This window comes from Actinomyces procaprae (assembly GCF_004798665.1).
Classification (GTDB): domain Bacteria; phylum Actinomycetota; class Actinomycetes; order Actinomycetales; family Actinomycetaceae; genus Actinomyces; species Actinomyces procaprae.
In genome coordinates, this window is the sequence record NZ_CP039292.1 from 979,497 (window position 1) to 1,093,671 (window position 114,175).

The 114,175-nt window shown below is 70.1% G+C and carries 102 protein-coding genes and 2 tRNA genes (1 of these 104 running past the window's edge); 63 read left to right on the forward strand and 41 right to left on the reverse strand.

Annotated features, from left to right (window positions below; genetic code table 11):
• Positions 1–72: 72 nt before the first annotated feature.
• Positions 73–957, reverse strand: coding sequence for an exodeoxyribonuclease III (locus tag E4J16_RS03785; RefSeq protein ID WP_136313304.1), 885 nt, complete (start codon positions 955–957; stop codon positions 73–75).
• A 195-nt stretch (positions 958–1,152) separates the two neighbouring features.
• On the opposite strand from E4J16_RS03785, the gene E4J16_RS03790 reads away from it, so the two are divergent.
• Positions 1,153–1,536, forward strand: a complete 384-nt coding sequence (locus tag E4J16_RS03790) for an acylphosphatase (RefSeq protein WP_136313305.1) — start codon at positions 1,153–1,155, stop codon at positions 1,534–1,536.
• Positions 1,537–1,666: 130 nt separating this feature from the next.
• Here E4J16_RS03790 and E4J16_RS03795 read toward each other — a convergent pair whose 3' ends face one another.
• The 4 genes from E4J16_RS03795 to galK form a co-directional block, all read right to left on the reverse strand.
• Positions 1,667–2,998 carry an ABC transporter permease gene (locus E4J16_RS03795; RefSeq protein ID WP_136313306.1) on the reverse strand — a complete coding sequence of 444 codons (1,332 nt, stop codon included), beginning with the start codon at positions 2,996–2,998 and terminating at the stop codon, positions 1,667–1,669.
• On the reverse strand, positions 2,995–3,792 hold the full coding sequence (locus E4J16_RS03800) for an ABC transporter ATP-binding protein (protein ID WP_204519930.1): 798 nt from the start codon (positions 3,790–3,792) through the stop codon (positions 2,995–2,997). The genes E4J16_RS03795 and E4J16_RS03800 overlap by 4 nt, the downstream gene beginning before the upstream one ends.
• Positions 3,789–4,844 carry a permuted SH3 domain-containing protein gene (locus tag E4J16_RS03805; RefSeq protein ID WP_136193773.1) on the reverse strand — a complete coding sequence of 352 codons (1,056 nt, stop codon included), beginning with the start codon at positions 4,842–4,844 and terminating at the stop codon, positions 3,789–3,791. Before E4J16_RS03805 ends, E4J16_RS03800 begins: the two co-directional genes overlap by 4 nt.
• Positions 4,845–5,235: 391 nt before the next feature.
• Positions 5,236–6,543 carry a galactokinase gene (gene galK, locus E4J16_RS03810; RefSeq protein ID WP_136193772.1) on the reverse strand — a complete coding sequence of 436 codons (1,308 nt, stop codon included), beginning with the start codon at positions 6,541–6,543 and terminating at the stop codon, positions 5,236–5,238.
• A gap of 170 nt (positions 6,544–6,713) precedes the next feature.
• On the opposite strand from galK, the gene E4J16_RS03815 reads away from it, so the two are divergent.
• The 14 genes from E4J16_RS03815 to E4J16_RS03880 all read left to right on the forward strand — a co-directional run bounded on the left by E4J16_RS03815 (position 6,714) and on the right by E4J16_RS03880 (position 21,558).
• On the forward strand, positions 6,714–7,295 hold the full coding sequence (locus E4J16_RS03815; RefSeq protein WP_136193771.1) for a 2'-5' RNA ligase family protein: 582 nt from the start codon (positions 6,714–6,716) through the stop codon (positions 7,293–7,295).
• Positions 7,296–7,299: 4 nt separating this feature from the next.
• Entirely contained in the window at positions 7,300–8,466 is a 1,167-nt protein-coding gene (locus E4J16_RS03820; protein ID WP_136193770.1) for a mannose-1-phosphate guanylyltransferase, read from the forward strand.
• A gap of 305 nt (positions 8,467–8,771) precedes the next feature.
• Entirely contained in the window at positions 8,772–9,866 is a 1,095-nt protein-coding gene (locus E4J16_RS03825; RefSeq protein WP_136193843.1) for a BMP family lipoprotein, read from the forward strand.
• 145 nt (positions 9,867–10,011) lie between these two features.
• Entirely contained in the window at positions 10,012–11,538 is a 1,527-nt protein-coding gene (locus tag E4J16_RS03830; protein WP_136193769.1) for an ABC transporter ATP-binding protein, read from the forward strand.
• Positions 11,535–12,845 carry an ABC transporter permease gene (locus tag E4J16_RS03835; protein ID WP_136313307.1) on the forward strand — a complete coding sequence of 437 codons (1,311 nt, stop codon included), beginning with the start codon at positions 11,535–11,537 and terminating at the stop codon, positions 12,843–12,845. The genes E4J16_RS03830 and E4J16_RS03835 overlap by 4 nt, the downstream gene beginning before the upstream one ends.
• A gap of 3 nt (positions 12,846–12,848) precedes the next feature.
• Positions 12,849–14,141, forward strand: coding sequence for an ABC transporter permease (locus E4J16_RS03840; RefSeq protein WP_136313308.1), 1,293 nt, complete (start codon positions 12,849–12,851; stop codon positions 14,139–14,141).
• Positions 14,142–14,212: 71 nt separating this feature from the next.
• Positions 14,213–14,635 (forward strand): cytidine deaminase, encoded by a 423-nt coding sequence (locus tag E4J16_RS03845; RefSeq protein WP_136193842.1) that lies wholly within the window; start codon positions 14,213–14,215, stop codon positions 14,633–14,635.
• A 44-nt stretch (positions 14,636–14,679) separates the two neighbouring features.
• Entirely contained in the window at positions 14,680–15,999 is a 1,320-nt protein-coding gene (locus tag E4J16_RS03850) for a thymidine phosphorylase (RefSeq protein ID WP_136314569.1), read from the forward strand.
• A 7-nt stretch (positions 16,000–16,006) separates the two neighbouring features.
• The gene (locus E4J16_RS03855; protein WP_240038256.1) at positions 16,007–16,810 is read left to right on the forward strand and encodes a hypothetical protein; all 804 of its coding nucleotides are present in this window, start codon (positions 16,007–16,009) and stop codon (positions 16,808–16,810) included.
• Between the two features lie 43 nt (positions 16,811–16,853).
• Positions 16,854–17,507 (forward strand): deoxyribose-phosphate aldolase, encoded by a 654-nt coding sequence (gene deoC, locus E4J16_RS03860; protein ID WP_136313309.1) that lies wholly within the window; start codon positions 16,854–16,856, stop codon positions 17,505–17,507.
• A 238-nt stretch (positions 17,508–17,745) separates the two neighbouring features.
• Positions 17,746–18,948: a metal ABC transporter substrate-binding protein gene (locus E4J16_RS03865; protein WP_136313310.1), complete on the forward strand. Its 1,203-nt coding sequence runs from the start codon at positions 17,746–17,748 to the stop codon at positions 18,946–18,948.
• Positions 18,945–19,799, forward strand: a complete 855-nt coding sequence (locus E4J16_RS03870; protein ID WP_420809322.1) for a metal ABC transporter ATP-binding protein — start codon at positions 18,945–18,947, stop codon at positions 19,797–19,799. The genes E4J16_RS03865 and E4J16_RS03870 overlap by 4 nt, the downstream gene beginning before the upstream one ends.
• Positions 19,796–20,686, forward strand: coding sequence for a metal ABC transporter permease (locus E4J16_RS03875; RefSeq protein WP_136193764.1), 891 nt, complete (start codon positions 19,796–19,798; stop codon positions 20,684–20,686). Before E4J16_RS03870 ends, E4J16_RS03875 begins: the two co-directional genes overlap by 4 nt.
• Positions 20,683–21,558 (forward strand): metal ABC transporter permease, encoded by an 876-nt coding sequence (locus E4J16_RS03880; RefSeq protein WP_136193763.1) that lies wholly within the window; start codon positions 20,683–20,685, stop codon positions 21,556–21,558. Before E4J16_RS03875 ends, E4J16_RS03880 begins: the two co-directional genes overlap by 4 nt.
• Here the strand turns inward: E4J16_RS03880 and E4J16_RS03885 are convergent.
• Positions 21,524–23,260, reverse strand: coding sequence for a phospho-sugar mutase (locus E4J16_RS03885; protein ID WP_136313311.1), 1,737 nt, complete (start codon positions 23,258–23,260; stop codon positions 21,524–21,526). The two genes, E4J16_RS03880 and E4J16_RS03885, sit on opposite strands and share 35 nt — an antisense overlap.
• A 145-nt stretch (positions 23,261–23,405) precedes the next feature.
• Between E4J16_RS03885 and E4J16_RS03890 the strand changes: the two genes are divergently transcribed.
• Both E4J16_RS03890 and E4J16_RS03895 read left to right on the forward strand, forming a co-directional pair.
• Entirely contained in the window at positions 23,406–24,233 is an 828-nt protein-coding gene (locus tag E4J16_RS03890; protein WP_136313312.1) for an LOG family protein, read from the forward strand.
• 150 nt (positions 24,234–24,383) lie between these two features.
• The gene (locus E4J16_RS03895; protein WP_073327418.1) at positions 24,384–24,551 is read left to right on the forward strand and encodes a DUF3117 domain-containing protein; all 168 of its coding nucleotides are present in this window, start codon (positions 24,384–24,386) and stop codon (positions 24,549–24,551) included.
• A 99-nt stretch (positions 24,552–24,650) separates the two neighbouring features.
• Here E4J16_RS03895 and E4J16_RS03900 read toward each other — a convergent pair whose 3' ends face one another.
• On the reverse strand, positions 24,651–25,286 hold the full coding sequence (locus E4J16_RS03900; protein WP_136193760.1) for an O-methyltransferase: 636 nt from the start codon (positions 25,284–25,286) through the stop codon (positions 24,651–24,653).
• A gap of 155 nt (positions 25,287–25,441) precedes the next feature.
• On the opposite strand from E4J16_RS03900, the gene E4J16_RS03905 reads away from it, so the two are divergent.
• Entirely contained in the window at positions 25,442–26,335 is an 894-nt protein-coding gene (locus E4J16_RS03905; protein WP_136193759.1) for a twin-arginine translocase TatA/TatE family subunit, read from the forward strand.
• Between the two features lie 88 nt (positions 26,336–26,423).
• On the opposite strand, the gene E4J16_RS03910 is transcribed toward E4J16_RS03905, so the two are convergent.
• From E4J16_RS03910 to E4J16_RS03920, 3 genes are all read right to left on the reverse strand, one after another.
• Positions 26,424–27,575: an Mrp/NBP35 family ATP-binding protein gene (locus tag E4J16_RS03910; protein ID WP_136193758.1), complete on the reverse strand. Its 1,152-nt coding sequence runs from the start codon at positions 27,573–27,575 to the stop codon at positions 26,424–26,426.
• A 146-nt stretch (positions 27,576–27,721) separates the two neighbouring features.
• On the reverse strand, positions 27,722–28,315 hold the full coding sequence (locus E4J16_RS03915) for a DUF1003 domain-containing protein (protein WP_136193757.1): 594 nt from the start codon (positions 28,313–28,315) through the stop codon (positions 27,722–27,724).
• Positions 28,308–29,600 carry a magnesium transporter MgtE N-terminal domain-containing protein gene (locus E4J16_RS03920; protein ID WP_136313313.1) on the reverse strand — a complete coding sequence of 431 codons (1,293 nt, stop codon included), beginning with the start codon at positions 29,598–29,600 and terminating at the stop codon, positions 28,308–28,310. The genes E4J16_RS03915 and E4J16_RS03920 overlap by 8 nt, the downstream gene beginning before the upstream one ends.
• 98 nt (positions 29,601–29,698) lie before the next feature.
• Here E4J16_RS03920 and E4J16_RS03925 point away from each other — a divergent pair, with 98 nt between their 5' ends.
• Positions 29,699–30,556, forward strand: a complete 858-nt coding sequence (locus E4J16_RS03925) for a YflT domain-containing protein (protein WP_240038257.1) — start codon at positions 29,699–29,701, stop codon at positions 30,554–30,556.
• A gap of 33 nt (positions 30,557–30,589) precedes the next feature.
• Positions 30,590–31,501, forward strand: coding sequence for a sugar phosphate isomerase/epimerase family protein (locus E4J16_RS03930; protein ID WP_136313314.1), 912 nt, complete (start codon positions 30,590–30,592; stop codon positions 31,499–31,501).
• Between the two features lie 9 nt (positions 31,502–31,510).
• On the opposite strand, the gene E4J16_RS03935 is transcribed toward E4J16_RS03930, so the two are convergent.
• From E4J16_RS03935 to E4J16_RS03945, 3 genes are all read right to left on the reverse strand, one after another.
• Positions 31,511–32,434, reverse strand: a complete 924-nt coding sequence (locus E4J16_RS03935; protein WP_136313315.1) for a cation diffusion facilitator family transporter — start codon at positions 32,432–32,434, stop codon at positions 31,511–31,513.
• A 97-nt stretch (positions 32,435–32,531) separates the two neighbouring features.
• Positions 32,532–34,184, reverse strand: coding sequence for an aminopeptidase P family protein (locus tag E4J16_RS03940; protein ID WP_136313316.1), 1,653 nt, complete (start codon positions 34,182–34,184; stop codon positions 32,532–32,534).
• Between the two features lie 97 nt (positions 34,185–34,281).
• Positions 34,282–35,415 (reverse strand): Gfo/Idh/MocA family protein, encoded by a 1,134-nt coding sequence (locus tag E4J16_RS03945; protein WP_136313317.1) that lies wholly within the window; start codon positions 35,413–35,415, stop codon positions 34,282–34,284.
• A gap of 147 nt (positions 35,416–35,562) precedes the next feature.
• On the opposite strand from E4J16_RS03945, the gene E4J16_RS03950 reads away from it, so the two are divergent.
• Positions 35,563–36,408 carry a PHP domain-containing protein gene (locus E4J16_RS03950; protein ID WP_136193751.1) on the forward strand — a complete coding sequence of 282 codons (846 nt, stop codon included), beginning with the start codon at positions 35,563–35,565 and terminating at the stop codon, positions 36,406–36,408.
• Positions 36,409–36,515: 107 nt separating this feature from the next.
• Positions 36,516–37,151 (forward strand): MarC family protein, encoded by a 636-nt coding sequence (locus tag E4J16_RS03955; RefSeq protein WP_136193750.1) that lies wholly within the window; start codon positions 36,516–36,518, stop codon positions 37,149–37,151.
• 104 nt (positions 37,152–37,255) lie between these two features.
• Here the strand turns inward: E4J16_RS03955 and E4J16_RS03960 are convergent, their stop codons facing one another.
• Positions 37,256–38,881, reverse strand: a complete 1,626-nt coding sequence (locus E4J16_RS03960; protein WP_240038391.1) for a DEAD/DEAH box helicase — start codon at positions 38,879–38,881, stop codon at positions 37,256–37,258.
• A 352-nt stretch (positions 38,882–39,233) separates the two neighbouring features.
• On the opposite strand from E4J16_RS03960, the gene E4J16_RS03965 reads away from it, so the two are divergent.
• Positions 39,234–39,893: a ferritin-like fold-containing protein gene (locus E4J16_RS03965; RefSeq protein WP_240038258.1), complete on the forward strand. Its 660-nt coding sequence runs from the start codon at positions 39,234–39,236 to the stop codon at positions 39,891–39,893.
• Between the two features lie 81 nt (positions 39,894–39,974).
• Here the strand turns inward: E4J16_RS03965 and E4J16_RS03970 are convergent, their stop codons facing one another.
• On the reverse strand, positions 39,975–40,724 hold the full coding sequence (locus tag E4J16_RS03970) for a sulfite exporter TauE/SafE family protein (RefSeq protein WP_136313319.1): 750 nt from the start codon (positions 40,722–40,724) through the stop codon (positions 39,975–39,977).
• A 207-nt stretch (positions 40,725–40,931) separates the two neighbouring features.
• On the opposite strand from E4J16_RS03970, the gene E4J16_RS03975 reads away from it, so the two are divergent.
• Positions 40,932–41,156, forward strand: coding sequence for a hypothetical protein (locus tag E4J16_RS03975; RefSeq protein ID WP_136193747.1), 225 nt, complete (start codon positions 40,932–40,934; stop codon positions 41,154–41,156).
• 220 nt (positions 41,157–41,376) lie between these two features.
• On the opposite strand, the gene E4J16_RS15310 is transcribed toward E4J16_RS03975, so the two are convergent.
• The 3 genes from E4J16_RS15310 to E4J16_RS03990 form a co-directional block, all read right to left on the reverse strand.
• On the reverse strand, positions 41,377–41,919 hold the full coding sequence (locus E4J16_RS15310) for a hypothetical protein (protein WP_204519932.1): 543 nt from the start codon (positions 41,917–41,919) through the stop codon (positions 41,377–41,379).
• 140 nt (positions 41,920–42,059) lie between these two features.
• Positions 42,060–42,719 carry a DUF6318 family protein gene (locus E4J16_RS03985; protein WP_136313320.1) on the reverse strand — a complete coding sequence of 220 codons (660 nt, stop codon included), beginning with the start codon at positions 42,717–42,719 and terminating at the stop codon, positions 42,060–42,062.
• 314 nt (positions 42,720–43,033) lie between these two features.
• A complete protein-coding gene (locus E4J16_RS03990) occupies positions 43,034–43,249 on the reverse strand; it encodes a DUF3107 domain-containing protein (protein WP_136192714.1) in 216 nt (71 codons plus the stop codon).
• Between the two features lie 1,260 nt (positions 43,250–44,509).
• Here E4J16_RS03990 and E4J16_RS03995 point away from each other — a divergent pair.
• Both E4J16_RS03995 and E4J16_RS04000 read left to right on the forward strand, forming a co-directional pair.
• Positions 44,510–48,109, forward strand: a complete 3,600-nt coding sequence (locus E4J16_RS03995; RefSeq protein ID WP_136313321.1) for a UrvD/REP family ATP-dependent DNA helicase — start codon at positions 44,510–44,512, stop codon at positions 48,107–48,109.
• Complete coding sequence (locus E4J16_RS04000; protein ID WP_136313322.1) at positions 48,106–51,534, forward strand: ATP-dependent DNA helicase; 3,429 nt, start codon at positions 48,106–48,108, stop codon at positions 51,532–51,534. Before E4J16_RS03995 ends, E4J16_RS04000 begins: the two co-directional genes overlap by 4 nt.
• On the opposite strand, the gene E4J16_RS04005 is transcribed toward E4J16_RS04000, so the two are convergent.
• Positions 51,523–52,713 (reverse strand): phosphotransferase, encoded by a 1,191-nt coding sequence (locus E4J16_RS04005; RefSeq protein WP_136313323.1) that lies wholly within the window; start codon positions 52,711–52,713, stop codon positions 51,523–51,525. The genes E4J16_RS04000 and E4J16_RS04005 overlap by 12 nt on opposite strands.
• Positions 52,714–52,987: 274 nt before the next feature.
• Here E4J16_RS04005 and E4J16_RS04010 point away from each other — a divergent pair, with 274 nt between their 5' ends.
• The 8 genes from E4J16_RS04010 to prfB all read left to right on the forward strand — a co-directional run bounded on the left by E4J16_RS04010 (position 52,988) and on the right by prfB (position 59,188).
• On the forward strand, positions 52,988–54,271 hold the full coding sequence (locus E4J16_RS04010; protein WP_136192718.1) for a TadA family conjugal transfer-associated ATPase: 1,284 nt from the start codon (positions 52,988–52,990) through the stop codon (positions 54,269–54,271).
• Entirely contained in the window at positions 54,271–55,122 is an 852-nt protein-coding gene (locus E4J16_RS04015; RefSeq protein WP_136192719.1) for a type II secretion system F family protein, read from the forward strand. Before E4J16_RS04010 ends, E4J16_RS04015 begins: the two co-directional genes overlap by 1 nt.
• Complete coding sequence (locus tag E4J16_RS04020; RefSeq protein WP_136192720.1) at positions 55,119–56,051, forward strand: type II secretion system F family protein; 933 nt, start codon at positions 55,119–55,121, stop codon at positions 56,049–56,051. Before E4J16_RS04015 ends, E4J16_RS04020 begins: the two co-directional genes overlap by 4 nt.
• Before the next feature lie 98 nt (positions 56,052–56,149).
• On the forward strand, positions 56,150–56,347 hold the full coding sequence (locus E4J16_RS04025) for a hypothetical protein (RefSeq protein WP_136313324.1): 198 nt from the start codon (positions 56,150–56,152) through the stop codon (positions 56,345–56,347).
• On the forward strand, positions 56,337–56,819 hold the full coding sequence (locus tag E4J16_RS04030) for a TadE/TadG family type IV pilus assembly protein (protein WP_240038259.1): 483 nt from the start codon (positions 56,337–56,339) through the stop codon (positions 56,817–56,819). The genes E4J16_RS04025 and E4J16_RS04030 overlap by 11 nt, the downstream gene beginning before the upstream one ends.
• Positions 56,816–57,340: a peptidase T4 gene (locus E4J16_RS04035; protein WP_240038260.1), complete on the forward strand. Its 525-nt coding sequence runs from the start codon at positions 56,816–56,818 to the stop codon at positions 57,338–57,340. Before E4J16_RS04030 ends, E4J16_RS04035 begins: the two co-directional genes overlap by 4 nt.
• A 71-nt stretch (positions 57,341–57,411) precedes the next feature.
• Positions 57,412–57,873, forward strand: coding sequence for a glycosyltransferase (locus E4J16_RS04040; RefSeq protein WP_240038261.1), 462 nt, complete (start codon positions 57,412–57,414; stop codon positions 57,871–57,873).
• Positions 57,874–58,066: 193 nt separating this feature from the next.
• Positions 58,067–59,188, forward strand: a complete 1,122-nt coding sequence (gene prfB / locus E4J16_RS04045; protein ID WP_136313327.1) for a peptide chain release factor 2 — start codon at positions 58,067–58,069, stop codon at positions 59,186–59,188.
• 47 nt (positions 59,189–59,235) lie between these two features.
• On the opposite strand, the gene E4J16_RS04050 is transcribed toward prfB, so the two are convergent.
• The 3 genes from E4J16_RS04050 to E4J16_RS04060 all read right to left on the reverse strand — a co-directional run bounded on the left by E4J16_RS04050 (position 59,236) and on the right by E4J16_RS04060 (position 60,888).
• A complete protein-coding gene (locus E4J16_RS04050; protein ID WP_127842388.1) occupies positions 59,236–59,490 on the reverse strand; it encodes a type II toxin-antitoxin system RelE family toxin in 255 nt (84 codons plus the stop codon).
• 132 nt (positions 59,491–59,622) lie between these two features.
• The gene (locus E4J16_RS15955) at positions 59,623–59,754 is read right to left on the reverse strand and encodes a hypothetical protein (RefSeq protein WP_275669584.1); all 132 of its coding nucleotides are present in this window, start codon (positions 59,752–59,754) and stop codon (positions 59,623–59,625) included.
• 87 nt (positions 59,755–59,841) lie between these two features.
• The gene (locus tag E4J16_RS04060) at positions 59,842–60,888 is read right to left on the reverse strand and encodes an LD-carboxypeptidase (RefSeq protein ID WP_127843346.1); all 1,047 of its coding nucleotides are present in this window, start codon (positions 60,886–60,888) and stop codon (positions 59,842–59,844) included.
• Positions 60,889–61,150: 262 nt separating this feature from the next.
• Here E4J16_RS04060 and E4J16_RS04065 point away from each other — a divergent pair, with 262 nt between their 5' ends.
• A complete protein-coding gene (locus E4J16_RS04065) occupies positions 61,151–62,098 on the forward strand; it encodes a CPBP family intramembrane glutamic endopeptidase (protein ID WP_168709459.1) in 948 nt (315 codons plus the stop codon).
• A gap of 492 nt (positions 62,099–62,590) precedes the next feature.
• Positions 62,591–64,273 carry an energy-dependent translational throttle protein EttA gene (gene ettA / locus E4J16_RS04070; RefSeq protein ID WP_136313329.1) on the forward strand — a complete coding sequence of 561 codons (1,683 nt, stop codon included), beginning with the start codon at positions 62,591–62,593 and terminating at the stop codon, positions 64,271–64,273.
• A gap of 193 nt (positions 64,274–64,466) precedes the next feature.
• On the opposite strand, the gene E4J16_RS04075 is transcribed toward ettA, so the two are convergent.
• The 4 genes from E4J16_RS04075 to ptsP form a co-directional block, all read right to left on the reverse strand.
• Positions 64,467–65,162 carry a hypothetical protein gene (locus E4J16_RS04075; RefSeq protein WP_136313330.1) on the reverse strand — a complete coding sequence of 232 codons (696 nt, stop codon included), beginning with the start codon at positions 65,160–65,162 and terminating at the stop codon, positions 64,467–64,469.
• The gene (locus E4J16_RS04080) at positions 65,083–65,859 is read right to left on the reverse strand and encodes an Ig-like domain-containing protein (protein WP_136313331.1); all 777 of its coding nucleotides are present in this window, start codon (positions 65,857–65,859) and stop codon (positions 65,083–65,085) included. The genes E4J16_RS04075 and E4J16_RS04080 overlap by 80 nt, the downstream gene beginning before the upstream one ends.
• 471 nt (positions 65,860–66,330) lie before the next feature.
• Positions 66,331–67,326, reverse strand: a complete 996-nt coding sequence (locus E4J16_RS04085) for an acyl-CoA thioesterase (protein ID WP_136313332.1) — start codon at positions 67,324–67,326, stop codon at positions 66,331–66,333.
• Positions 67,323–69,020: a phosphoenolpyruvate--protein phosphotransferase gene (ptsP, locus tag E4J16_RS04090; RefSeq protein WP_136313333.1), complete on the reverse strand. Its 1,698-nt coding sequence runs from the start codon at positions 69,018–69,020 to the stop codon at positions 67,323–67,325. The genes E4J16_RS04085 and ptsP overlap by 4 nt, the downstream gene beginning before the upstream one ends.
• Before the next feature lie 311 nt (positions 69,021–69,331).
• Between ptsP and E4J16_RS04095 the strand changes: the two genes are divergently transcribed.
• Complete coding sequence (locus tag E4J16_RS04095) at positions 69,332–69,562, forward strand: PTS sugar transporter subunit IIB (RefSeq protein WP_136192729.1); 231 nt, start codon at positions 69,332–69,334, stop codon at positions 69,560–69,562.
• Between the two features lie 279 nt (positions 69,563–69,841).
• Entirely contained in the window at positions 69,842–71,998 is a 2,157-nt protein-coding gene (gene malQ, locus E4J16_RS04100) for a 4-alpha-glucanotransferase (protein ID WP_136192730.1), read from the forward strand.
• Between the two features lie 88 nt (positions 71,999–72,086).
• On the opposite strand, the gene E4J16_RS04105 is transcribed toward malQ, so the two are convergent.
• A complete protein-coding gene (locus E4J16_RS04105) occupies positions 72,087–72,545 on the reverse strand; it encodes a PTS sugar transporter subunit IIA (protein ID WP_136192731.1) in 459 nt (152 codons plus the stop codon).
• A gap of 164 nt (positions 72,546–72,709) precedes the next feature.
• Positions 72,710–75,298 (reverse strand): aminopeptidase N, encoded by a 2,589-nt coding sequence (gene pepN / locus E4J16_RS04110; protein WP_136313334.1) that lies wholly within the window; start codon positions 75,296–75,298, stop codon positions 72,710–72,712.
• A 354-nt stretch (positions 75,299–75,652) separates the two neighbouring features.
• On the opposite strand from pepN, the gene E4J16_RS04115 reads away from it, so the two are divergent.
• From E4J16_RS04115 to E4J16_RS04145, 7 genes are all read left to right on the forward strand, one after another.
• Positions 75,653–76,978, forward strand: coding sequence for an MFS transporter (locus E4J16_RS04115; RefSeq protein WP_136192733.1), 1,326 nt, complete (start codon positions 75,653–75,655; stop codon positions 76,976–76,978).
• Positions 76,979–77,148: 170 nt separating this feature from the next.
• On the forward strand, positions 77,149–78,006 hold the full coding sequence (locus E4J16_RS04120; protein ID WP_168709460.1) for a DeoR/GlpR family DNA-binding transcription regulator: 858 nt from the start codon (positions 77,149–77,151) through the stop codon (positions 78,004–78,006).
• Entirely contained in the window at positions 78,003–79,082 is a 1,080-nt protein-coding gene (locus E4J16_RS04125) for an alcohol dehydrogenase catalytic domain-containing protein (RefSeq protein ID WP_204519934.1), read from the forward strand. Before E4J16_RS04120 ends, E4J16_RS04125 begins: the two co-directional genes overlap by 4 nt.
• A 147-nt stretch (positions 79,083–79,229) precedes the next feature.
• The gene (locus E4J16_RS04130) at positions 79,230–80,057 is read left to right on the forward strand and encodes a class I fructose-bisphosphate aldolase (protein ID WP_136192735.1); all 828 of its coding nucleotides are present in this window, start codon (positions 79,230–79,232) and stop codon (positions 80,055–80,057) included.
• A gap of 42 nt (positions 80,058–80,099) precedes the next feature.
• A complete protein-coding gene (locus E4J16_RS04135; protein ID WP_136313336.1) occupies positions 80,100–81,560 on the forward strand; it encodes a xylulokinase in 1,461 nt (486 codons plus the stop codon).
• Between the two features lie 41 nt (positions 81,561–81,601).
• Positions 81,602–82,606: a 2-hydroxyacid dehydrogenase gene (locus E4J16_RS04140; protein ID WP_204519936.1), complete on the forward strand. Its 1,005-nt coding sequence runs from the start codon at positions 81,602–81,604 to the stop codon at positions 82,604–82,606.
• Between the two features lie 44 nt (positions 82,607–82,650).
• The gene (locus E4J16_RS04145; protein ID WP_136313337.1) at positions 82,651–83,808 is read left to right on the forward strand and encodes a glycerate kinase; all 1,158 of its coding nucleotides are present in this window, start codon (positions 82,651–82,653) and stop codon (positions 83,806–83,808) included.
• Positions 83,809–83,851: 43 nt separating this feature from the next.
• Here the strand turns inward: E4J16_RS04145 and E4J16_RS04150 are convergent, their stop codons facing one another.
• From E4J16_RS04150 to E4J16_RS04160, 3 genes are all read right to left on the reverse strand, one after another.
• Complete coding sequence (locus E4J16_RS04150) at positions 83,852–84,943, reverse strand: LCP family protein (protein WP_136313338.1); 1,092 nt, start codon at positions 84,941–84,943, stop codon at positions 83,852–83,854.
• A gap of 16 nt (positions 84,944–84,959) precedes the next feature.
• Positions 84,960–85,928, reverse strand: a complete 969-nt coding sequence (locus tag E4J16_RS04155) for an LPXTG cell wall anchor domain-containing protein (protein ID WP_136192739.1) — start codon at positions 85,926–85,928, stop codon at positions 84,960–84,962.
• Positions 85,929–86,281: 353 nt separating this feature from the next.
• Positions 86,282–88,411 carry a M13 family metallopeptidase gene (locus E4J16_RS04160; RefSeq protein ID WP_136313339.1) on the reverse strand — a complete coding sequence of 710 codons (2,130 nt, stop codon included), beginning with the start codon at positions 88,409–88,411 and terminating at the stop codon, positions 86,282–86,284.
• Between the two features lie 86 nt (positions 88,412–88,497).
• On the opposite strand from E4J16_RS04160, the gene E4J16_RS04165 reads away from it, so the two are divergent.
• Together E4J16_RS04165 and E4J16_RS04170 are read left to right on the forward strand one after the other, a co-directional pair.
• Positions 88,498–88,962 (forward strand): ribose-5-phosphate isomerase, encoded by a 465-nt coding sequence (locus E4J16_RS04165; protein WP_136313340.1) that lies wholly within the window; start codon positions 88,498–88,500, stop codon positions 88,960–88,962.
• A gap of 71 nt (positions 88,963–89,033) precedes the next feature.
• Complete coding sequence (locus E4J16_RS04170; RefSeq protein ID WP_136192742.1) at positions 89,034–90,008, forward strand: Fpg/Nei family DNA glycosylase; 975 nt, start codon at positions 89,034–89,036, stop codon at positions 90,006–90,008.
• Positions 90,009–90,116: 108 nt separating this feature from the next.
• Here the strand turns inward: E4J16_RS04170 and epsC are convergent, their stop codons facing one another.
• The 3 genes from epsC to E4J16_RS04185 form a co-directional block, all read right to left on the reverse strand.
• Complete coding sequence (gene epsC / locus E4J16_RS04175) at positions 90,117–90,692, reverse strand: serine O-acetyltransferase EpsC (protein WP_136192743.1); 576 nt, start codon at positions 90,690–90,692, stop codon at positions 90,117–90,119.
• A 271-nt stretch (positions 90,693–90,963) separates the two neighbouring features.
• Positions 90,964–91,893, reverse strand: a complete 930-nt coding sequence (cysK, locus tag E4J16_RS04180) for a cysteine synthase A (protein WP_136313341.1) — start codon at positions 91,891–91,893, stop codon at positions 90,964–90,966.
• A gap of 380 nt (positions 91,894–92,273) precedes the next feature.
• Positions 92,274–92,993 carry an IMPACT family protein gene (locus tag E4J16_RS04185; RefSeq protein ID WP_136313342.1) on the reverse strand — a complete coding sequence of 240 codons (720 nt, stop codon included), beginning with the start codon at positions 92,991–92,993 and terminating at the stop codon, positions 92,274–92,276.
• A 196-nt stretch (positions 92,994–93,189) separates the two neighbouring features.
• Here E4J16_RS04185 and rpmF point away from each other — a divergent pair, with 196 nt between their 5' ends.
• From rpmF to E4J16_RS04205, 4 genes are all read left to right on the forward strand, one after another.
• Positions 93,190–93,354 (forward strand): 50S ribosomal protein L32, encoded by a 165-nt coding sequence (rpmF, locus tag E4J16_RS04190; protein ID WP_092535029.1) that lies wholly within the window; start codon positions 93,190–93,192, stop codon positions 93,352–93,354.
• A 67-nt stretch (positions 93,355–93,421) separates the two neighbouring features.
• A tRNA-Gly gene (locus tag E4J16_RS04195) sits at positions 93,422–93,492 on the forward strand.
• Positions 93,493–93,543: 51 nt separating this feature from the next.
• A tRNA-Pro gene (locus E4J16_RS04200) sits at positions 93,544–93,617 on the forward strand.
• 167 nt (positions 93,618–93,784) lie between these two features.
• Positions 93,785–94,516, forward strand: coding sequence for a hypothetical protein (locus E4J16_RS04205; protein ID WP_136192746.1), 732 nt, complete (start codon positions 93,785–93,787; stop codon positions 94,514–94,516).
• Positions 94,517–94,640: 124 nt separating this feature from the next.
• Here the strand turns inward: E4J16_RS04205 and mmuM are convergent, their stop codons facing one another.
• Complete coding sequence (gene mmuM / locus E4J16_RS04210) at positions 94,641–95,591, reverse strand: homocysteine S-methyltransferase (protein ID WP_136313343.1); 951 nt, start codon at positions 95,589–95,591, stop codon at positions 94,641–94,643.
• Between the two features lie 174 nt (positions 95,592–95,765).
• On the opposite strand from mmuM, the gene E4J16_RS04215 reads away from it, so the two are divergent.
• The 3 genes from E4J16_RS04215 (at position 95,766) to tig (ending at position 99,152) form a co-directional block, all read left to right on the forward strand.
• Positions 95,766–97,112 (forward strand): amino acid permease, encoded by a 1,347-nt coding sequence (locus E4J16_RS04215; protein ID WP_204519998.1) that lies wholly within the window; start codon positions 95,766–95,768, stop codon positions 97,110–97,112.
• A 49-nt stretch (positions 97,113–97,161) separates the two neighbouring features.
• The gene (locus tag E4J16_RS04220) at positions 97,162–97,461 is read left to right on the forward strand and encodes an FMN-dependent dehydrogenase (protein ID WP_136313345.1); all 300 of its coding nucleotides are present in this window, start codon (positions 97,162–97,164) and stop codon (positions 97,459–97,461) included.
• Between the two features lie 287 nt (positions 97,462–97,748).
• Positions 97,749–99,152 carry a trigger factor gene (gene tig / locus E4J16_RS04225; protein WP_136313346.1) on the forward strand — a complete coding sequence of 468 codons (1,404 nt, stop codon included), beginning with the start codon at positions 97,749–97,751 and terminating at the stop codon, positions 99,150–99,152.
• Positions 99,153–99,278: 126 nt separating this feature from the next.
• On the opposite strand, the gene E4J16_RS04230 is transcribed toward tig, so the two are convergent.
• Positions 99,279–99,629, reverse strand: a complete 351-nt coding sequence (locus tag E4J16_RS04230; protein WP_136313347.1) for a cupin domain-containing protein — start codon at positions 99,627–99,629, stop codon at positions 99,279–99,281.
• Between the two features lie 284 nt (positions 99,630–99,913).
• Here E4J16_RS04230 and E4J16_RS04235 point away from each other — a divergent pair, with 284 nt between their 5' ends.
• Both E4J16_RS04235 and E4J16_RS04240 read left to right on the forward strand, forming a co-directional pair.
• Positions 99,914–100,552, forward strand: a complete 639-nt coding sequence (locus E4J16_RS04235; RefSeq protein ID WP_136313348.1) for an ATP-dependent Clp protease proteolytic subunit — start codon at positions 99,914–99,916, stop codon at positions 100,550–100,552.
• A 1-nt stretch (position 100,553) separates the two neighbouring features.
• A complete protein-coding gene (locus E4J16_RS04240) occupies positions 100,554–101,249 on the forward strand; it encodes an ATP-dependent Clp protease proteolytic subunit (RefSeq protein WP_136192756.1) in 696 nt (231 codons plus the stop codon).
• A gap of 174 nt (positions 101,250–101,423) precedes the next feature.
• On the opposite strand, the gene E4J16_RS04245 is transcribed toward E4J16_RS04240, so the two are convergent.
• A complete protein-coding gene (locus E4J16_RS04245) occupies positions 101,424–101,822 on the reverse strand; it encodes a DsrE family protein (RefSeq protein WP_240038262.1) in 399 nt (132 codons plus the stop codon).
• Positions 101,823–101,843: 21 nt separating this feature from the next.
• Here E4J16_RS04245 and E4J16_RS04250 point away from each other — a divergent pair, with 21 nt between their 5' ends.
• A complete protein-coding gene (locus E4J16_RS04250; RefSeq protein ID WP_240038263.1) occupies positions 101,844–102,326 on the forward strand; it encodes a 2-thiouracil desulfurase family protein in 483 nt (160 codons plus the stop codon).
• A gap of 20 nt (positions 102,327–102,346) precedes the next feature.
• Positions 102,347–103,123, forward strand: a complete 777-nt coding sequence (locus E4J16_RS04255; RefSeq protein ID WP_136313351.1) for a PhzF family phenazine biosynthesis protein — start codon at positions 102,347–102,349, stop codon at positions 103,121–103,123.
• 120 nt (positions 103,124–103,243) lie between these two features.
• Here the strand turns inward: E4J16_RS04255 and E4J16_RS04260 are convergent, their stop codons facing one another.
• Positions 103,244–103,855 carry a class I SAM-dependent methyltransferase gene (locus E4J16_RS04260; RefSeq protein WP_136192760.1) on the reverse strand — a complete coding sequence of 204 codons (612 nt, stop codon included), beginning with the start codon at positions 103,853–103,855 and terminating at the stop codon, positions 103,244–103,246.
• A gap of 48 nt (positions 103,856–103,903) precedes the next feature.
• The gene (locus E4J16_RS04265; protein ID WP_240038264.1) at positions 103,904–105,292 is read right to left on the reverse strand and encodes an MFS transporter; all 1,389 of its coding nucleotides are present in this window, start codon (positions 105,290–105,292) and stop codon (positions 103,904–103,906) included.
• A 105-nt stretch (positions 105,293–105,397) separates the two neighbouring features.
• Between E4J16_RS04265 and hflX the strand changes: the two genes are divergently transcribed.
• The 3 genes from hflX to E4J16_RS04280 all read left to right on the forward strand — a co-directional run bounded on the left by hflX (position 105,398) and on the right by E4J16_RS04280 (position 110,225).
• Entirely contained in the window at positions 105,398–107,008 is a 1,611-nt protein-coding gene (gene hflX, locus E4J16_RS04270; RefSeq protein ID WP_136313352.1) for a GTPase HflX, read from the forward strand.
• 119 nt (positions 107,009–107,127) lie between these two features.
• Positions 107,128–109,101, forward strand: a complete 1,974-nt coding sequence (locus E4J16_RS04275; protein WP_204520001.1) for an ATP-dependent DNA helicase — start codon at positions 107,128–107,130, stop codon at positions 109,099–109,101.
• A gap of 131 nt (positions 109,102–109,232) precedes the next feature.
• On the forward strand, positions 109,233–110,225 hold the full coding sequence (locus E4J16_RS04280; protein ID WP_396027307.1) for an L-lactate dehydrogenase: 993 nt from the start codon (positions 109,233–109,235) through the stop codon (positions 110,223–110,225).
• A 739-nt stretch (positions 110,226–110,964) separates the two neighbouring features.
• On the opposite strand, the gene lexA is transcribed toward E4J16_RS04280, so the two are convergent.
• Positions 110,965–111,729 carry a transcriptional repressor LexA gene (gene lexA / locus E4J16_RS04285; protein ID WP_136313354.1) on the reverse strand — a complete coding sequence of 255 codons (765 nt, stop codon included), beginning with the start codon at positions 111,727–111,729 and terminating at the stop codon, positions 110,965–110,967.
• Between the two features lie 221 nt (positions 111,730–111,950).
• Here lexA and E4J16_RS15640 point away from each other — a divergent pair, with 221 nt between their 5' ends.
• Positions 111,951–112,679 carry a LysM peptidoglycan-binding domain-containing protein gene (locus tag E4J16_RS15640; RefSeq protein ID WP_240038265.1) on the forward strand — a complete coding sequence of 243 codons (729 nt, stop codon included), beginning with the start codon at positions 111,951–111,953 and terminating at the stop codon, positions 112,677–112,679.
• 96 nt (positions 112,680–112,775) lie between these two features.
• A complete protein-coding gene (gene nrdR / locus E4J16_RS04295; RefSeq protein WP_136192765.1) occupies positions 112,776–113,264 on the forward strand; it encodes a transcriptional regulator NrdR in 489 nt (162 codons plus the stop codon).
• Positions 113,265–113,425: 161 nt separating this feature from the next.
• Here nrdR and E4J16_RS04300 read toward each other — a convergent pair whose 3' ends face one another.
• Positions 113,426–114,175 carry the 3' portion of a glycosyltransferase family 4 protein gene (locus E4J16_RS04300; RefSeq protein WP_136313355.1) on the reverse strand. It continues 390 nt past the right edge of the window, so 750 of the gene's 1,140 nt are visible here — the last part of the coding sequence; its start codon lies off the right edge, out of view; the stop codon is at positions 113,426–113,428.

Below are 114,175 nucleotides of genomic sequence, written 5' to 3' on the forward strand. Positions count from 1 at the left end.
TCGTCGACCAGAAGGTACGAACCGTCGGCCTTGGTGCCGAATTGTCGCCTGGGCTGGCAGCGACGAACCGCCTCAGAGGTCGTAGTCGACCACCAGTGGAGCGTGATCGGACCAGCGCTCGGCGTAGCTGGCGGCCCGGTCCACGGTGAAGGCACGGGCGCGCTCCGCCAGGATTGGCGTAGCCACCTGGTAGTCGATGCGCCAGCCGGCGTCGTTGTCGAACGCCTTACCGCGCTGGGACCACCAGGTGTAGGGGCCCTGCGCATCGGGCGCAAGGCTGCGTGCCACATCCACCCAGCCGGCGCCGAACCAGCGCTCCAGATACGCGATCTCCTCATCCAGTACGCCGGCTGACTTGTTGTGGTTGGGGCGCCAGTTCTTGATGTCCCGCTCGGAGCGGACAATGTTGAGGTCACCGGCCATGAGCACCTGCGGCCCGCCTGCCTCGGCGGCCGCCAGCAGTGATGCCATCCGGAGATCCACCAGGTCGAGGTGGGCGTACTTCTGGTCCATCTTGATGGTGCCCACCTGGCCGGAGTGGAAGTAGGCGGACACCACGGTCAGGGCTGTCTGCCTAGTCGTCGGCACAGTGACAGTCGGATCGGCGCCGGCCGGACCGGGGCCGGCCGTCCCGGTGCTAGTCAGCAGGTCGACTTCGAGCCAGCGGCCGGAGTCCACATCCGGCTCCTCGCTTCCGGGCGCGCTGACACCTCGCCGCGCCGCGCCCACCTCAACCGGGGCGCCCTCACGCACCGCGACGGCGACGCCGGCCCGTCCCTTGACCCGACAGGGCCAGATCACCGACTCGTACCCCGGCAGGAGCGCGGCCGCAGTGGTCTCATCCGCGCGCACCTCCTGCAGCAAGAGCACGTCGGGGGCGCAGGCCTCCAGCCAGGAGGCCATCTGCTTGCGGGCGGCGGCACGAATGCCGTTTACGTTGACGGTGGCTACGCGCATGGGGACCGAGTGTACGTGTGAGCCCGCCCGGCCACGAGCCCCGAGTAGGTCAGCCGGTCGCTGGATTCGGCAGCGCCGCGCGTACTGACCGCGGCGTGTGATTCGCGGCGGTCGCGGCGCAGCGCCGGGGAGGGTCTGCTGGCGGGACCCGTGATGCCCCTGTCAGATGCTGTGTTTTCCTGCGACAATGGCTGCATGGAGCGCAGGTTCTTCGACGTCTTCCGGCGTCCGGCGGGCAAGCCCGATGTCGCCGCCGAGACCGCGGACAGCAGTAATGAAGCGGGCGCCCCCGAGGTCGGCCGCCGGCGCACCATCCACGCGATCGTCTCCGGGCGGGTACAAGGCGTCGGCTTCCGCTGGTCCTGCATGGAGGAGGGGGAGCGACTCGGGCTGGTCGGTGAGGTGCGCAACCTCGACGACGGCGACGTGGAGGTCCTCGCCCAGGGCCCGGCCGACGACGTCGCCCGCATGATCGCCTGGCTCTACCACGGCCCGCGCTGGGCGAACGTCGCCTCCGTGCACGTAACCGACATGAAGCCCGGCAGCCTGCGCCACCGCGCCTTCATCATGGGCAACTGACATCCCACGACCTTGGGGCGCACCGCACGACCCCGGGGTGGTCGTGGAACACACCCCGGGGTCGTGCAACTTACAGGCAGCCGGTGGGAGGTACGCGGCCCGGCAGGCCTGGTGCGGCTGGACGCCGCGCTCAGTAGCGGATCGCGTCGATCGGCTTGATGCGCACCGCCACCAGTGCCGGGATGATGCCGGACAGCGCCCCCACCACGGTCGCGGCGACAAGCCCGATCAGGGCGGCCGACATGGGGAACGGCGGACGGGTCTCCACCGCCACCCCCAGCAGCGTCTCCAGCGGTGCCACACGCATGCCGACGATGGCAATGCCGATCCCAATGATGCCGGCCACCACCGTAGCCACCACCGACTCCAGCATGATGGAGAAGAAGATCCTGCGGCTGGTCGCCCCGAAGGATCGGCGCACGCCGATCTCATGGATGCGCTGCTTGACCGTCACCATGGAGATGTTGATCAGGCTGAGTGCCCCCAGGATCATGACGAACACGCCCGCAACAGTTACGGTGGTCGTGAAGCCGCCGGTGTCCAGGCCCTGCATTTCGCCGGTGTTGGAGACGGCGTTGGTGGACCCCGCCCCGAACTGGGCGTCCAGGTCGTGCTTCGCCAGGCTGATCACCTGCTGCTCCTGGTCCTCACCGGCCCAGATCTCCAGCGTCGGTGCGGGCAGTGAGGCGCGATCCTCCTGGCTCAGCCACTGCTCATACGGCCTGGCCAGCACGTAGGCGCTGACCGATTGGGTGCAGTATTCGTACGAGTCCGGGTTACCCGCGCACCAGGTCAGGTCATCGGGCTTGAGCACGCCAACGATGGTGAAGGTGGTTTGCGCGGGTGAGTGGACGCGCACCGTCAGCGGGCCGTCCAGGGTGGTGTAGCCCAGCTGCTCCAGGAACCCCTGGGAGACGACCAGCGAGGGGGACAGGTCGTCCTCGTCGTCGGCGGAGAACCAGCGGCCCTGCGCCACGGCGGTGTGGTGGAGCGTGGCGTAGCCGAGGCTGACTGCGGTGGTGTCGACGCTGCGGGAGCCGCCCGGGAAGGCCACGCGCATCTGCTGGGAGTATCTGGTGGCCCAGCTACTGGCGCTGTAGCGCTCCACCAGCCGCAGCTGCGCCTCGGTGATGAGAGTGGTGGTGTTGGTGCGCGATTCGGCGCCACCCTCCTCAGCAGACTCTGCGACGCCGACCTCGTCTGAGCCGGTGTTGAAGTCGCCGCTCACACCGCGGCCGGTGGGCGTCACCTCGATCCGTACCGTGCCGGGGCGACCGGCGTAACTGGCGATCTCCTGGTCGATGATTGCGCTGGTCACCTGCCCCAGGGCGATTACGAAGGTCATGGCGGCCACCGCCGCCCCGACCCCCACCAGGGAGAGCATGACCCGCAGCTTGCCGATGCGAAGCTGGGCCCAGGCCTCCACCAGGGCCCCGAAGAATCCGGTGAAGAAGCCTGTCATGATGCTGCCTCCTCCTGCACGGTGCGCGGCTCCTGCGGCCCTGGTGCCTGGGCGTCGCCGGCGATGACCTCGGTGAACTCATCCAGACCCCCCGTGCGCTCGTGGCGCACCGTGATCGGGGTGAGTACGCCGTGGTCCAGCCGGTACTGGGTGTGTGCGCGTCCTGCCACCGCCAAGTCGTGGGTGATGACCACCAGCGCGGCGCCGGTCTCATGGCACTGGCGCTCAAGCAGTTCCATTACCAGTGCGCCGGTGTCGACGTCGAGCGCCCCGGTGGGCTCGTCGGCCAGAATCACTCGGGGACGGCGGGCCAGGGCGCGGGCAATGGCGACGCGCTGCTGCTCACCTCCGGACAGGTTGCCTATGGGCGCCCCGATCTTCTCCTCCAGGCCGACCGAGGTCAGCAGCTCCTCCGCGCGGCGGGTGCGCATCCAGAAGGCGGTACCCGTGTCATACAGGAGCGGTGCCGCCACATTCTCCGTGGTGGACAGGCCTGCGATGAGGTTGAATGACTGGAAGACGTAGCTGAAGGTCCGCCCGCGCAGATGGGCGCGGCGTGCCTCACCCAGGCGGCGGGTGTCCCGCCCGTCCACACTGTAGGTGCCGGCGGTGGGCTGGTCGATCAGTCCGATCAGGTTCAGCAGCGTCGACTTGCCGGTGCCGGAGCGGCCCACCACGGCCACGTGCTCGCCGGGCTCAACATCCAGGTTCACGTCGGTGAGGATGTGCAGGGGTGGGGAGTCGGGCACCTCGAAGGTGCGGGCGATGCCCCGCATACTCAGCAGGGGAGTCACAGGATCTCCTCGCCGTTCTCGTCGTAGCAGGCGGAGCCGTCCGGCTCACAGGTGTTCGGCTCCCCGGTGCGCGCAATGTCCTTGTTCGGTACGAACAGCAGGATCTCGTCCCCCTCGGCCAGGCCGTCGGTGACCTGAACGTTCTCGCCGTCGGTGATTCCCAGGGTGACCTCCCGCTTCTCGGCGGCGTCGGGATCGGCGGGGTCGGTGACCACCCAGACGTTCCCCTTGGTGACGGTCCCCTCCACGGCGGTGACGGGCACGATCAGCGTGTCGGTGGCGGAACCGGCGTCGATACCGATGGTCACCGACAGCCCCGGGAAGACCTGCTGGTCCGAGGGCACCGGGCAGCGCACCTCGACGGTGGTGCCGTCGCCGGTGGTGGTGGTGACCTGCCCGGTCTCGGAGGTGGTGGTGGAGGTGGTCTCCCGAGTGCCGATCTTCAGGCCCGTGCACTCGAACGGAGCCGGCCCGCCCTCCACGGTGAGGGTGGCGGAGGAGGGGGCGTTGGTGAGCCGGTACTGCTGGTCGGCGGTGATGGTTCCCTTGGCGGAGTAGGTGCCGGGGGAGACGGTGGCGACGACCATGCCGACGCTCGTCTCCTGGTCCTGAATGACGTTGAAGGAGACGACGCCGCTGGTCGGGGCGTAGACGGTGGACCAGGTGACCTTGTCCTCCACGGGAGTCTGGACGGGGTTGCCCTCCTCGTCCGTGCTCACCGTCGGCTCCTGGGGCTCGACGAGCTTGAGGTAGAGCAGCGGCTCGCCCTGCGTGACGGTCGCGCCCTTGCTCACGGCGAAGGAGTCGACGACGCCGTTGAGCGTTGCCTGCGCCTCCACGGCGGCGTCCTCCACGACCTGCCCCTTGACATCCACGGTGTTGGTGATGTCCCCCGCGGTCACGATGGTGGTCTGAGTGGCGGGGTCGATGCCGGGTTCGATCTCCGCCGTCGTGCCGTCATTGGAATCGGGGAAGAAGGCGATCTTCACCAGTGCGACCGCGACGATCAAGGCGATCAGAATCTTTATGGTGGGCAGGACATAGCGCTTCACGGCGCACCTCCGGTCGGCCGTCGTGGCCGAGTGGGCAGTAGGGGACGGTCGGGTGTACGGGGTGGGCCGCGACGGGTGCCGGGCCCTTCAAGACACGACACGAGGTTAGGCCGTTATGGGTGCCGACACACTCATCCGCAGGTAGGAGAACACCCTGATTCCTCCCGGATTCGGGACTGGGGGATCTCCTCCGCCAGGAGGATGCGGCATGCTCGCCCCGTCGCCGGGGCGGGAACGCCTATGCGCATGTGGGTGTGCGCCGCCGCACCGCACGCGACTCGGCACAAAACTGGGAACGCCTATGCGCGTGTGGTGCGCGAGCGCCTGCCTGGCGTGGAGCCCGTGGCCGCGTGGGACGCCTACGCGCGGGTGGCTGTGCCCCCGTACCGCCTCAAGCCAGGCGGCCGGCCGGTGCGGAGGGCACCGCGTTCAGGAAGGCGGGGGCGGCGAAGCCCCGGTCCGCATAGGCGTCGACGACGGCGCGGGCCACCGCATCCACGGCGGCGGTGTCCACCAGCGCGATGGCGCTGCCGCCGAAGCCGCCGCCGGTCATGCGTGCGCCGTACGCCCCCGCTGCCCGGGCCGCCTCCACGGCCACATCGAGCTCGGGGCAGGTGACCTCGTAGTCCACCCGCAGCGACTCGTGGCTGGCGTCCATGAGCGCGCCCACCTGTGCCGGCTTCTCGCCGGTCAGCGGGGCGCCGTCCTGCAGCAGCGCCACCAGGGCACGGGTGCGGTCGATCTCGGTGACGACGTGGCGGGTGCGCGCCACCAGCACGGCGGCGTCCTCCGCGCCGGAGGCCTCCAGCTTCGCCAGGGCCGCGTCGAGGGAGCCTGCGTCGATATCCGCCAGCAGCGGGACGCCGAGGATCTCTGCGGCGCGCTCGCATGCGGAGCGGCGGGCACCGTACTGGCCGTCAACCAGGGAGTGCTTGGCCTTGGTGTCGATCACCAGCAGCGTCAGCCCTGCCGCCGCCAGGTCGAAGGGCACGTGCGTCGCCGACCCGTCCCGGCAGTCCAGCTCGAGCGCATGGCCGGCACGGCAGCGCATGGAGGCCGATTGGTCCATGCCGCCGGTGGGAGCTCCCGCCATCTCGTTCTCGGCACGGATGCAGGCGGTCACCAGGCGGGCGCGGCCGGCGTCGTCGGGGGCGTCCGCAGCCCCGGCCAGGCCCAGGGCGCACACGTCATCCAGGGCGACGGCGGTGGCGCACTCCAGGGCGGCGGAGGAGGACAGGCCCCCGCCCAGGGGCACGCAGGAGTACAGGGCGGCATCGAAGCCGTTGAGCGGACCGAGGCCATCGCGCTCCAGTGCCCAGGCGACACCCGCCACGTAGGCGTTCCAGTGCCGCACCTCCCCGGGAGTGCCCTTCGGTCCGATGGCGTCCAGGTCGAGCACGTCGATGGTCTCGCGGGTCTGCGGGGATACCAGGCGGATCGTGCGGTCCTCGCGGCGACGCAGCGCCAGGTGGGCGCGGTGCGGCAGCGCGATGGGCAGCGCCAGGCCGCCGTTGTAGTCGGTGTGCTCCCCGATGACATTCACGCGCCCGGGCGCGTACCACACGCCGTCGGGATCGCCCCCGAAGGCCTCGCGGAACAGGGAGGTGGCGGCGGTTACGCCCTCATCGGGGGTAAGCGCGGGGGAGAAGGCGGGCTCGGATCCGACAACGGCGGCGGGCTGAGACTCGGTGCGCGGCATGGGAGCATTCTGCCAGACGAATCCGTTGAAAGTGCCTCCCGGGGCCGAGCCGTCCGGCGGGGAGGCTCGGTCCGCGGGTCCGGGATGTCCCCGAGGCCCCGCCGGGGGTAGGGTGCAGCTGCTAATCGCCCGCGCTTCGAGACACAGGAACCAGGAGGAACACGCGCCTTATGGACGTTCCTGCTCCCTCACCCAGCCAGTGCGTGCTCGGCGTGACGATCGTGCTGCCCGAGCCGTGGGCGACGCGCGTGCGCGGCGTGCGCATGGCGGTGGGCGACCCGCACGGGAACTCCGTGCCGCCGCATATCACCCTGCTGCCGCCAACCGCCGTGGAGAAGGCGGACCTGGAGGCGGTGACCGCCCACGTGGCCAGGGTCGCCTCCCACGCCACGCCCTTCACCCTGTGCGTGGCCGGGGTCGGCACCTTCCGGCCGGTGAGCCCGGTGGTGTTCCTCGACGTCGCCGCGGGCGGTTCGGCCATCGACGCCCTCCAGCAGGCGCTGCGTGCCGACCACGGGCCGCTGCGGCGCACCCTGCGCTTCCCCTTCCACCCGCACGTCACCCTCGCCCACGAGGTCGACGACGCCGCCCTCGACCTGGCCGAGCACGCCGGCAGCGGCATCGCGGCCGACTTCGTCGTCGACCGCATCCACTTGCAGCGGCTGGCGCCCGACGGCAGCTGGGAATCGCTCATGACCCCCGTGCTGGGGGAGGCCAACACCCACGCCCGGCGGGCGCAGCCGCTAGCCTGACACGGTGAACGCCGCGCCCACCTCAGACCAGAACGCCGACCCGACAGCCACGGGCGGCCCTGACGCCCCCGTCCTGCATGCGATCATTCCCGCCGGCGGTGCCGGTACCAGGCTGTGGCCGCTCAGCCGCAAGGGCCGTCCCAAGTTCCTTCTGGACCTGACCGGCTCCGGCCGCAGCCTGCTGCAGGGCACCGTGGCCCGCCTGGCCCCACTGGCGGCGACGACGACGGTGGTCACCGGTGTGGCCCATGTCGCCGCCGTCGCCCGGCAGCTGCCTGACCTGCCGGAGGAGAATCTGCTGGCGGAGCCGGCCCCGCGCGACTCCATGGCCGCCATCGGCCTGGCCGCCGCCGTGATCGCGCGCCGCCACGGGCGTGAGGCGATCGTCGGCTCCTTCGCCGCCGACCACCTCGTGGCCGACGCCGCCGCCTTCCGCAATGCGGTTCGTCAGGCCGCCGCACTGGCTGCGGCCGGCTGGCTGGTGACCATCGGCATTGAGGCCACCGGACCATCCACCGCCTTCGGCTACATCCACGCCGGCGCCGCCCTGGACGTGCCCGGGGCGCCGGACGGGCGCCGCGTGCTCGGCTTCACCGAGAAGCCGGACGCCGCTACCGCGGCGGCCTACCTTGCCACCGGCGACTACCGGTGGAATGCCGGCATGTTCGTGGTGCGGGCCGGCGTCCTGCTGGACCACCTGGCGGCACTGCGGCCCGCGCTGGCCGCAGGCATCGACGAGATCGCCGCCGCCTGGGACACCCCCGACCGCGACTCGGTGATGGCGCGGGTGTGGCCCGCCCTGGAGGCTATCGCCATCGACCATGCCATCGCCGAGCCCGTGGCGGCCGCCGGCGGTGTGGCCACGGTCCCCGGAGACATGGGGTGGGACGACGTCGGCGGCTTCGACACGCTCGCCGAGCTGGTCCCCGCCGTCGGCGCGGGCGCGGCTGCGGGTGCGGCCGTCCTGGGGGAGGCGGATGTGGAGGCGGTGGATGCCGGCGGCGCCCTGGTCGCCTCCACCTCCGGCCGCAAGGTGGTGCTGCTGGGGACGCCGGGCGTCGTCGTGGTCGATACCCCCGACGCGCTGCTGGTGACGACTCCGGAGCGGGCCCAGGACGTCAAGGGCGTCGTCGACCGGCTCAAGGCGGCCGGGCGGGACGCGCTCCTGTGAGAGCGGCCGACGCGGGGCGCGGACACCGGGCCGTGACCGCAATCCTCGCTGGACGGCGGGGCGCCAGCCTCTGCAAGGATTGTAAGACAGTGCAAGAAGAGGGCTGGGAGAGGCCGGTGCGGCGCGTTCGCGCAAGCTGGGGAACAACCTGCGGCGTGAGTCACGTCCTGGTCGCAATTTGGCGATCTGTCGCCGATTGTGCGTTAGGTCGCAGGCGAGCGTCTATGCTGGATGCCCGAGCCGGTGCCACCCCGGCCGGCTCCTTGCAAGGGCGCAAGCCCATGACCTCATCTGGAGACACGACCGTGAAGAAGAAGTATCCCGCCGTAACACTCGGCCTGGTTGCCGCCCTCTCGCTCGCCGCCTGCGGCTCGGCTCCCGATTCCTCCTCTGGGGGAGCCGCGAGCGACTTCACCGCCTGCATGGTCTCCGACGAGGGCGGCTTCGACGACCAGTCCTTCAACCAGTCCGGCAAGGAGGGCCTGGACCGCGCCAAGAGCGACCTCGGCGTCAAGACGATCGCCGTCGAGTCCCAGTCCGACGCCGACTACCCCACCAACGTCGACTCCCTCATCCAGCAGAACTGCAACCTGATCATCGGCGTCGGCTTCAAGCTCGCCGAGCACCTGACCACCGCCGCGCAGGAGAACCCGGACATCAACTTCGCGCTCATTGACTCCCGCTTCACCGATGCCGACGGCAACGTGGTCGAACTGGACAACGCCAAGCCGCTGACCTTCAACACCGCGGAGGCCGCCTACCTGGCCGGCTATGTCGCTGCCGGCACGACTCAGACCGGCAAGGTCGCCACTTACGGGGGTGGAGTCCTGCCCACCGTGCAGATCTTCATGGAGGGCTTCGCCAAGGGGGTGGAGAAGTACAACGAGGACAACGGTACCGACGTCGAGGTCCTCGGCTGGGACCCCGACAACCCGGGCGCCGGCTCCTTCGTGGGCAACTTCACCGACACCCCCGTGGGCCAGCAGTTCACCGAGCACTTCCTGTCCCAGGGAGCCGATATCGTGATGCCCGTGGCCGGCCCGGTCGGCTCCGGCACCATCGCGGCGGTCAAGGCCGCCGGTGACGACAACAATGCGATCGTCTGGGTCGACGCCGACGGCTACCTCACCACCGAGTCCCTCGGCGGCAGCAAGTACATGCTGACCTCCGTGATGAAGGGCATCGACACCGCCGTATACGACACCGTCAAGGAGGCCTCGGAGGGCAACTTCACCTCCGCGCCCTTCATCGGCACGCTCGCCAACGACGGCGTGTCCATCGCCGACTACCACGACTGGTCCGACCGCGTCCCCGAAGAGGTCAAGGAGCAGGTCGAGGTACTCAAGCAGCAGATCATCGACGGCACCCTCGACGTCTCCACGCCCTACGACCCGTCCTGACCGGCCCCGCGCCAATTCAATCCGGTGACGCCGTCGTCCTTGACGGGGTGGCGGCGTCACCGGCGCCCGGCCCGGTAACTCCACCCCGCCCGGCGCCCACTTTCAGCCCCAACCACCGCCTGAACCCACAGGAAGCGAGCCTCTCGTGTTGCTCGAGCTCCGCGGAATTACCAAGGTCTTCGGCCCCCTCGTGGCCAACGACCACATCGACGTCACCGTCGAACCCGGCCAGATCCACGCCCTCCTCGGTGAGAACGGCGCCGGCAAGTCAACGCTGATGAATGTCTTGTACGGCCTGTACGACCCTGACGACGGCGAGATCCTCATCGACGGCCAGCCGGTCACCTTCAAGGGCCCCGGGGATGCCGTCGCCGCCGGCATCGGCATGGTCCACCAGCACTTCATGCTCGTGCCCGTGTTCACCGTGGCCGAGTCCGTGGCCCTGGGCTACGAGCCGGTCGGCAAGGCCGGCGTCATCGATGCCAAGGCCGCCGCCGCGAAGGTGCGGGAGATCTCAGAGCGATTCGGCTTCGACGTCGATCCGGACGCATACATCGACGACCTGCCCGTCGGCGTGCAACAGCGCGTCGAGATCATCAAGGCGCTGTCCCGCGACGCCAAGGTCCTCATCCTCGACGAGCCCACCGCCGTGCTCACCCCGCAGGAGACCGACGAGCTGATCGCCATCATGCGTGACCTCAAGGCCGCCGGCACCTCCATCGTGTTCATCACCCACAAGCTGCGCGAGGTGCGCGAGGTCGCGGACACGATCACCGTCATCCGCCGCGGCAAGGTCGTCGGCACCGCCGCGCCCACCGCCTCCGAGTCCGAGCTGGCCGGCCTGATGGTGGGCCACTCCGTGTCCCTCACAGTGGCCAAGGATGAGCCGAGGCCCGGTGATGTGGGCCTGGCGCTAACGAACATCAGTCTGATCGATGGCGGCAGCACCCTCCTCGACGACGTCAGCCTGCAGGTCCGCTCCGGCGAGATCGTCGGTGTGGCCGGAGTGCAGGGCAACGGGCAGACTGAGCTTGCCGAGGTGCTGCTGGGACTGCGCACCCCAGCCGCCGGTAGCGTGCATTTCGGCGAGCAGGACGTCACCGGCCTGGGAGTGCACCGGCGGCTCAGTGCCGGACTCGGCTTCGTCCCCGAGGACCGCTCCACCGACGGGATGGTGGCCGCGTTCTCCGTGGCCGAGAACATGATCCTCGACCGCTTCGACGATCCGGCCTTCGGCTCGGGCCCCTCCCTGAGCCCCGCCAAGGTACGCACTCATGCGCAGAAGCTGCGTGACGAGTTCGACGTGCGCGTCACCGACGTCGCCGACCCCATCTCCACGCTGTCAGGCGGTAACCAGCAGAAGGCGATCCTTGCCCGCGAGCTGTCACGCCCCCTGAGGGTCCTGGTTGCCTCGCAGCCCACTCGCGGACTCGACGTCGGCTCCATCGAATTCGTCCACAAGCGCATCGTCGCCGAGCGCGACAATGACACCGCCGTGCTGATCATCTCCTCCGAGCTGGATGAGATCTACTCCCTGTCAGACCGCATCGCCGTCATGTACCGCGGCCGGATCGTCGGCATGGTGCCGCCGGATACGCCCCGCGACGTGCTGGGCCTCATGATGGCCGGCGTCCCCCTCGACCAGGCCCGCGCCCAGGAGGAGAACCGATGAGCGAAGCCACCCCCAACGGCACCGCCGCAGCGGCGGAGAAGCAGGCGGGCAGCACTCCCGCCACCAGCACGGACAGCCAGCTGGAACGGCCCGGGCTGCTGCGGCAGATCGCCGAGTCCAATGCCCTGATGGGCGTACTCGCCGTCGTCTCCGCCATGATTGTCGGCTCGCTGCTGATCCTCATCGCCGACGACAACGTGCGCAACACCGCCGGCTACCTCTTCGCCCGCCCCACCGACTTCTTCGGTGCGGTCGGCTCATGTCTGGTTGACGCCTACGCGGCCCTGTTCCGCGGCGGCATCTTCGACTGGCAGGCATCCTCGCCCGCGCGCATGTGGCGTCCCATCACCGAGACCCTGACCGTGGCCACCCCGCTGATCCTGGCGGGCCTGGGTATGGCGGTGGCCTTCCGGGCGGGCCTGTTCAACGTGGGTGGTCAGGGGCAGATCATCCTCGGCGCGACCGTCGGGGCCTACGTCGGCTTCGCCTGGAGCCTGCCCAGCGGGCTGCACATGTTGGTGGCCGTCCTCGGTGCGATCATCGGCGGCGCCCTGTGGGGCGCCATCCCCGGCGTGCTGCGTGCCACCACCGGCGCCAGCGAGGTCATCACCACGATCATGCTGAACTCGGTGGCCGCCTTCCTGCTGGCCCACCTGCTGACCACGGCGGCCTTCATCGGGGTCGGCAACGCCAACCCCAAGTCGCTGCCGGTGTTGGGCAGCGCCCAGTACCCCAAGCTGATCGGCGGTCCCTTCCGCCTGCACCTGGGCTTCATCGTCGCCCTCGTGGCGGCGGCGTTCGTGTGGTGGCTGCTCGAGCGCAGCGAGATCGGCTTCCAGTTCCGCGCCACCGGGCTGAACCCCCAGGCGGCGCTGACCGCCGGCATCAGCGTGCCCCGGGTAACCGCTCTGGTGATGGTCGTCTCCGGTGCCCTGTGCGGGCTGGCGGCCACCGCCCCCGTGCTGGGTACCCAGCACTACCTGACCGCATCGGTGGCCGGCAGCATTGGCTTCGATGCCATGACCGTGGCGCTGCTGGGCCGTTCCACGCCGCAGGGCACGGTCCTAGCGGGTCTGCTCTTCGGGGCGCTCACCGCGGGCGGCACCACCATGCAGGCCGCCACCGGCACCCCCATCGACATCGTCCTGGTCCTGCAGTCCATGATCGTCCTATTCATTGCGGCCCCACCGCTGGTGCGCGCCATCTACCACCTGCCCGCGCCCGGCTCCTGGCGGCGGCGCCGCGACGGCGTCGCCAAGGCAACGGCCGTCGCCGTCAACGCAGCCGCAGGCAACAAGGAGGCCTGACCCATGACTTCCTCCCAGACAGTCGCACCGAGCAGCGACGCTGCCCCGCAGGACATGCCCGTGGTCGTCCGCGAGCCGATCGCGCTCAAGCTCCCGATTACCGGCATGGTCGTCGCCCTGCTGGAAATACTCATGGGGGTGGTCAGCCACGGCGACACCCGCTTCCAGCTGGCGACGAAGGCCGACTTCCTGAAGATCCCCGTGATCACCCTCGGCGCTCGCCCGGTGATCGCCGTCATGGTGCTGGTTGCCGTGGCCGTGACCGCGTACCTGTGGACTCGTGCGGTCACGCGCATGAAGATCGGCACCTGGGCGGGCCTACTGCTCGGCGCCACCTTCATCATCGCCTTCCTCACCTGGGCCGGTGCCGGACGCTCCACCGTCATCCCGCTGGTGACAATCCTGTCCTCCACGCTCGCGCTGTCCGTGCCGCTCGTCTTCGGGGGGCTGGCCGGCGTGGTGGGGGAGCGCTCGGGAACCATCAACATCGCCATCGAGGGGCAGCTGCTCGGCGGCGCCTTCCTCGGTGCGGTGGTCGCCTCGATCACCGGCTCCGCCTGGGCCGGCATGATCGCCGCGCCCTTCGCCGGCATCCTGGTGGCGCTGTTGCTGGCGCTGTTCGGTCTGAAGTACCGGGTCAACCAGATCGTCGTCGGCGTGGTGCTGAACGTGTTCGTCTCCGGCCTGACCAGCTTCCTGTTCTCCACCGTCCTCAGCGACAACCCGACGCGGCTGAACGCCTCCATGCGCCTGCCCACCATTCCCATCCCGGTGCTCTCGCAGATTCCGGTCATCGGCCCGGTGCTGTTCCGGCAGACGATCCTGGTGTACCTGATGTACGCGGCCGTCGCGGTGCTGTCCTTCATGCTGTTCCGCTCCCGCTGGGGTCTGCGCATGCGCGCCTGTGGTGAGCACCCGCGGGCCGCGGACACCGTCGGCATCAACGTCATGCGTACCCGCGTGAACAACCTGATGCTGGGCGGTGCGCTGGCGGGCCTGGGTGGCGCCTTCTTCACCATCGGCTCCGGACTGGCCTTCACCAAGGACATGTCATCCGGCAACGGCTACATCGCCCTGGCGGCCATGATCCTGGGCGCCTGGAACCCCATCGGCACCCTTTACGCCGCGCTCCTGTTCGGCTTCGCCTCTGCGGTGGGGCAGACGCTGTCCGTCATCGGCTCCCCGATTCCGGCGAACATCATCTTGATGATCCCCTACATCGTGACCGTCTTCGCCGTGGCCGGCTTCGTCGGTCGCGTGCGCGCCCCCGCCGCCGAGGGGGTCCCGTACCCGTGATCGGCACCGACAACTACGCGGCCGGGCCGGCCCGGGCCGTCTCCGGCGCCGCGCCCGCCGTCGACGCGCACATGTGGGCGCGGCTGCGGGAGCTGGCCACTGAGGCCATGCGGCGCGCCTACGCGCCCTACTCCCACTTCCGGGTGGGGGCGGCCGCCCTGGTCGACGACGGCCGCCTCGTGTCCGGCTGCAACGTGGAGAACGCCGGCTACGGCGTCGCGCTGTGCGCCGAGTGCGGGCTGGTGTCCGAACTCGTGCGCACCGGCGGCGGACGCCTGGTCGCCTTCGCGTGCGTCGACGGCGACGGGCAGCCCTGCTCCCCGTGCGGGCGTTGCCGGCAGGTGCTGTCCGAGCACGCCCACCCGGACATGCTGCTGGCCATGCCGTCGGGCGTCATGACCATCGACCAGGTGCTGCCTGACCGCTTCACACAAGCCGATATCGCCCGGGTCACCGGTGGACCCGCACCAGCTCCTGAAGGAGGCCGCCCGTGACCGCATCCGCTGAACTGCCCCCCAACCCTGCAGCGGCTTCTGGGGTGGAGCCCTTCGACGCCGTCGACGTGATCGCCGCCAAGCGGGACGGGAGCCGGCTGACCGACGCCCAGATCGACTGGGTGGTGGACGCCTACACCCGTGGGGCGGTCGCCGACGAGCAGATGAGCGCACTGGCGATGGCGATCTACCTCAACGGCATGGACCGGGGTGAGATCGCCCGCTGGACCGACGCCATGATCCGCTCCGGGGAGCGCATGGACTTCTCCTCCCTGGACCGGCCCACCGCGGACAAGCACTCAACCGGCGGGGTGGGTGACAAGATCACCCTGCCCCTGGCACCGCTCGTGGCCGTCTTCGGCGTCAGTGTCCCGCAACTGTCCGGCCGCGGCCTGGGCCACACCGGCGGCACCCTGGACAAGCTCGAGTCGATTCCCGGCTGGCGGGCCGCGCTGACCAACGCAGAGATCCTGGACATGCTGTCCGTCGACGGCCCCGGCGCCGTCATCTGTGCCGCCGGCAGTGGACTGGCCCCGGCCGACAAGAAGCTGTACGCACTGCGCGACACCACCGCCACCGTCTCCTGTGTGCCCCTGATCGCCTCCTCCATCATGAGCAAGAAGATCGCCGAGGGCACCGGCGCACTGGTGCTGGACGTCAAGGTCGGCTCCGGAGCCTTCATGAAGGAGGCGGCTCAGGCGCGCGAGCTCGCCCAGACGATGGTGGCGCTCGGCACCGACGCCGGCGTGACCACTCGCGCCCTGCTCACCGACATGTCGACCCCGCTGGGGTGCACTGCGGGCAATGCCCTGGAGGTGCGTGAGGCCGTAGAGGTGCTTGCGGGCGGTGGCCCCGCCGACGTCGTCGACCTGACCGTGGCGCTTGCCCGGGAGATGCTCGACGCCGCCGGGCGGCCGGTGGATGAGTCGGAGCTGCGCGCCGCGCTCGGGGACGGGCGCGCCATGGACGTGTGGCGCGAGATGATTCGCCGCCAGGACGGCGACCCCGATGCGTGCCTGCCGCGGGCGCCGGAGACGGAGGTGGTGACGGCCGGCGAGGACGGCGTCTTGACCCGCCTGGACGCGCTCGGTGTGGGCGTGGCCGCCTGGCGCCTGGGGGCCGGCCGCGCCCGCAAGGAAGACCCCGTGCAGGCAGTCGCAGGAGTGGAGATGCACGCCAAGCCGGGCGACAGCGTGCGCGCCGGGCAGCCGCTGCTCACCCTGCACACCGCCACCCCGGAGCGCTTCGGCCGCGCCCGCGCCGCCCTGGACGGCGCGATCACGATCTGCCCCGCCGACGCCCCGGAGTCGCGGGACGCCATCGCACGACGCCGCAGCGGCGTCGTGCTGGACCGGATCGTCTGAGCCCGTCGTGGCTGCTGCTCTCCCACCGACAGTCCCGGTTCCCGGGGTACGGGTGGCGAACGGCCGTCTGCGCGTCGGCGGCTTCACCCAGGCGGGCGACGCCGTCACGCTCACTCAGTGCGACGGCACCACCTGTGGGGCAACCGCGCTCCTGGCCGCTCGACTCCTGCTGACCGAGCCCGGCACCGCCGCGGCGCTGCCAGGGCAGGCCTCCTCCGCCCGTGCCGGCCGAATGCTTCAGGACTCACTCGCAGCGGCTCAGAGGGGCTTGCAGCGCGCCATGAACCGGCATGCACGCGGGCCACTCGGCCCGCTGCCCTGGACCCGGCGCCTGGGATCCACGCCCTGGGCCGTGTCCGCCGAGCTGACCCGCCTGCTCCGGCAGCTGGGGTGCGGCGTCGGCGCCTGTACCGTGAACTGGGTGGATGACCACGCAGGGGACTGGCCGGCCGTCGTCGGGGAGCTGCGAGCGCGGTTGGAGGACGGGGTACCAGCGGTCCTGCTCACCGGCGGCCCACTGGTGATACCGCGTAATGACGTCGGGCGCGCATGGCGTGCGCTGAGCCGCGTGGCAGCTGCCGCCCCCGCGATCCCGCGGCATTACGTGCTGGCCCTGCCCTGGCGGGGTGCCGGGTTGAAGGATCCCGGCCCCGGGCACGCCCACATCTATGACCCCTCCAGCGGCGCCGTGCGCGCCCTGGATCTGCTCGCCGCCCGTGTGAAGAGCGGGCCGGGACCCCGCGAGCTGGGCTACTGGCCCCGCGTGCTCGCCGTCATCGCTCCGCCGCTCACGGCGGGCAGCACCCGTTGAATAGACCTACAGCGAATTCAGATCAACTAGTGAGAGGAATGCCATGCCCGCTCGTGCGGAAGTAGCCGCCGTTATCGACCACACTCTGCTCAAGCCCGAGGCCACCGGGGAGCAGGTGGCCGCGCTGATCGCTCAGGGGGCTGAGCTGGGCACCTACTCGGTGTGCGTGTCCCCCAACCAGCTGCCGGTCCAGGCGCCCGCCGGGCTGCGCGTGGCCACGGTGTGCGGATTCCCCTCCGGGGCGCACGCCAGCTCTGTCAAGGCCGCCGAGGCCGCCGACTCCGTGGCCAAGGGCGCGGATGAGGTCGACATGGTCGTGAACCTCAAGCTCGTTAAGGAGCACGACTATGAGGGCGTCGAGGCGGACATTCGCGCCGTCAAGGAGGCCGTGGGGGACAGGCTGCTGAAGGTCATCATCGAGTCCGCGGCCCTGACCGACGACGAGATCGTCGCCGTCTGCCGGGCCGCCGAGGCCGCCGGAGCCGACTATGTGAAGACCTCCACCGGGTTTCACCCCGCCGGCGGCGCCTCGGTGCACGCCGTGGAGCTCATGCGTGCCACCGTGGGGGATCGCCTGGGCGTGAAGGCCTCCGGGGGTATCCGTGACGCCGCCACCGCGCTGGCCATGATCGAAGCCGGCGCCTCCCGGCTGGGCGTGTCCGCCACCGTCGCCATCCTCGAGGGTCTGCCCGCCTGACGCACGCTCCCCATCCCCATCGAGGGCGGTCGTTGTTACCGTCGAGGTCGGTCGAAGTAACCGATCTCGATGGTTACTTCGACCGACCTCGACGAAGAGGGGTGGCGGGTGGGGCGGCGCTCAGATGCCCGGGATCCCGCGCCTTTGGTTTTTGGCGTCTCCCGGGAGGCCGGGATCATCCCGTTCGGAGCGCAGCGCGACTTGAAGATTTCGGGTACCCGAAATTATGATCCGGCCTATGAGAACTGTTTTCACTTCGCGACGTCCCGCTGCTTTTGCGGTCGCCGCCGCGATGGTCGCAGCCCCTTTGGTCGCCTGCTCAGCGCAGAAGGCCACGAGCGCGAACGACGACGCTCTCAAGGTCGTCGCCTCCACCACTCAGATCTGTGACTATGTCACCCAGTTGGCCTCGGGCGGACAGGACCTGGCATTCACGCGCACAGGTGCTGATGGCGTCACCACAGAGCTCGGCGCGGAGGCGGCCGACGCCAAGGCGCATCTCGCCCTCACTTGCCTGCTGGCACCGAACGCATCCGCACACGATCACGAGATGACCGCCAGCCAGTCGCGCGCTCTGAGCGAGGCCGACCTGTTCTTGGTCAACGGCGTAGACCTCGAGCACTTCCTCGACGACGCGGTGACCGCCAGCGGGTTCAAGGGCACGATGGTGGTGACCTCCGGCGTACTCACCGCGCAAGAGGTGGACGGTGACGCAGATGCAGCAGCTGTCAGGCAGGAGCAGGAGGCTGAACTCCCCTACAAGATCGATCGGGGCGTGGAGGCTGTCGACGTGCTGCCCTGGCCCTTCGCGCCCGAAGACGGGGAGGAGGTCGAGTTCCGCTACGACCCGCACGTGTGGACCGCGCCCGCCAACGCCGTCGTCCAGGTGACGAATATAGGCAATGCCCTGACCTCCGCGGATCCGGACTCGGCGCAGACCCTGGGCGCACACGTGCGGGCCTACACCGACCGACTCCGCGAGCTCGACGAATGGGCGGCGAACTCGCTGGAGTCGGTGCCCCAGGACAAGCGTGTGCTGTTCACCAGCCATGACGCCTTCGGATACCTCTCCGGTGCCTATGGCATCCGTTTTGAAGGCGCGGCGCTGAGCGACTTCAATGCCCAACAGGACGCTACGGCCCAGAAGATCCAGGATACTGCCGACGCGGTGAAGGCCTCCGGCGCCGTCGCGATCTTCGCGGAGAACTCCAACAATCCCCGGTCCGTGGAGAAGGTCGCCCAGCTGGCCGGTGTCACCGCGGTGATCGGTGACGAAGCCCTGTACGGTGACTCCCTGGGAGAGCCCGGCTCGGACGGTGAGACCTACATCGGATCGCTGCTGCACAATGTCACCAACCTGACCACCGTGTGGGGAGGCGAGGTTGCTCCAATCCCCGAGCAGTTAAGTGCCTGGACCCCTACCCAAACAGTGCAGCCGTGAGTACCAGCGTCATCGGTAGAGGGCGAAGCTCCCAAGAATCGGCCGCGGGGGCGGCGATCGAGTTCGCGGACGCGGCCTTCGCATACGGAGGTGTTCCTGTAGTCACCGGAGTGACCGGCTCGGTTGAACTCGGTAGGGGACTGGCTCTGGTGGGCCCCAATGGCTCGGGCAAGACGACGCTGCTGCGCTCCCTGGTCGGCATGGTTGACATCGTCGCCGGCAGCGTAAGGGTGCTGGGCGCAGCACCCGGTCGTGCACGCCCCGGTGCGATCGCCTACGTCCCTCAGAGCAGCGATCTGGATCCGACATTTCCGGTAACCGCACTCTCGGTGGTGCTCATGGGAACCTATCCCGAGCTGGGGCTGCTGCGTCGCCCGGGGAGGGAACAACGCTCACGCTGCCGGCAGGCATTAGACGCCGTCGGCCTGGCCGCGGCGGCCGACCGGCGCTTCGGCACCCTATCTGGAGGACAGCAGCAGCGCGTACTGCTGGCGCGGGCCATTGCCTCGCGTCCTGAGATCGTGCTGCTGGATGAGCCCTTCAATGGCCTGGACCAGCCCAACCGTGATGCGCTGCTGCGGATCCTGGCCGATCTGAAGGCCGCCGGCGTCGCGGTCATCGTCTCCACGCATGATCTGGTGCTTGCACGTGAGGTCTGTGAACAGGTGGTGCTGCTGGCCGGCCGCCAGATCGCCTTCGGCCCCCGTGAAGAGGTGCTTGTACCCGGCTATATTGACGAGGCCTATGGTGCGGCGGCTGCAAACACGGTGCTCACATCCGGGGCGGCCGCGGGCGGGCGGGGGTGCGGCATCGCCGCTGCCCAGCGGGTCCCGTCGGGAGTCGAACAGTGAACGTCTTCTCCCAGGGATTGGAATCGCTGCGCTTGCTTCTGATCGGTGTTCCGGGCCTCAGTTCACTGGCGAGCGCACCATACCTGTTCAGGCCGCTGGTAATGCTGGTGGCGCTTGCAATTGTAGGTGCGGCCGTGGGGGTACTGGTGAACCTGCGTTCGGCCGAGTTCCACGCCGAGGCGCTAGTCCACGCCGTATTTCCCGGGATCGTGATCGGCGCGATAAGTGGGGGAATCGATGCGGTCATCCCGGCGGCGTGCGCCGCCGGGGCTGTGGCCGCGGGAATACTGACCCTGATCAGTCACCGCAGCAGGCGGGACGCGTCCGAGGCGGGCACCGCTGTAGTGCTCACCGGATTCTTCTCGGTGGGTCTGATCCTGTTGCTGCGCACCGGTGACAGATCTGGTCAACTGGAGGCGCTCACCTTCGGTAGGCTCTTGGAGGTCACGGATTTGCGCCTGGCGCAGGCGCTGGTGGTATGCGGAGTCGCCCTGCTGCTAGTGGGTGGCACTTGGAAGGAACAGGTGTACCGGGCCTTCGACGCGGTGGGCGCGCGCACGGGAGGACAACGTGTGTTGGCGCTCGATCTGGTGCTGAACATGGCGATTGCAGCCGTGGTCGTCTCAGCCGCTACGGCGGTGGGAACGCTGCTGGTTATCGGCTTTCTCACGATTCCCGGGACCACCGCCAGGCTACTGGCGAAAGACATGTCTGCAATGCTGGGGATTTCCGTCGGTATCGGTCTGGGAGGAGGCTATTTGGGAATGCTGTTGTCCGCCATGCCGCTGCCGCGTCCGGTGTCCCCTCAGGCCTGTGTGGTGATGGTGATGGCGGCTGCGCTACTGACGGCGGTGTTCATCAGTGTGTGGCGGAGGAGGCGGGGATGAACGTCTCCATGGAACTGCTGGCTCTGCCCCTGGCGGAGACCGTCCTGATGGGGGTCTTGTCCGGCTTGGTGGGAGCCCTGGCGGTGATCAGTCGGCGCGTGTTCTTCGCCGAGTCTATAACTCACGCCACGTTCCCTGGTGCGGTGACCGGAGTGGTAGCGGCGACAGCGGTCGGAACAGCATTGACGGGGGCGCGGGTCGGGTACGAGATGCTGTCTATCGCGGTACTGCTTGGGGCATTGCTCATGTGCGCGCCGATGACGTGGCTGATGCGGCGGCTCAGCGACCTTCCCGGCATCTCCTCACAGGCCGCAGCCGGCATTGTCTTGGCCGTGGGCTTTGCCTTGGGGTACCTGCTTAGCACCTGGTTCGCCCCGTTGCCGCTGAAGGTGGACGGCTTCCTGACCGGCTCGGTGCTCAACGTCAATCGCGCCGATGTTGCGCTGACGGTAGCGGTGCTGACCGTAACGGTGATCATAGTCGTCGTGGCTGGACGTCATCTGGAGCTGTACTGCTTCGATTCCGTCGCCTACCGGGCTGCAGGATTGAATCCGCGCCTTCCGGAGTGGACGGTGCTGGTCCTCATCTGTCTCAATATCTGCGTACTCATACCGGCAGTGGGCACAATCCTTCCGATTGCATTGATCGCTGCGCCAGCGGCAACGGTCCGTTCCCGAGCGCGATCAACATCGGGCCTATTGATCGGCTCAGCGGCCCTGGGCGCGATTTGCTGCCTGGCGGGACTGTGGCTGGCGGTAGGTTTTGAATGGTCGGTCGGGGGAACGATCGCCGTGGCCTGTGGCCTGGTATACGCGGCGTCGGAGCTCGGCTCCTACGTCAGATCCCCAGGACGCCGCGTAGGTCCGTCTTGATGGCCTCCAGCCGCTTGGCGGCGGCGCGGCGCGCCACCTCCACAGGCTCGTCGACCGGCACCGGCATGACCACCTCGCAGTAGCACTTGAGCTTCGGCTCGGTGCCCGAGGGGCGCACGACCACCCGGTCGTCGGCCGCGGTCTTGAAGATCAGGCCGTCCGTGGCGGGCAGGCGCTCCCCATTGCCGTCATCGGCGCCGTCCATCAGGTCGAAGACGTCCACCACCGGCGAGCCCGCCAGCGCCGCCGGCGCGCCGCCGGCGCGCAGCCGCTCCATGGCGTCGGTGATGAAGCTGATGTCCTCCACCCGCACACTCAGCGGGCTGGTGGCGTACAGGCCGTGCTCGCGGGCCAGTCGGTCCAGCAGATCGTCGAGGGTGCGCCCCTGCTGCTTGAGCGTGGAGGCCAGCACCGCCAGGCGCACGGAGGCGGATATGCCGTCCTTGTCCCGCACGGCGGCCGGATCCACGCAGTAGCCCAGCGCCTCCTCGTAGCCGAAGACCAGATTGGGCACGCGGCTGATCCACTTGAAGCCGGTGAGCGTATTGCGGTGCGCGAGCCCGTGGGCCTGGGCGATCCTGCGCAGCAGGCGGGAGGAGACGATCGAGTTCGCCAGTACGCCGGTGCCGGTGAAGGCGGCCAGCTCGGCGGCCTGCTCGCCCAGCAGCGCGCCGACCTCATCGCCGGTCAGCTGCCGCCAGCCGCCGCGGGCGTGCTCGTCCGGCACGGCGGCGGAGCAGCGGTCGGCGTCGGGGTCATTGGCGATGATCAGGTCCGCACCCGCCTCCCGGGCCCGTGCGATGGCCAGATCCAGGGCGCCGGGCTCCTCCGGATTGGGGAAGGTGACGGTGGGGAAGTCCGGATCCGGGTCGAACTGCTCGGGCACCACCACGACGTCGTTGAAGCCCGCCCGGGTCAGCGCCTCCCGGCAGATCTGGCCACCCACCCCGTGCATGGCGGTCAGCACGATCCGCAGCGGGGCGACGGCCCGGGTGCGGGCCGCCTTGACCGCCCGCTGCACGTACTCCTCAACCATGTCCGCCCCGAGCGTCTCCCAGCCGTCCTGGGGCATGGGCACGGAGGCGAGCGGGCCGACGGCGGCGATCTTCGCCGCGATGCCGGCGTCGTGCGGCGGGACGATCTGGGCTCCCTGCCCGGAACCGGTCACGGCGCGGCCGCCGAGGTAGACCTTGTAGCCATTGTCCTGCGGCGGGTTGTGTGAGGCTGTCACCATGACGCCGGCGTCGGCGCCCAGGCGGCGCAGGGCGAAGGCGAGAACCGGCGTCGGGCAGTGGGATTCGAAGAGGATGGCATGCCCGCCGGCGCCGGTGACGACGGCGGCGGTGTCGCGGGCGAAGCGGGCGGAGCCGTGGCGGGCGTCATAGCCGATGACCACGCGGAAGCCGTCTCCCAGCTTCTCATGCAGGTAGGCGGACAGGCCCGCGGCGGCGCGGATGACGACGACGCGATTCATGCGGTTGGGACCCCCGCCCAGGCGCCCGCGCAGCCCGGCAGTACCGAACTGGAGGGTGCCGGAGAAGGCGTCGGCGAGGGCGGCCGTGGCGGCGTCGTCGCCATCACGGTGCGCGGAGAGCAGATCGCTCAGTTCCCTACGGGTTTCGGGGTCCGGATCCTCGGTGATCCAGGCGGTCACGGCGGCGTCCAGATCCTGGGTGACCGCGTGCTGGTGCGGATATGTCATGGGGTGACCGTACCGTGCAGAAGTCCGCGGTCGACCTGGCCGTGACCGCTGTCATGGGTGGTGGTGAGCACATCCGGCACACAGGAACCGGACTCGCCCAGCACGCCGCCGCCACGTGCGCGTGCGGTAGGGGATCATGCTCATTATGGCTAAGGACACCAATCGTGGCGACAAGCCGCGTGTGAAGAACGGCTCGCGCGAGACCTACCGGAAGGGTCCGGTGATGCTCCGCGGCGCCCAGATCCCCGCTCGTACCACCGATGCCCGCCTGCTGGACCGCCGCGGCGACGCCGACTGGCTGCACGCCGATCCGTGGCGGGTCCTGCGCATCCAGTCCGAGTTCGTGGAGGGCTTCGGCGCGCTCGCGGAGGTCGGGCCGGCGATCAGCCTGTTCGGATCGGCGCGGACCCCCGCCAACGACCCCGCCTACGCCCTGGCCGAGCAGATCGGGGCGGGACTGGCCGACTCCGGCTACGCCGTCATCACCGGTGGTGGCCCCGGCATCATGGAGGCGGCCAACAAGGGCGCCCGTGAGGCCGGCGGCATCTCCGTGGGGCTGGGAATCGAGTTGCCGCATGAGCAGGGCATGAACGACTACGTGGACCTGGGAGTGAACTTCCGGTACTTCTTCGCCCGCAAGACCATGTTCCTGAAGTACTCCGATGGATTCGTCATCATGCCCGGGGGAATGGGCACGCTCGACGAGCTGTTCGAGGCGGTCACTCTGGTTCAGACCCAGAAGGTGCCCTCGTTCCCGATTGCCCTGGTGGGCTCGGCGTTCTGGGGCGGCCTGGTGGACTGGATGCGTGAGACGCTGGTGGAGGCGGCGACGATCGACGCCGATGACATCGCCCTGATGCGGGTGGTGGACACGGCCGAGGATGCGGTGGAATTCGTGGTCGACGCCGCCCGGATCATGCGCGCCAACGGGCTCACACGCACTCCAGACCGCTCCGACTGGGTGGCCCAGTAAGGGGCCGAAGCAACGGCCCGGGGGTGGCCCGAGCGCCGGGGCGTAGGCGTGGAGTCAGCCACGTTTGCGCCCGAACTGGCGTAATGATGCCGTAGAATGCAACTGGGAGAAGCGGTAAAAGTCCGCGAATCATCAGTGAAAGGGGAGCACATGGCTGCCATGAAGCCCAGGACCGGCGACGGGCCGCTCGAGGTCGTCAAGGAGGGCCGCTCCATCATCATGCGGATGCCGCTGGAGGGCGGTGGACGTCTGGTTGTTGAGATTACGCCCGACGAGATCAAGGAGCTGCAGGAGGCGCTGGCCTCCGTCAAGTACTGAGCAATCACCGAGTCTGTGCTCGGCCGTGAGCCGAGCAGCAGCGCCGCGTTGGCGCTGCGCACGGGCTCAGGAGCTGGCGAACCCGCCCGGCCGGGCCGCTCAGGCCCGGCGGACGGCGACCAGCAGACCGTCGCCGACCGGCAGCAGCGAGGTGAGCAGGCTGTCCTCGTCCCGCAGCGTCTTTCCCAGCTCACGCGCAGCCACCGTGGTGGCATCGCGGCGAGCCGGATCGGCGACGTGGTCATTCCATAGCGCATGCGTCACCGCGAGGACGCCGCCGGGGCGCAGCATACGGATCGCCTGCGGTGTCAGCGCAGCCGCCTCTTCGGGGCCGAGGTCCAGCACCACCATGTCGTAGGAGTGCGCGGCCATGCGGGGCATGACGTCGGATGCGCGCCCCTGGATGATGCGGGTGCGGGCGCCCGGGTAGCCGGCCTCGTCGAAGGCACGACGGGCCTCGCGCTGGAACTCTGGTTCGACGTCGATCGTTGTCAGCACGCCGTCGGCGCCCATGCCGTCCAGCAGCCACAGTCCGGACACGCCGGTGCCGGTGCCCACCTCGGCGACGGACTTCGCCGAGGTGGCCGCCGTCAGCATGCGCAGTGCGGCGCCGGTTGCCGGTGACACCGGGTCGGTGCCCAGCTCGATGCCGCGCAGGCGCGCCTGCGCGGCGGTCTCGGCCTCGACCGGGAACTCCTCCGTATAGGACCAGCTCAGCGTCTTGTCAGCAGCCACCATGTGCCCCTTCTGCGGCACTGGGCCGCGTAGCCGTGTCACCCCGACGGCGCCGGGGGCCCGGCGCGGGGATCGCGCCCATTGTTTCAGGTCCGGACCGGTTCCCGCGCGCCCCCGCATGCCTGTTTGCCCATACTTCTCCCTATACTGGCCACATGCTTCCGGGTATCTCAGGTGCGGAGTTCTTCGTCCTCCTGCTGGTGGTGGTCATTGTGGTGGGGCCGCAGCGGCTGCCCGAGTACACCCGCAAGCTGACGCAGGGCGTGCGCAGGCTGCGTGTCTTCCTGGACAACACCAAGGCCCAGATCGCAGAGGAGGTCGGTCCCGAGCTCGGCGACCTTGACCTGTCAGACCTGGACCCGCGCAACTACGACCCGCGCAAGATCGTGCGCGACGCGCTGGGGGAGGACCTGGAGGCCATCCGCCGGGACCTGACCAACCCCTTCCAGTCGGTCGTCGAGACGGCCAAGGAGGCCTCGAATGAGGCGGCGGCCGCAGTGAGCGGTAAGAGCACGGGCAAGTCCAAGTCCCTGTCAAAGATGATCGAGGACAAGGCGGAGGAGACCCGCGCCGCACGGGCGGCGTCGGTCGGAGCGGCAACGGCCGCGGCGGCACGTGTGGATTCCGCGGTTGCCGACGCCGCCGAGCCCGCCCAGCAGCAGGCGGAGCAGGCCGCCGCGACTCCGCAGCGTCAGGACAAGGACCCGGAGCAGGCGGCGGCCGAGGCTGCCGCGGTCACCGCCGAGCTGCCCCAGGTGAGTGCCGCCGCACCGACCGATTCCGCCAAGCTCGCACTGGAGGCGGGCGAAACCGCCACGGCGGAGATTCCCGAGGTGCAGCCGGCCGAGCCCGCCGAGGGCGCGCAGGCACCGGAGACCATTGCCGCCGACGGCGTCGAGTCGGCCGCACTCATTCCCTCAACCCTGGGGGCCGTGGAGCAGGACGGTGACGGGCCGCGTGTGCGTCCCGTCTCACCGCGCGACATTGTGCGGGCCGCCAACGAGGCCGCCCGTACCCGCGCAGAAGCGGCCCTCGCCGAGGTCGGTTGACCTTACGCGCAGGCGCGCGTGCGGCCGACGGGTCGCGCCGATGCGGTGTGGCCCGCCGGCGTCGCGCGGAGCCGGGGGAAGCCGGGAGTCAGCCGGCGGAAACCGGGCTGATGCCCAAAGACATGCCGGACAGCCCGCGCGCGCGGTGCCCGAGCCTTCGGGCTACCGCAGCCAGCTTCACAGCCGCGGGGGAGTCGGTGGCAGGCGCGCCGCCGCGCGCGATCGTTGCGGGGACGCCGACGTCGGAGCCCTCACGCAGGCGGATGTCCAGCGGCAGCTGGGCCAGCAGTGGCACCTCGTAGCCGAGCGCGTTGGTCAACGACTCCGAGACCGCCTGCCCGCCGCCGGTGCCGAAGATCTCCAGGTGCGAGCCGTCAGGCTGCGGCAAGTAGGACATGTTCTCGATTACGCCGGCCACCTTCTGGTGAGTCTGCGATGCGATCAGCCCGGTGCGCTCGGCCACCTCTGCGGCCGCGGTCTGTGGGGTGGTGACCACCAGGATCTCCGCATCCGGCAGCAGCTGCGCCACCGAGATGGTGACGTCCCCGGTTCCCGGCGGCAGGTCCAGCAGCAGCACGTCCAGGTCCCCCCAGAACACGTCGGAGAGGAACTGCTGCACCGCCCGGTGCAGCATGGGGCCGCGCCACACGACCGGCTGCTTGTCCTCCACGAACATGCCGATGGAGATGACCTTCACCCCGTGGGCGAGGGGCGGGACGATCATGCCGTCCAGCTGCGTGGGCACCTGATCCACACCCAGCATGCGGGGGATGGAGAAGCCGTAGATGTCGGCGTCGACAACGCCGACGCTCAGGCCCTGGGACGCCATCGCCGCGGCGAGATTGGCGGTGACCGAGGACTTGCCCACCCCGCCCTTGCCGGAGGTGACCGCGTAGACGCGGGTGAGGTTCCCCGGCTGGGTGAAGGGGATTACCGGCTCGGCGGCCCCGCCGCGCAGGCGGGTGCGCAGCTCGGCGCGCTGCTCGTCGGTCATGACCCCCAGGTTGACGTTTACGTCGGTGACCCCGTCGAGGGCGCCGACCTCCTTGCGGGCGTCAGCGGTGATCGTGTCCCGCAGGGGGCAGCCCGCCACTGTCAGCAGCACCCCGACGGTGACGACGCCGTCGGCTCCCACAGCGATGGATTCGACCATGCCGAGGTCGGTGATCGGGCGGCGCAGCTCGGGGTCGATCACCCGTGCCAGCGCCTCACGGACGGCGTCTTCGGTGGGCAGGCTCATGCCACAATCCTATGGCCCGCAGGAGTGGACTCCACCGGCAGCCATGGTGGTGAGGAGCACGCCGCCGACCGGAGGTGGCGGGAATACGGGTACTACCGCGGTGGCGGCGCCGCGGCCGAGCCGACCGTGTCAGGCCCGTGGGCGTGTCAGGCCCGTGGGGAGTGCTCCCCGCGTTCACTGCGGGGCGCATCCGGGGCGTCGGCGTCGCCATCATCCATGAGGTCCTCGTGCAGCTCCTCGCGGGTGCGGCGCTCCTCCTGGAGCAGCTCCTCCAGGACGCTGCGCAGCTCGGAACGCACGAAGTCGCGGGTGGCCACGTCATTCATGGCCAGACGCAGGGAGGCGATCTCCCGGGTGAGGAACTCGGTGTCCTCAAGGTTGCGCTCGGCGCGCTGGCGGTCCTGCTCGGCGGTGACCCGGTCGCGGTCGTCCTGCCGGTTCTGCGCCAGCAGGATCAGCGGCGCCGAGTAGGAGGCCTGGGTGGAGAAGGCGAGGTTGAGCAGAATGAAGGGGTAGGGGTCCCAGGGGGCGTCCGCATTGATCTTCGCCAGCAGGATGTTGGCGGCGATCCAGGCGACGACGAAGACCGTCATGTACAGCACGAACTTGGGCGAGCCCATGAAGCGTGCGGTGGCCTCGGCGAAGCGCCCGAAGCCGTCGGAGCGGGAGCGGGAGGGATGCGTCCAGCGCATCCACCGGGAGCGGTTCTTCGACAGGGGCTGGTCGAGCTGATTAGGCATTGGCGCTCCTCTCAATCATCTCGTCGGTGACGGCGTCATCCGCCTCCCGCCAGTCGTCGGGCATGAGGTGGTCCAGGACGTCGTCGACGGACACGGCACCGAGCAGGCGGCCAGCGTCGTCGAGCACGGGTATGGCCGTGAGATTGTATGTGGCCAGCAGACGGGTGACGGTGCCGATCGAGTCGTCGGCGTGAACGTCGTCGAGGTCCTTGTCCAGGATGGAGCCGAGCAGCTGCTGGGGGCGCTCCCGCAGGGCGCGCTGCAAGTGGACCATACCCAGGAACCGGCCCGTGGGGGACTCCAGAGGGGGGCGGCATACGAAGGCGACGGCGGCCAGGGCGGGCGGCACCTCCGCCTTGCGGGCCTGCGCCAGGAAGGAGGCGACCGTCGACTCCGGCGGCAGGATGATCGGCTCGGTGGTCATCAGCCCGCCGGCGGTGTACTCGTCGTAAGTCATCAGACGGCGCACGTCCTCCGCCTCCTCCGGCTCCATCAGGTCAAGCAGCCGGGTGGCCATGGAGGCGGGCAGGGCGGAGACCAGGTCGGCGGCGTCGTCGGGCTGCATGGCGTCCAGGACGTCGGCGGCGCGGGCGGCATCCAGACCGGTGAGGAGGGCCACGGCCTCGTCGTCGGACAGCTCCTCGGTGGCATCCGCCAGGCGCTCATCGGACAGCTCGGCGGCGACCTCCAGCTGCCGGGGCAGCGGCAGGTCGGAGAGCACGTCGGCCAGGTCGGCGGGCTTAAGCCCCTCCATCGTGGCCAGTAGCGCAGTGGCCCCCTGCTGATCGGCGGATCCGGCCAGCCCGGTGACCTCGTCGGGGCGGACGGTGAAGGTCTCGCCGCGGCGCAGCCCCAGGGGGCCGGAGGAGCCCCGCTGCACGAACAGGCGCGTCACCTTCCAGTCCATGCCGCGATCGCGCTCGATGGCGACGTCGCGGATGGTCACGCTCCCCGAGCCGTCCCGCATGGTGACCACGCGGTCCAGCAGCTCGCCGACGACCAGCGTCTCCACGCGGCGCTGCTCGAAGCGGCGGATGTTCACCAGCCCGGTGGTGATGACGGCGCCCGGTTCGATCGCGGTCACCCGTGACAGCGGCAGGAACACGCGGCGGCGGCCCGCGACCTCAATGACCAGGCCGACGGCGCGAGGCTGCCCGCGCAGGCGGATCAGCGTGACGACGTCGTGCACCTTGCCGACGGCATCGCCGAGCGGATCGAAGACCGTTGTGCCCACGAGCCGGGCGACGAAGACTCTGAGGGTGCTGCGCGTCTTGGTGCTTTCCACGACGGCAGCCTATCGACGTGACGGTGTTGCTGCCGCCTTACGTTTTCGCCGCTCGAAGAAGTTACTCGCGCGGCCGGGCGCCGTGGGACGATGTGCCCATGAGCCAGAGTCAGTTCTCCATGCAGGCCGCGCCGCTCGGCATGGTGCGGGGAGGCATCCCGCGCGGCGATGAGGTCGCCTCATTCACGACCTACGCGGAGGCGCAGCATGCGGTCGACTCCTTGTCCGACAGCGGCTTCCCGGTCCAGTACCTGGCGATCATCGGCACCGACCTGCGCCAGGTCGAGCGCATCACCGGCCGCATGAGCTGGGGCCGCGCGGTTGCCAACGGTGCCATGTCCGGGCTGTGGATCGGACTGTTCTTCGGCGCGATGATGCTGCTGCTCGGCCCCAACTCAGGGACGGGCACGGTGCTGATCGCCGCGGTCTTCATGGGTGTCATCTGGGGGATGATCTTCCAGGTGATCTCCTATGCCGTCACTCGCGGCAAGCGTGACTTCACCTCAATCAGCCAGGTGGTGGCTTCGCGCTACTCGATCATCGCCTCACAGATGGCGGCGGAGGCGGCGCATGCGCTCGCTGATATTCCCGGCAACCTGACCCGTGGCGGCGAGGCGGCGCGCCGGGCCGAGGAGCGCCGTGCGGCCCGGCAGCAGGCCCGGGGCCAGGGACCCAGCACCTTCGGATCCCGGCCGGATGAGCAGCCCCGCTTCGGCGTGCGCCTGCCCGAGGGCGTCGACCCGCAGGCGTACACGCGGGGGCATTCCGAGGCCGGCGCCACGTCGTCGGGCCCGGGCGCGCCGGTGCCCGCGGCGGGTGAGGGAACGCAGCCGACGGGGGCGCCGAGCACCGATTCCGGTCAGTCCGAAGCGCAGACAGACGGCCGGGTAACGGGACACAATGAAACCGATGATGACCCGTACCTCCGGCGCCCGGACGATGCCCCACGCGCGTAGCGTCCCTCCGCGCGCGCCCGCCCCCTGGCTCCCATGCGCCCCGTCGTGCACGCACCCGTGAGCCCGGTAGGCGCTGCGGCGGCTTCGATCCAGGTGGGCCTGTCCACCTCCTCGGTGTACCCGGGTGAGGTGGAGGACACCTTCGCCCTGGCCGCCCAGCTGGGCTATGACGGCGTCGAGGTCATGGTGTGGGCGGAGCGGGCGACGCAGGACGCCGAGGCGCTGTCGGCCCTGGTACGGCGCTACGGGGTGCCGGTGCTGGCGGTCCACGCGCCGACGCTGCTGCTGACCCGCGCGGTATTCGGCGCCGACCCATGGGGGAAGGTCGACCGCTCCATCGAGCTGGCGCGTGCACTGGGGGCGTCCAATGTGGTGCTGCACCCGCCGTTCTTCTGGCAGACGCGTTACGCCCGCTCCTTCGTGGCCGGAGTGGCGCAGCGAGAGTCCGCCGCCGGCGTGCACCTGTGCGTCGAGAACATGTTCACCTGGCGTCCCCGCAATGCCCACTCCACCAGGGACTTCCAGGCGTACTTCCCGACCTGGGACCCGGTTGGCCAGGGGTATCGGTCGGTGACGCTCGACATCTCCCATGCGGCCACCTCCGGGTCTGATGCGCTGGCCATGGCGCGCGCCCTGGGGCCGACCCTGCGGCACGTGCACCTGACCGACGGCGTGCCCGGATTCCGCGACGACCACCTCCTGCCCGGGCAGGGCGATCAGGACTGCGCCGGGGTGCTGCGCCATCTGGTGCACACCGGTTTCGGTGCGGCCGGGGGACAGGTCGTCGTCGAGGTCAATACCCGCACCATGAGCGCCGACCAGAGGCGTGAGGGCCTGGCGAGCGCGCTCGCATTCGCCCGCGAGCACCTGGAGGGGGAGGGGGATACCGCCGCCGTGCGTGTTCCCGCCCCGACGCGGCGCCGTTACCGCGACGCCCGCGGCTAGAACGCGGAGTCAGGCGCAGGGGGCGTGCTCGTGGGCGCGGTGTCCGGCCGGTTCGAGCTGGAAGGTCGCATGCTCGATATGCACCGGGAAGTGCTCGGCCACGCAGGCCTGCAGCGCGTCCAGGACCTCGCCCGTGCGTCCCTGCGCCAGGCAGGCGTCGGAGACGACCACGTGCGCGGTGAGCACCGGCAGTCCTGAGGCGACGGTCCAGGCGTGCAGGTCATGCACCTGCTCGACGCCGTCGACCGCCAGCAGGTGGAGGCGCACCTCAGCCAGGTCGAGTGCCTCTGGGGTGCGCTCCATGAGCACACCGACGGCTGTGCGCAGCAGCGAGAAGGCCCGCGGCACGATCAGGGCGACAATCACCAGGGAGGCAACTGCATCGGCGCGCGCCCAGCCGGTCAGTGCCACCACGGCCGCCGCCACGATCACGCCCACGCTGCCCAGGGCGTCGTTGGCGACTTCCAGGAAGGCCGCCCGCATGTTGAGATTGCCGTTGCGGCCGCCGGAAAGGAGCAGCAGCCCCACCATATTGGCGGCGAGGCCGATCACGCCCATGACCAGCATGCCGTGTGCCTCCACCTCGGCGCCGCCCACGAGCGTGATCACCGCCCGCACGCCGACGACGACTCCGACGGTCCCCAGCAGCGCCGCCTGGAGCGCGGCGCCCAGGATCTCGGCGCGCCGCAGGCCCCAGGTGGAGCGGTCGGTGACGGGACGGGTGGACAGGTGTGCGGCCACCAGCGCCATGACCAGGCCGACGACGTCGGTGAGCATGTGCCCGGCGTCGGCGAGCAGGGCCAGCGAGCCGGTCAGCACTGCGGACACGACTTCGGCCACCAGCACGCCCGCCGTCAGCCCCAGGACGGCGGCGAGCCGACCCCGGGAGGCACCCGGGGCAGGGGTGTGCGAATGCTGATGAATCGGCGGCACACCTCGGATGATAGTGATCCGTGCCCGCCCGGGCCCAGGGGCCGTCAGCAAACCCGTGGGCGGCGCCGAGGGACTGCGCCGCCACGTCAGCCGGGGATCAGGCGATCAGCCCGCTCACCCAGGCCTCCACCTCCGCGACGGTGCGGGGGATCGCCTGCGTCAGGCGCCGCACGCTCCCGTCGGGGTCGACGACGACGTCGTCCTCGATGCGCACGCCGATGCCGCGCAGCTCCTCGGGGACCAGCAGGTCATCGGCGCGGAAGTACAGGCCAGGCTCAATGGTGAAGACCATGCCCGGGCGCAGCACCGCATCCATGCTCATCTCGCGGCGCGCCTGGGCGCAGTCATGCACGTCCAGGCCCAGGTGGTGGCTGGTGCCGTGCACCATCCAGCGGCGGTGGAACTGGCCGTCCGGCCCCAGGGAGTCGGCGGCGGTGACGCCGTCGGGCAGCATGCCCCACGCCTCCAGGCGGGCGGCGATCACCTCCATGGCGGCGGTGTGCACGTCCCGGAAGCGGCAGCCGGGGGTGCCCGCGCGGGCGAAGGCGGCGTCGGCGGCGTCCAGGACCGCCTGGTACACGCGCCGCTGCGGGGCGGTGAAGCGGCCGTCCACCGGGATGGTGCGGGTGACGTCGGCGGTGTACAGGGAGTCGACTTCCACGCCGGCGTCCACCAGCACCAGTTCGCCGGGGCGCACGGCGCCGTCGTTATTGATCCAGTGCAGGGTGTTGGCATGGTTCCCGGCGGCGGCGATGGTCTCGTAGCCGAGCCCGTTGCCCTCCTCGCGGGCCTTGGCGCCGAAGGCGCCCTCCAGCACCCGTTCTCCACGCCAGTGCCCGGTGGCGCGCGGAATGGAGCGGATCAGGTCGTCGAAGCCGGCCCGGGTGGCGTCCACTGCGCGCTGTAGTTGCTCGACCTCCCAGGGGTCCTTGGCCAGGCGCAGCTCGCTGGTGGCCTCCGCCAGGGCGTCATCCACCTGCTGGGCGTCCTGCCCGGCGGCCAGGCCGGCCGCGGTGCGCACGCGGTCCACGAGGGCGGTCACGGCCGTGTCCGCCGCGGCTATGACCCGCAACTGTACGCTGCCCGGGCCGGCGTCCTTGGCGAGTGCGTCCGGCAGGGAGTCGATGTGGGCGCAGCGGATCCCGGTGGCCGCCTCAACTTCCTCGATCGAGGGGCGCCGCCCCACCCACAGCTCGCCGTAACGGGTATCGGCGTAGAACTCCTCGCTGCTGCGGGAGGCGCGGGGACGGAAGTACAGCACCGCCTCGTGGGTGGGCGGGGTCGTGGTCTCGCCCGGGGTGTCGGCATCCCCGACGACGGCGGAACCGGCGCTCCTGCCCGCGGCGCTGCTGGCCCGGGCGCCGGTGGTGCCGGCGGCCAGCGGCTCCAGCACGAGCACGGCGTCGGGCTCGAAGTCGGTGCCGGTGCCGGCCAGGTGGGCGAAGGCCGAGTGCGGGCGGAAGCGGTAGTCGCAGTCGTTGTTGCGGGTCACCAGGCCCCCGGCGGGTATGACCAGCCGGTCGCCGGGGAACAGGGCACCCAGGGTCTCACGCCGGGCGGCCGCCCAGGGGGCGGCGGCTGAGCGCTCGGGCAGCGTGTCGGGGCGGGGGCCCCAGCCGGAGCCGATGAAGTCGCGGAAGGCCTGGTTGGTGGGCCGGTGTGAGCGGTTGTTGCCGCGATCTGCGAGCGTCTGGGGTGCCTCGGCGTCAGCTGTGGAAGTTGCGGGGGAGTCGGATACGGAATCGGTCATGGCCCCATAGTGGCACGCTCGCCGAGCGGGAGGCGGCCCGGCCGGCGGCCCCCGGCCCGGGGCGCGGGGTGGGGCGGTCGAGGCGACGGTGGTGGCGTCAGTCGGGGTCGCCCGGGAACCGCACTCCCACCTGTCGGCGGGCCTCATAGAGCACCTCGACGGCGGCCACCGAGTTGGCCAGCGGGTGCAGCTCCGACTCGCGTGCCCCGGAGCGCACCAGGCGGCAGAAGGCCTCCAGCTCGTAGGCGAGTACCGGCCCGCTGCGCTGAACCGACAGGTCCTGGACGGCGTCGGCGCCGGCCGCCGCCTTGACCCGGTCCGTGCCGGCCGTGCTGCCGGCGCCGGCTGTGCCCACCGCGGGGCCGCGTAGGGCGATTTGCTGGGGCCACTGGCAGTCGTCCAGGGTCAGCACCGCGTGGTCGCCGGCGATCGCGGAGCCGGTGCCGGCGGGGGAGGTCTTGGAGTGCAGGCACACCACCTCGAAGCCTGCGGGCTGGACCTGGCGGGCGGTGCTGGTGCCGGCGTAGTCGAGCACGACCGTGCCCAGGGCGTCCGCGCCCGAGTCCAGCAGCACCCCGGCGGCAGTCACCCGCGTGGGCGCCCCGAACAGGTGGATCGCGAGGCTGACCGGGTACACGCCCAGGTCCATGAGGGAACCGCCCGCCATGGCCGGGTTGAACGCGGGCGGCAAAGACCCGTCACGGTAGGCGTCCATGCGGGAGGAGTACTGCTCCTTGACCAGCAGCGCGCGCCGGATCGGACCCAGCCGCCGCAGGTTGTCGCGCAGCACCGCCGTGCCCGGCTCGAAGGCGGGCAGCCACCCCTCCATGAGCAGCCGATCATTGCGCCGGGCGGCCGCCACCATTGCCCGCGCCTGGTCGGGGGTGGGGGCGAAGGGCTTCTCCACGAGCACGTGCCGGCCGGCCTCCAGGGCGGCGAGCGTGTGCTCGGGATGCAGCAGGTTGGGGGAGCCGACGTAGACGACGTCCACCAGCGGGGCGCCGTCGGCGTCCTTGGCGGCGAGCATCTCCTCCACCGACGCGAAGGCGGCGGGGATGGCGTGCTCGGCGGCGAAGGCGGCCGCACGCTCCGGGTGCGCGGAGGTGACGGCGACGATGCGGGCGTCGGCCACGGCGTCGGCGGCCTCAACGAACCAGCGGGCGATGAAGCCGGCGCCGATGATGCCGAAGCGGATCGGTGTGAGGGGGCCGGACGGCGTGCGTGCGCTCATACCACCAGGCTAACAAGTAAGCGCCGTCACATTAAGGGGCGCTTCCGGTACGCGGGCGCGCAGGCCGGGTACTTGGTGCCTGCCGAGGGCTGCCAACCGGGTTCGGCGGCCGCGGGGGTGCGGCCGGCGCATCCGTACACTTGCCGGGTGCGCATCGACCCCCACACCCACTCCGCCTACTCGGATGGCACGGACAGCCCCGCCGAGCTGATGGCGCAGGCGGCCCGGGCCGGGCTCGACGTCGTCGGCCTGACCGATCACGACACCACTGACGGCTGGGCGGAGGCGGCCGCCGCGGTGCCGGAGGCGGGAGTGAGCCTGCTGCGCGGTGCAGAGATCTCCTGTTCCGCGGACGGCGTCGCCCTGCACCTGCTGGCCTACCTGTTCGACCCGGAATACGCCCCGCTGGCGCAGGCACTGGCCCACGCCCGCCACTCGCGGGCAAACCGCACCCGGCTCATGGTCGAGCGCCTGGCGGCCGACTACCCCATCAGCTGGGAGGACGTGCTCACCCAGGCCGCAGATGCCACCACGATCGGCCGCCCGCATATCGCGGACGCGCTCGTGGCAGCGGGGGCCTTTCCCGATCGCTCCGCCGCCTTCGCCGGTCCGCTGGCCACCTCCAGCCCCTACTACGTCCACTACTGGGCCCTGGACCCGGTGGAGGCCTGCCGACTCGTGCGCGCGGCCGGGGGGGTGCCGGTGGCCGCTCACCCGCGTGCCGCGAGCCGACAGCGGCGCCTGGTGCCCGATAAGACCTTCGCCCGGATGGCCGAGGCCGGCCTGGCGGCGCTCGAGGTCGACCATCGTGATCACACCCCCGCTCAGCGGGAGCAGGCCCGCGCCCTGGCTCAGGAACTCGGTCTCGGCGCATCCGGGGCCTCCGACTACCACGGCGCCGGCAAGCCCAACCGGCTGGGCGAGAACCTGATGGCGCCGACGCTACTCGAGCGGATCGTCGCCGAGGGCGCGCTCCCGCTGGTCGTGCCCTGACCGGCCCTCCCGAGCACCGCCCGGTCCATGCAAGCTCAGCAGGAGGGGCCTGCCGCGAACCCGGACGCAACAGAACCGACCACCAAGCCCACAACCATCCTCAGTCCATGCTCGCCAACGTCTTCGACCTCACGCTCTTCGCCACCGCGCTCACCACGATCCTGGTGATCCAGGATCCGCTGGGCGCCATCCCCATCTTCCTGTCACTGACCAGCCGGCAGACCGACGCCGAACGCACCCGTTCCGCCCGGCAGGCCACCCTGGTGTCCTTCGCGGTGATCCTCGCCTTCGCGATCTTCGGCCGCTACATCCTCCGCTTCCTGGGCATCACCGTGCCGGCGCTGCAGATCTCCGGCGGGCTGCTGCTCCTGCTGGTGGCGCTTGAACTGCTCACCGACAAGGCGGACGAGCATCCGGACCCGGATGCGGTGGCCACCAACGCCGCCCTCGTCCCCCTGGGCACGCCGCTGCTGGCCGGACCGGGGGCGATTGTCGCCACCATGGTGGCGGTGGACTCGGCGTCGGGACCCGTGATCGGCTGGGTGAGCGTGACCGCCGCGATCGTGGTGACACATCTGGTCATCTGGGTGGCCCTGCGGTTCTCCGTCGGCCTGCACCGGCTGCTGGGGGAGTCGGCGATTCAGGTGCTGACCCGCATTTTCGGGCTGCTGCTGGCAGCCATCGCGGTGCAGATGATCGCCGACGGCGTGCTCGCCTACGTGGACACGGTCATGGGCGCCTGAACACCGCCGTGTCCTGCGCTGGCGCTAAGCGCCCGACGCGGGGAGGAAGGAGCGGCCGCCCGGACGGATGTGGTCCGGGCGGCCGTATGCTCAGGAGCCGGGTGTCAGGAGTCGGCGCGGCCCCCGTGGGTGCGGCGGCGGTTGCGCTTGCGGCGCGGCTTGTCGCCCGCAGTGGAATTGGAGCGCCGTGAGCCGGCCGCGTCGGCGCCCGATGCGCGCCCGGAGACGGTGCGCCGTCCCCTTCCGCGGCCGCGGCCACGCCCGCGGCCGTTCCGGTCGTCGCCCGAGCGCCCGCGGCGGCCGGTTTCACCGAGGTCCTCGATCTGCTCGGCATCGAGGCCCTCCAGCACCCGCTTGCTGCGGGGCAGCTTGCCGGTGACCTCCCGGGGGATGCTCAGGTCCGTATACAGGTGGTCGGAGGTGTGGTAGGTCTCGACGGGCTCCTCGATCGGCAGGCCCAGGGCCTTGGAGATCAGGCGCCAGCGGGCGACGTCGTCCCAGTCGACGAACGTGATCGCGGTCCCGGAGCCGCCCGCGCGGCCGGTACGGCCGATGCGGTGGACGTAGATCTTCTCGTCCTCCGGACACTGGTAGTTGACTACGTGCGTGACGTCGTCGACGTCGATGCCGCGCGCCGCCACGTCGGTGGCCACCAGCACGTCCACCTTGCCCTTGCGGAAGGCGCGCAGCGCCTGCTCGCGGGCACCCTGCCCCAGGTCGCCGTGCAGGGCCGCGGTGGCGAAGCCACGGGAGGCCAGGTCCTCGGCCACGCGGGCGGCCGTGCGCTTGGTGCGGGCGAAGATGATGGTGCGGCCACGGCCCTCGGCCTGCAGGATGCGGGACAGCACCTCGACCTTGTTCAACGCGTGGGTGCGGTAGACGACCTGCTGGACGGACTTGACCGTCATGGAGTCGTCGCCCGGGTCCTGGGCGCGAATGTGGGTCGGCTTGGTCATGTAGCGGCGGGCCAGGGCGACTACGGCGCCGGGCATGGTGGCGCTGAACAGCATGGTGTGGCGGTCGGAGCGGGTCCGGGAGAGGATCTTCTCAACGTCCGGCAGGAAGCCCAGGTCGAGCATCTCATCGGCCTCATCCAGCACCACGGTGGTCACGTGGGTCAGGTCCAGGACCCGACGATCCATCAGGTCGATAATGCGGCCCGGGGTGCCGACGACGATCTCCGCACCCCGCTCGATCGCCTCGATCTGCGGCTCGTAGGCGCGCCCGCCGTACACCTGGACGATGCGGACCGTGCGCTTGGCGGCGGCTCCGGCCAGTTCTTCGGCCACCTGCTTGGCCAGCTCGCGGGTGGGCAGGACTACGAGCGCCTGCGGGGAGCCGGAGGCGGGGTCCTCGTCCCAGCCCTCCTCACCGGGGCCGAGCGTGTCCATGAGCAGCGGGATGCCGAAGCCGAGGGTCTTGCCGGTGCCGGTCTTGGCCTGGCCGATGATGTCCTGGCCGCGCAGTGCGATGGGCAGGGTCAGTGCCTGGATGGGGAAGGGGTGGGTGATGCCCTTGTCCGCCAGGGCCTGGCAGATCTCCTCCTCGACGCCGAAGTCGGCGAAGGTGCGCGCGGTCAGGTCGGTGTCGGAGTCGGCGTCGGTGATGTCCGGCTTGGCATCGTCCAGCACCGGGGCGTGCGCCTGCGCGGTGGAGATGATGCCGGATGCGGAATCGGGCTGCGTAGCGGTCCGGTGCTGCTCCCCGGATGGCTGAGCGGCGGAGGGCACGGATGATTCAGTTGTTTCGATCTGCTCGGTCACGGCTTGGTCTGTGCTTTCGGTTGTATCCGGGCGCGGGGTCCGGGATCAGGCGGTGCGCTGGTGCGCCGACGTACGACGGCGCACCGCACCTGCGGTCATATGCGGCAGCCGATCGCGAAAAACGCCTCGCACCGTGCCGCAGTGGGCAGGCGGGGCTGCAGGGCATGAGGATGGGCATGGCGACCGGGCAACCTGATCCCAGCCTAGTCAACCGGACGTGGATGCGTGAGTGACCGTTAAGAGAGATGGATCGCGTTGGTTGCTGAGCCACCGTGGCGAACGCAGGGGGCGGTACCGCATCAGGGCCTAACCTGGCCCCATGAGCTCAGCTTCCCCAGCCGGCCTGAACGGGGCCGCATCGCCCACGCCGCACATGATCGCGGTGATTGGCCTGGCCGCATACACGCGGACCATCGCCTGCACCCGCTACGCCAAGGATGCGGACAAGGCCCCCGACATGACTACGCGCGTCGAGCTGCTGCGCATGAGCGCGGAGGCGGTCGCATCCTTTGATCGCCTCCGTGAACCGGCGGACGGCGCGGGTATCGACCTGCTGGTGGCGGCCGCCCCGTTCATCGGTGCGCTGGGCGACTTCGATGAACGGTTGCGCCCCCTGGACTGGTACGAGCGTCTGACCAAGACCTACCTGACCTTCGGGCTGATGCGGGACTTCGTCGTCGCCCTCGCACAGACGCTGGATGCCCCGCTGCGTGACCGGCTGACGGAGGAGATCGGCGCCGACCGCCTGGCTGACTTCGCGTCGGCGCAGCTGGTGCCGGCGATCGGCGAGGACACGCAGCTGGCGGCTCGCCTGGGTCTGTGGGGACGTCGCGTGGTGGGCGAGGAGATCGGCACTATGAAGCGGCTGCTGGCGTCCTCTCCGGACCTGGCCGCGTCCGGCGCGGACGCCGAGGCACTGCACGAGGCCCTGTCCCAGGGGGCCACCAGTCGTATGCGGGGGCTGGGTCTGCGGGTTTAGCCGAGCGACGGCGTCGGCGAGGGACCGGAGGCGGTCGCGAGGCGGCGAGTCGGGGCGATGGGCGCCGTCGTCGGGCCGGGCTCAGAAGCCGAGCAGCAGCCAGACGGTCAGGACCAGCCCGCCGACCACCACGGCGGCGTGAATGACCCGCTCGGGAATCAACTGCTGAATCAGCGGGGCCACGTAGCCGCCGGCGAAGGAGCCCAGGCCGACGGCGATCGCGGCGCCCCAGTCGACCTGCCCCTGCACAATGAACAGCACGGCAGCGGCGAAGTTGGACAGGGTCAGCATGGGTGTCTTCATAACCACAGCCGCGTGGGTGTTCATGGGCGTGCCCAGGGTGCACAGGGCGAAGAAGAGTACCCCTGCGCCGGCGCCGAAGTAGCCGCTGTAAACCATGATCGCGGCCATCAGGGCCAGGAACGCGGGCGCGGGCAGCCGGTAGCCGGTGGCGCCGCGCCGCAGTCGCGGACTGAGGGCGACCAGTACGGTCGCCAACAGCACGAGCCAGGGCACGACCGCCTCGAATACGCCGGGCGGGGCCACCAGTAGCAGCGCGCCGCCCACGAGCCCGCCGACGACGGCGATGAGTACCTGTGGGAGCAACGGGTAGTAGCGGATCTGCCTGAGCCGGTCCCAAGAGGTGATCAGTGAGCCGATGCCGCCGGGAATCAGGCTGACTGTGTTGGAGGCGTTGGCGACCACCGGGGGCACGCCCAGGGCGAGCATCGCCGGGTAGGAGACCAGCGAGGCCATTCCCACCAGGTAGCCGACGATGGCGGCGGCTGCTCCGGCGAGAAACAGGAGGGCGTAGGTGATCACGGGCGACATCGCCGCTAACAGTAGCCGTAACGCGTTGCGCCCCGGCGGGGCGGCGCGTGCGTGCGGCGAGGTCCACGTGCGCACAAGTGTGAGGCATGATACGTGCGTGGCTCACATCGGGGCACCGATGCTCCGCGGTGGGCGCGCGGGCGAAGCAGATTCGCTCAGGCAAAACAGATTCGACCGTCAGCAGTTCTGACGCTGAAAGGGGACCACATGTTCGTTCGTCGCGAGGCAATCGCCGTCCGTTGTGACCACGAGGGGTGTGACCGTATGGTCGCGCATCGGGTGGTCGACACGGTCCACGACCCGGATGGCACGGCGATTGAGCGTGTGCTCGCCTTGAGCTACACCGAGCACGACGCGTTGCGCGCGGCCGAACGCGACGGCTTCAAGATCCTGGGCGACCACGTCTTCTGCGAGAAGCACGACCGGTTGTAGTGCCTGTGCGTTAGGCGGTGGCGGTCTGGGGAGGGTTCGGTTCCGGCGTGGTGTGTGGGTGGTGGTGTCAGTGTCCTTGTTGGGTTTCGGGCTTGGTCGGTGAGGTAGGTGAGGGTGCGTACGAGGTCGTAGGGGGTGGTGGTGTTGGTGGTGGTGATGGTTCCGGTGATGGGGGTGGTGGTGCCTCCGGCGGGGGTGTAGGTGGCTTTCCAGGTGGTGGTCAGGGTGGTGGTTGCGCCCTGGGCGGTGTGGGTGTAGCGGTGGGTGACGGTCTGGTTGGGCCACGGGGCTCCGGGGGTGGTGGTTGTGGTGGTTGTGCCGTCGCCCCAGTCCCAGGTGTAGCTGGTGGGGGGGTGGCGTGGATGGTTACCGGGGTGCCGGCGACGGTGGTGGTCAGTACCTGGGTGTCGGGGCTGGTGTAGACGATGAAGTCCTTGCTGATCAGGACCTGGTCGCCCGGGGGCTGGCGGGTGATGCCCGAGCCCTGGGCCAGGAGGGTGGCGGCGTCGGTGGCGGTGACGGTGACTACTACTGTGCCTCCGGCGGTGCTGGCGGGGGCGTCCAGGCACTTTAGCCAGATGGGGCGTACGCCGCTGGGGGAGGAGATGGTGCCGTAGGGGCACTGGTGGGTGGGTGGCCCGTACTTGTAGCGCACGCCCTCGGCGCTTGGCTGCTGCGCGCCTCCGGGGTAGCCGCCCCCGGGGACCGGCGCGCCCGGAACCGACTCCACCACCTCTTGCGACCGCCCACCAGAAACAGTCACAGAATTACCAGAACCGTCCGCTTGTATGTCTATGTTAGATTGATTGTTCGCGAAAGACGTTGGGCATGTTAGTGTTGCCGCTGCCGTGATAGCGGCGATGAGTGCAGCGCGAACGAGGCTTGAGTTAGAGGTGGGCGACATTATGCGTCCTCTTCTTCTAGGGCTACTTCTTCTACCAGCCAGTCGCTGTCGTTCCAGCGGATCTGGACTAGGAAAACGGACTCAGAGGCGTCAACGGTTGTAAGCTCACCATCTATCGAGTGCCCGGTGTGGGCTTCGGATGCCACTTGGGTGCGTACGACGTAGCGGTTGGGGTCCTCCTGGTCGGTCCACCACTCCAGCGGCACGATCTCCTGCTCCCAGGGATCGGCCCACCCGCCAGAATCGTGCCGTGCCGTGGCGTTGGCGATTACCCTGTTGCAGAATTCGCAGTCGTCCTCGCTCATGTTCTTCCAGGCGTCCAGGTCCCCTGTCGCGTGAACATACGGGTAGAGGTTTAGGAAGTATGTGGCTGCGTCGGCTGCGCCGGTGGGGGTGAACTCCGGGGTGTAGGGGTCCGGGGGCTCCATGGCCAGGGCGGTGGCCCTGGCCTCGGCCTGCTCGGGCGGGAGCGTGGGTGTGGCGCTGGCGGTGGGCGAGGGGGTCCAGGTAGGGGTGGGCAGGCCGCTCGTTCCGCTGTCTTGTGAGCAGCCGGCCCCGAGGAGAACCAGGCCGAGCGCGGCGGCGAGCCGGGCCAGGGAAATAGTGGCCGGTGGTCTGCGGCGCCGGCGGGATGAGCGGGTTGCGGGAGTAGTGGACATGAGAGGGCGGCCTCCTCGTCGAGGACCCGGATGGGACTAGCTGGGATGCCGGCTTGTCACCGACGCCCGCAACCGTACCGAGACCAGCGGGGTGGCGCCACCCCGGAGTCGGCGCCTGTGGAAAACCTGGTTGTGGTGGTGGAACGTGTCCCCGGTGTCGTAGGCCGCTGGATGTTGTCCTGCGAGCCATGGCCTGCCACAACTACCGACCTCGGCACGTAATAACTACCGACCTCGGTACGTAAGATCTACCGACCTCGGGGAGGGGGAGCGTGGTGGAGGGGAGTGCAGGGGAGGGGAGAGGCGGGCTGGGGTCAGATGCCGAAGCCGACGCGGCGGGGGGAGGCCTCGCCGATCTCGATGTAGGCGAGCGATCCCGCCGGGATGAACACCTTGCGGCCCTTGTCGTCGGTCAGGGTGACTGCGGAGGTGGCGGCGTCGGCCACGGCCGCGAGGACCTCCTCCTGGGAGGCGGAGGTCTCCAGCTGGAGCTCGCGAGCCGAGTGCTTGATTCCGATGGTGACCTGCATGGGTACTCCTTGCGTCCAGGACTTGGGTCGCAAAACCCGTAAGGGCAGCGGCCCGCGATGGGGTGTCTGCCCAGATCCTATGGGCCCTGCCGTCGCAAGGGCTTGCCCGGTCCACCGCAATCCGGGCCGTTTCGCGCCGCGCGGACAGCACGCCGCCGTCGCGAGTAAGCCCGCGACCGGGACGGGGTCATGGGATCACCGCGGCACGTCCAAGACCGCCGTACCGAAGACCGATATCCAGGCGACGTTAAGGGGCTCTTCCGGTTTGTGGGTGTGGTGTCCACGGGCCGGTCGGGAGCCTGGGCCGGCGAGCGAGTGGACTGGGGGCTCCAATACGCCGGTTGGGCGTTAACAACGTCACTTAACGGTTTGCTGTACACCTCGGAGCCTTGCAGCAGACGGTTAACCGGCTCTTCGCGTTCGAGGGTGTGGGTGGAGCCGGGAGCCAGCTCGTCGGCGTGGTTTGCGCTGGCGTGGTCTGCTGCGCCGGTTCGGGGTTTACTACTCGGGTTTGGTGTCTGCTGGAGGGTTCTGGGCCTTTCAGGGAGGGTCTAACTGGCGTAGCAGAGGCCGAAGGGGCGCACCCGGCGGCCGCGCGCTGGTCTTGACCGCACTCGCTCGACGCCCGTGACGCCGCCCCGGGGACACCCCCTCGCCGGCCACATGTCCTCGTCAGCCCCAGAACGTCGGCGCAGACTCCACGCCGACCTCGCCCGGACGCCCGAGCGCGACCCCGCGCGCCCGAGCGCGACTACCCGCGGGCCCGTACCGCCACGCCCGCAAACGCGTAGCGCCGGTGAGCATCCGGTGGTGTTCCCTGCTGTCACAGATTGCACCACTTTGCTGGGACGCGCCGGGAACCCGGTCAACAGAACCGCGTGATTTCAACGATTTGTGTTAGGTGGCTCGTGTCCGGGCGGGTAAAGTGGTGCAATCAGTGACAGCTGGGCGGCGGTCGCCGTGGTGAACCGGCTGGCCCACCGGTTTCCTCACCCGGCGACGCGTCGGCGGCCACATCCACGAGCACGACGAGCCGGTCCAGATGACCTGGCGGGGCTGCTAGAGGACACGCCCCGGCCCTCAAGGACGCCTCCCGGGAGAGCGTCTTCGGCGGTCCGACGATGTCCCACCGACCCGAGCACGCCCGCATCACCCCAACCACCCCCGCACCACAGCCCCGGCCAGACCTCGCACCCGCAAACCGGAAGCGCCCGTTAAGGGCGTCCGATTCGTGTCGGACCTCCGTGGTGAGATGTATGCATGACCAGCCCCACCGGCGCCCCTCGCCTCCTGCCCCCGCTCGTGCAGCCCCCACTGCCCGAGCCGGACCCCTCCGCCGCCCGGGTGCTCGCCCGTGCCGCAGACGGCGCGAACCTCGTCGTCCTGGGTGCCGCGGGGACCGGCAAGACCACCACCGCGCTGCGCCTGCTGGTCCAGGCGGTGACCGACCGCCGCAAGGAAGCCGTCCTGCTCGCTCCCACGCGTGTCCGTGCGGACCGTCTGCGCGAGCGCGCCTCCCACCTGCTGGGCCGCGCCGGTGCATCCTCCGGGACGATCCGGGTACGTACCCCCGCGGCCCTCGCCCTGACCATCCTGACCACCTCTCTCACGCAAAGACCCGACCCGCTGCCGGCCCCCGTGCTACTCGCCGGTGCGGAGGAGGACGCCGCGCTGGCGGGGTTGCTCCGCGGCACCTCCTGGGGGGATCTGCCCGCCCAGGCCATCTCCTCACACGCCTTCCGCACGGAGCTGCGCAACCTGCTGGCCCGTGCAGGAGAACTCGGCATCGGTGCGGACCGGCTCGCCGAGCTCGGAGCAGAGCTCGGTGTCCCCATTTGGCAGCGCGCCGCCGAGCTGCTGCGCACCTGGGATGCGCAGGGACGTCCCAGCGCCGCCAACCGCTCCGCCGTACGCAAGATGGATACTGCCCGCCTGCAGGATCGCGCCCGCGAGGTTCTGGCCACCTGGGATGCCGACGGCGTGCGAGTGCCCCGCCCGATTCCCGACGTTGTCATCGTCGACGACTACCAGGACTGCACCGCCGCTACCGCCCGCCTGCTAGCTGCACTCTCCGAGCCCGACGCCGACGGCCACCGCACCCAGATCGTCGCCCTGGGCGATCCCGACGCCGCTGTCGAGGTATTCCGCGGCGGCAACCCCAGTCTGCTCAACGCCGCCGAGGACCGCTCCGGGCTGGCTGCCGAGCGACTCGCACTGGGGGTGGTCCACCGCGGCACACCCGAGCTGGCCGGGGTGTGGGCAGCGCAGGCCGACCGAATTCCGGTCACCGGAACCGCCACCCACCGGCACCCGGAGTATGCCAACGGGGCGGCCGCCGCCCGCTCCGCGGTCTCCCCGCAAGCACCCCGCGCGGGAGTCGAAATCGACGATGCCGGCTCCGGAGGCGCACCGCATGAGGGGAATGCGATAGGCGGTGAACTCCAGACGGATCCTCCCAGTGGCGTCGAGACCCTGATCGCCTCCGGCCCGCTCCAGCAGACTGCCCAGATCGCCCGCATCCTGCGCAGCGAGCACGTCCACCACAACACCGCCTGGGACCAGATGGCCGTGATCGTCCGCTCCGCGGGCACCGCCCGCGCAGTCAGCCGCGAACTGCGTCATCACGGCGTGCCCCTCGCCTCCAGTACGCCCGCAGTGCTACTGCGCTCCGAGCCGGCAGCAGCCGGCATCATCAACGCCTGCCGGGCAGCGCTGGACGGCGAACTCGGCGACGCCGAAACCCCACCACAATGGGCCACCGCCTTCGACCTGCTCACCAGCCCCCTGATCGGGCTTACCAACCTGGACCTGCGCCGACTGCGCCGTCGCCTGTGCGCCGACCGGCCCGCCGAGGCCACGCGTGATGAGAACCTGCTCGGTGTCCTGGCCTCTCCAGAGGCCGCTACCGCCCTGGCCCGCGAGCTTGCCGACGAGCCGTTGGCGGAACAGGCCCAGAAGCTGGAACGCGCGGCCCGCGTCGTCGCCGCCCTGCGGGGCGTGGTCGAGGCCGCCCGGGAAGAGGAACGCCTGATCGACGCCGAGGCGCTCATGTGGGCGGCCTGGCAGGCCTCGGCCTGCGCGGAGGCCTGGCGCGCCGCGGCGCTGGTGCCGCATTCCTCCCGCAGCGCTGCCCTCATGGCGGAGGCGGCCGAGCACGACCTGGACGTGGTCACCGTGCTGTTCAAACGCGCCGAGGTGTGGGCCGAGCGTCACCCAGGGGCCGCGGCGGGCGACTTCTTGAACGAACTCGCAGCGGAGGTGCTCCCCTCGGACACGGTCGCCCCGCAGGGCGTCCGCCCCGCCGGCGTCGCCGTCCTCACCCCCGCAGCTGCGGCCGGGGAGCAGTGGGAAGTGGTGGTAGTTGCCGGGGTGGAGAGGAACGCTTGGCCCGACCTGCGGCTGCGTGACGGCCTGACCCGCTCCGGCCTGCTGGTCGACGCCGTCACCGGCCGCCTGCCTGAGGCTGATGGCAGACAGATGGCCGACCAGGACCCCGCCGAGGCCCGCAGCCAGGTCCGCGGCGACGAGCGGCGCATGTTCCTGTCCGCCATCTCCCGCGCCGACCGCCGCCTGATCGTCACCGCGACGCTGGACGACGACTGTGTGCCCTCCTCCTTCCTGCTTGAGGTTGCCGCCGCGGCCGGGCAGAAGATCACCAACCAGGAGGGCGAGCTCAAGGTTGCTGAAGACGTCAACGACCTGACTCTGCCCGGGCTCGTGGGCGAGTTACGCGCCGCCGCCGTCACCGGCCGCTTGGAGGGGGCCGATGCCCCTGCTCGCGCCCGCGGCCGACAGGCCGAACAGCTGCTGGCCGTGCTCGCCCGTGAAGGCGTGAACGCCGCCGATCCCGCCAACTGGACGGGCCTGGGGCAGCCAACCTCCACCGCCCCCCTGGTTAGTGCGGGCCAAGAGGTCCGCATCAGCCCCTCCGATGTCGAGTCGATCAGCAAATGCCCGCTGAAATGGTTCTTCCAGCGCAACGGTGGCGGCACTGGCACCAGCGATGCCCAGAGGATCGGCATACTCGTGCACGGCCTGGCCGAGCGCGCCGAGAAGGAGGGACTGCGCGGCGAGGTGCTGCGCCAGGCCCTGGAGGACGCGCTGCCGGATCTGGGCTACCCGGACACCTGGCTGGGCAACCTCAACCGGCAGCGCGTGCGCGACATGATCGACCGGCTCGACGCCTACCTCGGCTTGGGGACGGCCCCCGCCCTGGTGGAGCAGACGGTGGACGTCCACCTGGATCTACCCGTGCCCGAGTCCGACGTGGCGGACAGCACCCGCGAGGGGAGCGAGCAGCCGGTAGAGAGCGGCGCGGGCGGGAGCGCGACCGCCGCCGGGACCGCTACCAGGAGCGGAGCGCCCACGAACGCCGACGAGCGGATACCGGTGCGCATACGCGGGCGCATCGACCGTCTGGAGTTCCTCGACGGTGCCCCGCCGACCCCATCCGCAGACGGTGTGCTGCCCGTCGGGCAGGGGCAGCGCGTGCGCGTAATCGACTTCAAGACCGGCAAAACGGCGCCAAACGCGACGGAGGCGAAGCGCAATGCGCAGCTCGCCACCTACCGTATGGCCCTTACTGCCCTCGGCTATGAGGTAGACGGCACGGGGCTGGCCATGCTGGGAACGCAGCCGCCCACAACCGGCCCCGGTGTGAAGGTCGTACCGGACGGAATGGTCCTCGCGCCCAGACCCGATCCGGACACCGGAGCGGATTGGGACGTGGAGCTGCTCGCCCGCGCCGCACGGGACGTTTCCGGCGCCAACCTCATTGCCCGCAGCGGGGGCCACTGTCGCGGGTGCTCCTTCAAGTCCAGCTGCCCCGTCAACCCCGAAGGAAGGAGGACCGTGGTATGAGCACCGCCGACCTCACGCCCGAAGCCCTCGCCAAGAAGCTCAATCTGCACTCGCCCACCGAGGAGCAGTCGAAGATCATCGCCTACCCGTTGCGGCCCCTGCTGGTGGTCGCCGGCGCCGGCAGCGGCAAGACCGCCACCATGAGCCAGCGTGTCGTGCACCTGGTGGCCACCGGCGCCGTTCGCCCCGACCAGGTCCTGGGGCTGACCTTCACGCGCAAGGCCACCGCCGAGCTGGCCGAGCGCGTCTCCCTCCGCCTGGCCCAACTTGCGGGCAGCGGTGTCATCACCGGCGGCGACGACGCATCCGAGCCGACCGTGGCCACGTACGACTCCTTCGCCGGCTCACTCGTGCGCGAATACGGCCTGTACGCCGGCGCCGACCCGGATGCCACTCTCATCACCGAGGCACGCAAGTGGCAGATCGCCACCGACATCCTTGAGCGGCGCACGGACCCGCTTCCTTTTGATTCCAAGTCCAGTGCGATTGCCGCCGTCCTGGGCGCGGACAATGCGCTGTCCACGAACTTGCTCAGCATTGATGATGCCCGCGAGGAACTGACCGATCTTTACGACCTGTTCTCCGGGCTGCAGGCCATTCAGAAGAACCTGGCAGAGGAGAAATCGCCCACTGTCATGACTACCTGGCTGAGCGTGCTCGACGCTGTGCAGGACTTCCGCGACTACAAGCGCCGGCACGCACTGGTCGACTTCGGCGACCGCCTTGCGCTGGCCTGCCGTATAGCCGAAGAGGTCCCCGAGGCCGCGGCAACCATGCGCGCACAGTACCCGGCGGTGCTGCTGGACGAGTTCCAGGACACCTCTGTCGCCCAGGTGCGGCTGCTGTCCGCGCTGTTCGCCGATCAGGGCGTCACTGCCGTCGGCGACCCCAACCAGGCCATCTACGGCTGGCGCGGTGCCAGCGCCGGCGCGCTGGACACCTTCCATGACCGGTTCAACCCCTCCGGTGTGCGGGCCGTCGCCGACGGCGGCAGCCCCGAGCGTGAGACCCCGGTGCTGCAACTATCCACCGCCTGGCGCAACGACTCCGCGGTCCTGGCCGCCGCCAATGTCATATCGAGCCCACTGCGCAACGCCGAGTACCGGCCCGGCGATGCGGAGGTCACCCACGTCCCGGTTCGCGAATTGCAGGAGCGCTCGGCCGCCGACGGACTGGGTACGGGGCAGGTGCTTGCAGCCTTCCTCACCGACCCGGTGCAGGAGGCGGAAGCCGTGGCCGACTTCATGCAGGAGCGCTGGCACTCCCAGGCGGAGCTCGCCGTACTGTGCCGAACCCGCGACCAGATGACGCCGGTGGTTGAGGCGCTCGAGGCACGTGGCGTGCCCTACGAAGTGGCGGTGTCGGGAGGCATGCTCTCCCTGCCTGAAGTGGCGGACGTGCGGGCCCTGCTGACCGTCGCCGCGGACCCGGACCGCGGCGACCGGCTCATGCGGCTGCTCACCGGAGCCGACATCGGTGCCGCCGACCTGTGGGCCTTGCAGGGCCTCGCCCGAGAACTCGTACGCCGGCGCGAACGGGCCGACGGCGGGGCGGACGCTGCCGATGGCGCCGAGCCCGGAAGCCGTGGCGGCAGCGCCACCGAGCCGCCGGAGAATGCGGCCCTGTCCGAGGCACTCGATGAGCTCGCCCGCCGTGATGACGCCGCCCGCGCCCCCGGCACCCGGCATGCAGCGGGAACGGGCGGGCGGCCGGTGAGCCCGGTGACCCAGGGGCTCAGCGAGGCCGGACGGCGAGCGGTCGTGCGGATCGCCCGGGCGCTGCGTCGCGTACGCGGCGCGCTTGCGCTGCCACTGCCGGACCTGGTGGCCGTGGCCGAGCAGGCGCTCGGGCTGGACATTGAACTAGCAGCCCGCGTCGGCAACCACATGGGCAGGCGGGCCCTGGATGCCTTCCGGGCCGCCGCCGAGCAGTACGCCGCCGATGTCGATGTTCCCACCGTCTCCGGGTTCCTGGAACTGCTCGAGCTTGCGGAACAACAGGAGCGCGGGCTGGCGGCCCCCGATATCGAGCCCGAACCGGGCGCTGTGCAGATCATGACCGTCCACGGCGCCAAGGGCCTGGAGTGGGACTGTGTTGCCGTCACCGGCCTGTCTGAGGGGTCTTTCCCCAGTTATGTCACCAAGCCTCGCGCGGACGGGGCAGTGGCCGACAAGTCTTGGATGAACTCCATTGGTACATTTCCCTATCCCTTGCGTGCTGACGCAGACCAGCTGCCGCCCTTCGAACTCGGCAGCCTGGAGATACCGCTGGGCCCGGGCATTAAACTGAGCCGGGATGAGAAGGCCGAGGTTAAGACCCTCAAGGAGCAGTACAAGCTCGCGCTCGGACGCCACCTGATTTCCGAGGAGCGCCGCCTCGCCTACGTGGCCGTAACGCGGGCACGCCATGAAGTGCTGCTGACCGGCTCTCACCTGGTCAAGACCGGTAAGACCGTCCTGCCAATGTCCCGGTTCCTGGCCGAGCTGCAGCGGCGAGAGCTGCTGACCCCATTCGGCCCCGGCTTCACCGAACTGCCCGAGGACGCGACTAACCCCGTCGGGATCGCGGAGGCCTCCTGGCCGGTGACGCACACTGCCGCCCCGGGCTCGGAGCGGGGCGCGCGCATCGCCGTCGCCGAGGCCGTCAGTCGCGCCATGGCGGCTCTCGCCGCCACGGGTGATGCGAATGACGCCCTCCGCGGCGGGCAGCCCGCGGGTGACGGCACCGCTGATGAGAACGTTGCCCGCTGGTGGGAGGACGCCCGCCTGCTGCTCGCCGAGCGCGACGCCGCCGCGGCCGAAGCGCCCACGGTCCGTCGGCCCGCACACCTGGCCGCCACCAGGCTGGCCGCGCTGCGCGACGACAGGGACGGCTTCGCGCTCGACCTGCGCCGCCCCCTGCCGCCCCAGCCTCAGTCCGCCGGCCGCCTGGGCACCGTCTTCCACGAGGCCATCGCCCAACGCCTGAACAGCCATGGCGCCCTGTTCAACCTGGAGGACGCCGGCGTCCCGGACACCCTCGCCGGCCCCGACCGCAAGCGTGTGGAGCGCTGGCTCGACGTCGCCGCCACCCACCCGCTGCTGGACGGCTACGAGCTGGTCTCCACCGAGGAGCCACTTGAGCTCGCCGTCGGCAACACGACGCTGCGCTGCCGCATCGACGCCGTCTTCCGGCACCCCGGCAGCAGGCATTACCTGGTGGTGGACTGGAAGACCGGCCGCCAGCGGGTGCCGGTGGACCAGCTCAGCGTGTACGTGCACGCCTGGGCCGCGAAGGCGCAGATTCCCACCGACCAGGTCCGCGCCGCCTACCTGTACGTGGATGAGCCCGGCGGGTACGTGGACGAGCTCGACGCCGCCGCGCTGGAGTCCTTGGAGGATATCCGCCGTCCCCTGGACCAGCAGGCCCAGCGGTCAAGCATCTGAGTCGCTGTCGTCTCCCTGCGCGTCATCCGCTGAAGCGTCTTCAGCTGCGCGTCCATCGGGCTCATCCACCAGCACCATCTTGACTTCGCTGGTGGTCGCCTCCGGCTCGGCCGTCTCCTTCTCCCCGGGCACGGGGGCCATCCGCGGCCCGCGCGGCTCCACCAGCGGCTCGTCACCGACCTGGTCGGCCAGGTCCGCCAGCATCGCCACCGCATCATCAATGATGGAGCCGCTGCCGGAACGCACCCCGTGCATGAGCCAGCGGGCCAGGCTCAGCTCACTGACCAGCTCCGCACGGTCCCGGAGGTGCCGGTCCACGCCCTCGGTGCGCGCCAGGTCGTAGGCGGACTCGACTGAGTCCAGGCAGTCCACAGGAACGGAGGCGTACACCCAGGCCATGTCCTCCGCCGGGTCGCCCACATGCGCCTGCCCCAGGCCGCGCACGGCCACCACCGCGCCGCCCGCCGTGAGCACGTTCTCCGGCGCCAGGTCACCGTGCACCACCACCGGCCGGAAGCGCCACAGCGCCGAGTCCTCCAGCGCAACCTCCCACCGGGCCAGCAGCGAGGGCGGCACCTTGCCGGTGCCGGCGGCATCATCGAGCAGGCCCAGCCAGCGGGTACGCACATCCTCGGCGTCGTATACCGGCAGTCCCGCCTCCGAGACCACCGTGGTGGGCAGATCGTGCAGCTCTCCCAGCGCCTTGCCCAGCCCCGCAGACAGGCCCGGGCCCGGGCGCAAGGCCTCCACGTCGATCGGGCGGCCCTCCAGGTGGGAGCGCACCTGAATATGGCTGTCCTGCAAGCGCAGCGTGCCGGCGGGGCGGGGAACATCAAAGGACAGCCGGCCGTCGTCGACGATCCTGCCGATACGCCGCAGTACCTCCGCCTCCGCCTCCAGGGTTGCGCCGGTGGAGTCGTCATGCGTCTCCAGCACCTCCCAGTGGCGCCCCTGGGTGTCGACGACGCCGACCACCCGCAGGTCGGCGGAGCGCTCCTGCGGCAGCGCCAGCCGTGCCGGGTCCAGCCCGGGGACCGCCACCCCCGCCAGGGCCGCAAGGGCCAGCGGCGAGTGCTCCCGTGCGGGCCTGGCCGAGGCCGACTGCCCCGACGTGGAGGTTCTCGAATCCGAATCTGAAGTGCTGGTGGGCTCGGACGGTCCGGCTGGCGGCTGCGACATGGCTCCACCGTAGGCGAGGAACCCGCCGGACGGGGCGGCGCCGCGCCCCAGCGGCCGCACACCTTCCCGTGGACTCGCGCAAGACTCACGCACCGCCAGTCCCGGATGTGAAGAGGTTTTCCACAGGCCGACGGAAAGGAGTGGCGCTGATGCCCAGTCGTGACCTATGGTCGCGCTGTGGCGCTCCTCAGTGTTGAGTCAGCACTGCGTACACCACCCGCAATTCAGATTTCCCTTCGATCGCCCAGTCCAACCAACCCCAGTGAGGCCCGCCATGGATGCCGCAGCGCTGCTGCACACCGAGATTCGCGAGCTGGTCCGCCGTCGCGGTGTTGACCCGCTGACGGACACCTCCGCCCTGGAGGCGCTCGTCGCCGAGGCGAGTGCCGACTACGTCTCCCGTGCTGACGCCGGGCTCGTACCGCCGCTACCAGATCCTGAGGAGGCCGGGGCGCGCGCCGTCGACGCGCTCGCCGGCCTGGGGCCGCTGCAGCGCTACCTCGACGACGACACCGTGGAGGAGGTGTGGTGCAACGCCCCGGGGCGCGTCTTCGTTGCCCGTTCCGGCCGCCCCGAGCTGACCACTACGCTGCTGGAGGATGAGGAGCTGCGTGTCCTGGTGGAGCGCATGCTGCGCACCTCCGGGCGCCGCCTGGACCTGGCCAGCCCTTTCGTGGATGCGCAGCTGCCCAGCGGTGAACGCCTGCATGTGGTGATCCCGCCCATCACCTCGCAGCACTGGGCGGTGAACATCCGCAAGCACACCTCCCGGGCCGCCCGCACCAGTGACCTGGTGCGCATGGGCTCGCTGACCGCACAGGCTGCGGCCTTCCTGGACGCCTCCGTGCAAGCGGGCCTGAACATCCTCGTCTCCGGTGCCACTCAGGCCGGCAAGACCACGATGGTGCGGGCGCTGGCCGGCGCCATACCCGCCGGACAGCGCGTGATCACCTGCGAAGAGGTATTCGAGCTGGCGCTACGCAACCGAGACTGCGTGGCCATGCAGACCCGCGCCCCCAATCTGGAGGGGATGGGGGAGATCAGCCTGCGCCGCCTCGTCAAGGAGGCGCTGCGCATGCGCCCCGACCGCCTGCTGATCGGTGAGGTGCGGGAGGCCGAGGCCCTCGACCTGCTGATAGCCATGAACTCCGGGCTGCCCTCAATGTCAACATTGCACGCGAACTCAGCCCGGGAGGCGGTGGTGAAGATCTGCACCCTGCCGCTGCTGGCGGGTGAGAACGTCAGCGCAGGCTTCGTCGTGCCGACCGTCGCCAGTGCAGTCGACCTGGTGGTCCACCTGGACCTAGGCGCCGACGGGCACCGCCAGGTGCGGGAGATCGCCGCCATTTCCGGGAGAGTGGAGAACGGAACCATCGAGATGGCCGACGTCTTCATCCGCGACGGTGCGGATCGGCTGGTGCGCGGGCCGGGCATGCCACCCGCAACTGAACGCTATGCCCGCGCCGGCCACGACCTGGCCGCGCTACTGACCGGCGAGGGCCAGTACACCCGCACCGCCACTCAGGCGGCTACCCCCGTATCCGGGGAGTGGTCCTGATGGGCGCCGTCGCCGGCCTGCTGGGAGGCAGCGGCATCATCCTGGTCTGGCTCGCCCTGACCAGCGAACCGCCGCGGTGGCGCTCTGAGCGGCAGCGGCACCTGGCCGACCTGCTGGTCCAGGCGGGGGTCGGCCGCACCAGCCCCGCCCTGTTGGTCGTCGGCAGCGTCATTCTCGGCGCGGTCACCATGCTGGTCTTCCTGGGGGTGTCGCGGGCGTGGACGATCGCGGTCGCGTTCGGCACCATCGCCGCGGCCATGCCCCTGCTGATCGTCTCCTCCAGGGCTCGCGCGCGGCGCACGAACCTGCGGGAGGTGTGGCCGGAGGCAGTCGACACCCTCGTGTCCGGCGTGCGCGCCGGCATGAGCCTGCCCGAGGCGCTGACCAACTTGGGTGAGCGCGGTCCCGAGGCGATCCGGGAGGAGTTCCGCGCTTTCGGTGTCGACTACGCGACCACTGCCCGCTTCGACCAGTCACTGGACCGGCTCAAGGCGCGCTTCGCCGACCCGGTGGCCGACCGCATCGTGGAGGCCCTGCGGCTGGCCCACGAGGTCGGCGGCACCGACCTGACCGCACTGCTGCGCGCCCTGTCACGCATGCTGCGGGAGGACATGCGCACCCGCGGCGAGCTCGAGGCCCGCCAGTCCTGGACCGTCAACGGGGCGCGGGTGGCCGTGGCCGCACCGTGGATCGTGCTGGCGCTGCTGTCCACTCGCCCCCAGGCCGCGGCCGCGTACGCCTCCGCCACCGGTGCCCTGGTGCTGGCCGTAGGCGGGGCCGCGACCCTGGTCGCCTACCGGCTCATGCTGTGGCTCGGGCGCCTGCCCGAGGAAGACCGGGTGCTGCGATGAGCCCCGCCCTCGCCGGAGCGCTGACCGGCCTGCTCGCCGCCTGCGGCATCCTCATGGTCGCAGACGGAGTACGGCGCCGCCGTCCCAGCCTCACCTCCCGGCTCGAGCCCTACGTCCACGCCCGCCCCAGCACGTCCCGCCTGCTGGCCACCGCCTCACCCACCGCCGACGGCCGGACCATCTCCGGCCTACTGCTGGACACGGTGACACGGCTGGGTGGGGTGCTGGAGGCGATCGGTTCCTCCGCCGAATCGGTGCGGCGACGGCTGGCCCGTTCCGGAACGGGCCTCAGCTACGAGGAGTTGCGCATTCAGCAGCTGCTGTGGGCGGTCGCCGGGCTCGCCATCGCGACCGCCTCCGGACTGATGCTGTCGCTGGCGTGGCGGGTCAACGTGCCCCTGCTGCTCGTCCTCGCCCTGGTCGCTGCCATCGGCGGTGCGGCGGCACGTGACTGGTGGCTGACCCGCGCCGTCGAACGGCGTCGCAGCCACATCGAGTCTCAGCTCCCCGACGTCATCGAGCTGCTGGCGCTCGTGGTCGGTGCCGGCCAGGGGCCTGTTGCCGCCATCGAACGTGTCGTGCACATAGGCCGAGGAGAGCTCGTCGAGGAGCTCGAGCTGACGCTCGCCGACGTCAACTCGGGAACTGTGCTCACCACCGCCCTGACCCACCTGGAGGAGCGAGTCGACTCGCTGCATGTCACCCGCCTGTCCGAGGCGATCGCCGTCGCCCTGGAGCGCGGCACCCCGCTGGCCGACGTGCTGCGCGCCCAGGCCGCCGACGCCCGCGAGGCCTCCCGGCGCGCCCTGATGGAGGAGGGCGGGCGGCGCGAGATCGCCCAGATGGTGCCCGTCGTGTTCCTGATCCTGCCCATCACCGTCATCTTCGCCCTCTTCCCGGGCCTGTTCGTGCTGCGGATCGGCCTATGAGCAGATCTCCGCGAAGCGGCCCGCACCGCACCGACCCATGCCGCCCGGCATACCCCGGAACACATCCACAACAACCCGCAACCGGAACGGAGAATCCCATGCACACCCTCAAGCGCATCAGCATCTGCCTGCGCACTCGGCTCGGCCGCCTTGCCGAAGAACGCGGCGACGTTCCCGGCTGGGTGCTGGTCACCCTCATGACGGCGGGTCTGGTAGTCGCCCTGTGGGCGGTGGCCGGCCCGGCGCTCACTCAGGTCTTCACCGATGCGATTGCCAAGGTCACCGGTGCCATCTGAGCGCACCATTCGGCCCAGCTGCTGCGGGCGGCGCGGGCGCGGACCGCTTCGTGATCTGATTGCCCGCCGGGAGGGCGGCGAGCACGGGGCGGCAGTCGTCGACTTCGTGCTCGTCGGCATCCTGGTCATTGGCGTATCGGTGGCGCTGCTCCAGCTCGCCCTCGGCCTGCACGTGCGCAATGTGCTAACCGACGCCGCTGGGGAGGGGGCGCGCCGCGCCGCCCTCGTAGGGGGCACCACCGCGGAGGCGGACGCGCGCGTGCGTGCCCTGGCCGACGCGTCGCTCGCAGACGGCTACGTGGAGGCGGTCACTGTCACCCGCACCGCCGTCGGCGGGCTGTCCATCGTGCAGGTGGACGTCACCGCGCCGCTGCCGGTGCTGGGCCTACTGGGTCCCGGCGGAATGCTGCACGTGACCGGGCACGCCGTTGACGAGGCCGCCCTGGTCGATGTGGATGGAGGTGAGCCGTGAGCAGCCGGGCCAGGCGCGGGCACGGTGCGTGGGCCCGCGGGCGGCGCGTAGGGCAGTGCCCGCCGCAGTGGCGCCTGTCGGGGCGCGCGCGCGAATCGGCGCTGCGCGGCCGCGACCCGGAGGCGGGAAACGCCCCGGTGGAGTTCATCGGCTGGACCGTTGTGCTGGTGGTGCCGGTGCTGTACCTGATCGTTGCCCTCGCCCAGGTCCAGGCCGCGTCCTTCGCCGTCGCCTCGGCCGCGGACGCCGCCAGCCGCATCCTGGAGATCGAGGAGGGGGACACGGCCCTCGCCCATGCCCGCACCGCCGTGGGCCTCGCCCTGTCCGACCAGGGGGTCGACGCCGACCCCGCCACCGCCTTGACCGTCGCCTGCACAGACGCGGCGTGCGGCACGGCCGTGGTGCGGGTCCAGGCGGGGGTGGACCTGCCGCTGCTGGGATCGGCGGGGGTGGGGCGCGGCCTTGTCATCATGGATGCGGCCCGCTCCGTCACGCTCGCCCGAGCAGGGGACCAGACATGACCCGGGTCGTGCGCAGGCGGGGGCATGGAGTAAGCGCCCGGGCATTGCGGCCTGGAGGGCGGCTTCGGCGGTTGCTCGTTCGGGCGGCCCGGGCGGCGGGCCCGGAGGACGGGCAGACACTGCTGCTGGGAATCGGGCTGGTGACCGTCGTCCTGGCACTGGTCCTGGCTTTGGCCTCCGCCAGCGCCATCTACCTGGACTTGAAGACTCTCACCTCGCTGGCAGACTCTGCTGCCGCTGCGGCGGCCGATGCCGTAGAGGAGGACTCCTACTTCGGCGGCTCCGTCACAGACTCCGGGCCCGGTGCGCTGTCTGCCGCGAGCGTGCGTGCGGCCGCCGCAGCTGACCTGGCGATGCAGCCAGTGGACTTGACAGGAGTGCAGATCAGGGAGGCCAGCAGCCCGGACGGTGTTACCGCCGTGGTTACGCTGACGGCCTACTCGCAGCCTCCCTTCCTGCCCTGGGGGGTGATTCCCGCATCGGGGTTCACCATCACCGCCACCGGTAGTGCCCGCGCCACCACCGGGTTGTGAGGGTGAACTGTCCGAATCCGGCACAAACGCGCTCGAAGCAGCCAACTGACCTTTGCTAATCGTTGGAATCAAGCCGTTTTACGGGCGACCCACGGGTACGGGTGCGGCGTTTGTGCCGAATCTGGACACTTTTCCGGCGGACACCGGTGGCCGCCGTCGGCTCGGTCCACGGGTCTGTTCTAGACTCGGGCCCGTGGCCACAGACTTCCCCGCCGAGATCGAGCAGCTCCGACACACCTACGCCTCCGTCGTCGCCGTGACGGACCCCGAGGCGCTGCGCGGGCGCATCGCCGAGTTGTCCGAGCAGGCCGCCGCCCCCAACCTGTGGGACGACCCCGACGCCGCCCAGGCCGTCACCTCCGCCCTCTCGCACGCACAGGCGGACCTCAAGCGCGTTCAGGCGCTGGGCGGGCGCATCGACGACCTGGAAACCATGGTGGAGATGGCGGGGGAGGAGTCCGGCGCGGATGCCGAAGAACTGCTCGCCGAGGCCGAGCGCGATCTCGCCGCCGTGCGCAAGGATCTGTCCGACCTGGAGATCCGCACCCTGCTGTCAGGCGAGTACGACCAGCGCGACGCCGTGGTCACCATCCGCTCCGGTGCGGGTGGCGTGGACGCCGCCGACTTCGCCGAGATGCTGCTGCGCATGTACACCCGCTGGGCCGAGCGGCACGACTACCCGGTCAAGATCCTCAACACCTCTTACGCCGAGGAGGCCGGGCTGAAGTCCGTCACCTTCGAGGTGCACGCACCGTACGCCTACGGCACGCTCAGCGTGGAGGGTGGCACCCACCGCCTGGTGCGCATCAGCCCCTTCGACAACCAGGGCCGCCGCCAGACCTCCTTCGCGGCCGTCGAGGTCATCCCGCTGATCGAGTCCACCGACCACATCGACATTCCCGAGACGGACATCCGAGTCGACGTCTTCCGCTCCTCCGGCCCCGGCGGCCAGAGCGTCAACACCACCGACTCGGCCGTGCGCATCACCCACCTGCCCACCGGGTTGGTGGTGTCCATGCAGGATGAGAAGTCCCAGATCCAGAACCGCGCCGCCGCCATGCGCGTGCTCCAGTCCCGCCTGCTGCTGCTCAAGCAGCAGGAGGAGGACGCCAAGAAGAAGGAGCTCGCCGGCGACGTCAAGGCCTCCTGGGGTGACCAGATGCGCTCCTACGTGCTCAACCCCTACCAGATGGTCAAGGACCTGCGCACCAATTACGAGGTCGGCAACCCCGACTCCGTGTTCGACGGCGACATCGACGCCTTCATCGACGCCGGCATCCGCTGGCGCAAGCAGCAGGAGCAGGCGGCCGACTGAGCCTGCGAGAGTGTCCTTCCGGCTGGCGTCGGTCCGGGCGGCCCCGGTCAGCGGTACACGTCGCGGCGGTGTTCGGGCGTGACCACAACGACGACGAGTCGGCCGTCGTCGATCGTGTAGATGATGCGGTAGTCGCCCACGCGTGCCCGCCAGGCGGGGCGGCCTTTGAGGGGGCGGCATCCGGGAGGATACGGGTCGGTGGCGAGCAAAGCTATCGCCCCCTGGATCCGGCGCTGGTCCCGCTTGTCGATGCGCCGCAGAGCTTTGAGCGCCGCGGGGCGCACCTCAATCTCGTATCGCACGGGTGGCCGCTTGCTCAGTCGAGCCCGAGGTCGGCCTTGACCTCATCCCAGGGGATGTTGGGTCCCTCCTCGTTCATTGCCGCGTCGTATGCGGCGATGTCCTCCCGGTCCTCCAGTGCCTCGAGCATGTGCTCATAGGCCGCCGGACTTATGAGTACGGCTGCGGTCCGGCCCCGGTTGGTTAAGGAAGACGGCGTCCTCGTGCGCCTTGTCCACCAGAGCGGGGAGCTCGGCGCGGGCACGGGACATGGTTACGGTGGTCATGACTGAAATGTACGTTTCGGTAAGCGAGTTGTACAGAATTCGGCTCGGGTGCCCGCGCCTGCCGACTCTGCCCGGTGAGACAGGACTTCAGACGTATGAGGCGGTAATCCGCCGGGAGGCGGCATCGACGGTGAGCGTGCCTCCGTGGGGGAGGATCCACTGGGGGCGAGTATGACCGAAGGGGACTCCTGCGCATACCGGTGCCGCCGTGTTGTAGTGCCGGATGACCTCAAGCGCACTCTGGGCCTGCTCCTGCCGGTATTGCGCACGCGCCTGGGCGTCACGCGAGACCTGGAAACTGGTTGCGGGCGCCCGGGCCAGCAGTACTGCGGCCGCGGCCGTGAGTACCCCGCGTTCTCCCAGAGAGCGCAGCATGCCCGCCACCAGTTCCCGGCCGGGAAGCAACTCGGAGGTTTCCAGTATCAGAACGCAGCCATCGAGGTCTCTGGCGTCGGCATGGATGCGCCCTGCGGCGAGGCCGAGTACCAGCACCTCCAAGCATCCGCCCCAGCCGGGCCCGCTGGCTGCGGTGGAAGGCCCGTCCCACAGCCAAGGTTCCGTCTGCTCGCGGGTCCCGTATTCGCTCAGCGCTTGCGGATCGGCCCAGTCCTTGCCGAAGTCCTCCGAGTATCCCGGCTCGGTGACTTCCAGAGTCTCACCCGTCAGCAGTGCCGCACGCAGCGAGGCCCGATGAACGGCGTCGACCTCGGGCCCGGGTCCTAGGTGAACCTGGGTGGCGCCGCCGTGGAAGCTGCACACGCCGTGCTCCCACAGCCATTGGTGCAGGTTGGTGTTGTCCGAGTAGCCGAGCACCGGCTTGGGGTCTGTCAGGACGGGCTCGACATCAAGGAGTGGCAGGACCGTCATCTCATCGTCACCGCCCGCGGTGGCGATGATCGCGCGAATGCTCGGATCGGCGAAGGCGGCGTTCAGGTCGTCGGCGCGCTCGCGCGCGCCGGCTCCGAGACGGCGGGTCGTGGGGAACTCCACCGGCACCAGACCGGTTATGGCGTGGAGTCGCTCCAGCGCCTGTTGGTGAACAGCGGGACCGATGGCGGGCACTGCCAACGACGGCGACAGCACCGCAATCTTGTCGCCCTCCTTGGCCTTACCAGGGCTGACCAATTGGCTCATGCCCTTGAAGTGTAGCCGGGGCTCCGCGCGGGCGCAGGATGAGCGACGACGCGGGCTCGTCGTCGAGCATGCGCCGTGGCCGTCGAGCATGCTGTCCAGAGTGCCGTTCTCGTGGGCCGTTCCACGTCCGCGAGAGTTGACCCGCGTGCTCCGGGGCAGGCTCGGGGAGCACCCGGGCACGCCCCTGATTCTTCGGCGTGTCTTCCCTGGTTTTGACTGTGATTCCTGGAGTGGGCGCATGGGCCCGCTTAGCGTGGTGGGCATGAGCGCTCACGAGATCACCGGGGCAGGGGTCAAAACCGAGGCGGGGCCGGAGGCGCGAGCGAGTCGGCCGGGCCCGGGCGGCGCCACGGCGCGGGTGGCGATCGCCATCGCGGTCATGCTGCTGAGTGCCACGGTGCCGACGCTCGTCATGGCCATACCGGGAGTGCAGGCACTGCTTGACGGAAAGGTCTTCGGCCGGAGCAGCGCAGGGTTGCTGGTGGTTTGTCTGGCGGTGCTCGTGATCATGTCCTTGGCGACGGCGTGCGCCTACCAGTGCACCCGGCTGCTGATCACTCGCCTGGACCACGCGCGTCTCTCCGATCTGGCAGTGCGCCCGAGTCCGCGCGCACTGGCCTGGTGCCTGGGCATGATCGCCGTCGCCTTCGCGGTCATGCCGATGGCCGGAGCCGTGAGTGAAGCGCTCGGCATCCCCCGAGCGGAGCCCGCCATGCCGGGTGACACGTGGTGGTCCGCGATCCTGTTTCAGGTCGCCCTGGGGTTCTTCCTGCAGGGGATCCCCGAAGAATTGGTGTGGCGTGGTTGGTTGTTCCGCTCACTCGGCTCCACCCGGACGGCGGCGGCTGTATCGGTCCTCGCCTTCACCGCCGTGCACTTGATCTCCCAGGGCGGTCAGGAGGGCTGGGGCGAGCGCTTCATCTACCTGGCCATGCCCTTCGGCTTTGGTGCGGCGGCGATGGCGGCCCGCTGGGTGTCGGGCTCAACCTGGGCGGCCGTAGGCGCGCACGGCGGATTTCACCTGTCTGGTCTTTTGGCGGTGAGCACCGGCGTCCCCGTTGACGAGCCAACCACGTGGGTGGTGGTCGGCAGCATGTGGCTGGTGGCAGGGGCGATCGTGCTGCTACTTCACAAGGCTCGCGCCGGTCGCATGTACGGTGCGGTTGAGGCCCGAGGGGCGCAGGCGAGCAGCGGGCCGGACGATCTGTGAACGGTAGTCACTCGCCTGGTCCCTGGTCGCGGGTGTACGGGAAGTGTCCAAATCGATGACAAACGCCGCTCACTCGCTGCCCGTGCGGCGCAAAACGTTGATTTTCCAACGGTCTGCGAACCGGTTCCGGGAGGCCGCCGGGGCGTTTGTCATCGATTTGGACACCCTGTGCCGATGTGAGCGGCCAGAACCCCGGGATGCGCTCCAGCGGGATGTCCAGGTACTTCCGGAATGTGCTTAGGGCAGGGCTCCAGGAGGCGACAGTGATGTCGAATTACGACCCCGGGGTCGTGACCCTTCAACCGACACGCGGCGGCGGCCGCGCACGTGCACGGCGTCACTGGCCCGCGCCGTCGCCCCGGGTCCGCGGCTCCCGTAGGCTGGGCGGCAGTGCGTGCCGACGACGAGGGCCGCACTCCGGCGCAGTCGGGGAGCATCGTCGTCGGGGCGCGAGTGAATCCGAGCAACCCCTTTGAAAGGCGTATCAGACCTGTGGCTGAATTCATCTACCAGATGATCAAGGCGCGCAAGGCGCACGGTGACAAGGTCATCCTGGATGACGTCACCATGGCTTTCCTCCCGGGAGCCAAGATCGGCATGGTCGGCCCCAACGGCGCCGGCAAGTCCTCGATCCTGAAGATCATGGCGGGCATCGACCAGCCCTCCAACGGCGAGGCCCGGCTGTCCCCGGGCTACAGCGTCGGCATCCTGCTGCAGGAGCCGCCGCTGAACGAGGAGAAGACCGTGCTCGGCAACGTCGAGGAGGGCGTGGCCGAGATCAAGGGCAAGCTCGACCGGTTCAATGAGATCTCCGCCGCCATGGCTGATCCGGACGCCGACTTCGACTCCCTGATGGCCGAGATGGGCACCCTGCAGGACCAGCTCGACGCCGCCAATGCCTGGGACCTGGACTCGCAGCTGGAGCAGGCCATGGACGCGCTGCGCTGCCCGCCGCCGGACGCCGAGGTCAAGCACCTCTCTGGTGGCGAGCGTCGCCGCGTGGCCCTGTGCAAGCTGCTGCTGGAGGCCCCCGACCTGCTGCTCCTGGACGAGCCCACCAACCACCTCGACGCCGAGTCCGTCCTCTGGCTCGAGCAGCACCTGAAGGCATACAAGGGTGCCGTCATCGCCGTCACCCACGACCGCTACTTCCTTGACCACGTGGCCGAGTGGATCGCCGAGGTCGACCGCGGTCACCTGTACCCCTATGAGGGTAACTACTCCACGTATCTGGAGACCAAGGAGAAGCGCCTGGAGGTCCAGGGCAAGAAGGATGCCAAGCTGGCCAAGCGGCTGAAGGATGAGCTGGAGTGGGTGCGCTCCTCGGCGCGCGGCCGTCAGGCGAAGTCCAAGGCGCGCCTGGCCCGCTATGAGGAGATGGCCGCGGAGGCCGAGCGCACCCGCAAGCTTGACTTTGAGGAGATCCAGATCCCGCCGGGCCCCCGTCTGGGCAACCAGGTCCTGGAGGCCACCAACCTCAGGAAGGGCTTCGACGGGCGCACCCTGATCGACAACCTGTCCTTCACGCTGCCGCGCAACGGCATCGTGGGCATCGTGGGCCCGAATGGGGTCGGCAAGACCACCCTGTTCAAGACGATTGTGGGCCTGGAGCCGCTCGACGGCGGTGAGCTCAAGATCGGTAAGACGGTCAAGCTGTCCTACGTGGACCAGACCCGCGCCGGCATCGACCCGAACAAGACCCTGTGGGAGGTGGTCTCCGACGGGCTGGACTACATTCAGGTCGGCCAGGTGGAGATGCCCTCCCGTGCATACGTGGCCTCCTTCGGCTTCAAGGGGGCCGACCAGCAGAAGCCGGCCGGTGTGCTGTCCGGTGGTGAGCGCAACCGCTTGAACCTGGCGCTGACCCTGAAGCAGGGGGGCAACCTGATTCTGCTGGACGAGCCCACCAACGACCTCGACGTCGAGACGCTGTCCTCGCTGGAGAATGCGCTGCTGAACTTTGCGGGCTGCTCGGTGGTAATCACCCACGACCGCTGGTTCCTGGACCGTGTGGCCACGCACATCCTGGCCTGGGAGGGCACCGAGGAGAACCCGGCCTCGTGGTACTGGTTCGAGGGGAACTTCGCCTCCTACGAGGAGAACAAGGTTCAGCGCCTGGGCGCCGACGCCGCCCGTCCCCACCGCGTCACCTATAGGAAGCTCACGCGCGACTGAGCCGAGCCAGGCCGAGCTTGCTCGAGCTTGCGAGGCGATGGAGTCGCGTTGGTGCCGGAGGCTGAACACGCGCGACTGAGCCGAGCAGGCGGGCGCAAATATGCGGGTGGGGTCACGGATCATTCCGATCCGTGACCCCACCCGCCTGCTTTCCGTGCCGAGAATGCCTCAGCCCGGAAGCCGGGGACAATGATCAGTCACGTGCGCGTGCGCGCTGGAGAGCAACCGCGCCTGCGATCAGCGCAGTGCCGGCACCGAGCACCAGCACCAGGGTGTCGGCACCGGTGCGTGCCAGCGAGGGCCGGGCAGGCGTCGTGGCGGCAGCGGTCTTAGCGGGCGCGCTGGTGGTGCCTGAGGCACTCGCAGGCGTCGTGGCCGAGGCGCTGGGCGTGGGCGCCGTGGACTCCGGGGCGCTGGGCGACTCGCTCGGGGCCGCGGATTCCGTGGGTGTAGCCGACTCGCTCGGGCTCGGAGACTGGCTCGGCGTTGCAGACGGGGACTCGCTCGGCGTCGCGGAGGGCGACTCGCTCGGCGACGGGGACTCAGACGGAGCCGGCGTCACCGGAACGTTGCCGTTGGCGGAGCCGCCTCCATCGCGACGGACCACGGTGGTCTCGGCGTTGTGAGGTACGCCCGCGATGGTCAACGAGGCGTCGTCGGTCCAGGGGCCCTCGCCGGTGAAGGTCATCGGCAGGATGATCCGAGCGAACTGCCCGGTGGGGATGACAACCGTTCCGGAGATGGTGGTGTCGGTGCAGCTGGTGACGGTCACCTGTGCGCTGGTGCCGCCGGTGGGGTCGCCCCACACATTACGGCCGGTGTAGGAGTAGGCGGAGGCGTCGCAGGTGAAGGCCTGGCCCGCGGAGGTCAGGGTGTCGGTCCAATCCACCGTGAGGGAGGCGGCGCCCGGCGGCCATCTCCTCGGTGATGGTCGGCGTCTGGATGGTGACGCTGCCCGAGCGGGTGCCGTTGTCGTCCGCGGCGGAGGCGGAACCGTACTTGCCGGCCGCGCGCGGCATCTCGGTGCAGTTTCCGACGCACTCACCCACGGGCACCTCCACGGTGGTGACCTTGCCGTTGGTGTTGAAGGTGAGGGTCTCGGTGGTGGACGGCGTGACCTCGCTGGTCAGACGGGTGTCGACCCAGCCGGTGAGCGTGACGTCCTGGTGGGACTCGACGTAGTCGGTCAGCGTGATCACCAGGCGACCGCTCTCGGCGCCCTCGTCAATCACGTAGGTCATCGTCGCCGCAGTGGCGCCGTCCTCGGTGTCGAGGTTCCAGGTGGTGCCGGTGTCGAAGCGAAGCTCGGCCGGGGTGCTGATCTCGTAAGTCTGGCCGGCGCAGTGGCCGTCTTCGAGGGCGAGGTCGAACTCTAGTTTCAGCATTTCCCAGGCGACGGCGGTGTTGTCGGCAGACACCGGCTCGTCGTCCTTGAGCAGTGAGATGTTCGGGGTCTCAGTAGTGGCTGTGCAATTGCCTTCGGCAGCACTTGCCGTGGTGTGGAACGCCGTGGGGGCGATCATCGCCAGGGCCAGTGCTCCCAGGGCAAGCACAGCAAGAAGTCGTGAAGCTGCGCGGGAGCGCATGATGCTCCTTCCTAAGGCGGGTTAGGGGTTGACCAATAGATGGGACCGGCGATCACGGGAACGCCGCTCTGCCCCGGCACTTGCAAGCGCGGGGCAGAGCAGGGTGGAACTCCGTGGCGGCACGGTTTCAGTTGCGCATCATACTCGCGGACTAAGGGGCGTACCGGCGTTTCGAGGGTTCTCTCCGATGTAACCTGTTGCGTTTGTCACCGAATTGCTTGCATGCGAATTGCCAACAAAACAGTTAACAGCAGGAAGCGTGCATTTCGCTTTTCGTGGGTGTTTCAAGGAATCAAGCGTGAACAGGGATGGCGACCGCCCGGGCCGCCGGCCGCATGGTGGCCCACGTCGGCCAGCACGCGGCGGCCCGGGCGGTGCTTTTGAGAGGGGCTTGAGCCGATGTCGGCGGTGTCGCGTTACGGCACGCGTACGGCAACGGCGCGCAAAGCCGAAGTGAATTCGGGGTGACCGTCAGGAGGCGGGCGCCGGAATCGGTCCGCCGTCGTCTCCCTCGGCGACGCGTATCGCCCAGTCGCCGCTGCCGTGCGCGCTGGCGGTGGGAGTCCGGATCATGCCCTCCTGGGCGATTGTTGAGACCAGCCGGCCCTGGGAGTCGAACACCTCCGCGCGGGCCATGGAGCGCCCGCCCTGGGAAGTGGGGGAGTCCTGGACGAACAGCGTCCAGTCGCTCGCGTCCACGTCCCGATGGAACCACTGGGCGTGGTCCAGGGTCGCCAGGCTCATGCCCTCGCTGCGCCACGACAGCCCCTGGCTGCGAAGCGCCGGCTCGAGCATGACCTGGTCGCACATGTAGGTCAGCAGGGCGCGGTGCACCGTCTGCGTTGCGGTTGGCGGGATGGCGCCCCGTGAGCGCACCCACAGGTGCTGCCTGCCCTCTATCCGCCTGCCCGGACGCAGGTAGATGTTGCCCTCCACATGCCGGATATCGAATGCGGTCGTGCGCCCTAGGAACTTAGCCACCGGATGGTCGATGGAGCGGAAGATCTCCAGGGCGCTGACCAGCTCCTCGGGGCGCGGTACGTCAGGGGCGTCCAGCTGGACGTCGATGCCCTCCTGCTGCTCCTGGAATGAGGAGACCATGGTCAGGATCGGCACTCCGCCCTGAGATGCGGTGGTGCGTCGCTGGGAGAAGGAGCGTCCGTCGTGCATCCGCTCGACGTCGAAGCGCAAAGGCTGCCCCGGCCTGCCGCCGCGCATGAAGTAGGCGTGCACGGAGTGTGGTTGGCGGGGCCCGTCGCCGTCGTCGACCATGGTTGCGGCCGCGGCCAGCAGGCCCTGGGCGACGACTTGCCCGCCGTAGATCCTTCCGGAGATCTGCGGCAGCGAGGAGCCGGTGAATGAGTCACCCCCGTTCCCCTCGCCGGACACCTCCTCCAGGGCGAGGATCCGTGTGACGGATCCAAGTGGCTCGGTGCTGGCGGGGGGAACGGGGTATGGCTGTGTCAAAGACCGAGCTCCTCCAGGATCGGCAGCTCGGCGCGTACTGCCTGCCGGGCTTCGTCAGCGGTGGCCGACGCCGTGGCGATGGCCGCCAGTCGCTGGCAGTCCGCCAGGTCTACCGACTTCAGGACGGCGTCGACGTCGGGCAGGGCGCGGGCGGTCATGGACAGGCTGGCCACGCCCAGGCCCACCAGCACCGTCGCCAGTGCCGGGTCGGCGGCGGCCTCACCGCACACGCCCACCGGGCGCCCGTGCGGCGCCGCGCCGTCGCAGGCCTGCTTGATCAAGCGCAGGACGGCCGGCTGCCACGCCGTCGACAGGTCGGCCAGCGAGGACAGCAGACGGTCGGCGGCCATGACGTACTGGGTCAGGTCGTTGGTGCCGATGGAGGCGAAGTCGGCGTACTCGAACATCTTGTCCGCCATGATGGCGGCCGAGGGCACCTCGATCATCATGCCCGCGGTCTGCAGGCCGTAGGAGCGGGCCTTCTCAGTGAAGGCCTGGGCCTCCTCCGCCGTGGAGATCATGGGGGCCATGACCCACACCTTGGCCTCGGTCTCGGCCTCCGCCTTGGCCAGTGCCTCCAGCTGGTGGTCGAGCACCTCCGGGTCCCGGCGCGTGGTGCGGTAGGCGCGCACGCCCAGGGCGGGGTTCGCCTCGGTGGCGTCGGTCAGGAACGGCAGGGGCTTGTCCGCGCCGGCGTCGAGGGTGCGCACAACCACCTTCTTGCCGGGGAATGCGGCGAGCACGGCCTTGTACGCCTCGACCTGCTCGTCGATGCTGGGCTCCTCGGGCTGGTCCAGGAAGCAGAACTCGGTGCGGAACAGGCCCACGCCCATGGCGTTGGCCTCGGCCGCCGAGCGGGCGGCGGCGCCGTCACCGACGTTGGCGAGCAGCTGTACCTCGTGGCCGTCCTTGGTGGCGCCGTCGCCGTTGAATACGCGCACGCGGTTGGCGAGCTCGCGGGCGCGGCGCAGCTGGTCCTCGCTGGGGTCGAGCACGACCGTGCCCTTGGTGCCATCCACCAGGACGATGTCACCGTCCGCGAGCTGGTCGGTGACGGCGGCCCCAGTACCGACGATCGCCGGCATGCCCAGAGCGCGGGCGAGAATCGCGGTGTGGGAGGTCGGCCCGCCCTCGGAGGTGATGAAGGCCACGACCTTCTCGGGGTCCAGCAGTGCGGTGTCGGCGGGGGCGAGGTCCTCGGCCACGAGCACGAAGGGCTCGGGCAGGCGGGGGATGCCGGGCATGGGGGAGTCGGTCAGCACTGCGACGATCCGGTCGCGCACGTCCTGGACGTCGCGGGTGCGCTCGGCCATGTAGCCGCCGAGGGACTCCAGCATGGAGGCCAGCGTGCCCGCGGCCTCCCAGACGGCGCGCTCCGGCACCAGGCGGCGCTCGCGGACCATCGCCTGCGCGGAGGAGGTGAGCGTGGGGTCGGCCGCCATCTGGGCGGTGGTCTCCAGCAGGGTGCGGCCGTCGCCCTTGGCCTCGGCCGCGGACAGCTCGAGGCCCTTCTTCACGGTTTGCGCGGCCGCTGCAATGCGGTCGCACTCCTTGTCGATGTCGCGGCTCGGTTCCAGGGTGGCGATCTCGGGCTCGACGATGCCCGGCGCCATGCGGGCGACGGGACCGGCGACGAGTCCAGGGCTCACGCCGATGCCGGTCAGAGGGGTGGGGTTTGCGGCGGACGGGGCCATACGGTGCTCCTCAACAGCGATGGAGGCGGGTGTCACGGCTCATTGTGCACCGACTCGGTGCTTCGGTGGGCGATTCTGCCATCGGATGAATGACGATTGACAGCTTGTGGCTGGTTGAGTGCCGCGCGAAAGTGCTCGCCCGGGCCGGTGCTCTTCGCTCGGCCGGCGGTGTGTTGCCGGGCGGTGCGCGGGCGAAACCGGGGTGGCTCGCGAGCGGGAGGATTCCTCCCGCTCGCAGGCCCGGTGATGCGCACGCGCTCCGCGAACTGCGATAAAGTGATGTCGAGCACGAAGTACTACGAGGAGCACACATGAGCACTGCAGCTGAGATCGTCGCCGGCCTGGGCGGACGCGAGAACATTTCCGACTTGGAGCCCTGCATCACCCGTCTGCGGGTGGAGGTAGTTGATCAGGAGAAGGTCGACGAGGACGCCCTGCGCGCCACCGGCGCGTTCGGCGTGGTCCGCTCCGGCCGAGTGGTACAGGTGGTCGTCGGCCCCACCGCGGACGAGATCGCCCAGGAGATCGCTGAACTCGACTGAGTCTCGGGGAGGCCGGGGCACTGCGCCCCGGCCTCCCGCGTAAACTCCCCGCCGCGCCCGATCCGGCGCGAGTGGGGCGGCCGACAGGCGGCGTGGGCGACTGGCGTCGGCACGGATCGTGTGAAACGCTTGCTGCAATAGGTGTTCCCGTCGGTCGCGCCGACCGCGCAGTCGCCGAGGCAGGCAGACGGGCCGCCGCTTGAAACCACCTTCCCGCGCCCCAATGCAACCGGGGACGCCCTCGCGCGCACGCGCGACCGAGCATGAGGCTGAGCCGCAATGACCGAATCCACCGCCGCATCCGACCTCCCCGACGAGCGCCTGAAGCAGCTAGCTGAGGCTCACGGGGTTTCTACCGAGTACTGGGACTACCACGGCAATCTCGCCGCGCCCTCCCGCACAACCCTGGTTGCCGTGCTGGCGGCTCTCGGTGTGAAGGCCGGCGATGCGCAGGAGGTGGAGGAGTCCCTGCGTGAGGTGGAGATCGCCCCCTGGCGGCGCACCCTGCCGCCCACCGCGGTGGTGCGGGTCGGGACCCAGAAGACCGTGCCCGTGCACCTGCCGGACGGTGCCCGAGTCCAGGTGCACATCCGTCTGGAGGCGGGTGACAGCCTGCAGCTGCTGCAGGCCGACGACTGGACCAATGCGCGGGAGGTGGACGGGGTCCTCACGGCGCAGGTCTCCTTCGCCATCCCCGAGGACCTGCCGCTGGGATGGCACACGATCGTCGCCAACATCGACGCCCCCGGTGAGGGCGCCTATACCGCCACCGCCGCCCTTGCGGTCGTCCCCGATCACCTGGACCTGCCCGCGTCCCTGGGCGGGCGCGGCTGGGGCGTGATGGCCCAGCTCTACTCGGTCCGTTCCCGCGGCTCCTGGGGCATCGGCGACGTAGACGACCTTACTGAGCTGGTCGGGTTCCTGGGCGACGAGGGGGCCGACTTCCTGCTGATCAACCCGATGCACGCCGCCGAGCCGGTGGGGCAGATGACTCCCTCGCCCTACCTGCCGGTGACTCGCCGCTTCGTCAACCCCATCTACATCCGCCCCGAGAACATCCTGGAGGTGTCCCGCCTGTCCGGGCCGCGCCGTTCGCTGGTGCAGTGGGCCTATGAGGAGGTCGCCGACGCGAACCTCACCGCCGAAGCCATTGATCGTGACGCCGCCTGGAAGGCCAAGCGCGAGGCGCTTGAGGTCATCTTCGCCGCTGGCCGCTCCCGCTCCCGGCAGCGCGACTTCGAGCGCTTCCGCCAGGCGCAGGGGCAGGGCCTGGAGCGATTCGCCCTGTGGTGCGCGCTCGTTGAGAAGTACGGGAGCTTCGACGGCTGGCCCGACACCCTCAAGGACGCCTCCAGCGCCTTCGTCGCCAATGAGGCCCGCACGCTGGCCGACCGCATCGACTTCTACGCCTGGCTGCAGTGGATCGTGGATGAGCAGCTCGGCCGCGCCCAGGAGGAGGCCAAGGCCGCAGGCATGAGCCTTGGGCTCATGGACGACCTGGCCGTGGGCGTGCACCCCAGGGGCGCGGATGCCTGGGCGGAGCCCGATGTCTTCGCCTCCGGCGTCGGCGTGGGCGCCCCGCCGGACATGTACAACCAGCTGGGCCAGAACTGGTCCCAGCCCCCGTGGAACCCGAACCGGCTGGCGGAGACCGCCTATGCTCCGCTGCGCGACATGGTCGGTACCGTGCTGCGTCACGCCGGTGCGCTGCGTATCGACCACGTCATCGGCTTGTTCCGCCTGTGGTGGATCCCCGACGGCCTACGGGCCGACCAGGGTGCCTACGTGCGCTACGACCACGAGGCGATGATCGGCGTCCTCCTGCTGGAGGCACACCGGGCCGGAGCCGTCATCATCGGTGAGGACCTGGGCACCGTGGAGCCCTGGGCGCGCGAGTACCTGGCCAGCCGCGGCGTGCTGGGAACCTCCGTGCTCTGGTTCGAGAAGCAGGAGGAGGACGGCTGGCCGCTGGAGCCGGGCGCCTACCGGCACCTGGCCCTGTCCACGGTTAATACTCACGACCTACCGCCCACCGCCGGCTACCTCGCGGACGAGCACGTCACGCTGCGCGAGCGCCTCGGGCTGCTCACCGAGCCCATTGAGCAGGTGCGTACAGAGGCCCGCATTGAGCGTGAGCGCATGCTCACGCGCCTGCGCGAATACGAGCTGCTGAGCGACAACCCCTCCGAGCGCGAGACCGTTGAGGCGCTGTACCGGTATGTGGTGCGCACTCCCTCGGCGCTGGTCGGGGTGGCGCTGGTGGACGGCGTCGGCGAGCGGCGCGCGCAGAACCAGCCCGGCACCGACCAGGAGTACCCGAACTGGAAGATACCGCTGGCGGACGGGTCGGGCGAGGTGGTCCTCGTGGAGGACCTGCCGGGCAATGTGCGTCTTGCCAGCCTGCTGACCGCGGTGCGCGAGGAGTTCAGCCGCTGAGTCGTTGCGGTCACCCGCCGCGCCCGGTGCCGGCGCCCCGCAGGTGCGGGAGCCGGACGCGGCGGCACCCGCGGCCTTGTGAGGCCCGTCAGGCGAGGCTGAACAGGAGCTCGCCTGCTGCCACCTGTGCCTTGGAGGCGGAGGTGATCGGTGAGCCCTCGGCCTGCAGCGCGATGACGGGCACGAGCGGGCTGCGCCCGCCGGCCTCGACGGCGGCCGGGCACCACGTGACCACCGGGGCGCCCGCGGCGACGGCGTCTCCCTGCGCGACGTGCAGGGTGAAGCCGGCACCCTCGAGCTCCACGGTGTCCAGCCCCAGGTGCACCAGGATGCTGCGTCCGCCGGCATCGGTCACCACGAAGGCATGGGGGTGAAGCTTCGTCACCGTGCCGGACACGGGGGCCAGCGCGGTGACATCCCCGCCGCCTGCACGGTCCGGGTCCACGGCGAGCCCCGGCCCGAGCATGCCGGAGGAGAAGACCGGGTCGGGCACAGCGGCGACGGCGATCACGCGTCCGGCGAGGGGTGAGTGGATCGAGGTGCTCATGGTGGCTCCCTTGTACCTGTGAGTGTGCCGGTGACGGAGCGAGTCAGCCCGCGCCCCGCCCCATGTTAGCGAGCCGCGCGGCCCGCCCCGGATGACCTGACGCGGCGCCGGCTCCGCACTCGTGCTGACGGAGTGCGGAGCCGACGGCGCGCAACGGGGGCTACTCAGTCGCGCGACTGCCCCTGGGCCTGGACCGCCATCACCCGCCGGGTGTCGTCCAGGTTCTCGCTGACGATGCGGCGGAAGGCCGCGGGGGCGTCGGAGTGAGTCGCCAGCCAGTCCTCCAGCGCGGACGCCGGGTCGGTTCCGGGGAGCCCGACCGTGGCGGTGGACCACAGCCTGGCCAGCAGGTTCTCCGCCATGTGGAAGGTGCGCGAGCTCCAGATGCCGTCGGCCTCCTTGACGTACTCGGAGACGTAGGGGGCCAGCAGCTCGGGGTTGCGCTCCACCATGTTGAAGCCGGCAAGCATCTTCACCTGCGTCTCATTGGGCAGGCCGGCGTTATCCACCAGCTCGCGCCAGGCGGCCGCCTTCGCCTCCGGGGTGGGGACGGCCGCGCGTGCCTGGGCGGCGCGCTCGCGGCCCGTGGTGGTGCGGTCGCGCTCCTGCTCGACGGCGATCTCCGCCTCGCCACGCCGACCGGCCGCGACCAGCCCCACCAGCAGCTCCCAGCGCAGGTCCTGGTCCACGACCAGGCCCGGCAGGGTGGCGGATCCGTCCAGCCAGGCGGCGACGGCGTCGAGCTGGGGATCGGTGACGGCGTGGGCGGCGACGGCGCGCACCAGCTGCAGCTGCTTGTCGCTGCCCGCCTCGGACGCACGTGCCAGTTCCAGCAGGGTGTCGGTGGTTGATGCGGCCGCGTCGCGCCGCTCGGCCGGGGACAGGTACGTGGACAGGCAGGTCGCCACTCGCGCCAGCAGTCCCTGCACCACGCTGGAGTGCGTCTCGGTGCGCAGTGCGCGCAGTGCGGCGGCCAGGAAGTCGGTGGTCGGCAGCTCGCCGTCGCGCACCATGTCCCAGGCGCTGGCCACCAGCACCGAACGCGGCAGTGAGGCGGTGAAGGCGTCCACATGTGCCAGGCCGGAGGCAAGCGAGGCGGCGTCCAGGCGCACCTTGGCATAGGTGAGATCGTCGTCGTTCAGCAGCAGGACGTCGGGGCGGACGGTGCCGACCAGCTCGGGCACCTCGGTGCGCGCGCCGGCCACGTCGAGCTCAATGCGGCCGGTGCGCTCAAGAGCGGCCGGGGGCTGAGCGCCGAGCGTGTAGGCGCCCAGCACCACCCGGTGGGGGCGCAGCGACGCCGGGGAGCCCGCCGGGATCTCCTGAGCGATGGCCGCAGAGGTGATCACGCCGTCGGCGTTGGTGTCCAGCTCCAGGCGCAGCGTGGTCACTCCCGCCTCCTGCAGCCACACACGGGTCCAGGCGGACAGGTCGCGGCCGGAGACCTGCTCCAGCTCACCGAGCAGGTCGGCCAGGGTGGCGTTGGCGTAGGCGTGGGCCGCCAGGTAGTTCTTGATGCCGGCGAAGAAGGGCCCGCGCCCCACGTAGGCCACCAGCGCGGACAGCACGGAGGCGCCCTTGGCGTAGGTGATGCCGTCGAAGTTGACCTCCACATCGTGCAGGTCGTTGATGTCCGCGGCGATCGGGTGGGTGGAGGAGAGCTGGTCCTGGTTGTAGGCCCAGTTCTTCTCCAGCACCTGGAAGGTGGTCCAGGCGTCGGTCCAGCGGGTCGCCTCCGCCACGGCGAGTGTGGAGCAGTACTCGGCGAAGGACTCGTTCAGCCAGAGGTCGTCCCACCACTTCATGGTGACCAGGTCGCCGAACCACATGTGCGCCAGCTCGTGGAGGATGGTCTCGGCGCGGCGCTCGACGCGTGCCTGCACCGGGCGGGAGCGGAAGATGTAGTCGTCGCGGTGGGTGACGATGCCGGCGTTCTCCATGGCGCCCGCGTTGAACTCGGGCACGAAGGCCTGGTCGTACTTGGTGAAGGCGTAGGGGGTGCCGAACAGCTCCTCGTAGTAGGCGAAGCCGGCCTTGGTGATCGACAGGATCTCCTCGGCGTCCATGAACTCCGCCAGGCTCCTGCGGCAGTAGACGCCCAGGGGGACGGTGCGGCCGTCGGCGGCCGTGTAGACGTCGGTGACACCGGTGTAGGGGCCGGCCACGATGGCGGTGATGTAGGAGCTGATGCGTTCGCACGGCTCAAAGGCGAAGGTGTGTGCGCCGGCCGCGGCCGGCGTGGGTGCGGGGGTGGGGGAGTTGGACAGCACCGTCCAGCCCTCGGGCACGGTGACGGTGAAGCGGAAGGTGGCCTTCAGGTCGGGCTGCTCGAACACGGTGTACATGCGACGGGCGTCGGGAACCTCGAACTGGGTGTACAGGTAGGTCTCGCCGTCGGCCGGATCGGTGAAGCGGTGCAGTCCCTCGCCCGTGTGCATATAGGCGCAGTCGGCGATGACCGTCAGCTCGTTGTCCTCCTGCAGGTCCGCCAGTGCGATTCGGGAGTCGGCGAACACCTGCTCCGGGTCCAGGGCGTTGCCGTTGAGCGTCACCGCGTGGACGGCCGGGGCGATCAGGTCGATGAAGGTGGAGGCTCCCGGGGTGGCGGTGAAGCGGACCGTCGTGGTGGAGCGGAAGGTGGCGTTGGCGGGATCCGCGGCGCCGGACAGATCCAGGACGACGTCGTAGCTGTCGGTGGAGACGACGGCGGCGCGCGCCACCGCCTCCTCGCGGGTGAGGTTCTGACCGGGCACGAATGCTCCTTCGGTGGTAGTTGCGAACGTTCTGGGAACCACGGTGCGAGCCGCGGGCTCCAGCACGATTCTTCCACCGCGGGCCGGGGGGCCAGAAATCGGGGAGGTGCCGCGGTGCCGCGATGCGGTGCCCGGAGCGGGCCGTGCCCCGCGGAGTCCCGACGGCGTAGTACCTAGGACCCAGGTAAACCTCCGGCGATGATCGGTGTGTTCACTCTGGTGAGCGATGCGATCGCTACCTCTTGACTGAACCGCTCAACTGATGCAGTATTGCCGTGTCGGAATGATCGCAACGATCGTTCGCGGTCCCCTGTGTGAGTGGACCGTTCAGTTTCGAGATACAAGGAGGTATCCATGACGGCACCAGCAGACATCCGGGTACGCAGGGCGGGCAGGACCAACTGGCGTTGGGTCGTCGCCGTCGTCTGCGCCATCGGACTGGCCATCAACTACATCGATCGCTCCGCGATCTCGGTGTCATTGCCCTACATGACCAAGGACTTCGACATCACCCCCGGTGAGCAGGGGCTCATCCTGTCCGCCTTCTCCTGGTCCTACGCAGTCATGCAGATCCCCGCGGGCTCACTGATCGACAAGTTCGGCGAGCGCGTCATGTTCGGCGCCTCCGTGTTCGTGTGGTCGGTGTGCACCGGGGCCACCTTCCTGGTCAGCAGCTTCGCCATGCTGTTCGGGCTCCGGCTCGGACTCGGAATCGGTGAGTCGGGCGCATACCCGGCCTCCGCCAAGACCGTCTCACGCTGGTTCCCCCAGCGGGAACGCGCCCGCGCCACCTCCGTCTACGACTCCGGCGCGCGCATCGGCTCCGCCATAGCAACACCGGTGATCGCCGGAATCATCGGCCTGTGGGGCTGGCGCTGGGTCTTCCTGATCGCCGGCGTGCTCGGGATCCTGTGGGCCCTGGGCTGGTGGGGGCTGTACCGGCGGCCGGAACTCGTCGACTCGATCGGCGAGGAGGAGATGGCCATCATCAACGAGGGACGTGCCGAGGAGGAGCGCGCAGCGGCCGCGGCAGGCACGGAGAAGGCCATCCCAGTGATCGTGCTGCTGCGCAAGCGCGCCGTGTGGGCCATGATGATCGGCTTCTTCTGCGTGAACTTCGCAGTGACATTCTTCCTCACCTGGTTCCCCACCTACCTCGTGGACGAGCGGGGCTTCGACCTGCTCAAGCTCGGCGCCTTCGGGGCCATCCCCCCGATCTGCTCCATCATCGGCTCCTGGAGCGGCGGCCTGATCAATGACGCCCTGCTCAAGCGAGGCTGGACCGTCACCAGGGTCCGCAAGACCTGCCTGGTGGTCGGCATGCTGCTGTGCGCCGTCATCGGCGGCGCGGCCTTCGTCCCCACCGCGGGCCTCGCACTGGCACTCATGTCCGTGTCCTACTTCGGCTCCGCCTTCACGATCGTGACCATCTGGTGCCTGCCGGCCGACTTCGTCCCGGCCTCGACCGTGGGAGTCCTGGGAGGAACCCAGAACTTCTTCTCCAACATCGGCTCGGCGCTCAACCCGATAGTGATCGGCTTCCTCTACGGGGCGACCGGTGCATTCGGCCTGCCACTGCTGCTGTCCGGGGCGGTGTCCATCCTCGGCGCCCTGGTATTCGCCTTCATGCTTCCAAGGGTTGAGCAGATCGACTTCTCCCGGGACGTGGTCGCCGTGTGACTGCTGAAGCAGACGGCGCCAGGGCGCCGCCGGAGCGTGCCTTAGCGGAGCGACGTCGGGGAGCCCCGCCAGGCTACAAGGCCGCCACTCATGCGGCATGACCGACCACGACGACGAAAGGAGGTGGGACGATGCGGTCAGAAGCGATTCTCAAAGATCAGGGAGGCACCATGGCCATCACCGTTCGCTCTGACGTCACAGACGAGCCCCGCACCAAGGGGGACCGGCGGCGCGCCCGACTCGTCGAGCTGCTGGGCGAAGGTCACGGTAGGCGTGCCTCGGTCAATGAGCTCGCGCAGGCGCTGGACGTCTCCGTGGTCACCATTCGCCGGGACCTGGCCCTGTTGGAGAAGCGCGAGATCATATCCCGCACCTATGGCGGCGCCTCGCTGGCACCGGGGCGGCGCGAGCTGACCATGGCTCAGCGCCAGGTGAGCAACGCCGTCGAGAAGGAGGCGATCGCGCAGGTGGCGGTATCCCTCCTGAGCGAGGGCGACCTGGTGATCCTCGACGCCGGCTCCACCGCGGAGCGGATCGCCGCCGCCATCGACAACCGCTTCGAGCTCACCGTGGTCACTAACGGGCTGCGCTGCATCAACCAGCTCGTAGGGCAGGACCGGGTCCACGTACTCGTACTGGGCGGCAACCTGCGCGGCATTAACGAGACCATCTGCGGTGGTGACGCCGAGATGACCCTGTCCCGCATCTACGGGAACATCGCCTTCGTGGGTGCTGACGCCGTGAGCGCCGAGCGTGGCATCGCCTCGCGCACCTACGACCAGTCCCGGCTGAAGGCGATGATGCTGCGCCAGGCCACCCAGGTATACGTCATTGCGGACTCCTCCAAGCTCGAGGACGACACCGACTACCCCTACTGGTCCCCGCTGCCCCATGAGTGGGGGCTCATCACCGACGCCAAGGCCTCCTCCGATCAGATCGATGCCCTTGAGGAGTGCGGCGCCACCACCATCCTGCTCGCCGGTGAGCAGGAACCGACAGACCCAAGCAACACCAAGGAAGAACCATGACCAGTAATGCGACCGTCACAACGACCGTCGATCTGAGCGCCACCATGCGGAAGGCAGTGCTGTACGCCCCCAACGACATGCGGATCGAGCAAGTGCCGATCCCCGAGCTCGAGCCGGGTGACGTCCTGCTCAAGGTGACCGGTGCTCTGCTGTGCGGCACGGATGTGCGCATCTACACCGGCCGCAAGACCCGCAACGTGAACCTGCCCTCCACACTCGGGCACGAGTTCGCCGGAGAAGTGGTAGCCGTGAACGGAGACCTGCCCGAGGGCGTGTCAATGGGTGACCAGGTCTGCGTCTACCCGCTGGTCCCGTGCGGCAACTGCTCGGCCTGCTCCAAGGGGCACCCCAACATCTGCCGCAACCGCGTCGCCTTCGGCTACCAGCTCGACGGCGGCCTCTCCCAGTACGTGCGCGTGCCGGCGCAGGCCCGCGAGAACCTCATCCCGATCAATCACGTCTCCTCCCGTGAGGCCGCCATCGTGGAGCCCGTCGCCTGCGCCCTGAACGGTCAGAACCTGGCCAAGGTGGCCGGGGCGGACACGGTACTGGTGGCCGGGGCGGGACCACTCGGCCTGATCCACATCCGCCTGGCCAAGGCGCAGGGCGTGCGCCAGGTCATCTCCGTGGAGCCCAACCAGGCCCGCCACGCCATCGCCCGCGCCTCCGGGGCCGATCAGGTGCTCGCACCGTCGGACGGCATCGCCGACCAGATCCGGGAGTTCGCCCCCGACGGCGTCGACGTGGTCATCATGGCAATCGGCCGTCCCGAGGCCATGTCCCCATACCTCGGGGTGCTCGCCCCCGGTGCCCGCATCTCGGTGTTCGCCGGCTTCAACTCCGAGGCCAAGCTCGAGTTCGTCGCCAATGACATCCACTACAACGAGTACGAGATCGTCGGCGCCTCCTCCTGCCGCCGGGAGAACTTCCAACAGGTCGCCCCGATGATCGACGACGGTCGGCTGAAGGTCGCCGACCTGATCGGCACGCAGCTGCCGCTCGACCGCGCTACGGAGGCCATCGACCTGGCCGCCTCCGGAGCCGACATGCGCGTCGGCGTCGACGTCTGGGCCTGACGCCCGGCAACCCCGACCCACCAGCACCCCGGCTCGCGTCCGTGACGCGAGTCCCGGCCAGCACACCCTTTTTTCGACCCAACTGACGAATGTCACCACGTGGTCCGGCACAGGGCCGGCTCACAAGCACCCATAAGGAGAAGCACCATGTCCGTCTACTCACTCAACCCCGTCGGCACTACGCCCGCTCTCGGCCGTCAGCTGCGTCTGCGGCGCCTGCTCGGCGCCGACGGCCGCATGATGTCGGTGGCCCTGGACCAGGCCGTGCCCCGCGGAGTGGCTCCGCGCCTGGCCGACATCAAGAACACCTTCAACCGGATCATTGAGGGCGAGCCCGACGCCTTCACGGTGTTCAAGGGCATCGCGGGCCACCTGCTGTGGGACAACGACGTCACGGTTCCCCTGATCATCAAGGGATCCACCTTCTGCGTCGACTTCCACCCCACCTACGACGCCACCGTCGCCGGCGTCCACGACGCCATCCGCCTGGGCGCCGACGCGCTCGCCATCGGCATCTCCGCCGGCTCGGAGCACCAGGCCGCCATGCTGGAGATGATGTCGGCCACCACCGAGGAGGCGCACAAGTGGGGCATGCCGGTCATCTGCCACGCCTACCCCTCCGGGGAGCTGTGGGGCGACCTCAAGGGCTCCACCGAGTCCGTCGTCTACGCGGCTCGCGCCGCCGCCGAGTGCGGTACCGACATCGTCAAGACCTGGTACACCGGCTCCGCCGCCGAGTTCAAGCAGGTCGTGGACGCCGTCCCCACGCCCGTGGTCGCCGCCGGCGGCGCCCCCGCGCCCAAGCCCATCAACGTCCTGGAGCAGGCGGCCGCCGTGATGGAGGCCGGCGGCGTGGGCATGACCTGCGGGCGCAACATCTGGCAGGCCGAGGACCCCGCCAAGATGGTCCGGGCGCTGCGGGCCGTGGTGCACGACGGCGTCGTCCCCTCCGAGGCCGCCAAGCTGCTGGACTGACGGCCGGCGGCGCTTCCAAGACGACAGGATGACGGAGGTTCAATGATGAGCACATTCGTCGGAATCGACCTGGGGACATCGGCCACCAAGGCCGTCGTCGTCGACGCCGGAGGGGAGGTGATTGCCCGGGCCCGCTGCGCCCACCCGCGTTCCCGCTCAGTGCAGGGACGCGTGGACCCCCGGGCCTGGGAGGGTTCCATCCGGGGCGCGCTGGCCGAGCTGGGGCCGGCCCTGGCCGGTGCCGCCGGCGTCGGCATCGACGTCCACTGCCCGGTGGCCGTGCCCCTGGACGCGGCCGGGAGGGCCTGCGGACTGGGCGTGGTGTGGGACAACAACATCCTGCGCTACTACTTCAACCAGTTCTCGGGCCGACGCTCGGAGCAGGCGCTCGCGGCCACGGGGAACCACCCCTCGCAGTCGACCTTTATGGCCCTGGCACACCCCTACCTGCGCAAGCACGACGCCGACTCCTTCGCACGCATGGCCACCTTCGGCATGGCCGGCACCTGGCTCGGCGCCCTACTCACGGGCAAGACCGCGCTGGACCCCACCCAGGCCTCCTACTCCGGCATCTTCAACACGCTGGAGCCGGAACGGGGGTGGATCCAGGAGACCGTCGAGCTGCTTGACATAGACCCGGGCACGCTCCCGCCGGTCAAGCACGCGGTGGAGGTACTCGGCACGGTCACGCCGGAGGCGGCCGCCGACTTCGGCCTGCCCGCCGGCGTGCCCGTGTCGGTCGGCTCGGCAGACACCCCGGCGGCCTCCTATGCCCTGGGGACCAGGCCCGGTACCAAGCCCTTCTTCATCATGGGCACCACCCATGTGATCAACTCCTGCCTGGCCGCTCCGGACACCCGCGCCACCGCCCTGCAACGCTGCGGCAACCGGCCGGGCGAGTGGCTGATCAACGGGGTTACCAACGGTGGGGACGCCCTGGCCACCGGTGCGCTGGTGGCCGGCTTCGGCGAGGCCGACGGCGGCGTGGCCGGCATGATCCGCACCGCCTACGACATCTCCCGCGAGGACGCGGTCACCGCCCCGTTCTTCATTCCGCATGTCATGCGGGAGCGCGGCCCCCTGTGGTTCGAGGCTCCCTGCGCCCGGCTGATCGACATCACCCGGGAGACCAGTCGCGCGCAAGTGGCCCGCGGCATCGTCGACGGCGTGCTGCTGGTGGACCGCATGGTGCTCGGGTCCTGCGTGCCCAAGGGCTCGGGCTCCATCTACGTCACCGGGGCCTTCGGGGCGGACGAGGCCTTCCCCCAGATGCTCGCCGACATCCTCGACGCCGATTTGGACCTGGTCGACGAGTCCTACCTGCCGGCCATCGGCGCGGCGGGCATGTGCGGTGCGACGGTCGCCGACGCGGTGCTGCCGGAGGTCGTCTCCCGGCGGGTGAGTCCACGGCCAGACTGGGTGGCCATCAACGACGACCGCTGGGACGCTTTCCGCGCCTCCTGGGCCGAGGCGACCGGACGCGATCCTCTGCCGGAGATCTGACCGCCCATATCCATTTGCAAACCCTCACGAAAGGCAGTTCCATGATCACTTCTGCAAATAGTGTGGAGGCTGTGATGCCGCCCAAGTCCGTGTACGTCGCCCGGCTACTGACCGATGCCGTCACCCGCGAGCTCGACTCCCACGCCGGGCTCAGCTTCGACGTCGGCCAGGAGGCGCCGCCCGCCCGCGCGGAGCTCCTGCAGCGGGTCGCGGGCAAGGACGCCGCCATTGTCACGCTCACCGAGCGCATTGACGAGGAGTTCTTCACCGCCGCCGGCCCGAGCCTGAAGATCGTGGCCAACGTGGCTGTCGGATACGACAACATCGACCTGGATGCCGCCGCCCGCCACGGGGTCACGGTCACCAACACGCCTGGTGTGCTCGACGGCGCCACCGCCGACCACGCCTTCGCCCTGATTCTGGCGCTCGGCCGGCGCATCGTCGAGGCCGACCGCTTCATCCGCGAGGGCAATGAGTGGGTGTGGGGTCCGCGCATGTTCGTCGGCCTGGATGTCTCCGCCGGCGCCACCCTGGGCATCATCGGCCTGGGGCGCATCGGCAGGGCGGTGGCCCGGCGCGCCCGCGCCTTCGACATGCGCGTCATCGCCGCCGACGCCACCCGGCCACTCGGCTCCACGGTCGAGGGCGTCGAGATCGTCGCCCAGGAGGAGTTGCTGGCCGTCTCCGACGTGGTCACCCTGCACGTGCCGCTGCTGCCCTCCACCCGCCACCTGATCAACCGCGAGACGCTCGCGCTCATGAAGCCGGGCGCCTACCTGGTCAACTGTGCCCGTGGCGGCATCGTCGACGAGCAGGCACTGATCGAGGCGATCGACTCCGGGCACCTGCGCGGCGCCGCCATCGACACCTTCGAGGGCGAGCCGCGCGTCAACCCCGAGCTGGTAGCCAGGCCGCAGGTGGTGCTCACCCCGCACACGGCCAGTGCCGGAGAGGCGACCCGTGACCGCATGTGCCGCCTCGCCGTCGACAATGTCAGCGCGGTACTTCAGGGGCGCGAACCGCTCACCCCGGTCAAGGCGTCCTGACCGGGCGGCGGGCACCGCGTACACGAGACTGAAAGGGCAACCCAATGAAAGTGGTCCTGGCACCCGACTCCTTCAAGGAGAACATGACGGCTCTTCAGGCCGCCCAGGCGATGGAGCGCGGCGTCCATGACGTGTATCCCGATGCCGAGACGGTCATGGTTCCCATGTCCGACGGCGGGGAGGGCTTCGTGGATGCGGTCTGCGCCGCCTGGGGCGCAGAGTCCGTCACGGCGCCAACCGTCGACGCCCTGGGTCGGCCCCTCCGTGCCGCCTACGGGCTCGACGGTGATCGCGCCGTCATGGACGTGGCCGGCTGCGCCGGCCTGGAGCTCATCGCCCCCGCCGACCGTGACGTCCTGCGCTCCAACACCGCCGGGCTGGGGCTGCTCATCAAGGACGCGGTCGGTCGCGGGGCCCGCACGATCGTGCTGGGCATCGGTGGCTCGGCCACCAACGACGCCGGCCTGGGTATGCTCACCGCCCTGGGTGCCCGGCTCCGCAGCGGGCGCGGTGAGGCTGTTCCCCCCTACCTCGACCAGTTCGAGAGGATCAACGAGGTCGACACTTCTGAGCTCCTGCCGCAGCTCGCCGGGACCCGGTTCCAGGTCGCCTGCGACGTGACCAACCCGCTCACCGGACCCACCGGCGCCACCGCCGTGTTCGGACCGCAGAAGGGGGTCACCCCCGGCATGGTGCCGGCTCTGGATCGCGCCCTGGCGCACGTCGCCCGGGTATCCGGCCATGAGCCGGAGGCGGATACGCCCGGGGCGGGAGCCGCGGGCGGGCTCGGCTTCGCCCTACGGGTCTTCCTGGGCGCCTCCCTTGAGCCCGGGGTTGAGCTGGTGGCCCGCGCAGTCGGCCTCGCCGACGCCGTTACCGGAGCCGACCTGGTGCTTACGGGGGAGGGGTCCGTGGACGCCCAGACCCTGGCGGGGAAGACCCCCGCAGGGGTGACTGCGGTCGCGGCGCAGGCCGGGGTGCCGTGCGTGGTCTTCGCCGGGCGGATCAGGGACGGGGCCGAGAACCTGCTCGACCACGGGGTACGGGACCTGGTGAAGGTAGGGCCCGCAGACGAGCCCCTGGAGCTGGCCCTGCGCCACGGACCGGAGAACCTGCGCCGCGCCGTCGGCGACTACCTGCGGCGCTGTTCCCCAGCCGGTGCGGGGCAGCTGTGCGTAACTTCTACCGATCTCGGCACGTAACTTCTACCGATCTCGGCACGTAAGATCTACCGATCTCGGCGAGTCAGTCGGTGGGGGTGCAGGCTCCGGGCGCGTAGCCGTATTCCGCCAGGGTCGCGTAGGTCTGGTCGGTGGGCGGCGCCGCAAAACCGTCGCCCACCGGGCCGGCCGGGACCTCCACCAGCCTGACGGAGTCTCCGGGTGCGCCCCCGGCACTGCGGACCGAACGGGCCAGGCCGGCCAGGTCGCGCAGCCCGGTCCCGGCGTCGACCCCAAGGTTTCCGCTCAGCGTCCACGCGAGTGACTGGAGGGCCAGCGGGCCATGGCCCTGGTCCACCAGCGCGGACATGACCGAGCGCATGACGATGCCGGTGAAGCGACTGCGCCGCTCAGCCCCCTCCTGGTCCGACAGTGCCACCCATTGCCCGTCACGCAGCACCTCGGGGTGGCGGGAACGCACCAGCGCCAACGCATCCACGCCGTCCAGGTGCTGCATGCCCGCAGTATCGATCTCCAGGCCGGCGTAGGCATCCCGCACCGGCTCGTCGAGCTCGACGTCAATCCCGCCCACGGCGTCAACGATGCCGGCGAACTGCGCCATATCGACTGTGACCACGTGTGCGGTGGTGATGCCGTACGCGGAGCAGAGGGCATCGACGGTGTACTGCGGGCCCTGCAGGAAGGACGTGGCCAGCCGCTCGTCGAACAACTGGCCCTCGGCCACGACCAGGTCCCGTGGCAGGATCAGCACGTCCAGGCCGGTGGCGCTGGGGCGCACCAGGGCGGCGACATCGGCGCGCGCACCGTCTCCGACGTCCTCAACTCCGCCATAGCGTGCGGGTCCGTCTGGCAGGGACGTGCGCGAGTCGGTGCCGATCACCAGCCAGGTCTCCGCCTGCGGGCCGCCCCCGTCGGTCAGCGCAGTGCCTGTGGCGTTCTGCTGGGGCATGGCGACGTCGAAGCGCTCCAGCCGGGAGTACAGCAGGCCGAGGTCGCCGAGCCCCAGCGCCAGGGTCGCGGCGAGAAGAACGAGCACGGTGGTGAGCAGGGGGTGTCTGCGTGCGCGCGCACGCAGTCGCGCCCACCAGGCGGTTTCCGCCTGGTGGGCGCGACTGCGGGTGCTGGATGTCGCGGGTGACCGCTCAGGTGAGGTCATCCCCGCAGACTACCGGTCAGGCGCGGCGACGGGCGCCCAGGAGCGCGGCGCCGGAGGCGAGCAGGCCGGCCGCGACGATCGTCAGGCCGAGTCCCTCGGCGCCGGTCTTGGCGAGCTCCTTGCCGGACTCCCGTGCGGGGACGGTGACGGCCACGGTTGCGGAGGTACCGGTCGCCCCGGTGGTCGGGGCGCTGGTGCCGGGCTGCTCGTTCTGGGTGATGGTGTTGTCGTCGTTGGTGCGCGCGGACAGGCTGTACACGCCACCGGAGACGGTGATCAGCGTGGTGGAGTCGCCGCCCTCGCCGTAGCGGTCACCGGTCAGGCGCAGGATGTAGGTGCCGTCGGGTACGGAGGGAGCGGAGAAGGTCTCGTTGAAGTCGCCGTTCTCGTCGACGGTTGCCGAGCCGATGGTGGCGACCGGGGTGGCGTCGGCCGACTCGGCGTCCTCCTGACGCAGGAGCACGGCGGTGGCGGTCTCACCCGGGGTCAGGCCGGAGGCGGTGATCTCGAAGGACTGGGCGCCGGCCTCACCGGAGATGACGTACTCGCCGGAGAAGCTGGTGCCGTCGAGGATGATCTGCTCGCCGGCGGTGTCGCTCATGGCGCCGCTGTAGTCGAGGCACTGGGCGGCGACGTACCACGGGTCGACGTTGGGGTCGGTGCCGAGCTCGGCGACGGCCGCGCTCAGGTCCAGGGTGGCGCTCCAGGTGCCACCGGCGTCGGCCTCAACCGTGACCGGCGTGGAGAAGACGGAGCCGTCCTCATCGTTGGTCAGGGCCACGCTGACCTGGCCGGGGTTCTCCGCAGTGCCGCAGCCGGAACCGGTCACGGTCAGTGAGGAGCTCGGGTCGACGACCCGGTTGCTGGGGGCATCAAGGGTGAAGCCGCTCTCGGTGGTGAACGCGAGCGCGGGGGTGGATACGGCAAGACCACCGGCCACGAGGGCGGCGGCGGTGGCTATGGTGATGGGGCGTCCCAGACGCATGAATCCTCCAAGTGGGATAGACAAGCCGCGGCGCGGGGCGGCACCGGACTGCCCCCTACCCTGTCTCAGATCTCGGTTCAGAGACAACCTCATTGTGTGTGATCTATCCGTGATTTCAGGGTTGCTTGGGCTCTCAGTAGTCACACCAGTCCCAAAAACGGGACTTACATCCCAAGTTGGTGGTTGTTTGGATGCGGATCGGTGGGGAGAAGTACCCATGCCCGCAGAGCTGTTTGGAGGGCTCACGGCGCGTGTCCCGCCACGGCACGTGCGGGGCGGGACACGCGCACCACGCGAGTGAGCGACGCCGGGCGGGGGAGCCGTCGGCCGTGCCCGGCGGGCGGCCCCGTGCCTCACCAGATCGTCACGCGCTCCTCGGGTGCGAGCCACAGTGCATCAGCGGCGGTCACGTTGAAGGCCTCATAGAAGGCATCCACGTTGCGCACGATCCCGTTGCAGCGGAACTCCGCCGGGGAGTGCGGGTCGATCGTCAGCAGCAGCTCGGCGTAGTCGTCGCGGCTCTTGTTGCGCCAGATACGCGCCCAGGAGTAGAAGAACCGCTCCAGGCCGGTGAGGCCGTCGATCAGCGGGGCCTGCTGCACGGACTCGATTCCGGCGTCGGCCAGGGCCAGCGTGTAGGCCTTGAGCGCAATACCCAGTCCGCCCAGGTCGCCGATGTTCTCCCCGATCGTGAGCTCCCCGTTGACATGGGGGACGGTGTCACCGTCCTTGCCCTCGGCCTGCGCCCGCGCGACCAGTGCCGCCGGCCGGTAGGCGTCGTACTGGGCGATCAGTGCATGAGTCCGCGCCTCGAAGGCCTCCCGGTCCGCCTGGGTCCACCAGTCGGTGACCTTGCCGTGCCCGTCGAAGGTGGAGCCCTGGTCGTCGAAGCCGTGGCCGATCTCGTGGCCGATCACGGCGCCGATGCCGGCGTAGTTGACGGCGTCGTCGGCCTGCGGGTCGAAGAAGGGGGGCTGCAGGATCGCCGCCGGGAAGACGATCTCATTCATCGTCGGGTTGTAGTAGGCGTTGACCGTCTGCGGGGTCATGTGCCACTCATCCCGGTCCACCGGGCCGCCCAGCTTGCGCACGGCGCGGGCCAGCTCGAAGGCCTCCACCGACCGCACCGAGCCGACGACGTCGCCGGGCGTGACCGTGACGGCGGCGTAGTCGCGCCACTTGCTCGGGTAACCGATCTTCGGGGTGAACAGGGACAGCTTCTCCAGGGCGCGCTCGCGGGTGGCCGGGCTCATCCAGCCCAGGGCGGAGATCGACTGCCGGTAGGCCTCAATCAGGCGGGCGACCAGCTGCTCCATACGTGCCTTGTGCGCGGGCGGGAAGTGCCGGGCGACGTACAGCTCGCCCAGCGCCTCTCCCAGCGTGCCCTCGATCAGCCCGACGCCGCGCTTCCAACGGGCTCGCAGCTCGTCCACGCCCTGGAGGGTGTGGGAGTAGAAGTCGAAGTTCTCCTCCACGAAGTCGCTTGAGAGCAGCGTCGCGCGGCCGTGCACCAGGTGCCATGCGGCCCAGGCGCGCAGATCCTCCAGCGGCGTCTCCTGCCACACCTGCGCCAGGTGCTGCAAGTAGTCGGGCTGCTCGACGATCGTCTCCTCCAACAGGGCGCCCGGGTGCGCTCCGGCTGCCGCAACGGCCGCGTTCACGCCCTCGCGCCAGGCCTCCCAGGGGAAGGCGGGCGCGGAGGCGACCAGGTCCTCCCAGGCGGTGGGGTTGTTGATCTTCTCAATGTCGCGGCAGGCGACCCGGTCCCAGTGCCCTCGGGCCAGTGCCGTCTCCACCGCCATGACCCGGTCGGCGAGCGCCTCGGCGGCGGCCCCCAGCCGTCCCGGCAGGCCCGCCAGGTCCAGCATGCGCGCCAGGTGGGAGACGTAGGCCGCTCTGAGCTCGGCGCGGTCCTCCTCCCGGTAGTAGGACTCATCCGGCAGGCCCAGGCCGGACTGTGCCATCCAGGTGGTGTAGCGCTCGGGGTCGTTCAGGTCCACCTCGACGTCGATGTCCACCGCCCCGGTGAAGCCGGCCGCCAGGTGCGCGCCCAGCGCGTGCGCGAGTGCGTGCTTGTCCGCCGCTGCGAGCACGGGCACGAGCTCGGGGTGCAGCGGGGCGGCGCCGAGCGCCTCGACGTGCTCCTCGTCGAGGAAGGCGGCGTACAGGGCTCCGAGCTTCTCCGCGGAGGTGGCGGGCAGCCCCGTGCGCGGGGCCGCGGCCAGTTCCTCCAGGATCTCCCGGCAGGCGGCCTCGGCGGCGTCACGCAGCACCAGGAAGGAGCCGGTGGCGGGGCGGTCCGCGGGGATCGTCGTCGTCGCCAGCCAGGTCCCGTTGACGTTGCGGAACAGGTCGTCCTGGGGGCGTACGGAGGCGTCGGCGGCGGCGCTCTCGTACACGCCCGCCAGCACGCTGCCCGAGTCGGCCTCGGCGGAGCCGGCGCGAGTGGACGAGCGGAGTGTGGAGTCGGTCGGATCAGTCATGGCGCCACGCTAGCCCGCGTGTGCACATTCGCCCGTATTCGCGGGTGGAGGGCGCCAGATATGTTCGCGTGAGGCACAATCCGTGCATGCGCATTCATATCGGTACCGACCATGCTGGATTCGAGCTCAAGGGCGTTCTCGTCTCGCACTGGCGCGAGGCCGGCCACGAGGTGATTGACCACGGCTGCTATGTCTACGACCGCCTCGACGACTACCCGGAGTTCTGCATCGCCTGCGCCGAGGCGGTGGCGGCCGAGCCGGGCAGCCTCGGGGTGGTGCTCGGTGGCTCCGGCAACGGCGAGCAGATGGCCGCCAACCTGGTGAGCGGTGTGCGGGCGGCGCTCGTCTGGAGCGAGGAGACTGCCCGGCTGGCGCGTTGTCACAACGATGCCAATGTGGCCGGCCTGGGGGCGCGCATGCACACCATTGAGGAGGCCGTCGGCATCCTGGACGCCTTCATCACCGAACCCTTCAGCGGCGATCAACGACACCAGAACCGGATTGACCAGATGGCCGCCTACGAGGCGGGCCGCACCCAGCGGCGGGACTGAGACGTTGGTGGCAACCCGCCTGTGCCGGGCGGGTTGCGGGCGTGACGCGGCCATCGTGTAGCGTCCCCGGCATGCCCGAAGGCCACACCGTCCACCGCCTTGCAGGCGCCCTCACTGAGCTGTTCGGCGGTCAGCGCTTGACCGTGTCCTCACCGCAGGGGCGCTTCTCCGACGGCGCCGCCCGCCTGGACGGGCGGGTGCTCCTGGAAGGTCAGGCCTACGGCAAGCACCTGTTCGTGGCCTTCGCGCCGGAGGCGGACGTACCCGCCGACTCCCCGGACGTGGACTGGCTGCGCATCCACCTGGGGCTGTACGGATCCTGGACCTTCGACGGTGACAGCGCCTTCACGGCGCCCCACTCGATCGGTGCGCCCCGGCGCAGGGTGGGGGAGCGCGGTGAGCATGCGCTCACCCACGGCGGTGGCTCGGCGCTGGCCGGGATCAGTGGGCGGGCGCCTGCCGCTGTTCCGCCCGGCGCCTGGACTCCGCCCGCGCCCCGTGGGGCGGTGCGGCTGCGGCTGACCGGGGAGCACGGCGTCGCGGACTTGACCGGTCCCGCCGCCTGCGAGGTGCTGGACGCCGCAGGTGTCGCGGCGGTGCGGCGTCGCCTCGGGCCGGATCCGCTGCGCCCGGACGCGGACGCGGATGCGTTCATCGCCGGCGTGCGCCGCCGCCGGAGGGCTGTGGGCGAGCTGCTCATGGACCAGTCGGTGCTGGCCGGGGCGGGCAATATCTTCCGTGCGGAGACGCTGTTCCGGGTGGGAGTGTCTCCGTTCAGGCCGGGGAACCGCGTCAGTGCGAGGCGGTTGCAGGCGGTATGGGATGACCTGGTTCCGCTCATGCAGTACGGGGTCGCCACCGGCTTCATCACCACGGTCGACGCCGCGGACGTGCCCGAGCCCCTGCCCGCCGACGACGAGGAGGCCGGACGCTGGTACGTCTACCACCGTACGGGCCGTCCGTGCCTGCGCTGCGGCACCGCGATCGCGGAGCGCGAGGTGGCCGGCAGGCGCCTGTTCTGGTGCCCGTCCTGCCAGTCCCGCTGAGCCGCATCGCCGTGGCGGCGTCGTCAACGCGGCCGTCGATGCGGGCGCCGTCCTGGCGACCGTCGCCCGCCGTCGTCCACTCCTCGGCGAGGGCGGCCGAAGCCCCTGCTAGATGTAGATGGTCGGGTCGAGCATCAGCTCGGGGTCGGTACGCGGATCACGGGCGCGCGCGGGCACGCCGACACCGACGTGGTCGGCCGGCAGGTTCTTGACCAGGACCGCGTTGGCGCCGATCTTGGCGCCGTCCTCCACCGTCACCGGCCCCAGGACCTTGGCGCCGGCGCCGATCTGGACGTTGTTGCCGATGGTGGGGTGGCGCTTTCCGGGTGTCATTGACACCCCTCCGAGAGTGACGCCGTGGAACATGAGCACGTCGTCGCCGACCTCTGCGGTCTCGCCGATCACCACGCCCATGCCGTGGTCGATGAAGAAGCGTTCCCCGATCTTGGCGGCCGGGTGAATCTCGATGCCGGTGGCGGCGCGCGCAGCCTGTGACAGGGCGCGGGCCGCGAAGCGGTGGCCCTGCTGCCACAGGCTGTGGGCCGCGCGGTGGGCCCACAGTGCGTGGACGCCCGGGTAGAGCAGGGCCACTTCCAGGTTCGAGCGGGCCGCCGGGTCCCGCCGTCGGGCGGTTGCCAAATCCTCCTTGGCTAGCTCGAAGAACGACCGGCTGGGCTTGTGCATGGTGCTCCTAGGACGACGGCCTGATGACAGGTCTGACAACAGACAGGGACTTCAGGGATGGAGGGCGCAGGGGGCACCGCGAATGGTGCCTGACCTGCGCTGATCCGCCGGGACAACGTCGGTGGTGGCATCCCTGTTCCCGGGATACCGCCACCGACGCCGGACTGTGCCCGAATCCGCTGTGGGATGTGACCGAATGCGGGTTCGGCGGTGTGCGGAGCCGGCGCGGCGGGCGCCCGCGGAACGGGCGGGCCCACTCAGCTCAGGTGCCTCAGTTCAGGTACTCGGCGTACAGCGCGGTGGACAGGTAGCGCTCGCCGGTGTCCGGCAGCAGGGTGACGATCGTCTTGCCCTCAAACTCCGGGCGCTGGGCGATCTGCGCGGCGGCGGCCAGGGCCGCGCCGGAGGAGATGCCCACCAGCAGCCCTTCCTCGGAGGCGGCGCGGCGGGCGTACTCCAGTGCCGTGTCTGACTCGATGTGCAGCAGCTCGTCCCAGATGGACTGGTCCAGCACCTCGGGGATCACGTTGGGGCCGATGCCCTGGATCTTGTGGGGGGCGGCCTTGCCCTCGCTGAGCAGCGGGGACTCGGCGGGCTCGACGCCGAAGATCTTCACATCGGGAACCTGCTTGCGCAGGATCTGCCCGACGCCGGTCAGGGTTCCGCCCGTGCCGATGCCGGCCACGAAGACGTCGATCTGGGAGTCGGTGGCAGCCAGGATCTCCTGTGCGGTGGTCTCACGGTGAATCTGCGGGTTGGCGGGGTTGGTGAACTGGGAGGCGAGCACGGAGTTGGGTGTCACCGCCTGAATCTCCTCGGCGCGCTTGACGGCGCCCGCGACGCCGCCCTCGGTGGTGAGCACCAGCTCGGCGCCGAAGGCGCGCATGATGGCGCGGCGCTCCTTCGACATGGTCTCGGGCATGGTGATGATCACCCGGTAGCCGAGGGCCGCCCCGACCATGGCCAGGCCGACCCCGGTGTTGCCGGAGGTCGCCTCGATGATGGTGCCGCCGGGCTTGAGAGCGCCCGAGGCCTCGGCGGCACGCACGATGGACAGCGCGATGCGGTCCTTGACGCTGCCGGCGGGCTCGAAGGCCTCGACCTTGGCGAGGACGGTCGCGGGTGCGCCATCGGTGACGCGGTTGATGCGGACCAGGGGGGTGGAGCCGACGAGCTCGGTGATGTTTGCGGCGTATGCCATTGCAGTTCCTTTAGTCGTGTGGGGCGGAGGACGACTGCGCCGACTCGGCGTGGAGGGATGCGTGTCGCTCCAGGCCTGAGGGCGCGTGCGCAACTTCCTAGCGGGAGAGGTTGAAAGGGCGTGATCATTGCCCTGAGCGCCGGGCATGCGCGCTACGACGCGCGCACAGTGTCATGGCCAGGCGCTCTAGCGACACTGGCAGCAGCAGAAGGACATCACACACATGACGTTGCTCGCCGTCATGAGGTCCTCCTCGGTGCTGGTGCTGCTGAAAACTGCGGGGAGTCGTCGGTGCCCTGTGGCGCCGACCGCCGCTGGCATGACATTAGCGCGTGGGGATGAGGCGATGTCAATTGCTCCGCGGCGTGAGGTGCGCGGCATTAGGCGTGCCGTGAAGTGCGGGGAATGGTGGTCTCAACGATGCGCGTACCCGCCGGCTCGGGAAGGGCGGCGCCGCCTGTCAGCGCCGCGAGCTGCTCCGCCAGTGCCTCGGCGTCGGCCTCGGCGGTGGAGACGGTGAGGACGGCGTGGGTCGCCTCCCAGCTGGTCTCCTCCACCCCGATTCCCTCCGGGGCGCCGCGTCCGCGCAGCTGTGCCTCCAGGCGGCCGGCGTCGGCCACGGGCACCCGCACGCGCCACAGGCTGCGGGTGTCCAGGCTGACCCGGGAGGCGGCGGCCAGTGCCTGTGAGGCGGCCTGCGAGTAGGCGCGGGCCAGGCCGCCGGTTCCCAGTAGGACTCCGCCGAAGTAGCGGGTGACGACGACGGTGGTGTTGGTCAGTCCCGTGCCGCGCAGCACCTCCAGGATGGGCTGGCCCGCAGTGCCGGAGGGCTCGCCGTCGTCGCTGGAGCGCTCGATGGGCTGCGCGCCCGGCACGGAGACGATGAAGGCGCTGCAGTGGTGACGCGCATCTGGGTAGCGGGCCCTGACTGAGGCGACGAAGGCGCGCGCGGCGGCCTCGTCGTCGGTGCGTGCGGCCCGCCCCAGGAAATGGGAGCGCTTGATCTCCAGATCGGTCTGCGGCTGTTCGCCCGGCGCCAACGTGATGACGGCGGCCGCAAGTTCTGCGGCGTCGGCGGGGGAGGACGATGACGCGGTCATGACTCCATGTATAGCCTGTATAGCCTCGGTGCGCGGGTGGGCGGAGTAGCCGGGCGGGACGGGACTGATCTCACACGCCCGGCGGGGCCGACGGGCTGGAATGGATTCCGGTCGAACCGCTAGGGTGACCCCTGGTCAACTATCCTTCGGGTCGCCCGTGACCGGGCGGCCCCACGACTTTGAGAGGAGCGGGCTCATGGCAGTACCGAAGCGGAAGATGTCCCGCAGCAACACCCGCAATCGTCGTTCGCAGTGGAAGGCCAAGCTGCCCGAGCTCCAGACGGTTCGCGTCGGTGGTCGTAAGATCGCTGTGCCCGGTCGGCTGTCGAAGGCCTACCGGACCGGTCTCCTCGAGGACTGAAGCCGCTTACGCCCTGGCGGCAGCCGGGGCATGCGGCAAAGCGGCGGACTCTGTAGGTCCGTCACATGCGGGTGTAGCTCAATGGTAGAGCCTCTGCCTTCCAAGCAGATGGCGCGGGTTCGATTCCCGTCACCCGCTCGGTGAACACGCGGCCGCACCGCTTCGTGGTGGCGGTCGCGGTCGTTTACACGGGGTGTGGCGCAGCTTGGTAGCGCGCCTGCTTTGGGTGCAGGAGATCGTGGGTTCAAATCCCGCCACCCCGACGACGAGGACGCCCACGAGCTTGCTCGTGAGGCGTGCGAGGAGGAAGGGGCAACAAGGCCGCCAGGCCGAATACCCCGACGACGAGGACGCCCACGAGCTTGCTGCTCCTCACCAAGGCGGATTCTCCGGGCGCTGCTCTGGCGGGTGATCGCCTACAGTCGTCACTGTGTTGTCGGGCCTGTTGCTTGTTGCCGGCGTCGTGGCTGCCATCGGCTGCATAGTGCTGCTGCCGGGCAAACGGCGCGCAGCGGGCGTGGCGCTGTCCGGCGTACCGCTGGTCGTCGGCCTCGCCTACGGGCTGTTGAACCGGCACGACCCCGCTGCGTTGCCGATCGGCCTGCTACTCGGAAGCCTGGGCGGCTTCGACGCGCTGGCAATCGGCGTCCTTCGTGGTGACAAGCGCCACGGGACGGGCCTGCATCGGCTTCGCCCGGCGGACGTGTGCGTCGCGCTGGTCTACGTCGCGATCGTGGCGGCGACCTACGCAACGTCGGCCGACGCATTGCGGGACGAACAGGGCGAGCCGCTGTTCATCATCTCGGAGCCATTCAGCCTCGTGGCGACCGCGCTGGTATTCGTCTGCGTGATCTTGTCGTCCGACGCCTTCGACAAGGGACACACTCGGGCATGCGTCTGGTGGAGTGCGCTCCTGGTGCCGCTGGGATTCATGCTCGTCCTGCCCATGGGACTCGACCCTCTGCTCCCTCCGGCCGGGCTTTTCATCGGAGGGGCCTGCGCCGTGTTCGCACTCCTGGTCGGGTTGCTTCCCAGCACCGGCTCGACTGAGACCAACATCCACAACCTGCGCAAGGCGCACGTGCTGGCCTTCCTGAGCTACCTCGGGATCATCGCGGTGGGTGTGGTGTACGTGATCATCTGGCGGCAGCTCACCCGGTAGCGGGCGCCCTGGGCCTCGCGTTGCGCCTCGGCTGTCTGCTACGAGCTCTCGCCCACCCCGAGCACGAGCTTGTGACCGGGGTTGCCGTGGTTCTCGGGCGTGCTCCTTCGCCGTTACCTGGCTCCTACGCCGCCGACTCGCCCACGGCGGCCGCCAGCGCTCGGATCTGCGCCGGGGTGGTGCGGCAGCAGCCGCCGACGGCGCGGGCTCCCAGCGCCTCCCAGGCGGGCAGTGCGCCGGCCAGGAGATCGTCTCCGCGTCCCGTGCCGCCGCCCGCGGACCAGGCCTTGGCCGCGGCGTCGTACTCCTCACCGGAGTTCGGGTAGACGACCAGCGGCAGGCCGGTGGCCTGCGCGAGCAGTCTCAGCGCCGTCGTCGCCGACTCCACGTTCGTGCAGTTGACGCCCAGCAGCCGTATCTGCGGGCAGGCCCCCGCCCAATCCGCTACCTCCTCAAGCGGCGTGCCGTCGCGCAGCGCGGCGCCGTCGTCGCGCACCGATAGCGACAACCACGCGGGCGCCCCCGGCGCCTCATCGGCCAGTAGCCCCAGCAGGGCGCGGACCTCCGGCCCCTGCGGCATCGTCTCCAGCGCCAGCAGGTCCACGCCCGCCGCCAGCAGCAGCCGCAGCCGAGGTCGGTGGAAGGCACGGAACTCCTCGTCGGTGCGTGTGTAGGCGCCCGTGTACTCGCTGCCATCGGCCAGGTAGGCGCCGTAAGGTCCGATCGAACCCGCCACCAGGCCGTGGCGGCCGGTGTCCGCCTCGTGCTCGTCGCGTGCCCGGCGTGCCAGCTGCACGGCCCGGCGCAGCATCTCCTCGGACTCGCCCCGGCTCAGGCCCGCGCGCCGGTAGGCGTCCAGATTCGCCTGATAAGTGTTGGTGGTGGCCACGTCAGCGCCGGCGGCGAAGAAGCTGCGGTGAACCGTCAGGATCGCCTCCGGCGCGTCTCGCATCGCCAGGGCGGACCACAACGGCCCGGAAGTGTCCACACCCAGCTTCTCCAGCTCGGTCGCCATCGCCCCATCGAGGACGATCGTCCCCCGCCGTGCCAGTAGTCTCGTCAGTGCGTCGCTCATCCTGATCCCCTCCCGACCCTGATCGCGGCCGCCGCGCGCCGACGGCACAGCCTCACCCTAGCCGGGAAGACCGGGCGCACCTTCCCGGACCCACACCCAGGAAGTCCCATGCCACTCCAATCCGACACCGTTGCCAGCGAATCCGCCGAACAGCACGACCGCCTCCAACGCAAGATGAGTTCGCGGCACCTGACCATGATCTCCTTCGGCGGGGTCATCGGCACCGGTCTGTTCGTGTCCTCCGGCTACACCATCAGCCAGGCCGGCCCGCTGGGAACCGTACTCGCCTACGCCATCGGTGCGCTGCTGGTCTACCTGGTGATGCTGTGCCTGGGGGAGCTGAGCGTGGCCATGCCCTGGACCGGCGCCTTCCACGTGTACGCCAAGGAGTTGATCGGTCCCGGCACCGGCTTCGTGGTCGCGGTCCTGTACTGGCTCACGTGGACCATCGCGCTGGGCTCGGAGTTCACGGCCGCCGGCGCCATCATGCGCCACTGGTTCCCGGACACGCCGGTGTGGATGTGGTCGGCCATCTTCATCGTGGTGGTCTTCGCCTCCAACGTGTTCTCGGTGCGGGTCTTCGCCGAGACCGAGTCGTGGCTGGCGGGGGTGAAGGTATTCGCCATCATCGCCTTCATCGTGATCGGCGGCCTGGCCATCATCGGCGTGATTCCCATGGCCGACGGCTCGCCCGCCCCCGGCCTGGGCGGGCTGACCCGCGACGGCGTGTTCCCCAACGGCTTCGGGGCCGTGCTGACCACCATGTTGACAGTCAACTTCGCCTTCTCCGGCACTGAGCTGATCGGCGTCGCCGCGGGGGAGACCGCCGACCCGCACCGCAACATCCCGCGCGCCATCCGCACCACCCTGGTACGCCTGACCGTGTTCTTCATCGGCTCGATCCTGGTCCTGGCGGCCCTCATCCCGTGGCAGGAGGCCGGCGTGGAGGAGTCGCCCTTCGTTACCGTGCTGGACATGATCGGCGTGCCCAATGCGGGCGACCTCATGAATGTGGTGGTTGTCACCGCCATCCTGTCCGCAGCGAATTCCGGCCTGTTCGCCTCCACCCGCATGCTGTGGTCCCTGGCCAATGAGGGGACGGTGCCGGCGGTCGTCGCCCGCACCACCCGGCGGGGCGTGCCCGTGGTCGCGCTCTCGCTGTCCATGGTGGGCGGGTTGCTGGCTCTGCTCAGCTCGGTGATCGCACCCGGTACCGTCTACCTGGCGCTGGTGTCGATATCCGGGCTGGCGGTGGTGATCGTTTGGATGGCGATCGCCGCCTGCCAGTTCGTCTTCCGCCGCCGCTGGCTCGAGGCCGGGCACAGCGCCGCCGAACTCGGCTACCGCACGCCCGGCTACCCGTGGGTACCGCTGGCCGCCTTCATCGGCTCGGCCGCTTCCTGCATCCTGATCGTCTTCGATCCCGACCAGGCCTCAGCCCTTTACTGGACGGTTCCCTTCGTCGCCCTGTGCTACGCCGGGCACGCACTTGCGCTGCGCCGCGGCTGGGTGAGGGCCTGAGCCGGGCGGGTGCGACGTCGGCGGCGCGCGCCGCACATAGGCTGCTGCCATGCCCTCCTACCGCACCATCCTCACGGTCACCGATCTGCTGCCCGGCCACGGCCCGCAGGACGTGGAGGCCGCGGCCCGGGAGGCAGTCGCCTCCACGACGACGCTCGAGGCCTTCCAGATCGACGTCGTGCGCGGTCGGCCGCGCGTCACCGTCCGGTTCACGGGGGCCGACGACGCCGCTGCGCGCGCCGTCCACCACCGCACCGTGGCGGGCGTGCGGCGGGCCGCCGTCGTCCCATCCCAGGTGCTTGCCAAGGTGGTGGGCGGGCGGAGCGTGCCGCTCACCCTGGAGACGTGAGCGGGGATGCCGGTGTCGGGCGCTCGCGCGGCACCACGGCGGGGCCGGCCACCGGGGCGGCGGCCCTTCCCCGGGAACATGCGCAGGTGCCGCCGCATCCGGGCGCCCGGCGGCGTCGGCCGGGAGTGGAATGTGAGCAGTTCCCGCCGCCTGTGGGTGGGCTCATTTGTCACCGGGCCGCGACCGTGCCCTAGGATGGCCCGGAATTGACGCCGCACCAGGGCGTCCGCCGGGGCCTGTCCGGCCCCGCGTCACCAGTCGCATTCATACATTCGGAGTAGAACCCCGTGAAAAGCACCGTCGAGAACCTTGACCCCGCGCGCATCAAGCTGACCGTGGAGGTCCCCTACGAGGAGCTGGGGCCGAGCCTCGACGCCGCCTACAAGGAGATCGGCTCCCAGGTCCAGATCCCGGGGTTCCGTCGCGGACACGTCCCGCCGCGCATCATCGACCAGCGCGTGGGCCGCGCCTCCGTCATCCAGGAGGCCGTCAACAACAAGCTGCCCGACTTCTACCGCGACGCCCTCGCCGAGTCCGGCCGCGTGCCGCTGGGGCAGCCGGACATCGAGGTCACTGAGCTGGTCAACGTGACCGGCCCGCAGGGTGGCCAGCTCGTCTTCACCGCCGAGGTCACTGTGCGTCCCGAGTTCGAGCTGCCCGAGCTGGGCGAGCTGGACGTGACCGTGGACGCCGTCGAGGTCACTGACGCCGACGTCGACGCCGAGTTGGACAACCTGCGCGCCCGCTTCGGCTCGCTGAAGTCCGTCAAGCGCGCCGCCAAGACCGGCGACTTCGTCACCATTGACCTCAAGGCCGTCATCGACGGCGAGGAGGTCGACTCCGTGTCCGGCGTGTCCTACGAGATCGGCAAGGGCAACATGCTCGAGGGCCTGGACGACGCCCTGACCGGCCTGAAGGCTGAGAAGTCCGCCACCTTCACCACCAAGCTTGCCGGCGGCGAGCACGCCGGTGAGGAGGCCGAGGTCACCGTCACCGCCACCGCCGTCAAGGAGCGCGAGCTTCCCGAGGTCGACGACGAGTTCGCCGAGATGGCCTCCGAGTTCGATACCGTCGACGAGCTGCGCGCGGACCTGCGCCGCCAGGCGACAGAGCGCAAGACCGGCGACCAGGCGATCGCCGCCCGCGACGCCCTGCTGGAGCGGCTGCGCGAGGCGGTCAGCTTCGATGTGCCCGAGTCCGTCGTCGAGGATGAGATCAAGCAGCACCTGCAGGCCGAGGGCAAGCCCGAGGGCGACCCGCACGCCGATGAGATCCGCGAGGACGTGACCACCGGCGTGCGCGACCAGATCCTCCTGGACGTGCTCGCCGAGTCCCTGGACGTGTCCGTCACCCAGGACGAGCTGCTGGAGTTCCTCATGCAGACCGCCCAGCAGTACGGCATGGAGCCCGCCCAGTTCATGCAGGGCGCCCAGCAGGCCGGGCAGATCCCCGCATTCGTCTCCGAGATCGCCCGCAACAAGTCCCTGGCCATGGGGCTGCGTCAGGTGACGGTCAAGGACTCCAACGGCGAGACCGTGGACCTGACCGACTTCATCGGCTCCGATGAGCTCGACGCCGAGATGAGCGCCGCCGCTGCGGCCCAGGCGACTGAGGATGAGGTAGTCGTCTCTCCGGCCGACGCCGATGAGGCCGCCTCCGCCTCCGCGGACAGCGGCTCCGACGTCGAGTAGGGTTCTCGCCGGCACGCCGCTTCGGCGGTGATGTGCTGCTCATGACTGATCGACTGCGGGGTCGGCACCGGCTTTGGTGCCGACCCCGCGGGTTCCTCTTGCGGCCTGCCGAGCGGCCGACTGGTCTCAGGCGTGTTCGCGACCGTCCATGTCCACCATGACCAGCTGCATGCGGCACGGGGTGACGGCGGTCAGGGCGTGGCGGTCGTTCGGGGCGAGGTAGATGACGTCGCCCGCACGCATGCGCTCGGTGCGCCCGGAGACGGTGAAGTCCATCTCGCCCTCCAGCAGGGTGACGACCACCGCCTTGGGGGAGGCGTGCTCAGTGAGCAGTTGGCCGGCGTCGAAGGTGAAGATCACGGTGCGCAGGACGGCATTGTTGACCACGACGCGGGAGGTGGTGGCCTCCTCGCTGACCGGCAGGGCCTCATTCAGGCCGAGGCGGAAAAGGGACTCGGATACGGGCGTGGTGGGCATGGTCGGCTTCCTTTCGTGATGAGTGCTGTCATTAAGGCGGTAGAAGACGGCGCTGGTGGGCGCGTGGGTGCGGCAAGCACCGCACTGTTTGTTCCTCCTCGAGCCGTTTCAATTACGGTGTCGAGGTTACCCGCGCCCTGAGGCGGCGAGCCGGTGGGTTCCGGCACATCCGGGGCCGGCTGCGTCGTCGTCCTGTGGGCCGTAAGCGAAAAGCCCCTGCTCCTGGGCATGCGCTGGACGGGAGGCGGGTTAGCGTTGGCATCACCGAACACGGAAGGACTGACGTGAGCGAGCTCCACACGCCCCCGGCGGCCACCACTCCGGCCGCCGCCGACGGATCCGGGACGGGCCTGGGCCTGACCGACTCCATCTACAACCGTCTGCTCAAGGAACGCATCATCTGGCTCGGCTCCGAGGTGCGCGACGACAACGCCAACGCGATCTGTGCGCAGATGCTGCTGCTGGCCGCCGAGGACCCCGAGCGGGACATCTACCTCTACATCAACTCCCCGGGCGGCTCCGTGACCGCCGGCATGGCCATCTACGACACCATGCAGTACGTCCAGCCCGACGTGGTCACCGTCGCCACCGGCCTGGCCGCCTCCATGGGACAGTTCCTGCTGTCCTCCGGAGCCCGCGGCAAGCGCTACATCACGCCGCATACCCGCGTGCTCATGCACCAGCCCTCCGGTGGGGCGGGCGGATCGGCCACCGATATCCGCATCAACGCCGACCTGATCATCAAGATGAAGCAGGAGCTGTCCGAGATCACCGCCGAGAACACCGGACACACGGTCGAGGAGATCATCCGCGACTCCGACCGCGACCACTGGTTCTCCGCGCAGGAGGCCCTGGAATACGGATTCGTCGACCACATCGTGAGCTCCAGCCGCGAGATCGGCACCCAGAACGGAGAGAACTGACATGACGAGCTCTCGCCCCTACTTCGACGCCGTCGCCCGGCAGGTCCAGGCCGCGGGCATCGACCCGCGATCCCTGCCCCAGGCCCGCTACGTGCTGCCCCAGTTCGAGGAGCGCACCGCCTACGGCTTCAAGCGGCAGGACCCCTACGCCAAGCTGTTCGAGGACCGCATCGTCTTCATGGGCGTGCAGGTCGACGACGCCTCCGCCGACGACATCATGGCGCAGCTGCTGGTCCTGGAGTCCCAGGACCCTGACGGCCTGATCACCATGTACATCAACAGCCCCGGCGGTTCCTTCACGGCGCTGACGGCCATCTACGACACCATGCAGTACATCAAGCCGCAGCTGCAGACCGTGTGCCTCGGGCAGGCCGCATCCGCGGCCGCCGTGCTGCTGGCGGCGGGATCGCCCGGCAAGCGCCTGGCACTTCCGAACGCCCGCGTGCTCATTCACCAGCCCGCCATGGAGGGCGTGCAGGGCCAGGCCAGTGACATCGAGATCATCGCCAACGAGATCGACCGCATGCGCACCTGGCTGGAGGAGACCCTGGCCTCCCACACCGGTCAGCCGGTGGAGAAGGTGCACGCCGACCTCGAGCGCGACACGATCCTGACGGCCACCGCCGCCAAGGAGTACGGCATCGTCGACCAGGTGCTCTCCTCCCGCAAGGCGCCCGCCTCGCCGCACTCGGCGTGAGCACGGCCCCGGGGAGCGTGCTCGGGCGGGGCGGCACCGGTCCTCCGGTGCCGCCCCGCCTCCCCCTCGCCGAGATCGGTAGTTGTTACGTATCGAGGTCGGTAGTTGTTACGTGCCGAGGTCGGTAGTTGTTACGTGCCGAGATCGACGCGGAGGGGCGTTCCTCCCAGGGTGTCATGGCTTGATGTAGGTCGCTCCGGAGCTGACATACTCCGCAATCGCAGGTATAGCGGCCGGTACGATGCGGAACCATGATGGCAGAGTCTTAACGGGGAGAGCGTGGTTGGCCACTGAACGTGAGCACACTTCGAAGGCTACGCCGGCGGCAGCGGCCCGCTCCATTGCGGCAGTCCAATCGTTGGTGCCCTGAATCGCATAGATCGCTGTTCCATTGATCATCACCGTGATGGCGGCAGCCAAGCCGAGTTCGGTCATATTGGCCAGGTTGCTCAGTGCGGCCGGCCAACGATCAGCTTGAGAAACATGAAGAACAAAGTGACTCATCTCGGTGATGATGACTTGCGCGGAACGGATCGTGTTGCGAGTCCTTGTGTGCTCGACGTCGAGCTGCATCGGGCCGCTAGGCTGTCCCGTGTGAATTCTTCCTCCCAGGACGGTCCACTGCTTGTCAGCGCTTGCTTGGCGGGCGTCAAGTGCCGGTACGACGGCGGTGCAAAACCGGATCGCGACGTCGTCGGCCTGGTTGCCGAGGGGCTGGCCCTGACGTTGTGTGCCGAGTTGATGGGTGGTCTGCCCGTCCCACGGCCACCCGCCGAGATCGTGGGTGGCGACGGCGAAGACGTGCTCGACGGGCAGGCACGCGTGATCACTCGTGACGGCGAGGACGTCACCGGCGCCTTTATTCGTGGTGCCAATGCGGCCGCCGTTGTGGCGGCGCATATGGGCTGTCCCGCCGCGGTGCTGCAGGAGCGCAGCCCGTCCTGCGGCGTGCGTACCATCTACGACGGCACTCACAGCGGCAAACTCAAGCAGGGCTGCGGCGTACTGGCGGCCGCACTGCGCCGTCGCGGGATCGCCGTCGTAACCGCGGGAGCTGCCCGGGAACGCCGCCGGTAGCCGACGCTAGGATTTGGCGCATGCGCCAGTTCGTCGTCGACGCCTTCACCGACCGTCCCTTCGCGGGCAATCCGGCCGCCGTCTGCCTGCCCGAGACCTGGCCCACCGACCAGCTCATGCTCGCGATCGCGCGGGAGAACAACCTCTCCGAGACCGCATTCTGCGTGCGTGAGGGGGAGCAGTGGCGCCTGCGCTGGTTCACTCCGGGCGGCGAGATCGACCTGTGCGGGCACGCCACCTTGGCGACCGCGCACGTGCTGCTGGGCGAGCTCGGGGCCGGGGACGACGTCGTCTCCTTCGAAACGCTTAGCGGCCGCCTGACCGTGCGCCACCGCGAGGGCCGGTACGAGATGGACTTCCCCGCCTACCGGTTGCGCCGCGTCGAGGTCACCGATCAGATGGAGACGGCACTCGGCGCGCGTCCCTCTGAGGCGTGGATGGGACGCGACCTGTTGTGCGTGTTCGACGACGAGGCGACCGTCCGCGGCCTGACGCCGGACCTGGGGCGGGTCGAGGTGCTGCCGGGGCCGCTGTGCCACGCGACCGCGCAGGGGCTCGAGTTCGACTGCGTATCGCGCAGTTTCGCCCCGTCGCTGGGGATCGCGGAGGACCCGGTCTGCGGCTCCGGGCACTGCCACATCGCCCCCTATTGGTCCGGGCGACTGGGCCAGGCACATGTTCGCGCCTGGCAGGCATCCCCGCGCGGTGGTGAGTTGCGCTGCACGGTCGACGGCGAGCGGTGCGCCTTGGCGGGCGCGGCGGTCACCTTCCTGCGCGGTGAGGTCGTCGGCCTGTAGCGGCTTCGGATGCGGCATGCGGCCTGGACCGATCTCGGCACGTAATATCTACCGACCTCGGTACGTAACTTCTACCGACCTCGGTACGTAACTTCTACCGATCTCGGTGGGGGGCAGGGGTCAGTGGGAGACGCGCAGGAGACGGTAGCCCTTGGAGGAGGCTGCGCGCTCTACTTGCCAGCCCTGTTCGCCCAGCCACTTGGCCAGCGAGTCCGCGCCGAGGTTCTTCTGCACCACCAGCCAGGCCTCGCCGTCGTCGGCGAGCAGTTCCAGCCAATCAGTCAGCAGCGTGTGCAGCGCCGGCTTGCCGATCCGCATGGGCGGGTTGGACCAGATCAGGTTCAGCCGCGTGCCCGAGTCTCGCAGCTCCGCTAGCAGCGCGTCGGCCAGGACCGCGCGCACGCGGGTGTGCCCGGCGTCGGCGGCGTTACGGCCCGTAAGCTCCACGGCGCGCTCGTTGACGTCCGTGGCCAGCACGGTGGCCTGCGGGGCAGCATCCGCCAGGGCCAGCGTCAGCGGCCCCCAGCCGCAGCCCAGGTCCAGGAAGGTGCCCGTCTGTGGCGGCTGCGGCACCTGCTTCAGCAGCACGCGCGTGCCCAGGTCCAGCCGGTCGGCGGAGAACACGCCGGACGCGGTGGTCACGTCGTGCTCGGTGCCGCGGATGACGAAGTGGTGGCGCCGCTCCTCGGCGGGCGTCTCGGGGGAGGCGGTGAAGTAGTGCTGGTCGTTCACGCGCCCGACCCTACCGGGCGCGCGCTCGGCCGGTCGTGATCGGTCCGCTCACGCCGCTCGGCGGGCCCGCAGCGGGGTGAGGGCGAGCGCCAGGGTGAGCACCGCCGTCGTCGGTACCAGCAGACCCTCCTGCACGCCCGCAGCCGACGGCGCGATGAAGGCGGTCGCCAGCGTTCCCAGGGCGGCAGCTCCGGCCGCGTTCGCCACCGTCACGGAGGTGGCGATTCGCGCCGGGGAGATGTCGTCGGGCGTCCCGCCCAGGTCCTCCGGGGCGGTCACGCAGCGAATCATCGTGTCCTGGTGCATGAGCCCCATTCCGGCGCCCGCGGTCGCGAAGCCGAGGTGGAGGCACCACCAGGGCGCGGCGGTGGCGAAGGCGAAGGTCATGAGCGTCCCGCCGACGGCGAAGCAGGCCCCGCCCGCGCCGATCCGCATCCGGAAGCGGCGCGGATCGCGGGCCGGATGCGCCGCCGTCCAGATGGCGATTGAGGACCAGGCCAGTCCCGCACAGGTCAGTGCCCACCCGACCGCCGCCGGGCCCAGGCCCAGCACGTCGTGGGCAGCGGGCGAGACCAGGTAGTCGAGCGTGAAATAGGCGGCGCACAGCCAGGCGAGCGTAGCCAGGGCCGCCCGCCGCCCCGGCACCAGACGCATGGTCCCGCTCGGGAACACCCGGGCGCAGGCCCACACCACCACCGCCAACCCGGCCGCCCCGACGGGGGCGAACCAGGCCGACGCCGCCGGCACCGCTCCAATGCCCGCCACGCCGACCGCCATCGCCAGGGCCGGCACCAGCGGGGGACGGGCCTCGTCGTCCTCGACGTGCAGCCCGCGGATCTCCCGGGCCATCACCAGCCGCGCCGCCACCAGCAGCGGCACGTAGGCGACCAGCGCCCAGCGCCAGCCCCACGTCTGGGAGACCGCGGCCGCGTAGCCCGGGCCGAGGATGGAGGACACGATCCAGGTGGCCGAGCCCGCCGCCAGGAACAGCCGCCGCCACGCCTCCGGCAGCCCCGCCACCAGCACGCCCATGCTCACCGTGGCCAGCGCCCCGGCCGCCAGCCCGCGCAGCACCTCGCCGGCCACGTACACGCCCACGCTTGGGGCCAGCGCCCCGGTGACGGCCCCGGCCACGAGAACGGCGGTGAGCACAGTTATCAGCCGGTCGGCCCGCCAGCGGGCCAGCATGGCGCCGCCCAGCGGCATGGTCAGGAAGGTCGGCACCATGGCGGCGGCCGTCACCAGGCCGTAGTGGGCGCGGGCGCCCAGGTCCGTGGCCACCAGTGGCAGCACCGTCTGGTTGATGTAGGTCTGCATGCCCGCAAGCAGCTCGACCACCAGCATCGCCGTGGCCAGGTGCCCCACCGGCGTGGTCGCCAGGGCACGCAGCGACGGTTGCGGGGGCGACGGCGTGGGAGCGTGGTCGGGGGAGCTCACCGCCCGAGCGTATCGACGCGGCCGCGGTCGGTGCGACCGCCGTCGGCGAACGCGGCCCGCGGGCGCTCGGCAGGGAAGTGGCCAGGCAGTAGCATTTGAGTCCGCATGGAAAACACGCAGCACCACAGTAACTCCGCCGATCCCGCCGTCAACCACAGCGCCGACGGCACCGTCACCTCCGACAACGACGCCGGTCCTCTCAACGACCCCGACCCCGCCGCGGCGCTCGCCGCCCGGGTCCGCTCCCGCGCCGGCACCGCCCTGGCCTCAACCGCCGACCGCCATGGGCGCGCCGACGCCGACGATGCCGGCGCCCTGGAACGCGAGGCCCGCGCCGGCACCCGCCGTGTGGCCGGCCTGTCCACCGATCAGGAGGACATCAGCGAGGTCGAGTACCGGCAGGTCCGCCTCGAGCGCGTCATCCTGGTGGGACTTGAACTGCCCCATCCGGGCTCGAGCTCCAATTCGGTCTCCGCGTCGGGCGCTGCCCCCGCCGCCCAGGACGCCGAGACCTCCCTGCGTGAACTCGCCGCCCTGGCCGAGACCGCCGGAAGTGAGGTGCTCGACGCCCTCATTCAGCGCCGCGACCACCCCGACCCGGCCACCTACCTGGGTTCCGGCAAGGCCAAGGAACTGGCCCAGATGGTCGCCGACACCGGCGCGGACACGGTCATCGTCGACGGTGAGCTCGCCCCCTCCCAACGCCGCGCGCTGGAGGACGTGGTGGACGCCAAGGTCGTGGACCGCACCGCCCTGATCCTGGACATCTTCGCCCAGCACGCCAAGTCCCGGGAGGGCAAGGCCCAGGTGGAGCTGGCACAGCTGGAGTACCTGCTGCCGCGCCTGCGTGGCTGGGGCGAGTCCATGTCCCGGCAGGCCGGCGGACGGGTCGCCGGCGGCCAGGGCATCGGCTCGCGCGGCCCCGGTGAGACCAAGATCGAGCTGGACCGCCGCCGCATCCGCCAGCGCATGGCCAAGCTCCGGCGCGAGATCCGCGCCATGGCCCCCTCCCGTGAGGTCAAGCGCGGCTCCCGGCGCCGCGGCCCCATCCCCTCGGTCGCCATCGCCGGGTACACCAACGCCGGCAAGTCCTCCCTCATGAACGCCCTCACCGGTGCCGAAATCATGGTGCAGGACGCCCTGTTCGCCACCCTGGATCCCACGGTCCGCAAGGCCGAGGCCGCCGACGGGCGCATCTACACCCTCACCGACACGGTGGGCTTCGTGCGCAACCTGCCGCACGAGCTGATCGAGGCCTTCCGCTCCACCCTGGAGGAGGTCGCCGAGGCCGACGTCGTAGTGCATGTGGTCGACGCCGCTCACCCCGATCCGCTCGGCCAGATCGCCGCGGTCCACGCCGTCCTGGCGGGCATCCCCGGCGCCATGGACGTGCCCGAACTGGTGGTGCTCAACAAGGCCGACCTGGCCGATGCCGTTACTTTGGCCGCGCTGCGCACCCGCCTGCCGGATGCCGCAGTCGTCTCCGCCCGCACCGGCGAGGGACTGGCGGAGCTGCGCGAGCGCATAGAGGCGATGCTGCCGCGGCCGGATGTGGCCGTGGACGTCGTCGTCCCCTACTCGCGCGGGGACCTGGTCTCCCGCGTGCACGCCGATGGCGACATCACCGCCGTCGACTACGTGGAGGCCGGCACGCACGTGGTTGCCCGCGTGGACGCCGCCCTGGCGGCCGAGCTGACCGCCGTCGACGCCGGGTGAGTCCCGTGCGCGAGACGAGTGCGTCGGTCCCGGCGGAGCGGGCGAAGACGGACACCGCCGCCCCGGCCGGCACGTCCGCCGCCCCGGGCTCGTCGGGTACGACGGAGCAGGCGCGCACCCTGGCCGCGCTGGACGCCGCCGTGAACGCACTCGGCGGTAGCCCGCGGGAGGGGCAGACCGAGATGGCCCGCAGGGTGGCCCACGCCATCACCTCCGGCGGCCACCTGCTGGTGCAGGCGGGTACCGGCACCGGCAAGTCGCTGGCCTACCTGGTGCCCGCCATGGTCCACGCCGTCGACGCCGGCGAACGCACCGTCGTGTCCACCGCCACCCTTGCCCTGCAGCGCCAGGTGCTCACCAAGGACGCCCCGCTCGCCGCCGACGCCGTAGAGCGGACCACCGGCACCCGCCCCACCGTCGCCCTGCTCAAGGGCTGGCAGAACTACCTGTGCCGCCACCGCCTGGCCGGCGGCTACCCCGACGACGACGCCGACACCCTGTTCTCCGCCGCCGCGGCCACGCCCCGCGTACGCATCGGCGAGGGCGCCGAGCAGAGCCTGGGCGAGCAGGTGGTGCGGCTGCGCGAGTGGGCCGAGCAGACCGACACCGGCGACAGGGACGATCTGGTGCCCGGCGTGTCCGACCGTGCCTGGGCACAGGTATCGGTTGCGGCCGCCGAGTGCCTGGGCACAAACTGCCCCCTGCACGACGAGTGCTTCCCGGTGCTCGCCCGCGCCACCGCGGCCGAGGCGGACGTGGTGGTCACCAACCACGCCATGCTCGGTATTGCCGTGGCCGGAAACCCCGGGGTGCTGCCCGAGCATGAGGTGCTGGTGGTTGATGAGGCCCATGAGCTGGCCGACCGGGTGCGCTCCCAGGGAACCGCGAGCCTGTCGGCGGCGGCGGTGGCGCGCGTGGCCGCCACCGCCCGCCGCCACGCCGGCGTGCTGGTCAACGATTTGGAGGAGGCCGGGCAGACCCTGCAGCTGGCCCTGGCGGAGCTGCCCGATGGCCGCCTGACCGATGGGCTGCCGCCGGCGCTCGCCGACGCCCTCACCCTGCTGGGTGCCGCCTGCCGGCAGGTGCTCACCGATGTGCGCGAGGCCGCCAAGGCGGCCGGGTCCGCCTCGGCGAGCGGCGACGCCGGAGCCGTGGCGCTGGCTCGCACTGCCGTCGCGGACATGACCGACGTCGTCGAGCGCATGACCTCCGACTCGGTGGCCCAGCGGCGCGACGTCGCCTGGGTGGAGCGGCCGCGCCTGGGCAACGAACCACCCCGGTTGACGCTTGCCCCCATCGACGTGGCCGGATCGGTGGCGGACACGCTCCTGGCCGACCGGGCCGCGGTGCTCACCTCCGCCACCCTGGCCCTGGGCGGCAGCTTCAACCCCATGGCGGCGGCCCTGGGACTCACGCTCGCCGACGCCGGCTGGGAGGGCCTCGACGTCGGCACCCCCTTCGACTACGCGCGCCAGGGGATCCTGTACACCCCCACTCACCTGCCGCGCCCTGGGGTGGGCATCTCCGAGGCGGCGCTGGAGGAGGTGGTGGCGCTCGCCGAGGCCAGTCGCGGCGGCATGCTGGGGCTGTTCTCCTCCCGGCGGGCGGCCGACGACGCTGCGGCGCTGCTGCGCGAGCGTACCGCCCTGACCGTCTATGCGCAGGGGGAGGACCGGCTGCCCACCCTGGTGGAGGCCTTCGCCGCCGACGAGGACGCCTGCCTGGTGGGGACCCTCTCGCTCTGGCAGGGCGTAGACGTGCCCGGACGCACCTGCCGGCTGGTGGTGATCGACCGCATTCCCTTCCCCCGCCCCGACGACCCGGTCGCCCAGGCGCGCAGCGAGGCCGTCACGGCCGCGGGAGGCAATGGCTTCATGACCGTCTCGGCCACTCATGCAGCGCTGCTGCTGGCACAGGGCGCCGGGAGGCTGGTGCGCCGGGCGGATGACCGCGGCGTCGTCGCCGTGCTGGATCCGCGGCTGCGCACCGCCCGGTACGGGGCATTCCTTGCCCGCTCCATGCCGCCGCTGTGGCCTACCAGGGACCGCGACGTCGTCATGGGGGCTCTGGGGCGGCTCGCCGCGGGGACGTGAACCGATCCAGGTGGAAATAGTGTCCCGGTACCCGTGCGGCGCCGGTCCGGACCGCGTACCCTGGGGCTTGGGTGGGCCATCTCACCATACTGACAACCGTTCAGATACGGAGGAACACAGTGTCAGACTCCATGATCACCAACAGCGCTCAAGGTTCATACCCGACGGCCCGCTCCGGCCGCCCTTCCAAGGTCGCCATCATCGGCGCTGGCGCGGTTGGCTCCACGCTCGCCTACGCTTGCGTCACCAAGGGCGTGGCCCGGGAGGTCGTCCTTCAGGACATCGTTAAGGAGAAGGTCGAGGCCGAGGCGCTCGACATCGCTCAGGGAATCCAGTTCACCTCGGCGGGTGCGGTTTCCGGCTCGGACGACCCGGAGATCTGCCGCGATGCGGACGTCATCGCCATCACCGCCGGCGCCAAGCAGAAGCCCGGTCAGTCCCGCCTCGAGCTCGCGGGCGCCACCGTCGGCATCATGGAGAAGATCCTGCCCAAGCTGGTGGAGGTCGCTCCCAACGCCATCTTCCTCCTGGTGGCCAACCCGGTGGATGTGGTCACCTACTGCTCCAAGAAGATCACCGGGCTGCCCGAGAACCAGATCTTCGGTTCCGGCACGGTCCTGGACACGGCCCGCATGCGTTACCTGGTCTCCCTCGAGACGGGCACCGCGACCCAGAACATTCACGGTTACATCGCCGGTGAGCACGGCGACTCCGAGGTTGCCCTGTGGTCCTCCACGGAGATCGGCGGCGTGCCGATCACCCAGTGGGGCAAGACCCTGGACGGCGGCGTGTTCGACCAGGCCAAGCGCGATCGCATCGCACACGATGTGGTCCGCTCCGCCTACCGCATCATTGAGGGCAAGGGCGCAACCAACTACGCCGTCGGCCTGGCCGTGTCCCGCATCATCGGGGCGATCCTCAACGACGAGCAGCGCGTCCTGACCATCTCACCGCTGCTGGACAACTGGCACGGCATCTCCGACGTGTGCATGGCGGTGCCCACGATCGTTGGCCGTGAGGGCGCCGGGCGCCGGCTGGAGCTGCCGCTCACACTCGACGAGCGCGACCGGCTGACCGCATCTGCGGAGCGTCTGCGTGAGGTTGCCCGCGGTCTCGGCTACTGATCCGGTGCGCGGTGTCCCGGGGCGTACGCGCCTACGGGAGTCGTAGCGAGACTTCGGCGTGGCCCGTCGCGGTCACTTTCCTACAGACACAGGAGGGTCCGACCCCACTGGGGCCGGACCCTCCTGTGCGGTGAAGTGCCGAGCTGGGAGCGGCCTAGGTCCGGTGGTGTGGGTGTTTGAGTGGGGGTGCATGGTTGGGTGTCTGTGTGCGTGGCCGTTGAGCCTGCCGGTTGGACCCCTGTGCCCCCGTTGGACCCCTGTGCCCCCGTTGGACCGCCGTAGACGCTGGGTACAGCGGTCCAACCGCGCGTGAGCGGTCCATGGGCGTGAGCGGTCCAACTGGGCGGCGCAAGACCCACCAGCCCCCTCGGCTGCCGACAACCGGGACTCGACACCGCGGAAACGGCACCGCGCGCCTGGCTGCGCACAACGATCCTCACTGAGCACACAGGCCCGCTCACCCGGAGGCACCCACGGCGGCAACCCGGCTCCGGGTCGACGCCCCCCCAACAGCACGAGCGCACTCACGAAGTCACGAGCGAGCTCACGAATCGCGAACGTGCTCATGAGGTCGGAAGCGCACTCCCGAAGGTGACTCTGCGTCCTCCACGGGCACACGCAGCCCACTCAAGCTCGGGCCCCATAGCCACCAGATGCGACGAGCTCACCGTTCGCTTCCAGGCCACCACCCGCATCACCAGCACCGACCCATCGCCACGAACGACTCACATAACACGACCTAGAGGGCTCGCAGTACCGTGACGACCCTTCCCATGATGGTCGCCTCGTCCCCGGGTATCGGGGCGTAATCGGGGTTGCGCGGCAGCAGCCACTGGTGCCCGTCCTTGCGGGAGAGGACCTTGACCGTGGCCGAGGCGCCGTCGACGTCCTCCACCATTGCTGCCACGATGTCGCCGTTGTCGGCGTCCGGCTGGGAGCGCACAACCACCCAGTCACCGTCACAGATGGCGGCGTCGACCATGGAGTCGCCGTGCACCTCCAGCATGAACAGCTCGCCCTCGCCGGTGAGGCGGCGGGGGAGCGCCAGCACGTCTTCGACCTCCTGCTCGGCGAGGATCGGGGAGCCGGCGGCGATGCGTCCCACGAGCGGCACGGCCACGGCCTCGCCATCGGCAATACCGGGCAGCACCGGCAGTGGCGGCTCCGGCGCGGGGGCATCGGGGGAGGGCGCGTCCTCGGCAGGGGCGACGACCTCCAGGGCGCGCGGCCGGTTGGGGTCGCGGCGCACTAGGCCGAGGCGTTCGAGCTTGTCCAGCTGGTGCTTGACCGAGGAGGGACTGGCCAGGCCGACCTGGGCGCCGATCTCCCGCATGGACGGTGGATAGCCTTGAGTGGCGACCGCCTCGCGCACCGATTCGTATACGGCACGCGCGCGTGCGTCCAGTGAGAGCAGCACATCCTGGGGTGGTGGCGTTGAGGCGTCTACGGGCCCGGCTGCGGCGCCGATACTGCGGCGACCCGCCTGACGGTTGGTCGTGCTCATCGCCTGTTCCTCGTTCCCCGGGCTGCCGGCGGCCGCGCGGCCGGGTGCCGGTTAAGGAGCCCGAATTCATGTCGGTGGCCCGTGGTGGCCTTGTCTCGTCAAGACTACGGCCGATCGCTCGAGCGTTCAAACATGTGTTCGAAATTGCTCTGGACGTGTCGGCCGTGAACCGGTAATCTATCGAACAGACGTTCGTCGAACGTGTGTTCTAGGAGGGTTTCATGAGCGCTCTTGCTGCCCCGCTTCCGCCTCGGCTTCGGCTGGTCTCCACCGAGGATGAGCGGTCCCCCAGGCTTTCCGCCGTCACAGGTGCTCCCGGCGCTGAGCTTGCCATCGCCGAGGAGCGCTCCGTGCGGGCGCAGGCTCCGCGGAGGCCGCGGCTGCGCGTCGTGCCCGGCGGTGCCGCCGCGTCGGTGGTGCCCATGCCTTTGGGGCCGGCGCGCCGTCCCGTCGCACCTAGGCGCATGCGGCCGGTAGGCCTCCGTGCAGGTTCGGGCAGTGCTGCGCGGGCGGCCCTTGCTGCGCAGGACGCCGACCGCGTTCTAGAGGCGACTCCCTTGGAGAGGCTCGCGCCGACGCATCCGTCCATACGCGCCCGCCGACGGCGGCTGGGCGAGGTGACGGCAACCGCGCGCGCCGTCGAGGCGCCCACGCGGCAGCCCAGCCCAATGTCGGTCCTGCCGCGCAACGTGCGTCGGCTCCTCGCGGTTGGGGTCCTCGCCCTCGCGGTGGTGCTCGTGGCGGCGGGTGGCATTGTCGCGTCCGGATTTAGGGCGGCACCCGTAGAGACGACCACCGCCACCGTGCGCTCCGGGCAGTCGTTGTGGGACATCGCCGTGGCCGCCGACGCCGGTGACGTCAACGAGGTCATGGCGCAGATCGTCGACCTGAACGGGCTGACGAGCTCGACGCTTCAGGCTGGTCAGACGCTGATCGTCCCGGCGGGCTGATCTGCTCGTTACTGCCCGCCGAGCGCTTGCGGTCATTGCTGAGGACGCATAATCTCCGAACCATACACATGGTGAGGCGAACCGGAGGTGGTCGGCGTGCGCTGTCCTTTCTGCCAGCACAGCGGGTCGCGCGTAGTCGACTCCCGTACCTCTGACGACGGCGCCTCGATCCGGCGTCGCCGCCAGTGCACCAATTGCGGACGCCGGTTCACCACGATCGAGGCGGCCAGCCTGTCGGTCCGCAAGCGTTCCGGCGCCACCGAGCCCTTCTCGCGTGAGAAGGTCATTCGCGGTGTGAGTCGTGCCTGCCAGGGGCGCCCGGTCACTGACGACCAACTCGCCCTGCTCGCTCATAAGGTCGAGGAGACGATTCGTGGTTGCGGGCACGCGATTGTTGACTCCCATGAGGTGGGCCTGGCAATACTTGAGCCCCTGCGTGAGCTTGATGAGGTCGCCTACCTGCGCTTCGCCTCGGTGTACTCGGACTTCAATTCGCTCGAGGACTTCGAGGCCGCCATCGCCGAACTCCGTGCCCTACGCGACGAAGCGGCAGATGCCGCCGCAGCCGCGGCCTCAAAGCGCTGAGGCGGCGCAAAGCGGGTTCTCGTTGATACGGCGTTCTCGTTGATACGGCGGGGGCGGGCGATCGGGGGCCCTGCCCGGGCGGGGCGGCTCGGATGCCTCCGACAAACGGGTCGTGCTCACCGCGGTTGCGGCGGCCCCGCCGTCGGTGGGCGGTCCGATCCTCACCTGGCGTCAATGGTGCGCACCAGGCTTTCCACCAACCCGGGCCAAGTCCATTCTGCCTCCATGAGGGAGCGTCCGGCCGAACCCATGCGGGCGCGCAGCTCGGGATCTGAGAGCTGGTGGACGAGGGTGGCGACCAGCTCGTCCTCGTTGCGGCCGTCAACGACATTCCCGGTCACGTCCTCGATGACTGTCTCGGGAGCGCCGCCGCTCGTGCCGGCGACCACCGGAAGACCCGCGGCAGAGGCCTCGAGGAAGACGATTCCGAGCCCCTCGACGTCGAGCCCGCCCCCACGGGTACGGCAGGGCATGGCGAATACGTCGCCCATCGCCACGTGGCCGGGCAGCTCCTCGTATGGCACCTTGCCGGTCAGGATGATCGACTCCCGGACGGGTGAGGAACGGCGCAGCTGTGCAAGCTTCTTCGCGTATGGTCCCCAGCCGACGATGACGAGGCGCGCGCCTGGAACGTGCTCGACCACCCGCGGCCAGGCGGTGATCAACGTGTCCTGCCCCTTGCGGGCCACGAGTCTGGACACGCACACGACCGTGGGTGCCTCGCCCAGCCGGTACCGGGAGCGCAGCGCGGTGCGCGCCTCGGGGTCCGGGTGGAAGCGGTCGACGTCGATGCCGCTGGGCAGGCGCAGGACCTCCTTCCCGGGTGGCATGTGGGGGCGCAGCTCGCCGAGCGTGTAGTCGGAGATGTAGGTGACGACGTCGGCGTCGCGGAAGATTCGGTGCAATGCCTG

What these genes read in the sequence shown, in the direction of transcription:
- E4J16_RS03785 (WP_136313304.1), bottom strand. Translation starts at nt 957, where the DNA reads ATGCGCGTAGCCACCGTCAACGTAAACGGCATTCGTGCCGCCGCCCGC.
- E4J16_RS03790 (WP_136313305.1), top strand. Translation starts at nt 1,153, where the DNA reads ATGGAGCGCAGGTTCTTCGACGTCTTCCGGCGTCCGGCGGGCAAGCCC.
- E4J16_RS03795 (WP_136313306.1), bottom strand. Translation starts at nt 2,998, where the DNA reads ATGACAGGCTTCTTCACCGGATTCTTCGGGGCCCTGGTGGAGGCCTGG.
- galK (WP_136193772.1), bottom strand. Translation starts at nt 6,543, where the DNA reads ATGCCGCGCACCGAGTCTCAGCCCGCCGCCGTTGTCGGATCCGAGCCC.
- E4J16_RS03815 (WP_136193771.1), top strand. Translation starts at nt 6,714, where the DNA reads ATGGACGTTCCTGCTCCCTCACCCAGCCAGTGCGTGCTCGGCGTGACG.
- E4J16_RS03835 (WP_136313307.1), top strand. Translation starts at nt 11,535, where the DNA reads ATGAGCGAAGCCACCCCCAACGGCACCGCCGCAGCGGCGGAGAAGCAG.
- E4J16_RS03840 (WP_136313308.1), top strand. Translation starts at nt 12,849, where the DNA reads ATGACTTCCTCCCAGACAGTCGCACCGAGCAGCGACGCTGCCCCGCAG.
- E4J16_RS03845 (WP_136193842.1), top strand. Translation starts at nt 14,213, where the DNA reads ATGTGGGCGCGGCTGCGGGAGCTGGCCACTGAGGCCATGCGGCGCGCC.
- deoC (WP_136313309.1), top strand. Translation starts at nt 16,854, where the DNA reads ATGCCCGCTCGTGCGGAAGTAGCCGCCGTTATCGACCACACTCTGCTC.
- E4J16_RS03865 (WP_136313310.1), top strand. Translation starts at nt 17,746, where the DNA reads ATGAGAACTGTTTTCACTTCGCGACGTCCCGCTGCTTTTGCGGTCGCC.
- E4J16_RS03880 (WP_136193763.1), top strand. Translation starts at nt 20,683, where the DNA reads ATGAACGTCTCCATGGAACTGCTGGCTCTGCCCCTGGCGGAGACCGTC.
- E4J16_RS03885 (WP_136313311.1), bottom strand. Translation starts at nt 23,260, where the DNA reads ATGACATATCCGCACCAGCACGCGGTCACCCAGGATCTGGACGCCGCC.
- E4J16_RS03890 (WP_136313312.1), top strand. Translation starts at nt 23,406, where the DNA reads ATGGCTAAGGACACCAATCGTGGCGACAAGCCGCGTGTGAAGAACGGC.
- E4J16_RS03895 (WP_073327418.1), top strand. Translation starts at nt 24,384, where the DNA reads ATGGCTGCCATGAAGCCCAGGACCGGCGACGGGCCGCTCGAGGTCGTC.
- E4J16_RS03905 (WP_136193759.1), top strand. Translation starts at nt 25,442, where the DNA reads ATGCTTCCGGGTATCTCAGGTGCGGAGTTCTTCGTCCTCCTGCTGGTG.
- E4J16_RS03910 (WP_136193758.1), bottom strand. Translation starts at nt 27,575, where the DNA reads ATGAGCCTGCCCACCGAAGACGCCGTCCGTGAGGCGCTGGCACGGGTG.
- E4J16_RS03915 (WP_136193757.1), bottom strand. Translation starts at nt 28,315, where the DNA reads ATGCCTAATCAGCTCGACCAGCCCCTGTCGAAGAACCGCTCCCGGTGG.
- E4J16_RS03925 (WP_240038257.1), top strand. Translation starts at nt 29,699, where the DNA reads ATGAGCCAGAGTCAGTTCTCCATGCAGGCCGCGCCGCTCGGCATGGTG.
- E4J16_RS03930 (WP_136313314.1), top strand. Translation starts at nt 30,590, where the DNA reads ATGCGCCCCGTCGTGCACGCACCCGTGAGCCCGGTAGGCGCTGCGGCG.
- E4J16_RS03940 (WP_136313316.1), bottom strand. Translation starts at nt 34,184, where the DNA reads ATGACCGATTCCGTATCCGACTCCCCCGCAACTTCCACAGCTGACGCC.
- E4J16_RS03945 (WP_136313317.1), bottom strand. Translation starts at nt 35,415, where the DNA reads ATGAGCGCACGCACGCCGTCCGGCCCCCTCACACCGATCCGCTTCGGC.
- E4J16_RS03955 (WP_136193750.1), top strand. Translation starts at nt 36,516, where the DNA reads ATGCTCGCCAACGTCTTCGACCTCACGCTCTTCGCCACCGCGCTCACC.
- E4J16_RS03965 (WP_240038258.1), top strand. Translation starts at nt 39,234, where the DNA reads ATGAGCTCAGCTTCCCCAGCCGGCCTGAACGGGGCCGCATCGCCCACG.
- E4J16_RS03970 (WP_136313319.1), bottom strand. Translation starts at nt 40,724, where the DNA reads ATGTCGCCCGTGATCACCTACGCCCTCCTGTTTCTCGCCGGAGCAGCC.
- E4J16_RS03975 (WP_136193747.1), top strand. Translation starts at nt 40,932, where the DNA reads ATGTTCGTTCGTCGCGAGGCAATCGCCGTCCGTTGTGACCACGAGGGG.
- E4J16_RS03985 (WP_136313320.1), bottom strand. Translation starts at nt 42,719, where the DNA reads ATGTCCACTACTCCCGCAACCCGCTCATCCCGCCGGCGCCGCAGACCA.
- E4J16_RS03990 (WP_136192714.1), bottom strand. Translation starts at nt 43,249, where the DNA reads ATGCAGGTCACCATCGGAATCAAGCACTCGGCTCGCGAGCTCCAGCTG.
- E4J16_RS03995 (WP_136313321.1), top strand. Translation starts at nt 44,510, where the DNA reads ATGACCAGCCCCACCGGCGCCCCTCGCCTCCTGCCCCCGCTCGTGCAG.
- E4J16_RS04000 (WP_136313322.1), top strand. Translation starts at nt 48,106, where the DNA reads ATGAGCACCGCCGACCTCACGCCCGAAGCCCTCGCCAAGAAGCTCAAT.
- E4J16_RS04005 (WP_136313323.1), bottom strand. Translation starts at nt 52,713, where the DNA reads ATGTCGCAGCCGCCAGCCGGACCGTCCGAGCCCACCAGCACTTCAGAT.
- E4J16_RS04010 (WP_136192718.1), top strand. Translation starts at nt 52,988, where the DNA reads ATGGATGCCGCAGCGCTGCTGCACACCGAGATTCGCGAGCTGGTCCGC.
- E4J16_RS04015 (WP_136192719.1), top strand. Translation starts at nt 54,271, where the DNA reads ATGGGCGCCGTCGCCGGCCTGCTGGGAGGCAGCGGCATCATCCTGGTC.
- E4J16_RS04020 (WP_136192720.1), top strand. Translation starts at nt 55,119, where the DNA reads ATGAGCCCCGCCCTCGCCGGAGCGCTGACCGGCCTGCTCGCCGCCTGC.
- E4J16_RS04025 (WP_136313324.1), top strand. Translation starts at nt 56,150, where the DNA reads ATGCACACCCTCAAGCGCATCAGCATCTGCCTGCGCACTCGGCTCGGC.
- E4J16_RS15955 (WP_275669584.1), bottom strand. Translation starts at nt 59,754, where the DNA reads ATGACCACCGTAACCATGTCCCGTGCCCGCGCCGAGCTCCCCGCTCTG.
- E4J16_RS04060 (WP_127843346.1), bottom strand. Translation starts at nt 60,888, where the DNA reads ATGAGCCAATTGGTCAGCCCTGGTAAGGCCAAGGAGGGCGACAAGATT.
- E4J16_RS04065 (WP_168709459.1), top strand. Translation starts at nt 61,151, where the DNA reads ATGAGCGCTCACGAGATCACCGGGGCAGGGGTCAAAACCGAGGCGGGG.
- E4J16_RS04080 (WP_136313331.1), bottom strand. Translation starts at nt 65,859, where the DNA reads ATGCGCTCCCGCGCAGCTTCACGACTTCTTGCTGTGCTTGCCCTGGGA.
- ptsP (WP_136313333.1), bottom strand. Translation starts at nt 69,020, where the DNA reads ATGGCCCCGTCCGCCGCAAACCCCACCCCTCTGACCGGCATCGGCGTG.
- E4J16_RS04095 (WP_136192729.1), top strand. Translation starts at nt 69,332, where the DNA reads ATGAGCACTGCAGCTGAGATCGTCGCCGGCCTGGGCGGACGCGAGAAC.
- malQ (WP_136192730.1), top strand. Translation starts at nt 69,842, where the DNA reads ATGACCGAATCCACCGCCGCATCCGACCTCCCCGACGAGCGCCTGAAG.
- E4J16_RS04105 (WP_136192731.1), bottom strand. Translation starts at nt 72,545, where the DNA reads ATGAGCACCTCGATCCACTCACCCCTCGCCGGACGCGTGATCGCCGTC.
- E4J16_RS04115 (WP_136192733.1), top strand. Translation starts at nt 75,653, where the DNA reads ATGACGGCACCAGCAGACATCCGGGTACGCAGGGCGGGCAGGACCAAC.
- E4J16_RS04120 (WP_168709460.1), top strand. Translation starts at nt 77,149, where the DNA reads ATGGCCATCACCGTTCGCTCTGACGTCACAGACGAGCCCCGCACCAAG.
- E4J16_RS04125 (WP_204519934.1), top strand. Translation starts at nt 78,003, where the DNA reads ATGACCAGTAATGCGACCGTCACAACGACCGTCGATCTGAGCGCCACC.
- E4J16_RS04130 (WP_136192735.1), top strand. Translation starts at nt 79,230, where the DNA reads ATGTCCGTCTACTCACTCAACCCCGTCGGCACTACGCCCGCTCTCGGC.
- E4J16_RS04135 (WP_136313336.1), top strand. Translation starts at nt 80,100, where the DNA reads ATGATGAGCACATTCGTCGGAATCGACCTGGGGACATCGGCCACCAAG.
- E4J16_RS04140 (WP_204519936.1), top strand. Translation starts at nt 81,602, where the DNA reads ATGATCACTTCTGCAAATAGTGTGGAGGCTGTGATGCCGCCCAAGTCC.
- E4J16_RS04145 (WP_136313337.1), top strand. Translation starts at nt 82,651, where the DNA reads ATGAAAGTGGTCCTGGCACCCGACTCCTTCAAGGAGAACATGACGGCT.
- E4J16_RS04150 (WP_136313338.1), bottom strand. Translation starts at nt 84,943, where the DNA reads ATGACCTCACCTGAGCGGTCACCCGCGACATCCAGCACCCGCAGTCGC.
- E4J16_RS04155 (WP_136192739.1), bottom strand. Translation starts at nt 85,928, where the DNA reads ATGCGTCTGGGACGCCCCATCACCATAGCCACCGCCGCCGCCCTCGTG.
- E4J16_RS04160 (WP_136313339.1), bottom strand. Translation starts at nt 88,411, where the DNA reads ATGACTGATCCGACCGACTCCACACTCCGCTCGTCCACTCGCGCCGGC.
- E4J16_RS04165 (WP_136313340.1), top strand. Translation starts at nt 88,498, where the DNA reads ATGCGCATTCATATCGGTACCGACCATGCTGGATTCGAGCTCAAGGGC.
- E4J16_RS04170 (WP_136192742.1), top strand. Translation starts at nt 89,034, where the DNA reads ATGCCCGAAGGCCACACCGTCCACCGCCTTGCAGGCGCCCTCACTGAG.
- epsC (WP_136192743.1), bottom strand. Translation starts at nt 90,692, where the DNA reads ATGCACAAGCCCAGCCGGTCGTTCTTCGAGCTAGCCAAGGAGGATTTG.
- cysK (WP_136313341.1), bottom strand. Translation starts at nt 91,893, where the DNA reads ATGGCATACGCCGCAAACATCACCGAGCTCGTCGGCTCCACCCCCCTG.
- E4J16_RS04185 (WP_136313342.1), bottom strand. Translation starts at nt 92,993, where the DNA reads ATGACCGCGTCATCGTCCTCCCCCGCCGACGCCGCAGAACTTGCGGCC.
- rpmF (WP_092535029.1), top strand. Translation starts at nt 93,190, where the DNA reads ATGGCAGTACCGAAGCGGAAGATGTCCCGCAGCAACACCCGCAATCGT.
- mmuM (WP_136313343.1), bottom strand. Translation starts at nt 95,591, where the DNA reads ATGAGCGACGCACTGACGAGACTACTGGCACGGCGGGGGACGATCGTC.
- E4J16_RS04215 (WP_204519998.1), top strand. Translation starts at nt 95,766, where the DNA reads ATGAGTTCGCGGCACCTGACCATGATCTCCTTCGGCGGGGTCATCGGC.
- E4J16_RS04220 (WP_136313345.1), top strand. Translation starts at nt 97,162, where the DNA reads ATGCCCTCCTACCGCACCATCCTCACGGTCACCGATCTGCTGCCCGGC.
- E4J16_RS04230 (WP_136313347.1), bottom strand. Translation starts at nt 99,629, where the DNA reads ATGCCCACCACGCCCGTATCCGAGTCCCTTTTCCGCCTCGGCCTGAAT.
- E4J16_RS04240 (WP_136192756.1), top strand. Translation starts at nt 100,554, where the DNA reads ATGACGAGCTCTCGCCCCTACTTCGACGCCGTCGCCCGGCAGGTCCAG.
- E4J16_RS04245 (WP_240038262.1), bottom strand. Translation starts at nt 101,822, where the DNA reads ATGCAGCTCGACGTCGAGCACACAAGGACTCGCAACACGATCCGTTCC.
- E4J16_RS04255 (WP_136313351.1), top strand. Translation starts at nt 102,347, where the DNA reads ATGCGCCAGTTCGTCGTCGACGCCTTCACCGACCGTCCCTTCGCGGGC.
- hflX (WP_136313352.1), top strand. Translation starts at nt 105,398, where the DNA reads ATGGAAAACACGCAGCACCACAGTAACTCCGCCGATCCCGCCGTCAAC.
- E4J16_RS04280 (WP_396027307.1), top strand. Translation starts at nt 109,233, where the DNA reads ATGATCACCAACAGCGCTCAAGGTTCATACCCGACGGCCCGCTCCGGC.
- lexA (WP_136313354.1), bottom strand. Translation starts at nt 111,729, where the DNA reads ATGAGCACGACCAACCGTCAGGCGGGTCGCCGCAGTATCGGCGCCGCA.
- E4J16_RS15640 (WP_240038265.1), top strand. Translation starts at nt 111,951, where the DNA reads ATGAGCGCTCTTGCTGCCCCGCTTCCGCCTCGGCTTCGGCTGGTCTCC.